The 84,463-nt window shown below is 72.5% G+C and carries 73 protein-coding genes and 1 tRNA gene; 27 read left to right on the forward strand and 47 right to left on the reverse strand.

Annotated elements, in window-relative coordinates; genetic code table 11:
* Nucleotides 1-587: 587 nt before the first annotated feature.
* From ABD879_RS08205 to ABD879_RS32915, 4 genes are all read right to left on the reverse strand, one after another.
* The gene (locus ABD879_RS08205; RefSeq protein WP_345019033.1) at nt 588-1,127 is read right to left on the reverse strand and encodes a dihydrofolate reductase family protein; all 540 of its coding nucleotides are present in this window, start codon (nt 1,125-1,127) and stop codon (nt 588-590) included.
* 12 nt (nt 1,128-1,139) lie between these two features.
* Nucleotides 1,140-1,877 carry an SRPBCC family protein gene (locus ABD879_RS08210; RefSeq protein ID WP_345019035.1) on the reverse strand — a complete coding sequence of 246 codons (738 nt, stop codon included), beginning with the start codon at nt 1,875-1,877 and terminating at the stop codon, nt 1,140-1,142.
* A 1-nt stretch (nt 1,878) separates the two neighbouring features.
* Nucleotides 1,879-2,472, reverse strand: a complete 594-nt coding sequence (locus tag ABD879_RS08215; protein WP_345019037.1) for an ArsR/SmtB family transcription factor — start codon at nt 2,470-2,472, stop codon at nt 1,879-1,881.
* Between the two features lie 307 nt (nt 2,473-2,779).
* A complete protein-coding gene (locus tag ABD879_RS32915; protein ID WP_425549624.1) occupies nt 2,780-2,905 on the reverse strand; it encodes a sensory rhodopsin transducer in 126 nt (41 codons plus the stop codon).
* 96 nt (nt 2,906-3,001) lie between these two features.
* Between ABD879_RS32915 and ABD879_RS08220 the strand changes: the two genes are divergently transcribed.
* Complete coding sequence (locus ABD879_RS08220; RefSeq protein ID WP_345019039.1) at nt 3,002-5,689, forward strand: helix-turn-helix transcriptional regulator; 2,688 nt, start codon at nt 3,002-3,004, stop codon at nt 5,687-5,689.
* 3 nt (nt 5,690-5,692) lie between these two features.
* A complete protein-coding gene (locus ABD879_RS08225) occupies nt 5,693-6,571 on the forward strand; it encodes an alpha/beta fold hydrolase (protein ID WP_345019041.1) in 879 nt (292 codons plus the stop codon).
* A gap of 44 nt (nt 6,572-6,615) precedes the next feature.
* Here ABD879_RS08225 and ABD879_RS08230 read toward each other — a convergent pair whose 3' ends face one another.
* The 3 genes from ABD879_RS08230 to ABD879_RS08240 form a co-directional block, all read right to left on the reverse strand.
* Nucleotides 6,616-6,864 (reverse strand): hypothetical protein, encoded by a 249-nt coding sequence (locus tag ABD879_RS08230; protein ID WP_345019042.1) that lies wholly within the window; start codon nt 6,862-6,864, stop codon nt 6,616-6,618.
* A gap of 73 nt (nt 6,865-6,937) precedes the next feature.
* Entirely contained in the window at nt 6,938-7,705 is a 768-nt protein-coding gene (locus tag ABD879_RS08235) for a sulfite exporter TauE/SafE family protein (protein ID WP_345019043.1), read from the reverse strand.
* Nucleotides 7,706-7,790: 85 nt separating this feature from the next.
* A complete protein-coding gene (locus ABD879_RS08240; protein WP_345019045.1) occupies nt 7,791-8,579 on the reverse strand; it encodes an ABC transporter ATP-binding protein in 789 nt (262 codons plus the stop codon).
* Nucleotides 8,580-8,901: 322 nt separating this feature from the next.
* Here ABD879_RS08240 and ABD879_RS08245 point away from each other — a divergent pair, with 322 nt between their 5' ends.
* Nucleotides 8,902-9,717: a hypothetical protein gene (locus ABD879_RS08245; RefSeq protein WP_345019047.1), complete on the forward strand. Its 816-nt coding sequence runs from the start codon at nt 8,902-8,904 to the stop codon at nt 9,715-9,717.
* A 55-nt stretch (nt 9,718-9,772) separates the two neighbouring features.
* Here ABD879_RS08245 and ABD879_RS08250 read toward each other — a convergent pair whose 3' ends face one another.
* From ABD879_RS08250 to ABD879_RS08270, 5 genes are all read right to left on the reverse strand, one after another.
* Complete coding sequence (locus ABD879_RS08250; protein ID WP_345019049.1) at nt 9,773-10,468, reverse strand: RDD family protein; 696 nt, start codon at nt 10,466-10,468, stop codon at nt 9,773-9,775.
* Between the two features lie 89 nt (nt 10,469-10,557).
* A complete protein-coding gene (locus ABD879_RS08255) occupies nt 10,558-11,007 on the reverse strand; it encodes a DUF2752 domain-containing protein (protein WP_345019051.1) in 450 nt (149 codons plus the stop codon).
* Between the two features lie 845 nt (nt 11,008-11,852).
* Nucleotides 11,853-12,641 (reverse strand): PP2C family protein-serine/threonine phosphatase, encoded by a 789-nt coding sequence (locus ABD879_RS08260; RefSeq protein ID WP_345019054.1) that lies wholly within the window; start codon nt 12,639-12,641, stop codon nt 11,853-11,855.
* Nucleotides 12,642-12,680: 39 nt separating this feature from the next.
* On the reverse strand, nt 12,681-13,376 hold the full coding sequence (locus ABD879_RS08265; RefSeq protein ID WP_345019056.1) for a response regulator: 696 nt from the start codon (nt 13,374-13,376) through the stop codon (nt 12,681-12,683).
* A gap of 157 nt (nt 13,377-13,533) precedes the next feature.
* Nucleotides 13,534-14,688, reverse strand: a complete 1,155-nt coding sequence (locus ABD879_RS08270; RefSeq protein WP_345019058.1) for a GAF domain-containing sensor histidine kinase — start codon at nt 14,686-14,688, stop codon at nt 13,534-13,536.
* Nucleotides 14,689-14,971: 283 nt separating this feature from the next.
* Here ABD879_RS08270 and ABD879_RS08275 point away from each other — a divergent pair, with 283 nt between their 5' ends.
* The 4 genes from ABD879_RS08275 to ABD879_RS08290 all read left to right on the forward strand — a co-directional run bounded on the left by ABD879_RS08275 (nt 14,972) and on the right by ABD879_RS08290 (nt 21,051).
* The gene (locus ABD879_RS08275) at nt 14,972-16,378 is read left to right on the forward strand and encodes an MFS transporter (RefSeq protein ID WP_345019060.1); all 1,407 of its coding nucleotides are present in this window, start codon (nt 14,972-14,974) and stop codon (nt 16,376-16,378) included.
* Nucleotides 16,375-17,397 carry an S-adenosylmethionine:tRNA ribosyltransferase-isomerase gene (locus ABD879_RS08280; RefSeq protein ID WP_345019062.1) on the forward strand — a complete coding sequence of 341 codons (1,023 nt, stop codon included), beginning with the start codon at nt 16,375-16,377 and terminating at the stop codon, nt 17,395-17,397. Before ABD879_RS08275 ends, ABD879_RS08280 begins: the two co-directional genes overlap by 4 nt.
* 82 nt (nt 17,398-17,479) lie before the next feature.
* The gene (gene serB / locus ABD879_RS08285) at nt 17,480-18,688 is read left to right on the forward strand and encodes a phosphoserine phosphatase SerB (RefSeq protein WP_345019064.1); all 1,209 of its coding nucleotides are present in this window, start codon (nt 17,480-17,482) and stop codon (nt 18,686-18,688) included.
* Between the two features lie 101 nt (nt 18,689-18,789).
* Complete coding sequence (locus ABD879_RS08290; RefSeq protein WP_345019066.1) at nt 18,790-21,051, forward strand: FUSC family protein; 2,262 nt, start codon at nt 18,790-18,792, stop codon at nt 21,049-21,051.
* 36 nt (nt 21,052-21,087) lie between these two features.
* Here ABD879_RS08290 and ABD879_RS08295 read toward each other — a convergent pair whose 3' ends face one another.
* The 5 genes from ABD879_RS08295 to ABD879_RS08315 form a co-directional block, all read right to left on the reverse strand.
* Nucleotides 21,088-21,546: a SixA phosphatase family protein gene (locus ABD879_RS08295; protein ID WP_345019068.1), complete on the reverse strand. Its 459-nt coding sequence runs from the start codon at nt 21,544-21,546 to the stop codon at nt 21,088-21,090.
* 368 nt (nt 21,547-21,914) lie between these two features.
* The gene (locus ABD879_RS08300) at nt 21,915-24,359 is read right to left on the reverse strand and encodes a sodium-translocating pyrophosphatase (protein ID WP_345019071.1); all 2,445 of its coding nucleotides are present in this window, start codon (nt 24,357-24,359) and stop codon (nt 21,915-21,917) included.
* Between the two features lie 530 nt (nt 24,360-24,889).
* Nucleotides 24,890-25,309, reverse strand: a complete 420-nt coding sequence (locus ABD879_RS08305) for a phosphoribosyl-AMP cyclohydrolase (protein ID WP_345019073.1) — start codon at nt 25,307-25,309, stop codon at nt 24,890-24,892.
* Between the two features lie 348 nt (nt 25,310-25,657).
* A complete protein-coding gene (locus ABD879_RS08310; protein WP_345019075.1) occupies nt 25,658-26,098 on the reverse strand; it encodes an ATP-binding protein in 441 nt (146 codons plus the stop codon).
* 14 nt (nt 26,099-26,112) lie between these two features.
* Complete coding sequence (locus ABD879_RS08315) at nt 26,113-26,466, reverse strand: STAS domain-containing protein (RefSeq protein WP_344952877.1); 354 nt, start codon at nt 26,464-26,466, stop codon at nt 26,113-26,115.
* A gap of 256 nt (nt 26,467-26,722) precedes the next feature.
* Between ABD879_RS08315 and ABD879_RS08320 the strand changes: the two genes are divergently transcribed.
* The 4 genes from ABD879_RS08320 to ABD879_RS08335 all read left to right on the forward strand — a co-directional run bounded on the left by ABD879_RS08320 (nt 26,723) and on the right by ABD879_RS08335 (nt 32,131).
* Entirely contained in the window at nt 26,723-29,029 is a 2,307-nt protein-coding gene (locus tag ABD879_RS08320) for a DEAD/DEAH box helicase (protein ID WP_345019078.1), read from the forward strand.
* A 96-nt stretch (nt 29,030-29,125) separates the two neighbouring features.
* Nucleotides 29,126-29,647 (forward strand): helix-turn-helix transcriptional regulator, encoded by a 522-nt coding sequence (locus ABD879_RS08325; protein WP_345019079.1) that lies wholly within the window; start codon nt 29,126-29,128, stop codon nt 29,645-29,647.
* 20 nt (nt 29,648-29,667) lie between these two features.
* A complete protein-coding gene (locus ABD879_RS08330; protein ID WP_345019081.1) occupies nt 29,668-30,399 on the forward strand; it encodes an ABC transporter ATP-binding protein in 732 nt (243 codons plus the stop codon).
* A 1-nt stretch (nt 30,400) separates the two neighbouring features.
* Entirely contained in the window at nt 30,401-32,131 is a 1,731-nt protein-coding gene (locus ABD879_RS08335; protein WP_345019083.1) for an ABC transporter permease, read from the forward strand.
* Between the two features lie 270 nt (nt 32,132-32,401).
* Here the strand turns inward: ABD879_RS08335 and ABD879_RS08340 are convergent, their stop codons facing one another.
* From ABD879_RS08340 to ABD879_RS08390, 10 genes are all read right to left on the reverse strand, one after another.
* Nucleotides 32,402-32,785 carry a hypothetical protein gene (locus ABD879_RS08340; RefSeq protein ID WP_345019085.1) on the reverse strand — a complete coding sequence of 128 codons (384 nt, stop codon included), beginning with the start codon at nt 32,783-32,785 and terminating at the stop codon, nt 32,402-32,404.
* Nucleotides 32,786-34,234: 1,449 nt separating this feature from the next.
* Nucleotides 34,235-35,572 carry a hypothetical protein gene (locus ABD879_RS08350; protein ID WP_345019087.1) on the reverse strand — a complete coding sequence of 446 codons (1,338 nt, stop codon included), beginning with the start codon at nt 35,570-35,572 and terminating at the stop codon, nt 34,235-34,237.
* A gap of 241 nt (nt 35,573-35,813) precedes the next feature.
* Nucleotides 35,814-36,200, reverse strand: coding sequence for an Rv3654c family TadE-like protein (locus ABD879_RS08355; RefSeq protein WP_345019089.1), 387 nt, complete (start codon nt 36,198-36,200; stop codon nt 35,814-35,816).
* 709 nt (nt 36,201-36,909) lie between these two features.
* The gene (locus tag ABD879_RS08360; RefSeq protein ID WP_345019091.1) at nt 36,910-37,344 is read right to left on the reverse strand and encodes a TadE family type IV pilus minor pilin; all 435 of its coding nucleotides are present in this window, start codon (nt 37,342-37,344) and stop codon (nt 36,910-36,912) included.
* Entirely contained in the window at nt 37,341-37,535 is a 195-nt protein-coding gene (locus ABD879_RS08365) for a DUF4244 domain-containing protein (RefSeq protein ID WP_345019093.1), read from the reverse strand. The genes ABD879_RS08360 and ABD879_RS08365 overlap by 4 nt, the downstream gene beginning before the upstream one ends.
* A 114-nt stretch (nt 37,536-37,649) precedes the next feature.
* On the reverse strand, nt 37,650-38,228 hold the full coding sequence (locus tag ABD879_RS08370; RefSeq protein WP_345019095.1) for a type II secretion system F family protein: 579 nt from the start codon (nt 38,226-38,228) through the stop codon (nt 37,650-37,652).
* A gap of 469 nt (nt 38,229-38,697) precedes the next feature.
* Nucleotides 38,698-39,357: a type II secretion system F family protein gene (locus ABD879_RS08375; RefSeq protein WP_345019098.1), complete on the reverse strand. Its 660-nt coding sequence runs from the start codon at nt 39,355-39,357 to the stop codon at nt 38,698-38,700.
* 154 nt (nt 39,358-39,511) lie between these two features.
* Nucleotides 39,512-40,669 (reverse strand): TadA family conjugal transfer-associated ATPase, encoded by a 1,158-nt coding sequence (locus tag ABD879_RS08380; RefSeq protein WP_345019100.1) that lies wholly within the window; start codon nt 40,667-40,669, stop codon nt 39,512-39,514.
* 1,195 nt (nt 40,670-41,864) lie between these two features.
* Nucleotides 41,865-42,947 carry a septum site-determining protein Ssd gene (ssd, locus tag ABD879_RS08385; protein ID WP_345019102.1) on the reverse strand — a complete coding sequence of 361 codons (1,083 nt, stop codon included), beginning with the start codon at nt 42,945-42,947 and terminating at the stop codon, nt 41,865-41,867.
* 1,939 nt (nt 42,948-44,886) lie between these two features.
* Nucleotides 44,887-45,684 carry a Fic family protein gene (locus ABD879_RS08390; RefSeq protein ID WP_345019104.1) on the reverse strand — a complete coding sequence of 266 codons (798 nt, stop codon included), beginning with the start codon at nt 45,682-45,684 and terminating at the stop codon, nt 44,887-44,889.
* Between the two features lie 352 nt (nt 45,685-46,036).
* Between ABD879_RS08390 and acs the strand changes: the two genes are divergently transcribed.
* The 5 genes from acs (at nt 46,037) to ABD879_RS08415 (ending at nt 51,615) form a co-directional block, all read left to right on the forward strand.
* Nucleotides 46,037-48,004: an acetate--CoA ligase gene (acs, locus tag ABD879_RS08395; RefSeq protein WP_345019106.1), complete on the forward strand. Its 1,968-nt coding sequence runs from the start codon at nt 46,037-46,039 to the stop codon at nt 48,002-48,004.
* Between the two features lie 333 nt (nt 48,005-48,337).
* A complete protein-coding gene (gene nhaA / locus ABD879_RS08400; protein WP_345019108.1) occupies nt 48,338-49,579 on the forward strand; it encodes a Na+/H+ antiporter NhaA in 1,242 nt (413 codons plus the stop codon).
* Between the two features lie 163 nt (nt 49,580-49,742).
* On the forward strand, nt 49,743-50,174 hold the full coding sequence (locus tag ABD879_RS08405; RefSeq protein ID WP_285495723.1) for a phage holin family protein: 432 nt from the start codon (nt 49,743-49,745) through the stop codon (nt 50,172-50,174).
* A gap of 7 nt (nt 50,175-50,181) precedes the next feature.
* On the forward strand, nt 50,182-51,105 hold the full coding sequence (locus tag ABD879_RS08410; protein ID WP_345019113.1) for an alpha/beta fold hydrolase: 924 nt from the start codon (nt 50,182-50,184) through the stop codon (nt 51,103-51,105).
* A gap of 48 nt (nt 51,106-51,153) precedes the next feature.
* Nucleotides 51,154-51,615: a DUF309 domain-containing protein gene (locus ABD879_RS08415; RefSeq protein WP_345019115.1), complete on the forward strand. Its 462-nt coding sequence runs from the start codon at nt 51,154-51,156 to the stop codon at nt 51,613-51,615.
* A gap of 9 nt (nt 51,616-51,624) precedes the next feature.
* Here ABD879_RS08415 and ABD879_RS08420 read toward each other — a convergent pair whose 3' ends face one another.
* From ABD879_RS08420 to nth, 3 genes are all read right to left on the reverse strand, one after another.
* A complete protein-coding gene (locus ABD879_RS08420) occupies nt 51,625-52,821 on the reverse strand; it encodes a MarP family serine protease (protein WP_345019117.1) in 1,197 nt (398 codons plus the stop codon).
* 186 nt (nt 52,822-53,007) lie between these two features.
* The gene (locus tag ABD879_RS08425; RefSeq protein WP_378272659.1) at nt 53,008-53,604 is read right to left on the reverse strand and encodes an NUDIX hydrolase; all 597 of its coding nucleotides are present in this window, start codon (nt 53,602-53,604) and stop codon (nt 53,008-53,010) included.
* A gap of 125 nt (nt 53,605-53,729) precedes the next feature.
* Nucleotides 53,730-54,458, reverse strand: coding sequence for an endonuclease III (nth, locus tag ABD879_RS08430; RefSeq protein ID WP_345019119.1), 729 nt, complete (start codon nt 54,456-54,458; stop codon nt 53,730-53,732).
* Between the two features lie 328 nt (nt 54,459-54,786).
* On the opposite strand from nth, the gene ABD879_RS08435 reads away from it, so the two are divergent.
* Nucleotides 54,787-55,473: a Crp/Fnr family transcriptional regulator gene (locus tag ABD879_RS08435; protein ID WP_285495729.1), complete on the forward strand. Its 687-nt coding sequence runs from the start codon at nt 54,787-54,789 to the stop codon at nt 55,471-55,473.
* 77 nt (nt 55,474-55,550) lie between these two features.
* On the opposite strand, the gene ABD879_RS08440 is transcribed toward ABD879_RS08435, so the two are convergent.
* From ABD879_RS08440 to ABD879_RS08460, 5 genes are all read right to left on the reverse strand, one after another.
* Nucleotides 55,551-56,366 (reverse strand): MBL fold metallo-hydrolase, encoded by an 816-nt coding sequence (locus ABD879_RS08440; RefSeq protein ID WP_345019120.1) that lies wholly within the window; start codon nt 56,364-56,366, stop codon nt 55,551-55,553.
* 147 nt (nt 56,367-56,513) lie between these two features.
* Nucleotides 56,514-57,362, reverse strand: a complete 849-nt coding sequence (locus tag ABD879_RS08445; RefSeq protein ID WP_345019122.1) for an NUDIX hydrolase — start codon at nt 57,360-57,362, stop codon at nt 56,514-56,516.
* A 170-nt stretch (nt 57,363-57,532) separates the two neighbouring features.
* The gene (locus ABD879_RS08450) at nt 57,533-57,991 is read right to left on the reverse strand and encodes a RidA family protein (protein WP_345019124.1); all 459 of its coding nucleotides are present in this window, start codon (nt 57,989-57,991) and stop codon (nt 57,533-57,535) included.
* Nucleotides 57,988-58,149, reverse strand: coding sequence for a Sp36 family protein (gene sp36 / locus ABD879_RS08455; protein WP_285495733.1), 162 nt, complete (start codon nt 58,147-58,149; stop codon nt 57,988-57,990). Before sp36 ends, ABD879_RS08450 begins: the two co-directional genes overlap by 4 nt.
* 55 nt (nt 58,150-58,204) lie before the next feature.
* Nucleotides 58,205-58,606, reverse strand: coding sequence for a winged helix-turn-helix transcriptional regulator (locus ABD879_RS08460; protein WP_345019127.1), 402 nt, complete (start codon nt 58,604-58,606; stop codon nt 58,205-58,207).
* Between the two features lie 126 nt (nt 58,607-58,732).
* Here ABD879_RS08460 and ABD879_RS08465 point away from each other — a divergent pair, with 126 nt between their 5' ends.
* Complete coding sequence (locus ABD879_RS08465; protein ID WP_345019129.1) at nt 58,733-59,698, forward strand: NADP-dependent oxidoreductase; 966 nt, start codon at nt 58,733-58,735, stop codon at nt 59,696-59,698.
* A 710-nt stretch (nt 59,699-60,408) separates the two neighbouring features.
* Here the strand turns inward: ABD879_RS08465 and ABD879_RS08470 are convergent.
* The gene (locus tag ABD879_RS08470; protein ID WP_345019132.1) at nt 60,409-61,461 is read right to left on the reverse strand and encodes a slipin family protein; all 1,053 of its coding nucleotides are present in this window, start codon (nt 61,459-61,461) and stop codon (nt 60,409-60,411) included.
* A gap of 360 nt (nt 61,462-61,821) precedes the next feature.
* Here ABD879_RS08470 and bagA point away from each other — a divergent pair, with 360 nt between their 5' ends.
* Complete coding sequence (gene bagA, locus ABD879_RS08475; protein WP_345019135.1) at nt 61,822-62,817, forward strand: ATPase BagA; 996 nt, start codon at nt 61,822-61,824, stop codon at nt 62,815-62,817.
* Between the two features lie 25 nt (nt 62,818-62,842).
* Nucleotides 62,843-63,997, forward strand: a complete 1,155-nt coding sequence (gene bagB / locus ABD879_RS08480; protein ID WP_345019138.1) for an ATPase BagB — start codon at nt 62,843-62,845, stop codon at nt 63,995-63,997.
* A gap of 163 nt (nt 63,998-64,160) precedes the next feature.
* Here the strand turns inward: bagB and ABD879_RS08485 are convergent, their stop codons facing one another.
* Nucleotides 64,161-64,475: a WhiB family transcriptional regulator gene (locus tag ABD879_RS08485; protein ID WP_285495739.1), complete on the reverse strand. Its 315-nt coding sequence runs from the start codon at nt 64,473-64,475 to the stop codon at nt 64,161-64,163.
* A 355-nt stretch (nt 64,476-64,830) separates the two neighbouring features.
* On the opposite strand from ABD879_RS08485, the gene ABD879_RS08490 reads away from it, so the two are divergent.
* Nucleotides 64,831-67,164 (forward strand): penicillin-binding protein, encoded by a 2,334-nt coding sequence (locus ABD879_RS08490; protein WP_345019141.1) that lies wholly within the window; start codon nt 64,831-64,833, stop codon nt 67,162-67,164.
* A 64-nt stretch (nt 67,165-67,228) separates the two neighbouring features.
* On the opposite strand, the gene ABD879_RS08495 is transcribed toward ABD879_RS08490, so the two are convergent.
* Entirely contained in the window at nt 67,229-67,684 is a 456-nt protein-coding gene (locus tag ABD879_RS08495; RefSeq protein WP_345019144.1) for a GatB/YqeY domain-containing protein, read from the reverse strand.
* A 120-nt stretch (nt 67,685-67,804) separates the two neighbouring features.
* On the opposite strand from ABD879_RS08495, the gene ABD879_RS08500 reads away from it, so the two are divergent.
* The 4 genes from ABD879_RS08500 to ABD879_RS08515 all read left to right on the forward strand — a co-directional run bounded on the left by ABD879_RS08500 (nt 67,805) and on the right by ABD879_RS08515 (nt 72,495).
* Nucleotides 67,805-68,713 carry a metallophosphoesterase gene (locus tag ABD879_RS08500; protein WP_345019146.1) on the forward strand — a complete coding sequence of 303 codons (909 nt, stop codon included), beginning with the start codon at nt 67,805-67,807 and terminating at the stop codon, nt 68,711-68,713.
* Nucleotides 68,714-68,791: 78 nt separating this feature from the next.
* A tRNA-Pro gene (locus ABD879_RS08505) sits at nt 68,792-68,865 on the forward strand.
* A gap of 1,082 nt (nt 68,866-69,947) precedes the next feature.
* Nucleotides 69,948-72,014, forward strand: a complete 2,067-nt coding sequence (locus ABD879_RS08510; protein WP_345019148.1) for a nuclease-related domain-containing DEAD/DEAH box helicase — start codon at nt 69,948-69,950, stop codon at nt 72,012-72,014.
* A 208-nt stretch (nt 72,015-72,222) separates the two neighbouring features.
* Nucleotides 72,223-72,495 carry a hypothetical protein gene (locus ABD879_RS08515; RefSeq protein ID WP_345019150.1) on the forward strand — a complete coding sequence of 91 codons (273 nt, stop codon included), beginning with the start codon at nt 72,223-72,225 and terminating at the stop codon, nt 72,493-72,495.
* 322 nt (nt 72,496-72,817) lie between these two features.
* Here ABD879_RS08515 and ABD879_RS08520 read toward each other — a convergent pair whose 3' ends face one another.
* Nucleotides 72,818-73,018 carry a hypothetical protein gene (locus ABD879_RS08520; RefSeq protein WP_345019152.1) on the reverse strand — a complete coding sequence of 67 codons (201 nt, stop codon included), beginning with the start codon at nt 73,016-73,018 and terminating at the stop codon, nt 72,818-72,820.
* 194 nt (nt 73,019-73,212) lie between these two features.
* On the opposite strand from ABD879_RS08520, the gene ABD879_RS08525 reads away from it, so the two are divergent.
* Complete coding sequence (locus ABD879_RS08525) at nt 73,213-74,130, forward strand: serine hydrolase (protein ID WP_345019154.1); 918 nt, start codon at nt 73,213-73,215, stop codon at nt 74,128-74,130.
* Nucleotides 74,131-74,181: 51 nt separating this feature from the next.
* Here the strand turns inward: ABD879_RS08525 and ABD879_RS08530 are convergent, their stop codons facing one another.
* The gene (locus ABD879_RS08530) at nt 74,182-74,688 is read right to left on the reverse strand and encodes a DUF4265 domain-containing protein (protein ID WP_345019156.1); all 507 of its coding nucleotides are present in this window, start codon (nt 74,686-74,688) and stop codon (nt 74,182-74,184) included.
* Between the two features lie 118 nt (nt 74,689-74,806).
* On the opposite strand from ABD879_RS08530, the gene ABD879_RS08535 reads away from it, so the two are divergent.
* Nucleotides 74,807-76,573 carry a S9 family peptidase gene (locus ABD879_RS08535; protein WP_345019158.1) on the forward strand — a complete coding sequence of 589 codons (1,767 nt, stop codon included), beginning with the start codon at nt 74,807-74,809 and terminating at the stop codon, nt 76,571-76,573.
* A 36-nt stretch (nt 76,574-76,609) separates the two neighbouring features.
* On the opposite strand, the gene ABD879_RS08540 is transcribed toward ABD879_RS08535, so the two are convergent.
* From ABD879_RS08540 to ABD879_RS08570, 7 genes are all read right to left on the reverse strand, one after another.
* Complete coding sequence (locus tag ABD879_RS08540; RefSeq protein WP_345019159.1) at nt 76,610-77,287, reverse strand: TetR/AcrR family transcriptional regulator; 678 nt, start codon at nt 77,285-77,287, stop codon at nt 76,610-76,612.
* 93 nt (nt 77,288-77,380) lie between these two features.
* The gene (locus ABD879_RS08545; protein ID WP_345019161.1) at nt 77,381-78,439 is read right to left on the reverse strand and encodes an aspartate-semialdehyde dehydrogenase; all 1,059 of its coding nucleotides are present in this window, start codon (nt 78,437-78,439) and stop codon (nt 77,381-77,383) included.
* 1,754 nt (nt 78,440-80,193) lie between these two features.
* Nucleotides 80,194-81,468 carry an aspartate kinase gene (locus tag ABD879_RS08550; RefSeq protein ID WP_345019163.1) on the reverse strand — a complete coding sequence of 425 codons (1,275 nt, stop codon included), beginning with the start codon at nt 81,466-81,468 and terminating at the stop codon, nt 80,194-80,196.
* Nucleotides 81,469-81,796: 328 nt separating this feature from the next.
* Nucleotides 81,797-82,345: a DUF5063 domain-containing protein gene (locus ABD879_RS08555; RefSeq protein ID WP_345019165.1), complete on the reverse strand. Its 549-nt coding sequence runs from the start codon at nt 82,343-82,345 to the stop codon at nt 81,797-81,799.
* Nucleotides 82,338-82,937, reverse strand: a complete 600-nt coding sequence (gene recR, locus ABD879_RS08560; protein WP_345019167.1) for a recombination mediator RecR — start codon at nt 82,935-82,937, stop codon at nt 82,338-82,340. Before recR ends, ABD879_RS08555 begins: the two co-directional genes overlap by 8 nt.
* Before the next feature lie 110 nt (nt 82,938-83,047).
* Nucleotides 83,048-83,437, reverse strand: coding sequence for a YbaB/EbfC family nucleoid-associated protein (locus ABD879_RS08565; protein WP_345019170.1), 390 nt, complete (start codon nt 83,435-83,437; stop codon nt 83,048-83,050).
* Between the two features lie 291 nt (nt 83,438-83,728).
* Entirely contained in the window at nt 83,729-84,379 is a 651-nt protein-coding gene (locus ABD879_RS08570) for a hypothetical protein (RefSeq protein WP_345019168.1), read from the reverse strand.
* Between the last annotated feature and the right edge of the window lie 84 nt (nt 84,380-84,463).

The raw sequence follows: 84,463 nt of genomic DNA on the forward strand, positions 1-84,463 counted from the left end.
TTCATTTCAAGATCATCCAGCCGTGTCGCCGTCACCAACGTCCATGGTCAGTACACCTAGAGCAGCTTTTCGGTCAGAAGACGGCTGCCGAGCCCGTCTCGTTCGCCGCAGTGGACGCCCGGCGGCCATCGCACCCCGCCAGCCGTCCAGCCGCGGGGTGAATCCTCTCCGTCGGGCTGTCCCGTGTGAACACGCACTTCGCGCCGGCCCATGGCAGGCGACGGCCGATGCGGCCATCCGACGCCCACGCGCGGCGAACGCCGTGAAGACCTGGCCGTCCGTCGACCTCTACGGCACCGTAGCCTGCCCGCCGGTACGGGCGGCAGGCTCGGTGCTGCGGTGGTGAGCGGGTTCGCCAATGGGCACCGGCTGCGAGCCGTCCTCGGCCCGGCCTCGGCGGCTGAGCCGGTCGACGCGCCCGAGAGGCAAGCGGGCCGCCTCCTCGGAAATGCTCAGTGGACCGCCCAGGCGGTCGCCGCTCGAACAGGGCCGTTACTTCCAGGCTTCAGCCGCGTTGGCTCGACGGGGCGCTGCCTCGCAGGAGACGCCCGGCAGCGGTGGTGTCGCCGGGCCGGACGATCGGACGGTCAGGAGTCTGCGCGTTCGTAGGCCAGGTGGACGACGCCGTTGCCGAAGGTCGTGGAGTCGGCCAGGCGGAGAGGGACCTGGGGGCCGTCATCGAAGAGGCGCTTGCCGGTGCCTGCCACGATCGGATGCACCAGCAGGTGGAGTTCGTCCAGGAGTCCTTCGCGCAGCAGGGAGCGGACGAGCGTGCCGCTGCCGGTGATGCCGAGGGCGCCGCCGGGCTGTTCCCTGAGCCGGGCCAGTTCCTTGATGACATCGCCGCTGACCAGCGTCGAGTTCTGCCAGTCGGCCGAGGTCAGGGTGTTGGACACGACGTACTTGGGGGCGCCGTTCAGGCGGTCGGCGAACTCGTCGGTGGACGTCGGCCAGTACGCCGCGAACTCCTCGTAGGTCCGGCGGCCGAACAGCATCGCCTCGCTGCGGTTGCTCAAGCCCCGGACGAAGTCGTCCACCTCGTCGTTCACGTAGGGGAAATGCCACTGCTCGGGGGACTCCACCACGCCGTCGAGCGAGATGAACAGCCCGCTGATGATCTTCCTCATGTCGGCTCTCTCTCAGGCGGACAGGCGGGCCAGCCAGGCACGCCACGCCTGCTCGGTCTTCTCGCGGTCCACGCCCTCGGCGAAGAGGTGGTGGTTGACGACCGTCGGGCAGTTGAAACCGCGTATGAAGCGGTACAGCGCGTCGGGCGTCCGGATGCCGAGGACGTCCGGGTTGACGAAGTCGACGACGCCGTCGATCGGCGGCAGGCCCTCGGGCGCGACCCGGGTCCGGTCGCCGACCGCCGGTTCGGCGGAGAGCCCGAGGGCGGCCGGGACGCGTTCGAACACGTCCGGGCCCATCGGCCCCTCCACCGTGATCGGTGTCGCGGTGCGTCCGGTGAAGTGGGTGAGGTAGGCGACGAGGGTGGCGAAGTACATCGCGCCGCCCTTGACCATCGCGTCGTACTCGTCCTCCCAGTCATCGCCGGGCAGGAAGCCGCTCGTCACCAGACGCAGCACCGTGCTGCCCTGCTCGCGCCCTTCGATGAGGTACTCGAACGCGATGAACCGGCCGTCGGGGGATTCGTCGCCCCGATAGGCGAAGCGGCGGAACGGCTCCCACTCGGTGATCGTGGACTCCATCGCGTAGCCGCCCACGTCGGTGCGGACGGTGCCGCCCTTGCCGGGGACGATCTCGGTGCGGCCCATGAACCACGAGTCGCACCCGGGCCCGGTGGCGATGGCCGCCCAGACCTCCTCGGGGGTCGCGTCGACCTCGACCTCGTCGTGCTGCTCGAATTCGCGGCCCACGTCAGCTCTCCTTCGTCCGGGGAACGGCGGGGTGGACGGCGACGACGATCCGGTGCGTGCGCCCCCCGGTGGCGCCCTCGTCGTGGTATCGGCCGATGAGCGAGGTCACGGCCTGGGTCAGCTCCTGGGCGAAGCGGGCGCGGTCGGCCGCGGACGCGAAGCGCACCTCACCCTCGATCGCGAACGTCGCCACCCGCTTGTCGGCCCGCGCCGCACCGGTGATCAGTGCCCCGACGTCCCGCACGAGCTGCGCGGCCAGGGCGAGCAGCCACCGCGCCGACAGCCGGTCGGGAGCGCGCGACGGATCCGGCGCCACCGCGGTCAGCGCGGCGGGTGAGATCACGTATGACGCGGCGGTGGCCCGCATCACACGCTCGGTCACGTTGCCCTTGCGGCGCTCCTCGACCAGCTCGACCAGCCCGTGCCGCTCCAGTTCGCGCAGGTGGTAGTTCACCTTCTGCCGGGCCAGCCCGACCCGGCCCGCCAGCACCGCCGCCGATGCCGGCTCGGTCAGCTCGGCGAGCAGCCGGGCCCGGACAGGGTCCAGCGAGACCGCGGCCACGGCCGGATCCTCGATCACCGCCACGTCCAACATGGCACCACCCTCGCACCGACAAATTATTTTGTCAAGACAGAATCACTTGTCGGCGCCCCGCTAGGCCGTGTTTCCAAGTAGGGGGAGCTAGAGAAGACCTGATGGCGGGTAGCGAGCTTGGTATGGCGGGTGTCCGCGGCCCGATGGCGCCCGGGGACGGCGTGGCCGTACCCGACGGCGTGGCGTCCCGGAGCAGCGGCCGGCGCCAACGAACCCGCTCACGGGCCCTAGACGGCCGCTGGTGTCGATAGCGCTGGCTGCCTGGGGACGCTTGGCTGGGAGGGTAGGGGTTGGCGGGTGGTGGGCGTTATGCGGGGTAGGCGATGGTGCTCATCAGGGCGTTGGCCTCCTGGCGAGAGTCGAGGCGGGTGTGCCGGACGACGATGGGCACGTCGCTGGTGACGACCAGGCAGTGGTCGGTGCCGACGGGGATCGGCTCCGGGTTCTTCAGGTCCTTCGCCGACGGGCGCCCGACCGCCGACGTGCTGGGGATGATCTCCGGATAGGAGCGGCCCCCTACTGTGGGTTCGTGCTTTTCGGCAGGTCTGCGGAGATCGGCGTACTCGACGAGGTGATCGGGCGGGCCCGTGCGGGCTCCGGCGGCGCGGTGGTGCTGCGGGGCGAGGCGGGTGCCGGCAAGACCGCGCTGCTCGACGCGGCGGCCGCGCGCGGCGGGGCGATGCGCGTGCTGCGCACGACCGGCGTCGAGTCCGAGTCCGATCTGGCGTTCGCGGCGCTGCACCAGGCGCTGCGGCCGGTGACCGGCTCGCTCGACGCGCTGCCCGAACCGCAGCGCGACGCGGTGAGCGCGGCGTTGGGGCTGGCCGCGGGCAGTGCCGGGGACCGGTTCCTGCTGGGCGCCGGCGTGCTGTCGCTGCTGGCCGAGGCGGCCGCGCCGGACGGGCTGATCTGCGTGGTCGACGACTTCCAGTGGATCGACCGGGCCTCGGCCGACGCGCTGCTGTTCGCCGCCCGGCGGCTGGCGCGGGAACGCATCGCGATGCTGTTCGCCGTGCGCGGGGACGTTCCGGTCAAGGGTGTGCCGCGGTCGGTGGACGTGCGCGGCCTTCCCGAGTCCGCGGCGGTCGAGCTGCTGGAGTCCCGCTGCGGTGCGCTGCCCGCTCGCGTGGCGCGCGAGCTCGTCGCACTGACCGGCGGGAATCCGCTGGCCCTGCGCGAGATCCCCGGCCGTCTGACGCCCGCGCAGCTCGCCGGGCGCGAACCGCTGCCCGAACCGCTGCCCGGTGGCGCCCGGCTCTTCGGCGACCGGGTGGCCGCGTTGTCCGCCGCCGCCCGGCTGGTCGCCCTGGTCGCCGCCGTGGAGGCCGACCTGGACCACGTCCTGCGCGCCGCCGACCGGCTGCTCGCCGGAGGCGGGGACGCTGCGGCCGGGGCCGGGCGGGCGGCGCTGGCCGAGCTGGAGGAGGCCGGGCTGGCCGAGGTGTCGGGCACCGGCGTGGGCTTCCGCCATCCGCTCATCCGGTCCGCGGTGCACGAGGCGGCCGCTCCCGCCGAGGTCCGCCGCGTGCACGCCGTCCTGGCGGAGCTGACCGCCGGCGATCGCCGCGCCTGGCACCTGGCCGGGGCCGCCCTGGGGCGGGACGAGCAGGTCGCCGCCGCGCTGGTGGCCGCGGCGGAGCGGGCACGCGACCGCGGCGGGTACGGCGACGCCGCCGCGGCGCTGGCCAGGGCCGCCGAACTGACCCCCGACACGCGCGTGCGCGCCGTCCGCCTGAAGGACGCCGCCGTCGCGGCCTGGCTCGGCGGCCGACCGGGACGGGCGGAGTCGCTGCTGGCCGAGGCGCGCGAGCAGGCCGACGAAGACGCCGACCTCGCCCTGGAGATCGCCCGGCTCCGGGGCCGGTTCGAGCTGAACTCGGGCAGCGCCGCCGAGGCGGTGCGGATCCTCGCGGCGGGCGAGAGCCTGGACATGCTGGCCGACGCCGCGGAGGCGGCCATGTACGTCGGCGACACGGCGGCCGTCGTCGAACTCGGCCGGAGGGCCGCCGCGCACCCCGAGGGGTTCCTGCGGGACGCGGTGGCCGGGATCGGCCTGACGCTGGACGGCGACGCCGCCGGGCCGGGCCTGCTGCGGCGGGCGCTGGGGCGGGCCGGCGAACTGGAGGACGCGGCGGGGTACCTGTGGGCGGCGGCCGCGGCCAGCTACCTGGGCGAGTCGGACCTGGCCAACGAGATGGCGGACCGGGCCGGGCGGGTGGCCAGGGTGTCGGGGATGGCCGGGCAGCTGCCCGTCGTGCTGGAGTTCGCGGCGACCGCCGAGCGCATCGCCGGGCGGCTGACGCGCAGCCAGGCCGTCTCCGAGGAGGGGCTGGAGCTGGCCCGCGAGGCCGGGTACGAGAACACGGTGGCCGCGCATCTGGCCAACCTGGCGGCGGTGGCGGCGCTGCGGGGCGAGGAGGAGCCCTGCAGGCGGCACGCCCGTGACGCGCTGGCCATCGCCGTCCCCCACCGGGTGGGTCTGCGGGTGGGGGTGGCCGAGTACGCGCTGGCGCTGCTCGACCTGTGCCTGGGCCGCCACGCGGCGGCGCACGACCGCTTCACCGCCATCGCCGCCGCGGGGCCGGGCGCCGGGCATCCGACGGTGGTGTGGCGGTCGGCGCCGGACCGCGTCGAGGCCGCCGTGGGCGCGGGCGACGAGGCGGGCGCGCGGGCGGGGCCGGCCGCGTACGAGCGGTGGTCGCGGCACGCCGCGACGGCCGAGTCGCGGGCGCTGCTGGCCCGCTGCCGGGGCCTGGCCGAGTCGTCCGAGGACGCCTTCGCCGAGGCGCTGCGGCTGCACACCAACCCGTTCGAGGCGGCCAGGACGGCCCTGCTGCTGGGCGAGCACCTGCGCCGTGCGCAGCGGCCGGGCGAGGCGCGGGCGCATCTGCGGACGGCGTGGGAGACGTTCGAGCGGGCGGGCGCGCGGCCGTGGGCGCGACGGGCGCGAAGCGAGCTGCGGGCGGCGGGCGAGAGCGGGCAGGCCCCGCCCGCGGCCGCGCTCGACGCGCTGACCCCGCAGGAGCTGCGCATCGCCGAGCTGGTCGCCGACGGGTTGTCGAGCAAGCAGATCGCCGCCCGGCTCTTCCTCAGCCCGCGCACGGTCGAGTACCACCTGTACAAGATCTATCCGAAGCTGGGCATCGGCTCCCGTACCGAACTGGCGCGGCTAGTAGTTCTACAGAAGGCGGCCGCGACCGGCGGCGACATGCTGTGAGTCATGCAGAACACGCCGATCTGGAGTGAGGAGTTCGGCTCGCGGACCGACGAGCCGATCCTGTTGATCATGGGGTCGATGTCGCAGGGGATCCTGTGGCCGGACGAGTTCGTCGGCCGCCTGGTCGCCGGGGGCCGCCGGGTGATCCGCTACGACCACCGCGACACCGGCCTGTCGGGCACCGTCGACTTCGCGGCGGAGCCGTACACGTGGGACGACATCAAAGACGACGTCTACCGCGTGCTGGACGCCCACGGCCTGGACAGCGCGCACCTGGTCGGCCACTCGGCGGGCGGGCTGCTCGGCCAGTACGTCGCCGTGGAGCGTCCGGAGCGGGTGCGCTCGCTGACCGTCATCGCGTCCTCGCCGCTCGGCTGCGGCGAAGGCGAGGTGATCATGCGGGCCCTGACGGGGCGGCCGCAGCCGGAAGGGAGCCTGCCGGAGCCGACGCCGGAGTTCGTGGCCTTCTACCGGGAGCTGATGGCCGCTCCGCCTCCGGCGGACCGGCGCGCCCGGATCGACAGCATGATCGCCGAGCAGCGGGTGCTGCACGGCACCGGTCTGCCGTTCGACGAGGACGCCGCGCGCCGCCTGCAGGAGCGGGTCTACGACCGGGCCAGGGACCTGTCGGCGGCGGCCAACCACCGGCTGGCGGCGATGGCCAAGCCCGACTTCGAGCCGGTGGGCGTGCTGCACCAGGTGAAGGCGCCCACGCTGGTCATCGAGGGCAGCCACGAGCCGGCCAAGCCGGGCCACGGCGCGATCATCGCCGAGCGGATCCCGGGGGCGCGGCTGAAGATCGTGGCGGGCATGGGGCACACGCTGCCGCCGGAGGTGCACGAGGAGCTGGCCGCCGCCGTCCTCGCGCACACGGCCGGGTGACCGCCGCGTGCCCCGGGCGGTTGAAGGATCCGCCGCCCGGAGCGTCACCGCGGGTCGCGGGGGCGGTGCCCCTCCTCGTCCAGCACCGGGTGCTCGACCAGCGCCAGCACCCGGCTCGCCATGAAACGCGCCGTCCGGACCGGCCCGCCGGTCCGGGTCACCTCGCTGACCTCCACCACACCGCGCCGGTTGCTGATCTCCACCCGGCGGCCGGCGCGGGTGGCGACCACCTCGTACGTCCGCGTCCCCTCCCCGCCGACGTCGATCACGATCTCGACCCTGTCGCCCTTCATGCGCGCCCCTCCGACTCGAACAGATATTCGATATATACCCGGACGAAACGCGCACAACACCTGGTGAAGGCGCTCAGGCCAGCAGGTTCACGATGGCCAGGACGCCCACCGCGACGATCACCCCGCGCAGCACCGTCGGCGGGATCCGCCGCCCCAGCGTGGCGCCCAGCAGCCCGCCCAGCGTCGAGCCGACCGCGATCAGCAGCGCCGCCGCCCAGCTCACGTCGGTGCGCCCGATCGCCCACATCAGCACGAACAGCAGCGCGGCGACGGTGTTGACCACCGTCGCCAGCACGTTCTTGGCGGCGTTCAGGGACTGCAGGTCGTCGTCCAGGGCGATGGCCAGCATCGCGATCAGGATGACGCCCTGCGCCGCGCCGAAGTAGCCGCCGTACATGCCCGCGCCCAGCACGCCCAGCCACAGCCAGGCTCCGCCGTGCGAGGAGTGCTGCTCGCGCCGCGCCAGCACCCACTTCTGCAGCCTGGGCTGCACGATCACCAGCACGACCGCGATCCCGATCAGACCCGGCACGATGATCTTGAACGCCTCGGCGGGCAGGGTGAGCAGCAGCAGCGCCCCCGCCAGCCCGCCGACCAGCGACGCCGCCCCCAGCCGCAGCAGCCGCTCGCGCTGCCCCTTCAGCTCGCGCCGGTATCCGTAGACGCCGGAGGCGTTCCCCGGCACCAGGCCGAGGTTGTTGGACACGTTCGCCACCACCGGCGGATACCCGAGCGCCACCAGGGTGGGGAACGTGATGAGAGAGCCCGAACCGACGATGGTGTTGATGCCCCCCGCGGCGACCCCGGCCGCGAACACGGCGGCCGCGTCCAAAATGTTCACGTTCGTCCCCACCCATTTCGGCGCGTCGCTGATCGACCCACGATGGTAGGGATCGCCGGTTCACTGTCCGTGCACGGGGGTGGCGCTAGCGCACCGTGCGCGCGTACCAGCGCCCGTCGCGCCGCTCCACGGTCAGCGGCAGGCCGAAGCAGTTCGACAGGTGCTCGGGGGTGAACACCTCGTCCACCTTGCCCTGCGCCACGACCGCGCCCTTGCGCAGCAGCAGCGCATGGGTGAAGCCCTCCGGGACCTCCTCCACGTGGTGGGTGACCAGCACCATCGTGGGGGCGCCGGGATCGTCGGCCAGCCGCCCGAGCCGGCCGACCAGGTCCTCGCGGGCGCCGAGGTCGAGCCCGGCGGCGGGCTCGTCCAGCAGCAGCAGCTCGGGGTCGGGCATCAGGGCGCGGGCGATCTGCACCCGCTTGCGCTCGCCCTCCGACAGCGTGCCGAACCTGCGGCGCAGCAGGTCGGCGCAGCCCAGCGCCTCCAGCAGCGCCACGGCCCGGGTCACGTCGGTGGAGTCGTACTCCTCCTTCCAGCGCCCCAGGATCGCGTACGAGCCGGTCAGCACCACGTCGATGACGCTCTCGTCCGGCGGCACCTTCTCCGCCACCGCCGCGCTGGCGATGCCGATCCGCGGCCGCAGCTCGAACACGTCGGTGCGGCCCAGCTCCTCGCCCAGCACCCGCACCGCACCCGTCGTCGGATACAACAGCGCCGCGGCGACCTGCAGCAGCGTCGTCTTCCCCGCGCCGTTGGGGCCGACGACCACCCAGCGTTCGTCCTCGTTCACCGTCCACGACAGCTCGCGCAGCAGGTCGGCGCCCTCCCGCCGGACCCCCACCGCGCGCAGGTGCAGCACCTCGTCGGTCATCGCCTGCCCGTATCCCACAACTAGCTCCGTCCGTCGGGAATGAACCTATGCGATTTCCCAGCACCCCGGGAGCAGCACGGCCACCGCTTTCACCTCGAGACAAATACCGCAACTCCGACGAATCGCCTACCGCGGGCGTCCAGCTGCCCCGAACGGACGCTCGGAGGGGGCTCCCCTTCGACCGACCGGACGCCCGCCGCGCGCCGCCGGCGCCGTCCGACTCGGCCGGGCTCAGCCGCGGCGGCCGCAGGCCGGTGTCCGCCCGGCGGCCGAGCGGTCGGATCGAGAGCCCGGGCGGGTGCGAGCACTTATGGTGGTCTGCATGTGTGCAGGGGCTCGGCGGGGCGCGATGAACGGGCTTGGCGGCGTGGCGACCGCGCTGGTCGCATGGGGCAATGCGTGGCTGACCGGGCACGTCGGCCTGGACGAGGCGGTCGACGCGGTGGAGAAGACGGCCGGGCCGCAGATCGTCGGCGGCGGCCTGCCGGGCACCGGCGGCGCCGAGCGGGATCTGCCGCTGCGGGCCGGGCTGGGCGAGCTGCGCGTCGCGGGCCTGGCGGCGCTGCGGGTCGCGCTGCCCGCGCCGGGCGACCCGCTGGGGCTGACCGGCCCGCCCGACTTCAACCGGGCGGCGCTGGACGCCCGGGCCGCCGTCATCGCGGTGCTGCCGGACCGCGCGGTCGGCCTGATCCCGGCCGAGGACCGGCGCGGCTCGTCGTACGTGGGGGTGCGGTGGCAGGCGCGGGACGCGGCGACCGGTGTGCCCGACGTGCCGTCGCTGCCCGACGCCGACCGGCAGCTGCTGCTGGCGATGCGGGACGCGACCGAGGTGCTGCTGACGGTGGACGACGCCGCGTCCGGCGCCGTCCCGCCCGAGATCGCCGACGCGCTGGCCGACCTGCGCGAGCCCGGTCCGGACGACCATCCGCTCGCCCCGGGCTACCCGCAGCGCGCGCACCGGGTGGCGGCGCTGGCCGGGCGGCTGTCGCTGGTGGTCGATCTGGCGCAGCGCCTGGACGACCGCGGGCTGACCGCCGAGCAGATGCGGCGGCGCGGCGAGGCGCTGCGCATGCTCGACCGGGCGGTGCGCCGCGCCATGGTGGCCGCCTGCAACAGCTCCTTCGACCCCGTCCCCTGAAACGGCGGACGGGGCACCCGCGGTGGCGGATGCCCCGTCGCGGAAAGGAAAGACGTCAGCTGCGCACGACGTAGGTGCTGCAGATCTTGTCGCCGAAGGTCTGGCGCTTGTCGTCCCACAGCGGCCACCAGAAGCCCAGGCCGCAGACCCAGCCGTCGATGGTGCTGTGGCACAGCTGCCGCAGGAACGCCCAGCCGAAGCCGACCGGCTGGCCCGTCTGCGCGCTGACCAGCTTGATGCCCATCTGGCGCTTGCCGATGGTCTGGCCGGTGGTGCCCTCCTGGTAGCACATCCACAGACCGGCCCCGAGCGCCGCCACGTACCCGAGCATGATGAGCAGGAAGCCGAGGACCGCGGCGGCGTCCCCGGCGGCGCTCAGGATCGCGCCCAGGATGTACAGAACGATCAGCGGCACGGCGATGATCAGAGCGTCGATCAGCCGGGCGGCGAACCGGGCGCCCCAGGTGGCGAGCTGGCCGCTGGAGCCGTAGTAGTGGTGGTGCACCTCCTGGTAGGCGGGCTGCGCCGGGGCGGCCGGCGGCTGCCCGTACCCGGGCTGGGCGGCCGGCTGAGCGTAACCCGGCTGGGCCGGGGGCTGACCGTACCCGGGCTGCGCGGGCGGCTGCCCGTACCCCGGCTGAGCGGGGGGCTGGCCGTACCCCGGCTGCGCAGGGGGCTGACCGTACCCGGGCTGGGCCGGGGGCTGACCGTAGCCCGGCTGCTGACCGTACGGGTCGTAGGGGTTACCCACACTTGCTCCTTTTTGATTGACCCTGTGGTTATGTGACGCCCGCCGGACTCGGAGGGCTCCGCAAGTCAGGCCGACGTTCTGACGGCGACTCAGACCCGCAGGAGCCCGAACCGGGCGAGTTGCCACAGTTCCGACCCCACGAGGGCGATCCCGAGCACCCAGGTGCGAGTGCTCGGCGCCAGCGCCCACCACCGGCGCCCCAGTCCCAACGGCGCGAGGGCGATTCCGGCCGCGCCCGCGAGCGCCACCGGGTTCGCCAGCAGCGCCTCGACCGGGCGACCCGAACCCAGCTCGATGAACACCGTCGTGCCACCGCACAGGGGACAGGGGATTCCGGTGAGCGCCCGCATGGGGCAGAGCACGCCGGGATCGTTGACACGGTGGATCCACGCCACGGCGACGGCCGCGACGGCCATCGCCGAGACGCGCAGCACCACCCCGCGCGGGCCGTGCCGCGCCGCGGCGAGAATCCGGCCGACCAGGTCGCCGAGCGCACCCCGCTGTGCACCGGCAGCCGTCGCCTCGGACTCTCCCCCCAACGAATCCTCCGCCTCGATGACTGGTCCGGTGACCCGTATACAGGGAACACCCCGAGGTCGGTCAAGTCGCGGCAACGATCCGCAGCCGGACCGTTACCTCAATCCTGACCGATGCCGCCCTAGGTAAGAGGGTAGGATAAACCAGTCACCACACGCCCCGACTTTCCCCGGAAGCTCATCCGGATCTGGTATGCGCGTGCCGCGCCGGAGCGCCCCGAGCCGCGCCGCAGGGGCCTGACGGCCGGGCCGCGAAGAGAGCAACGTCACAGGCGAAACACGACCGGACAGCCGCCCCAGAGGCCACCGCACCGACCGCACGAACGCGGCGCTTCCAACGACCTCTGCGGCGCACCTGCCGTCACCGAATGTTCGCCGGGAAACCACGCCCCCGACAGGCGCGCGCCATGCGGACAGCCACTGCAGGTGAGGGATGCCGACGAGCACGGCGGCGAACACAGCGCATCTCCGGACGCGGCATCCGCACACAAAGGAACGGTGAACCTACCGGCGCACAGCGGACGCCAAGCCGCCCGGGTGCTGGCCACGTGCACGTGTGGGCGAGCCCGGTCGGAGGCCTGACGGCCTACGGTGAACGCAGAGTGTCGCCGGACGTGGCGCCCGCGCACTAGGAGGATCGGTGGACCTGCCGGCGCGCGGTGTCGGGCGCATACGCGCGTGCGCGCGTGGGCGCGTGGGCGAGCCGGGGCGACGCAGGGTGCGGCGCTCCCGGGCAGGCGGTGGGCCTGCGGGCAGCCGCCGGGGCGGCAGGGCGGAACGCGGGGTGTTCGGGCGGCCGCGCGACGCGGTGTCGGCGGCGCGTGACCGACCGCGGGTGGGCCGTCGGGTCAGACGTGGGCGGCCGCGCCGACGGTGTAGGGGCCGCGCTGCTGCTCGGTGACGTGGTCGAACTCGATGACGTCGGCGATCACGGCGGTGATGTTGTCCGGGCCGCCGCCCTCGCGGGCCAGCTGCACCAGCGCCTCGATGGCCCGGCCGGGCTCGGGCTCGGCGGTCAGCACCTCGTAGATCGTCTGCGGGTCCACCACGTTGCTCAGCCCGTCCGAGCACAGCAGGTAGCGGTCGCCCAGCCGGGACTCGCGCAGCTGCAGGTCGGGCTCGCGGTCCTCCCGGCCGTCCAGCACCCGGTACAGCACGTGCGCCAGCCGGGACGACTCGGTCTGCTCGGGGGAGCCGCCCTGCTGCTCGGCCTCGGCCTTGAGCAGCTCCTCCATGGTGTGGTCCTTGGTGATCTGGAACAGCTCGCCGTCGCGCAGCAGGTAGCCGCGCGAGTCGCCGATGTGCGCCAGCGCCACCGTCTGCCCCTGCCAGAGCATGGCGGTGAGGGTGGTGCCCATGCGGCTGAGGTCGGGCCGCTCCTCGCGCACGATCCGCAGCTTCTCGTTGGCCTCGGCGACGGCCCGGCCCAGCGCCTCGACAAGATCGTCAATATGGGCGTCGGTGTCCAGCGAGCGCAGCGAGCCGATGACGGTGGAGCTGGCCACCTCGCCGCCGGCATAGCCGCCCATGCCGTCGGCGACCGCGATCAACCGCGCGCCGGCGTACCCGGAGTCCTCGTTGTTCTCCCGGCTGCACCCGATGTCGCTGCCTGCTGCGTACTTGATTATTACGTCCATACTGATATTTCGATGACGATCCTGTCAGAGGAGTTGTAATCAGCCGCCGGCCGCTTCCCCGGCCGCACCGGGGGAGTCGATGCCGTGCCGGACGGCGTAGAGCGCCGCCTGCGTCCGATCCTGAACTCCCAGTTTCATGAGCAGATTACTGACGTGCGTCTTGACCGTCTTCTCGGAGACCATGAGCGCGCGGGCGATCTCCCGGTTGGACCTGCCCCGTGCGATCTGCACCAGCACCTCCCGCTCCCGTTCGGTCAGCGCGGCGCGGCCGCGCTCTGCGTCCGCGGCGGAACCGGCGTGCGGCGCCGGGCCCGGCCGCGATGTCCCGCCCGCGAGCACCGCCTCGGCGGCGTCGGGCGCGAACAGGACGTGCCCGTCGTGCACCGCTCTGATCGCCTGGACGAGCGCCCGCGGGTCGACATCCTTGTAGAGATACCCAGCCGCCCCCGCCTGTACAGCCGGGAGGACGTGGTCGCGTTCGGTGACGCTCGTCAGCACCAGCACCCGGGCCGTCACCCCGCGGGCGCGCAGCTCGGTCAGCGCCGCCAATCCGTCGGCACCGGGCATCTTCAAATCCAGCAGCACGATATCGGGCCGCAGCGTCTCGGCCAGCCGCACCGCCGCCGCACCGTCCCCGGCCTCCCCGACGACCTCGATGTCGTCCTGGACGCCCAGGAAGGTGCGCAGCCCCTGCCGGACCACCGGGTGGTCGTCGGCGATCAGCACCCTGATCACGGTGTCCCCCGCTCACCGCGCCCAGGCTCGTCGGGCCCCGCGCATGGCACGCTCCCAGTGTCGCTCGTCACGTCCGTCACAGTGGTTGTATCCCGCCCGGAGGGCCGCACGCTCGGCTTCCGGCGAACGGCCGCGCGGGAGGTGTCCGCCGACGTTCTCACAGCGGCACCTCCAGGCGCACGACCGTGCCCCTGCCGGGCGCGGCGTCGATGGTGAGCGTGCCGCCGATCGAGCACGCCCGGTCGCGCATGGACGCCAGGCCGAGCCCGCCGTGCGGCTCGCCGTTCTTGGCGGACGCGGCGCCGGGGTCGAAGCCGGTGCCGTCGTCGGCGACCTCCAGCACGGCGCCGCCGTCCAGCACGCCCAGCCGGACGTGGACGGTGCGGGCGGAGGCGTGGCGCAGCGCGTTGTGCAGGGCCTCCTGCGCGATCCGGAACACCACGGCCTCGTGCTCCTCGGGCAGCACGACGCTGCAGTCCACGGTGCAGCGCACGTCGGTCTCGTAGGCGCGGTCGAGGACCTCCACGTGTTTGCGCAGCGAGGCGGCCAGGCCGTCGGCCAGGTCGGCGGGCCGCAACTCGAAGATCACGGCGCGCAGCTCGGCGAGCGCGTCGGCGGCCAGCCGCTCCACCTCGGCCAGCTCGCGGACGGTGCGGGCCGGGTCGCGTTCGGCCAGCGCGGCGGCGGCCTGCGCGGTCAGCCGCAGCGAGAACAGCTTCTGGGCGACCGCGTCGTGCAGTTCGCGGGCCAGCCGGTTGCGTTCGGCGACGACGGTCAGCTCGCGGTTGCGCTCGTACAGCCGCGCGTTGGTCATGGCGATGGCGGCGTGCGCGGCGAACAGGGTGAGCAGGTCCTCGTCGGCCCGGGTGAACCCGCCGGGGCGGCGCCGGTTGGCCAGGAACAGGATGCCGAGCACGTCGTCGCCGTCGCGGATGGGCACGCCGAGGAAGTCCTTGAGCACCGGGTGGGCGGTGGGCCAGCCCTCGAACTCCGGCTCGCGGCGGATGTCGGCCAGCCGCTTGGGCTCGTTGTCGCGCAGCATCGCGGCGAGCATGCCGTGCTGGCGGGGCAGCGGGCCGATCTGCTCCCACTCCTCGTCGGACACGCCCTCGACGACGAACTCGGCGAACGAGCCGCGGTCGTCGGGCACGCCGAGGGCGGCGTAGCGGGCGTCCAGCAGCTGCGCCGCGGCCCGCACGATCACCTGCAGCACCTCGTGCACGGACAGGTGCCGGGTGACGGCCAGCACGGCGGAGCTGACCGCGTGCAGGGTCGCGCCCTGGTCCCCGCAGTCCCGCTGCCCGCCGTCCATCCGCCGTCCGCCCCCGTCTCCGTCCGATGCCCGTCGGTGTCCGGCCGTGCCGCCGTCCACGTGAAGACCGTACTCGCTGAGCTGATGGTCCCGAATCAGCCTGTGCGTCCAATGGCCTAGGACCAAGTGCGCAGGCCGTACCGGGCCCGGCGGCCGATGCGCGGCCGCCCCTACGTTCATACCGTCGGGGCATGACACGCGACATGACCTTCATCCTGGTCACCAACGCGCACGGCCACGGTGGCGCCGAGGTCGCGCGTGAGCGGTCGAACGGGCGGACGAGATGAACGCGACCGTCGATCCCAGCGGCCCGGCCTCGCCCGACGCCGGGACGGCCCCCGCGGCCGGGCGGCCCGAGGGGCTGCTGCGCGGCCGGTACCGGACGCCGACGCTCGGCATCGTCCTCGTCGTCACGCTGCTGGCGTTCGAGCAGATGGCGGTCGGGACGGTCATGCCGGTGACGGCGCGGGAGCTGGACGGCCTGGCACTGTACGCCTGGGGGTTCAGCGCCACGCTGATCGCGAGCGTGCTCGCGCTCGTGCTCGCGGGCGGGTGGTCCGACCGTTCCGGTCCGGTGCGTCCGCTCATGACGGGGCTGGCGACGTTCGTGGCCGGGCTCGCCGTCGCGGGGGCCGCCCCGGCGATGTGGGTGTTCGTCCTCGGACGCGCCGTCCAAGGGTTCGGCAGCGGCCTGGCGATGGTCCCGCTGTACGTGCTGATCGCCCGCGTGTACCCCGAGTCGCTGCGGCCCCGGGTGTTCGCGGCGCTGTCGGCGGCGTGGGTGCTGCCGTCGCTGCTGGGCCCGGCGCTGGGCGGGGCGGTCGCCGAGCACGCGGGGTGGCGCTGGGTGTTCCTGGGCATGATCCCGCTGGTCGTCCCGCCCGCGGTCATGCTGGTGCCCGCGCTGCGCCGGGTGCGCTCGTCCGCCGGTACGGCGCCGGCCGAGCGCGACACCGCGCGGCTGATGGCCGCGGTCATGGCCGCGGCGGGCGCCGCCGTACTGCTGTACGTGCTGGACCACCCGCGCTGGGTCCTGCTGCCCGTGGGCGCGGCGGCCGTGGCCGCGCTCGGGTACGCGCTGGTCCGGCTGCTGCCCGCCGGGACGCTGCGGATGCGACGCGGACTGCCCAGCGTCGTGCTGACGCGGGGGCTGCTGGCGGGCGCGTTCTTCGGCACCGACGCGTTCATCCCGCTGGCCCTGACGTCGCTGCACGGGTTCACGCCCACGCAGGCGGGCGTGGTGCTGATGGTCGCCTCGCTGGGCTGGTCGGCGGCGTCGCAGTACCAGGGCCGCTCGAACCGGCCGCGGCCCTTCCTCGTGCTGGCCGGCGCCGGGTTCGTCACCGCCGGGGTCGTCGCGGTGGCGGTCACCGCGCAGCTGCCGGGCTGGTGGACGGCGCCCGCCTGGATCCTGGGCGGCATCGGCATGGGCCTGGCCGTCGGCAGCCTCAGCGTGCTGCTGCTGGAGCTGTCGCCCGAGGGGAGGCAGGGCGTCAACTCCTCGTCGCTGCAGATCGCCGACATGCTCGGCTCGTCGCTGGTGATCGGTCTGGCGGGGGCGGTGGTCACCGGGTTCGGCGCCGACCGGCTCCGGCCGGGGCTGGCGGTCGCCGGGGCGCTGGCCGCCGCGATCGCCGCGCTGGGCATGCTCGCCGCGCTGCGCCTCACGGCGTCGAAGGAGGCCGGGTGACGCCGGGCCCGGACTTCACGGTCCCGGCGGCGCTGGAGGCGCGCGAACCGCCCGAGGCCCGCGGCCGGGGCCGCGACGGCGTGCGGCTGCTGGTGTGCCGCCGCTCCACCGGGGCGATCGGCCACCACCGGTTCCGTGAACTGCCCGGCCTGCTCGCACCCGGCGATCTGCTCGTAGTCAACACCTCGGCCACGCTGCCCGCCGCCGTACGGCTGCACAAGCTCGCCGTGCACTTCTCCACACCGCTGCCGGGCGAGGACGACGTGTGGCTGGTCGAGCTGCGGCTGCGTTCGGGGGAGGCGAGCGTCCCGTACGGCGGGGGCTGCACGGGTGAGTGGCTCCCGATGCCGGGGGGCGCCACGTTGACGCTCATACGGCGGCACACCGGCCGGCTGTGGGCGGCGCGGTTGAGCACCGGCGTCGTCCCATACCTGCGCCGGTACGGGGTGCCCATCCGGTACGGCCACGTGCGCCGCGACTGGCCCGTCGCCGCGTACCAGACCGTGTTCGCCCACGACGGCGACGACGGCGGCGCGGAGATGCCCAGCGCGGCGCGTCCGTTCACCGCGGAACTGGTGGCCGCGCTCGTCTCCCGCGGGGTGCTCCTGGCGCCGCTGACCCTCCACACGGGGGTGGCGTCACCGCGGGCGCACGAACCGCCGTACGCCGAACGCTACGAGGTGCCGGAGGCGACCGCCGCCGTGGTCGAGCACGTACGCGCCCGGGGCGGACGGGTCATCGCCGTGGGGACGACCGTCGTGCGCGCCCTGGAGACGGCCGTGGACGCCCATGGCCGGGTCCGCCCTTCCCGGGGGTGGACCGAGCACGTTGTGACCCCGGAGAGCGGCGTACGGGCCGTTGACGGGCTCCTCACCGGCCTCCACGCCCCCGGGTCGTCCCACTTAGAGATGGTCTCCGCCATCGCCGGCCCCGCCCTGACTGCCGCCGCCTACCGGGCCGCCCTGGACAACGGCTACCTGTGGCACGAGTTCGGCGACTCCAACCTCATCCTCCCCTGACACACCGGCCGTCCCAAAGGGTGTCCGCATGGCGGACCTCCCGCGCGGCGGCCGGGCCGCGGCCGGTACCGTTGTGAAAAGCATGGACGGGACAGCAGAGCGCACGCTGCTCATCACACTCACCGGCCGCGACCGCCCCGGCGTCACATCCCGGTTGTTCGGCACACTCGCCGAGTTCCCGCTGACGGTCTCCGACGTCGAGCAGGTCGTCATCCGCGGCCGCCTGGTACTGGGCGTGCTGGTCTCCTACTCCGACGGGGTCGACATCGGCCGCGTGTGGACGGCCGCCGAACGCCTCGCCACCGACCTCGACATGGAGATCGAGCTGTCCACCGGACGGTTCCGCACCATGCCGCGGCGCCGCGGCCGGCTGCACGTGACCGTCCTCGGCGCTCCGCTGCGCCCGGCGGCCATGGCGGGCATCGCGGGCCGCATCGCCGCGTCCGGCGCCAACATCGACCGCATCGAACGCCTGGCCGACACCCCGGTGACCTGCATCGAGATGGACGTCTCCGGCGCCGATCCGGAGGCGCTGCGGGCGGCGCTGGCGGTGGAGGCGGCCGAGCGGCAGGTCGACGTCGCCGTCCAGCCCGGCGGGCTGCACCGGCGGGCCAAGCGGCTGATCGTGATGGACGTCGACTCCACCCTGATCCAGGGCGAGGTCATCGAGCTGCTGGCCGCGCACGCGGGCTGCCAGGCGGAGGTGGCCAAGGTCACCGAGGCGGCCATGCGCGGCGAACTGGACTTCGAGGGGTCGCTGCGCGAACGCGTCGCCCTGCTGGCCGGGCTGGACGCCGCCGCCATCGACGAGGTGCGGCGCGAGGTGAAGCTGGCCGCCGGCGCCCGCACGATGGTGCGCACCCTCAAGCGGCTGGACTACAAGTTCGCCATCGTCAGCGGCGGGTTCACCCAGGTCACCGACGCGCTCGCCGCCGACCTCGGCATCGACTACGCGGCCGCCAACACCCTGGAGATCGAGAACGGCAAGCTCACCGGCCGGGTGATCGGGCCGGTGATCGACCGGGCCGGCAAGGCGGCGGCGCTGGAGCGGTTCGCCCGCGAGGCGGGCATCCCGATCAGCCAGACCGTCGCGATCGGCGACGGCGCCAACGACCTGGACATGCTGCAGGCCGCCGGGCTCGGCATCGCCTACAACGCCAAGCCGGTCGTGCGGCAGGCCGCCGACACCGCCGTCAACGTCCCCTACCTGGACACGATCCTGTTCCTGCTCGGCATCTCCCGCGAGGAGGTCGAAGCCGCCGACGCGGCGGACGCGGCGACCGCGCGCTGAACCCGCTCCCCGAACGTCCGCTACGACACCGTACGATCATCAGTGTCCGAGTCGGGGTACATGCTGGTGGGATGATCGCGCGAGTCCGGGGACGGTGAACGGTGCTGCAGCGTGCGCGTGAGGCGTACGCCGCCATCGGCGGCCGGGCGACGCCCTTCTACGGGATCGCCGCCGCGCTCGCGCTGGCCCTCCCGCTGGTCGTCGGGGCGCTGACCGGGCACGCGGCGCAGGGCGCGATGATCGCACTCGGCGCGTACCTGGTGGCGCTGCGGGCGCCCGAAGGGCCGTACGGGGCGCGCGCCCGCAACCTGGCCAGTGCCGTGCTGGTGGTCGCGGTCGGCGCGACGATCGGCGGCAACCTGTCCGGGCACACGTGGCTGGCGGTGGCCGTCGTGCCGCCGGTGGTGGCGCTCGGCAGCGTGTTCCCGTGGATCGGCCCGACCGCCGGGCTCGCCGTGCTGCTCACCGCCGTCCGCCCGTCCACCGGGGACGTCCTCTACGGCGGGTTCCTCGAACTGCTCGGCGGGCTGCTGGCCAGCGCGCTGCTGCTCGCCCCCTGGCCCGCGCGGCGGCTGCGCCCCCTGCGCGGCGCGCTGAGCGAGGCCGCCGACGCCGTCGCCGGACTGCTCGACGCCGTCGCCCAGGACGTCGGCGAGCAGCGCACCGAGGCGCTCGACGAGGTCGCGGTCGCCGATCCGGGTCTGGCCGCCGTCACCCGCAGGCCGGACTGGGAGGAGGCGCGCCGGGCCGCGTCGCGCGCCCTGACCAACGCCCGCGCCACCTACGGCTTCTACCGGTCGGGCCGCGGACGCGAGGAGCCCACCCGCCCCGAGCGGCTCATCGACGCGCTGTCGCGCATCATGCACGAGACCGTGGCGCTGCACTCGCTGATGGACGCGGCGCGGCGCCGTCCGCCCGGCCGCGAATGGGAGATGGAGGCGCGGGTCGCCGTCGCCGCCCTGGCCGCCCGGCTGCGCCTGCTGGCGGGCGCCGTCGCCGCGCCGGACGGCGGGCCGCTGGGCGACGCCGACTCGGCCGCGGTGCGCCGCCTGGGCCGCCAGATCGAGGCGATCCGGCGGGCCGGCCTGGCGGGCGAGGAGGACCTGGTCTCCGCCGCGCTGCTGGTGCAGATCCGCCGGTCGGTGGAGCGGATCTCCGGCGGCATCGAGTCGGCGCGCCGCGTGGTGTCCGGCGGCCTGCGCATCGGGTTCGGGCCGCCCCGGCTGCCGACCGCGCCGCAGCGGATCTCGGTGCTGGAGCGCTTCGGCACCGCGGTGCGCACCCGCTCGCCGGGGTTCCGGCAGGCCATGCGGGTGCTGGTCACCGCGGCCGTGGCGATGGCGCTGGCCGCGGCGCTGCACCTGCCGCACGGACAGTGGCTGACGATCACCGCGGCGCTCGGGCTGCGCGCCACCTACGACGAGACCGTCACGCACCTGATCCAGCGCGTCGGCGGCACCGTGCTCGGCTCGGTGATCGCCGCGCTGCTGCTGGCGCTGGCGCCCGGCCAGCTGGCCGCGGCGCTCATCCTGTTCGTCTTCGCGGTCATCGCCTTCACGCTGCGGTCGGTGAACTTCGGCTACTGGATGCTGTTCGGCACGCCGGTGTTCCTGATGCTGCTGGACTTCTCCATGCCGTCGAACTGGACCGCGGCGGGCGAACGCATCATCCTCGTCGTCGGCGGCGGGGTGCTGGCGTTCCTGGCCACGCGGCTGCTGTGGCCCACCGGCCACGCCGAGCGGCTGCCCGCCCAGCTCGGCCAGCTGCTCACCGTGCACGCCGACCTGGTGCGCGCCACCGCCGCCGTCGTGGAGGGCGACGCCGAGCGGCTCCCCCACGACAAGGTCGTGGCGGCGGAGCAGGCCGTGGAGGCGGTGACCGACTCGCGCAACCGCCTGGAGAACGAACGCGTCCCCGACACCGAGCGCATCGCCCGGCTGGACGATGTGATCAGCGCCGCGCGCGGAGTCCGCGACCATCTCATCGCGGTCGCCCGGATGGCCCGCCAGGACGTCGAGGACGTGGGCCCCGCCCCGGAGATCCTCGACCGCGTCGCCGACCACCTGGAGGAGACCCACGACCTGCTGTCGGCCCCGGAGCCGGCCGACGCCGACCTGCCGCCCCTGCGCGAACGCCTCGACGACGACTTCGCCGACCTCGACGCGCACCTGGCGAAGCTGGCGCGCCGCCGCCGCGCCGAGATCAAGGAGGGCGTGAGCACCGACGAGTACACGCCGCTGCGGCATGCGGTGCTGCAGGTCTCCGGCACCCGCTACGCACTGCGGTCGCTGCGCAAGGACGTCGACGACCTGGTCACCCAGTGCCTGGCCGCCGCGCCCCCGTCACCCGGGCGCCGCACCTGAAACTCGGGGGCGCCGCGACGCGGGCTCAGGGCGCGCCTAGGGAGTGTGGAACGCGGCCAGCGTGCCCGCCCCGGGCCAGGCGTCCGTCCAGCCGCCCGCCCATTCGATCACGGCGAGCGCGCACGTGGGGTAGGCGTTCGGGGCCGCCCCGGTCAGGTCGTGGACGAGCTGGTGCACCGACGGGTTGTGCCCGACGAGCAGCAGCGTGCGCACGTCGTCGGTCTCCCGGACGAGGGTGAGCAGGGCGTCGGCGTCGTTGGCGTAGATCTGGGACTCGTACCGCACCGGCGCCGGGACCGCCAGCCGTTCGAGGGTCTCCCGGGTGCGCGCGGCGGTCGAGCACAGCACCAGGTCGGGGGTGAGGCCCCGGCCGCGCAGCCACTCGCCCGCCGCCTCGGCGTCCCGCCGTCCCCGCTCGGTGAGGCTCCGCTCGATGTCGGGCGTCCCTCCGCCCGGGGCCGCCTTGGCATGACGCAGAACGAGCAACGTCGGCATGCCCGACACCCTAGCCGTCCCGCCTCCGGGGCCCGGTCAGGGGGCGACCAGCGCCGCCAGGAGCCACAGCAGGGCGATGATCGCCAGCATCCCGACGAGGATGACGGCCAGCCCCTTGGGTCCGGACATCGTGGACTTCCCCGTGCTCACCGCACGCCTCCTCATGATCACCAAAGGGGGCGTTGCGCCCTCGCCCCACCCTACGACCGCCCAAGGCCACCCCCGCACCGCCCCCCGCACCGCCCCCGCGGCGCACGCGGACGGCAACACAGGCGCACGGGCCGGGTCGACGCGGCGCGCTGATCGGGGCGCGCATACGCGGGGCCGACGACCGGGCGAGACGGCCGCCGGCCCCGCGTACGGTGCGATCAGGCCTTGTTCGCGGACGGCTCCTTGCCCGTGTCGGCCTTCCCGTCACCGACGAGCTCGGCCTTCTCGGCGGGCTCGGACGCGGCGGGCGCCGCACCGGACGCCACGGCACCGGCCTCGGCGCCGCCCGCCACGGCGGGCTGCGGCCCGCCCGCGCCGATCAGGTCCGTGCGCCGCTTGGACACCACGATCGCGGCGACCACGACGCCGACCGCCACCACGGTCACGCCCACCCGCAGCGGCACGTTGCCCGCGTACGTGACGACCGCGTCCGCGATCAGCAGCGCCACCAGGTTCATCACCTTGATCAGCGGGTTGATGGCCGGGCCGGCGGTGTCCTTGAACGGGTCGCCGACCGTGTCGCCGATCACCGTGGCCTCGTGCGCCTCGCTGCCCTTGCCGCCGAGTTCGCCCTCCTCGACCAGCTTCTTGGCGTTGTCCCAGGCGCCGCCGGAGTTGGCCAGGAACACCGCCATCAGCACACCGGCCGCGATCGCGCCGCCGAGGAAGGCGCCCAGCGGCGCGTACCCCAGCGCGAACCCGACCGCGATCGGCGTCATGATCGCCAGCAGCCCCGGGGTGGCCAGCTCGCGCTGGGCGTCCCGGGTGCAGATGTCGACCACCCGGTCGTAGTCGGGCTTCTCGGAGAAGTCCATGATCCCGGGCTTGGTGCGGAACTGCTCGCGCACCTCCACCACGACCCGTCCGGCCGCCCGGCCCACCGCCATGATCGCCAGGCCGGAGAACAGGAACACCACGGCCGCGCCGACGATCAGCCCGATCAGCACGTTGGGGTTGTCGATGGACAGGCTGAAGTCGGCGAACGAGCCGAGCGCGTCGCGGGCGCCGGCGGACGCGTCGCCCAGCGCGCCGACCACCGTGGTGCGGAACGAGCCGAACAGCGCGGTCGCCGCCAGCACGGCGGTGGCGATCGCGATGCCCTTGGTGATCGCCTTGGTGGTGTTGCCCACCGCGTCCAGCCGCTCCAGCACGGCCGCGCCCTCGCCCTCGACGTCGCCGGACATCTCGGCGATGCCCTGCGCGTTGTCCGACACCGGGCCGAAGGTGTCCATCGACACGATCACGCCGACCGTGGTGAGCAGGCCGGTTCCGGCCATGGCCACCGCGAACAGCGCCACGGTGGTGTTGCCGAAGCCCAGCAGGAACGCCCCGTACACCGCGGCGCCCACGACCAGCGCCGTGTAGACGGCCGACTCCAGGCCCAGCGAGATGCCCGCCAGGATCACCGTGGCGGGGCCGGTGCGGGCGCTGCCGGTGACCTCCTTGACCGGCTTGCGGCTGGTCTCGGTGAAGTAGCCGGTGAGCAGCTGGATGGCGCTGGCCAGCACGATGCCGATCAGCACCGCGCCGACGGCCACCCAGCGCGGGTCGGCGTCCAGGGCGCGGATGGACTGGTCGGTGACGCCCGACAGCTCGGCGAACGACGACGGCAGGTAGGCGAACGCCGCCACCGCCACCAGCACCGCCGAGATCACCGCCGACAGGAAGAAGCCCCGGTTGATGGCCGACATCCCGGAGCGGTCGCGGGCGCGCGGCGCCACCGCGAAGATCCCGATCACCGCGGTGACGACGCCGATCATCGGCACCACCAGCGGGAACACCAGGCCCTCGGTGCCGAACGCGGCGGAGCCGAGGATCAGCGCGGCGACCAGGGTCACCGCGTACGACTCGAACAGGTCGGCCGCCATGCCCGCGCAGTCGCCGACGTTGTCGCCCACGTTGTCGGCGATGGTCGCGGCGTTGCGCGGGTCGTCCTCGGGGATCCCCTGCTCGACCTTGCCCACCAGGTCGGCGCCCACGTCCGCGGCCTTGGTGAAGATGCCGCCGCCGACCCGCATGAACATCGCCAGCAGGGCCGCCCCGAAGCCGAAGCCCTCCAGCACCTTGGGCGCGTCGCCCTTGTACGCCAGCACGACCACGGCCGCGCCGAACAGGCCGAGCCCGACGGTGAACATCCCCGCGACGCCCCCGGTGCGGAACGCGATGCGCATCGCCCGGCGTTCGCCGTCCTCCTCGCGGGCCGCGGCGGCCACGCGGACGTTGCCGCGCACCGCCAGCCACATCCCGGCGAACCCGGTGACCGCGGAGAACAGCGCCCCGATGACGAAGAAGACCGACCGCCCCACCCGTTCGGCGGTGGAGTCGGCCGGCAGGAGCAGCAGCAGAAGCGGGATGAGCACCACGAAGACCGCGACCGTGCGGAACTGGCGTTTCAGGTAGGCGCCCGCGCCTTCCTGCACCGCCCGCGCGATGTTCTGCATCTTCTCGGTGCCCTGGCCGGCGCCCAGCACCTCGCGTACCAGTCCCGCGGCGACGGCCAGTGCCAGCAGAGCGATCACGGCGACGACGACGACCAGCGTCTGGTCGCCGCCGCCGAGATCCACGTCCGCGGCGGCCGGGCTTGACAGGGAAAGCCCAGACATGCGTCCTCCTCGACAGGGGCGTGCGAGCTCTGATCGTCCAATAAGGACGATCTTTACCGCGTACCCCGCGAGTGACCGTTTTAGACACCTCGCACGGCAACGCGGGTGCCGGGAGTCTACGCAGGCAACGGAAAGATGAGAACCCCGCGAGCTCGGCATTGAAGAAGATGTTTGGAAACGCCCAGCTTTACGGCAGATTTTCCCGCGAACGCCGACGATTGCCGCATCGCCGCAGGTCAGACGCGGTTCGCCGAGGCAGCAAGCCTGGTCGGCCGCCGCACCGCATCGATTCTGACGCCTCTTTTACTCCAAACCGAAATACGCATTACGTACAGGCTCAAACCGGCGCCGCGTGCCCGCCCCGAAAGATGATCTCATAAGCACCGCACCGCTCCGTCCCACCTGCCCCACGACGAATCACAATTCGCCGCGATCACACATGATCGATAATCGATTGTGCACCTTGTCGCAAAGTCATCGGCGCACGGGTGCGGCACGGGCTGCATGCCCGGCTATCAGAGCGGGGAGCGTCAGTCGTAGAGGCCCGGCACGGGGCGGAGCGTGCCGTCGTCCCCGATCGCCCGGTAGTAGCAGGAGCGGCGCGCCTGCCCGGAGGGCAGCTTCGTGTGGCAGGCCCCTCCCGTCGTGGGACGGACCCGGTAGAGCAGCGAGTTCTGCTCGCAGTTGACGCGGACCTCGACCAAGGCCAGCGTGTCCCCCGACGTGGCCCCCTTGCGCCACAGCTCGTTCCGGGACGTGGACCACAGGACGGCGATGCCCTCGTCGAGCGACGCCCGCAGCGCCGTCTCGTTCGCGTACCCCACGAACAGGACCTCGCCGCTGTCGGCGTCCTGCAGCACGACGGGCACCACCTGCGCCCCCGTGGCGGCGACCGCGGCCAGCTTCCCGAAGTCGAGTTCGAGCCGGAGACCTTCTTCGAGCTCCTTCATCTGCTTCCTCCTCCGTGACGGTGCCCCGGGCGGGGCCGGCGGAACGGGTGCGGCAGACGCCAAGGAGCCGGTACGGCGTTCGCCACGCTCGTACCGGCTCCTGGCTCGTCTGCGAAATCGGCCTTGGCCCCGCCGACCCGTCCTCAGCCCGCCGGGCGGTCCACCGTTGCCCGCGATGGGGGCGGGCCGTCCGCCTCGGCAGGCGCCGCGGCCGCGTTGTCGGCTGCTAGGGCGGGCCCGCCTGCTCGCGGCCGGCCCTCTGGCGGTGCCTGTGCGGCGCGCCTCCGGGGCTGCGGCTCCCCGCGTCCACGGCGGGGCGCGGCCTGCGTGGGGCGGGGCGGACTGGGGTCAGCTCTGGGGCGGTACGCCCTCTCCGGCGGGCCAGCTCATCCGGATCTGAACGCCCTTGGGGGTCGAGGAGATCTCCACGTCGTCCGCCAGGCCGGAGATGACCGCCAGGCCGAGGTCGGCGGTCCCGTTCCCCAGCGCGTACTCCAGGCCGTTCGGCTCGGCGGGCAGGCCGCGGCCGGCGTCCTCGCTGGGGACGGTGTCGCTGACGGTCACTTCGAACCGGCGGCCGGTGCCGTTCAGCTCCAGCCGCACCGGTTCGTCCGGACAGTGCCGCTGGTGCGCCTCGACGGCACGTGAACACGCCTCGCCCACCGCCAGCCGGACCTCGTCCAGCAGGGCCTCGGCGACGCCGCTGCGGCGGGCCACCGCCGTGACGATCAGCCGTGCCGTGCGGACATGGGCCGGCAGGGCGCTGAATGTGAGCTCAACGGGTCCCATCGCGGCCGGGCCGTCTACTTGGCGCCCTTGCGCTTTTCCTCGGCCTCGGCGATCGAGTCGTGGATGCCGAAGACCTTGGTCAAGCCGGTGATGCGGAAGATCTTCAGGATGCGCTCCTGGGTGCACACCAGCTCCAGCGACCCGTCGTGTGCCCGCACGCGCTTGAGGCCGCCGACCAGCACGCCGAGACCGGTCGAGTCGAGGAACTCGACCTTCTCCATGTCAACGAGGAGGTGGAACTTGCCCTTGTTGACCAGGTCGATGAGCTTCTCGCGAAGCCTCGGCGCCGTGTAGACGTCGATCTCGCCCTCCACCGTGATGACGGTCAGGCCGTCTTCGGTGGTGTAGTCGTTCACCTTCAGGTCCACAGATCCTCCAGCGCCATGCAGCACACTTCGATCCCGTCGTCTGCGATACCGGCCGCTGGGGGGCGGTTCGCGGGCGCCGGGACTCCGCCGTGATTCAATCACGCTCCGGCGTCGAGTACGCGCGTTATCGCCCAGTCGGACGAAACTTCGTACGGCCGTCTGACCTGCTGATCTGCCGGTCGTGACGAGGGGAAGCGGCCCTGCGGCGCCGGGGCGTTCACGTACTTGTGCCCGGGCTGGCAGACTGAAAAACCTGATGGGCCCGCAAAGATCTTCGACCCCTCTGGACCGGCTGCTGGCCGTGCCGTCCCGGCGCGACCGCATCACCCACGTCCAGCGGGTGCCCGCACGCCGGGGCCGTCGCGCCGACTGGCCGCGCTGGGCCCCGGAGACGCTGGTGCGGCGGCTGAACGCCGCGGGGATCGACGCGCCCTGGCGGCACCAGGCCGAGGCGGCCGAGCACGCCCGGTCGGGACGCTCTGTGATCATCGCCACGGGCACCGCGTCCGGGAAGTCGCTGGCCTATCTGCTGCCCGCCGTCGCCTCCATCTACGAGGAGGACGCCCGGAGCCAGGGCACCGTGCTCTACCTCTCCCCCACCAAGGCGTTGGCCGCCGACCAGCTGCGCACACTGCGGTCACTGCGGTTGACGCGGGTGCGGGCCGCCACCTACGACGGTGACACGCCCCGTGAGGAGCGCGCCTGGATACGGCAGCACGCCAACTACGTGCTGACCAACCCCGACATGCTGCACCGCTCCATCCTTCCCGCGCATGGGCGGTGGAGCGCCTTCCTGCGCCGACTGCGCTACGTCATCGTGGACGAGGCCCACGGGTACCGGGGCGTGTTCGGTTCCCACGTGGCGCAGGTGCTGCGGCGCCTTCGCCGCGTGTGCGCGCGGTACGGGGCGTCGCCCGTCTTCATCCTGGCCTCGGCCACCACATCCGAACCCGCGACGACCGCGTCCCGCCTTACGGGCCTGGACGTGGTCGCGGTGGACGACGACGCGTCTCCCCGGGGGCCGGCCACATTCGCCCTGTGGGAGCCGCCGCTGACCGAGCTGCGCGGCGAGCAGGGCGCCCCCGTGCGCCGCACCGCCACCGCCGAAACCGGCGATCTGCTGGCCGACCTGGTGGTCGAGGGGGTGCAGACGCTGGCGTTCGTCCGTTCCCGGCGCGGCGCGGAGTCGGTGGCGCTCGGAGCCAAGCGCGCGCTGGAGGAGGCCGCCCCCGAGCTCGTCGACCAGGTGGCGGCCTACCGCGCGGGCTACCTGCCCGAGGAGCGGCGCGCGCTTGAGGCCGCCCTGCGCTCACGCGAACTCATCGGCCTCGCCAGCACCAACGCCCTGGAACTGGGCGTCGACGTGTCCGGTCTGGACGCGGTGGTCGTGTGCGGTTGGCCCGGCACCCGCGCGTCCCTCTGGCAGCAGGCGGGCCGCGCTGGACGCTCCGGGCAGGCCGCGCTCGCCATCCTGGTGGCCCGGGACGACCCCCTCGACACCTACCTCGTCCACCACCCGGAGGCGATCTTCGGAACGCCGGTCGAGGCCACCGTGCTCGACCCCGACAACCCGTACGTCCTCGAACCGCACCTGTGCGCCGCCGCGTCCGAGCTGCCGCTGACCGAGGACGATCTCGACCTGTTCGGGCCGTCCACCGCCGGCCTGCTGCCGGACCTGGTGCGCCGCGGCCTGCTGCGCCGCCGTCCCGCCGGGTGGTACTGGACGCGCCGCGACAAGGCCGCCGACCTGGCCGACATCCGCGGCGCGGGCGGCCCGCCGATCCAGGTCGTCGAGGCCGCCACCGGGCGCCTGCTGGGCACCGTGGACGAGGCGTCGGCGCACACCACCGTCCACGAGGGCGCCGTCTACATCCACCAGGGCGAGACCTTCCTCGTCCAGACCCTCGACCTGGACGACTCGGTCGCGCTGGTGCAGGAGGCCGAGCCCGACTACTCCACCACCGCCCGCGACGTCACCGACATCCGCGTGGTCGAGCGCCTGCGCTCGGTCTCCTGGGGCGAGGCGACCCTCAACTACGGCACCGTCGATGTGACACGGCAGGTCGTCGCGTACCAGATGCGGCGCCTGCAGACGGGCGAGATGCTGGGCGAGAAGCCCCTGGACCTGCCGCCCCGCACCCTGCGCACCCGCGCCGTCTGGTGGACGCTGTCGCAGACCCAGGTGGAAGGTCTGGGCGACCTCGACCTGGCGGGCTCGGCCCACGCCGCCGAACACGCCTCGATCGGCCTGCTCCCCCTGTACGCGACGTGCGACCGCTGGGACATCGGCGGCGTCTCCACCGCCCTCCACCCCGACACGGGCCTGCTGACGGTCTTCGTGTACGACGGCCATGAGGGCGGCGCCGGGTTCGCCGAACGCGGCTACGCCAACGCCGCCACCTGGCTGCACGCGACCCGCGAGGCCATCATCTCCTGCGAGTGCGAATCCGGGTGCCCCTCCTGCATCCAGTCGCCCAAGTGCGGTAACGGCAACGACCCGCTGGACAAGCACGGCGCCCTGGTCATGCTGGCCGAACTCCTCCGCCGCGCCCCCGCCCCGTAGGGGCGCCGGGGCGCTCCCCGCCACCCGCGAGCGGGCCGCTCGCTTGACCCGCTCATAGCTAACCGTTATCTATATGGCTGACCGTTAGGGGGTCGGATGCAGGACGTGGTGCTGGCGCTGCTGGCCAAGGAGCCCGCGCACGGGTACGAGCTGCGCGCCAGGCTGCAGCACGCGCTGGGCCCGCTCGGCGACGACCTCAACGCCGGGCAGGTGTACGTGACGTTGCGGCGCCTGGAGAAGGCGGGGCTGGTGACAGTCCGGCTCGTCGGGCAGGCCGACCGGCCCGACCGCAAGGTCTACGAACTGACGCCGGCGGGCCAGGAACGCGTTGCCCGCTGGCTGGCCGACGTGGACCGGGCGACCCGTCCGGCGCCGACCGACCTCTACCTGAAGCTCGTGGCCGCCGCCTCGTCCGGGCTGGCCGACCCCGTGGACGTCGTCGACGCCCAGCGGCGCGAACTGCTGCGCCGGCTGGCGGACGTCCAGCGGGCCGCGCTCGCCCAGCCCGCCGGATCCGGCCCGGCACTGCTCCTGGAAGGCGCCGTCCTGCGGCTGCAGGCCGATCTGCGCTGGTTGGACGCGTGCGCCGCGCACTGGGCCGACCGCCCGCGGGGCTGACCGGAAAGAAGTGAGGAACCGTGGAACCCATCCTGCGGGCCCACCGCCTGCGCAAGCACTACGGCAAGGGCACGGGCCTGGTCCGCGCCGTCGACGACGTCGATCTCGACGTCGCCCCCGGCGAGGCGCTGGCCGTCGTCGGCCCGAGCGGCTGCGGCAAATCGACGCTGCTGCACCTGCTCGGCATGCTGGACCGCCCGGACGGCGGCCAGATCTGGCTCGGCGGCGAGCGCATCGACCGGCTGTCGGAGACCGCGGCCGCCCGGCTGCGCCGCCGCGCCGTCGGCTTCGTGTTCCAGGCGTTCCACCTGGTGGACGAGCTGACCGCGCGGGAGAACGTGGAACTGCCCGCCCTGCTCGCCGGGGTCTCCCCGCGTGCCGCCCGCCACCGCGCCGCCGCCCTGCTCGACCGCGTCGGCCTCGCCGACCGCGCCGGACACCTGCCCGCGCAGTTGTCCGGTGGGCAGCGCCAGCGGGTCGCGGTCGCGCGCGCCCTCGTCAACGACCCGGGCCTGCTGCTGGCCGACGAGCCCACCGGCAACCTCGACACCGCGGCCACCGGCGAGGTGCTGCGGCTGTTCGACGAGCTGCGCGCCGAGGGCCGCACACTGGTGATCGTCACGCACGACTCCCGGATCGCCGCGGCCGCCGACCGGCTGATCACCATGCGGGACGGCGGGTTCGTCGACCAGACCGTGCTCGGCCGCACCGGCCACGGCACCGGCCTCGGCGCGATGAGCGGGCTGGTGTGACATGGGACGCTTCCTGCTCGCCTTCCGCCTGGCCCGGCGCGACCTGCGGCGACGCCGCGCCCAGGCGTTCCTGCTGCTGGTGGCGATCGCGGCCACCACGACGACGCTGACACTCGGCCTGCTCGTACGCAACGCCGCCGACGACCCGTGGGACCGCACCCGCGCCGCGACCGCGGGCCCCGACGCCGTCGCCACCGCTTCCGCCTCCGACGCACGCGCTTTGGCGGCTCTGGCGAAGGCCGACGGCGTGGCCGACGCCGTCCGGCCGTTCCCGACCTTCTCCGTACGCCTCGGCGTCCGGGACACCCAGGTCAACGCGGTCGTCCAGGGCCGCGACATCGTGCCGAGCCGGATCGACCGCCCCTACGTCACCTCGGGCTCGTGGCTGCGCCGCGGCTCGGTCGTCGTGGAACGGGCGTTCGCCGACGCCCTGAGCGTCCGCCCCGGCGACGAGGTCACCCTGGCCGGGCGCCGCTTCACCGTCGCCGGAATCGCCGTCACCACCGGCCGGGCGCCCTATCCGTCGTCCGCGCCGGGCCTGGTCTGGACGACCCGCGCCGACGCCGCCCGCCTGCCCGCGCTCGCGCAGCGGCGGCTGACCATGCCGCTGCGCCTGGACGACCCGTCCGCCGCCCCGGCCTTCGCCGCCCGCCACCCGGGCGTCACGCCCTGGCAGACCCTGTCCGAGTACGCCACCGCCGAGCTCACCCTGGCGAACAACGCGCTGATCACCGGATCCTGGGCGCTGGCGATCCTCGCGGGCCTGTGCATCGCCCTGCTGGTCGGCGGCCGCCTCGCCGAGCAGAGCCGCCGCGTCGGGCTCCTCAAGGCCGCCGGGGCGACACCGGCCGTCGTCGCCCTCACCCTCCTGGCCGAGCACATGTTCATCGCGGTCGCCGCCGCCGTCATCGGGCTGCTCGCGGGCTGGGCCGCGTCCCCGCTGCTGACGGGTCCGAACGCGGGCCTGCTGGAGTCCGGCGGCACCGCCCCCACCATGGGCATCGTCGCCGCCGTCCTGCTGCTCGCACTCGGCGTCACCGCGACGGCCACCGCGTTCCCGGCGCTGCGCGGCGCCCGCGTCACCACGGCGCACGCCCTGCGCGCCCCCGTGCGCCCGCCGCGCCGCCTCGGCCTGCCGTCCGGGCTGCCGGTCACCCTGCTGCTCGGCCTGCGCATCGCCGCGCGCCGCGTCCGCCGCACGATCCTGGCCGCGCTCAGCACCGCCGTCACCGTCGCCATGATCGTCGCCGCGCTCGCCATGAACCGGGACGTGGCCCGCATGGACGGCCGGGCGACCGGGCCCGACTTCGTCCCGGGGGCGGGCAACCCCGTCACCGAACGCGTCAGCCAGATCGTCCTGGTGCTGGCCGTCGCGATGCTGCTGCTCGCCGCGGTCAACTCCGTCCTCACCGCGTGGGCCACGTCCCTGGACACCCTGCGCACCTCGGCGCTCGCCCGCGCCCTCGGCGCGACCCCCCGCCAGATCACCAGCGGCCTCGTCGCCGCCCACCTGCTGCCCGCCACCGTGGCCGCCGCCGGCGGGCTACCCCTGGGCCTGGCGGTATACGCGGCGGCCCGCGCAGTCGGGCAATCCTCGGCGTCCGGCCAGGTCCCGATCCTGTGGCTGGCCGCCGTCCTCCCCACGGCACTGGCGGCCGTCACCGCCCTGACCGCCATCCCCGTCAGGCACGCCGCCACCCGCCCGGTCGCCCCGACGCTCACAACCACCTGAAGATGCAGACGCCCCCATCCACCACGACCGCCCCTCAAACGCCCACACGCCGACGCAAACAGCCGCGCCGTGGCGGGCAGACGGCGCACACGACGCGGTGCCCTGACATCAGGGCCGCCGCAGACCCATCAAAACCTGCAGTTGGGACAACAGGCCGCGCCACGCCGCGCCGTCAGGCGCGGCACCACCCACCTGTCGCACCTACCTTCACAACCACCAAGAGGTGAGCGCCCCGGTCACCACAGCCACCCGTCAACAAGCAGGCACCGGTCAGGGCCGCCGCACACCCGCCTGCACAGGCACCACCGGAACCTGCTGCTGGGACGGCACGTTGCGCCGGGCCATGGCCAGCTCGCGTTCGAGCCGCCGCTTCTCCTGCTCCAACGCCTGGATGGACTCCGCGTGCTCGTCCCGCAGCTCACGCAGCTCACGCCGCAGACCGACGGCCCGCCGGACCCCGACCGCCGCGATCGCCGCACCGGCCATGAACACGACGGCGGCCACGGCACCCGCCATGAACACCTGCCACTCGGCCGCGACCCCCGGCACGGCCTCCCCGTACACCATGAGCTCAGCGTCGCCGGTGTTGTCCGCGATGACGCCCGCGCCCACCACCAGCGCGGCGCCCACGAGCAGCAACCCCAAGAAGACCATGCGGAGGGTTCTCCTCTCCGTCGCGGGGAGATCTCAGCTGGAAAGGGAGCCTAGACCGTTCCCATTTACGACGCCATCCCCAAGCGCAGTCTTTCACCCGCCGCACCCCACGGACCTGCCGCAAGCTCCCCGCCGCCTCCTTCAACCTCCGGACACGGAATCAGCCCGCCTTGCACCCCCACACGACCCCCCGTAAACCACACCTAACGCGCCCCCGAAAGCAATGACACCCCAAACCACCGACCAAGCGAATTCACTCCGGCCCAAAACACAAAAAGACCGAGCACGGCGGACACCAACGTCACGCAGCACCACACCAAAAGCACACGCCGAGCAACGCCCCCCTCCGATACACCCCACACAGGGCACCTCAGCCACCTTCCCCCCAGACAAAACATCGGGAGAAACAGCGGCCTGGCCCAGCATGGTCAGCGACACCAAAAACGCTTACCGCCTCCGCATCACCGTAGACATGTCCGTCCTCCACGCCACAAGAACAGATGACACCGACCCCACCCAACCACGTCCACAATCCCACACCCGCACGCCATTAACCCCCACGACCAGCGACTACACCCTTACTCGTGCTCCCTCCGCACCCCCCGGACAAATGACCGAAGGAGAGCCGCCCCTCTCCCCCAAGATGCGTTTAGGGTCGCTACCAGGAGCGAATCCGGCAAGCCTGCTCGGCTCCCGATCGGTCCCCATGTCCTCTTCCCACCCGACGGCATGGGTCACCACGTAATCCCGATCCCCGCCGGTCTCCAGAATGAGACACCGAGCGGACGCGGCGAGGCCGGAGTTCTCAGCGCGAATGCGCTCATCCTCGTCCGGTGTCGCACAACGGATCACAAGGCCGTCGTACTCAATCCTGATTTTCATTGCCGCAACGGGATTGAAGACCACGTCGATGCGAGACCGCCTACTCCCATCCCGCCAGGTCGTGCGCGTACGCAGCAACAACTGACTGTGGCTGATGGTGCAAGCCCAGGTGGTGAAGGCCCGATCGGAGCGAAAGAAAGAGCTCCGCACCGGGCACGAAGCGATCCTCGGTGTTCAGCCAATCCCGTGCACGCATGACGCCAACCCTCCCTGACCACCACCCCCACCCGCCTGGCCACCAACCAAATGTCGCCGCACACCTACACGATGAACAGACGCGACCACACAGCTGCCCCCGACAGCCCGCGAGCCGTCCGGTCAGTAGGTGTCGTTCGGTTCCTGATGTAGGGCCGGCGGTCGGCTGGTAGAGCGGCCTGGGCCTGCGCTCGGTTGCGCTGCCGGCGTGGGACCGGTGGTGGTTCTCCAGCCGAGCCGGCCACCGAAGACGGCCTGCCGCTCGGCTCTTGAGACGTAGGGCCGCTGGTAGGCCCATTCCTCCAGCAGAGCGCGGTGGAAGCGTTCGCCCTCGCCGTTGGTCTAGGTGTGGGCGGCCGGGCGGGATACGGTCTACTTCACCTTGTGACGGGCGCCGCCCTGACGGTCTCCGCTGGCCCGACGCTTACCGGGTTGGCGGGACGGCTTGGCGGCACGGCTCCCGGCTCCCCTGGTGCGTGAACCACCGAGAGCCGCGGGGCGCCGCCCCACGCGGGACGGGGGCCTGCCGCCGCGTGAGGACGTCGACTTGCCCTTCGAGGCCGGTGCGCCCTTCGCCGCTTTGGCGAGGGACGAAAGGTCCGCGGTTCTGGCGACGGCCTCGGCCCGGGCGATCTGCTTCCTCGCCTTGACGACGCGCTTGCGCCCAGACCCGCTCCGCGCGATGCGGGCCGCCATGCCCTGGCTGCTGAGCCCCGAGTTGGCGACGCGCATGCGCCGTGTCCACGTGCCCAGGTGCGCCGCGATCAGCAGCAGGATGAGGGCGATGGCCACGCTCGTACCCCACTGCATGCTCTCGGGCGCAGCGACGTTCTGGGCCTTTGGCCGGCTCTGGTCGGCCACCTGCGGCGCGGGATACGTCAGGCCGGGCGTCGCTCCGTCCGGCTGGACCGAGGGCAAGGTCACCGGAGAGGCGTTGTTGAAAGGCGTCAGCGGCGTCGTGCCACGGGACGTGTTCCCCGGCAAGGACGGCACGGAACTGGACGGTGAGGGGGTATTGGAACCGCCGCTTCCCCCACCGCTGCTGCCCTTGACGGTCACGCTCGCCGACGCATAAGCCGAGTAGACCGACCCTCCGGAACCGTCGGAACGCTTGGCCCGCACCTGCACCGGGATCGTCCCGCTGGTTCCGGACGGCACGCTGAACGTGGTCGAGCAGCTCGTCCCCGAGCACAGCCCGTCCACCGTCCCGCTCTTGGATCCGACGGACCCCGCACTGATCGAGTATCCGGTGAGGTCGTTCTCCAGCCCCTTGTTCCAGCGAACGGTGAGCTTGCCACCCGTGACCGAAGCCGACAGGCCCCCCGGTGCCGCGGGCGGGACCCGCGCGTAGAAATCGCGGGTCGCCTTGGTGTGCCACGACAGCAGGATCTTCTCCTGCAGCTGCACCTCGTAACGGCCGTTGTCACCGAGTGCCGCGGTCCCGCTCAGGCTCTCGGTGCGCAGGCTCTCCTTGGAGTCGACGACCTGCTCGTTACCGTTCGGGCTGACGACCACCAGGCGCCAGGCGGTCAGCACCTCCGTGGTGGCCGAGACGGTGACCGAGCTACCGCTGCGGATCACGGCGCCGTCGCTGGGACTGGTGATTCCGGCGCTGGCCGCGTAGGCCGGAACGGCGGTGCCGAGAATCGGGGCGCTCATCGCAAGGGGTGCCGTGAGCACGACTGCACCGATCCTGCGAATCCAGGTCACGGCCTCAATCCCTCCATCGGACGATCCGCCGACTTCGCTCCGTCCGTCGAACCCGGCCCGGCCATCCGGCGGGCGGCCGAGGAGACCGCGCCGTGTCTGATGATTCCGGGGGGTTGAGGGCAGCGTAACGTACCAGCGGGTAACCCACGTCACAGTACGGTGACAAACCCGCGTCGTCGATGGCCGTCGCCGGTCGTCGGCACCTCGCGCGCACGATCACCGCCTGCTATTGACGCCCCGTTCAACGAGTCGTGTGTGGTAAGGGTACGCTTTCCGACTCCGCGGGACCACCCCGGGCCCGGGAAACGATCCGGATATCGCCGATCGCCATCGCCCCTGTGACCGCCATCGTCACCGATACATCGACGATGTTTCCCCGTACCCGGCACCTCTTCAGCCGCCCACCGAAATCACGCACTACGACCGCGGCGCTCCTACAGGCCTCACCGGCCCCTTCGGCGACTCGCGCCGCCGCGGCCAGCGCTGCAAGATCTGCCGCGGCGTCCGCCCGGTGCCGCGCTACCCGTACACCGCCCACGGTCATGGCCGCCACGGCCGAAAACCACAGGACCGCCATGAAGGCGACCGACCACAGCGTCCCTCCCCCGTCATCACCCGCACTCTTCATGCACAAGCTTCCTTTCCAACACGACCACCACCTGGTGGACAGCGGCCCTCAAACCTGGCCCTCACCTGCTCATATGCCGCGAACTGACAGATGGGCGGCGTAAGTACCCGCGGTGGCCTCGTCCCAGCAGCTGTCTCCGGCTCAGCAGCGACTTCGCCCAACGACAGCTGCACGTCGGTCATGCCCCCTGCGGCACTACGGCCCGATCTTGCTTTCTGGCCCAGCGGCTGCTGAGGCCCAGGTCGTGTCCGGTGGATCTCGGCGGCCGCACGCCCGCCTCCGATGCAGCCGCCCTGCCGACACCGCAACGTGGTCGAACACCGCACCAACCGCCCCGAAACGAGGCGCGGCATCGCCACCCGCCACGCCAGGCCCGCCTGTCACCACCGAGCCGGAGCACCCCGACCACCGCGCCGCTGGCGGAGACCAGGCCCGACAGCGGCAGCGGTCGTCCACCCGCCTTCGACACGACCGGCTGCAAGGCCCGCCATACCGCCGAGTGCGGCGTCAACCGCGAGCGCCACCGGGCCGCGGCCACCCGCCACGACACGTTCTTCGTCCGCGCCCAGGTCGTTCTGCCGAGATCACCGAAGTCAACAGGTGGCTCAACCGACTTTGAAACACGACATAGCCCGGTAGCAGCAGCGGCCGGTGACGGCTCCTGTTCGGCAGCGACCACGGCCAAGTGACGGCTGCGGTCTGGCGACGGCTATGGCTGAGTCATGTCACGTGCCCCGTAGCGGTTGTGGCTTGGCCAGGACTCTCCGCCCAGCTGCGGGTCGGTGGTGGAAGCTGGTTCGGTGGCGGCTGTGGCGTGTGCTCTGATCAGGAGAGGCGGCAGGCCGCTGGCGGTTGGCGGGTGGGCGGGGACGGCCACGTCGACGCGGGTCGCTTCTCTGGTGCGGCTGATGCTGATCCGGGCGCCGGGCGGCAGGGCCCGGGCGACGGCGGCGCGGACCGCCGGCAGGGGTTCGCCGCGGGCCGCCGCTCGGGCGCCGCTTCGTGCCGCGTCCGTGCAGGCCACCTGGGTTGACGCGATCCGGATCGCCCAGAGCGACACCGCCAGGACCAGCACCAGGGCGGGGAGGGCCACGGCGATCTCCGCTGTGACCATGCCGCCGTCCTGCGGGCGGCGGGCGCTCATCCCGCCAGTTGGAGCGCCCGCTTGACGACTCCTGAAAGGAGGCCCTTCACCTCCGGGCTGGTCACGATCTTGAAGAGGAGCGCGGCGAACGCGGTCGCGGCGATCATGCCGACCGCGTACTCGGCCGTGGACATGCCGAGGTCTCGAGCCTCCTGCCGCCACCGCCGTGCGACAGCCGTCGTCTTACGCATGGGGATCTCCTTTTCTTCGATGCCGTGGCTGGTCGTCGGGGCGGTGCCCGGCTCCAGCCTGGAAGGGCGGGTATTCGGACAACAGGTGAGCGGCGACCTGTGGACAACCAGTGGTCACCACGGGAGAAGGAGCGTCGACGCGATCCCGGCGATGGTCGGGACGATGCCGAGCAGGACGAACGCGGGCAGGAAGCACAGACCGAGTGGAGCGAGCACCCGAATGCCCGCGGTTCTGGCCCTGGCCATGGCCTCCGCTCGGGCGGCGCGCCGCTGGTCGCGGGCAAGGCGGGTGAGCGTCGGTGCGATGGCGGCACCGCTGTTGACGGCGCGTACGGCCGTCCGGGCGAGTGGAGCCAGCGTCGGCTCGTCGGCCAGGCCGAGCCAGGCCGTGGACGGATCGACGCCCAACCGGATCTGGACGGCGACGCGCTCGAGTTCGGCGCCGAGCGGCCCGCCGATCGCGCGTGCCACCGCCTCCACGGCGTCACTCCAGGGGGTTCCGCCTTGCAGGCAGGCGGCGAGCAGGTCGATCGCCACCGGCAGGTCCGCGACGAGACGGGCCTTCCTGCGCCGCTGGTCGGTGCTTTCAAGCCGGCCCAGCACGCGGGCGACGGCCACCGCGGCGGCGATGCCCGCCAGCACGCCGAACGGGCCGCCGAGCAGGACCGCGCACATGGTTCCGGACAGCAGCACCGCCCCGTGCCTGGTCAGTACTTCGCGCCGGCCTCTGTGGGGTACAGGCCCTGGAGTCTCTTGCGGCTGCTTGACAGGAGGTGGCGGTCGGCTGCGAAGCGGGGCCGTGCCCATGGAGCCGTGCGTGGCCGTCGGGGTTCGGTGCGCGTGGTTGGGGACGAGGGCGGTGTATCTGCGAACGGCGGATCTGTGATCACTCGGCCACAGGAAGCCGGACACCGCGGCGAACAGGACGGCCAGGAAGATCATTTGCGTCTCCCGTCGGTCTCACGGAGTTGATGGTGGTGCGGACTCTCGGCACGGCAGCCGCCGGCAGGGGTGTGCAGTAGCTGGGATGCAGCGGCGGTGAGGGTTCGGGGATGGCCGTCGGCCTTGCCGGGGTCAGTGGTGATGGTTCTGGACGTGCTCGTCTCTCCGGGCGCCTGTTCCTCTTTTCGGCCGGGCAGCGTGGCCGATGCGCGGCTGAGGTTCATCGGGGGACCTCCGCGGCTCGGGCGAGACGGCTCGTCCACCACATGCCGAGCACGTCGAGAGTGATCGCGGTGGCCAGGCAGCCCAGGCCGGGGATCGTTCCGAACAGGAACGCCAGCGGCTTGGCGCCGAGCGCGGCCGCCATCGCCAGGCCGAGCAGCGGAAGCCCGGCCAGCAGCCGCGCCGTCGCCCGCGGTCCCGCCAGTTGGGCCGCGATCTCCTGACGTTGTTCCTCCTCGTCACGGAGGGCGGCGGCCAGGCCGTCCAGGGCCGCGGCGAGCGTGCCGCCGCGCTCGGCCCCGATGCGCCAGCATGCGGCGAGCAGGCGCAGCCCTTCGGCGCCCGGGCGTTCGGCGAGGCGCTCCAAACGGTCGGCTGCGGGGGCCTCCGCTTGGGTGTCGCTGACGGGGTCTGGGGGCCGTCGGCGCGGTTCGGGGCCGTCGAGGCTGGGCGGCGTGTTCAGTAGGTGGACCGCGATCCGTCGGTCGAGGACGCCGGCCGCCGTGCGGAACGCCTCGTCGGGTGTACGGCCCGCGGCCAGTTCGGCGGCCATCCCGTCGCACAGCCCGATGACCGCGGTGCGCCATCGCTGCTGCTGTTTTCGACGTTCCCGCAGTTCGTGTAGGTGTGTGAACGGCTTCTGGAGGAGACCGCCCACCGACGGCCAAGCGTCGGCAGCCCGTGTGGTGAGCATCCGGCCGAGTCGTTCGGAGGCTGTGGGAGGGCGGAGCGAAAGCCATGCGCAGGCGGCGGCGCTGATCATGGCCAGGGCGATCGTGACGGTCATGACACCGTCCCTTCGTCGACGTGGTTCATGGGCGCCACCGGTGGTCGAGGCGGGCGGCGAGGTCGGAGGCGCCGGGCAGGGTGCGGGTTCGGCCGGCAGGGGTGAAGGACACCGCGGGGACGGCTTGCACGAGGCCGTCGGGTCCTCGGCGCAGCAGGCAGATCTCGGCGACCCTCCGGCGTCCGCCGCCGGGTTCACGGACGAGGTGGACCACGACGTCGAGGGCCGCGGCGAGTTGGCTGTGCACGGCCTCCCTGCTCAGACCTGCCGCACACGCCAGCGCCTCCAGCCTGGCGGGGACATCGGCCGCCGTGTTCGCGTGCAGCGTTCCGCAGCCGCCCTCGTGGCCCGTGTTCAATGCGGCCAGCAAATCCACAACCTCGGCCCCGCGGACTTCACCGACCACGAGCCGGTCGGGTCGCATGCGCAACGCCTGCCGGACGAGCTCGTGCAGCCTGACGCCGCCGGCGCCTTCCACGTTGGGTGGGCGCGCCTCCAGACGTACGACATGGCCGTGGTCCGGGCTCAGCTCCGCGGAGTCCTCGACCAGGAGGAGCCGCTCGCCGGGGTCCACCAGACCGAGCATGCAGCTCAGCAGGGTCGTCTTGCCGGTGCCGGTGCCTCCGGTGATGAGGAACGCGACTCGTGCGGCCACCAGGGCGGCAAGCAACTCGGCACCGTCGGCGGGAAGGGTGCCGACCGTGGCCAGTTCGTCCAGTGTGAACGCGCGGCGCCGAGGCAGCCGCAATGACAGGCAGGTGCCGTTGGCCGCCACCGGGGGCAGTACGGCATGAAGTCGTATGCCGCCTGGCAGGCGGGCGTCGGCGCAGGGGGACGCGTCGTCCAGTCGGCGCCCGGCCGCTGCCGTCAGCCGTTGGGCGAGACGCCGCAGGGACGCCTCGTCCGGGAAACGCGTCGGGGTCCTCACCAGTCCGCTGCCGGTGTCCACCCAGACCTCACTCGGACCGTTGACGAGGACGTCGGTCACTTCGGGGTTGCGCAGCAGCGGTTCCAGCGGACCGGCACCGACCAATTCGGCACGCAACTCATCTGCGAGTGCCAACACCTCACGGTCGCCCAGCAGGCGTTCCTCCGCACGCAGCGCGGCCGCGACATGTCCGGCGGTGGGCTCGTCTCCGGTGTAGAGGAGACGATCACGTACGGCATCGGAGAGCTTCCTCATCGTCCGTCCTTCACGCTCGATCGGGAGATGGCGCTTGGGGTCGGTTGGGCGTTGCGCACTCTTGCGCCTCGTCGCGGTCTGGTCTGTCAGCAGCGCTTGCCTGCCCTGGCCCCACCGAACTGGGTGCTGGATGGGAGCTGGTCTCGGGAGTCGGGCAGCTTCAGCCACGGGTCTCTGCGACCGGATGCGCCTTATCGGTCGCCGGCCGGCCGCAGAAGTCAGCGTCCGTGATGTGGGCCTGCGGCTACTTCGCTGGGGGCCGCCGGACCAGGGGTGTTCGCCTGCCGTGCCCGCTTCGGTTGTCTTGGGGCCTGCCGGGCCGGGTAGGGGTGTCTCGAAGAGTCAGATGGCTTCAGCCCACGAGGTCCCTACGACTGGATGCCCAGATCGGACACCAGTCGACCGCATCAGCCGGCCAGCGGGCCGTAGCAGCAGAGAGCCTGGGCAAAATCTCCATTCCTAGTTCCTCGTTGCGGTCTGGCCTGTCAGCGGCGCTTGCCTGCTCTGGCCGCTGCCGAGCTGGGGTGAACTGCGCTCGGGGGGGTTAGCCGGCTTCAGCCCACGACGTCCCTGCGGCCGGATGCCTGCCTCGGACCGCAGCTGACTACCGAGGTCGGCCAGCGGGCCGCGGCGCCGGAAGGCTCGGTGAGACTCCGGCTTCGGCCACCACGCTGAGGCTGGCTGCCGAGCCGGCAGTGTTCGCAGGCCGCAACTGTGTCGGTCGCCTTGGGTGCTGCCGAGCTGGACGGGGGTGGTCTGGGCGGGGTCAGGCCGCCCCGGCCACGGGTTTTTCGGGCTGGAGCCCAGATCAGACGCCGGTTGACCGCAGAGGTCCGCCAGCGGGCTGCGGCGGCAGAGGGTCGGAGCAGGATCTCCATCATTCGGCTACCTCGCTGCGGTCTGGTCTGTCGGTGGTGTTCGCATGTCCTGGCCGCTGCCGAGTTGGAGGCGAGCTGCACTCCAGAAGTCAGGCGGCTGCGGCCCATGGGGCCATGTGGCCGAGTGTGCACATCGGTCCGCCTGCTGGCCGCAGAAGTCGGCGTCCGTGACGGCGGAGGCTGGGTGGAATCTCGGGTCTGCGGACATCTCGCTGGGGCTGCTGGAGCAGGGGTGTTCGTCCGCCGTGAGCGCTTCGGTTGCCTCGGGTGCTGTCGAGCTGATGGGGGGCTGGTTTCGGTTACCACGCTGAGGCAAGTCAGGCGGCTTCGGCCATGGGTTCTTGGGGGTGGAACCCCAGGTCGGACACCAGTTGGCCGCAGAGGTCGGCCAGGGGGCCGCGGCGGCGGAGGGCTTGGGCGAGGTCGCCCTCTTCGAGGATGGCGGGGAGTCGGCGGTCGCAGTCGAGCACACCGGCCAGGGGCAGGCCGATGGCTTCGGCGATCACCTCCGGGGTGAGGCCCCCGGGGGCCGGGGTCCGGACGATGAGGCGCAGTTCGGCGGTCTCGCGGCGGAGTGCCGCCGCGGTGACGTCGCCCGCCACGGCGGCGCGCACCTCGGCCGGTACGAGCAGGTAGGTCACGTCGGCGGCGCGCAGGGCGCAACGGCCGATCTCCCCGGGGTGGCGGGGGACGTCCACGACGACCAGGTCGAAGCCCCGGGTCGCGGCGTCCAGCAGGGAGCGCATGGCGTCCTCGGTGACCGGCACCGGCGCGCCGCGTCGCCAGGACAGCACGGACAGGTCGCCGAGACCGGGCAGGGCCTCGCGCAGGGTGGCGGCGCTGAGTCGGCCGCGGCGGTCGGCGAAGTCCGGCCAGCGCGCGCCCTCGTGGTCTTCCAGGCCCAGCACGATCTCCAGGCCGCCGCCCAGCGGATCGCCGTCGACGAGCAGGGTCCGCGCGCCGATCCGGGCGGCGCTGAGGGCCAGGCCCGCGGCGAAGACGCTGGCCCCCGTCCCGCCGCGGGACGAGCACACGCACACGGTGGTGCCCCATGCCTCCACGGGCTCGGACGCCGCCGCCATCGCGTCGATCAGCCAGCTCTCGTCGTCGGGCAGGACCGCGAGATCCTGTGCGCCGATCTGCAGCGCCTTGCGGTAGACGTCGTCGGTTTCCGCTTGCCTGGCCACGAGGACGACGCCCTGCCGGCGCGGCAGGCCGGCGGCGGCGATCTCTTCGGCCGACTCGGCTCCGACCAGCACGAGCGGCGGCCCCTGCCAGCCCGCCCGCGCCTCGCCGGCGTCCCGTATTATCTCGGCGCCCGTGTCGGCGGCCGCGGCGAGCCGCAGCAGATCGTCACCGATCACCGGGTCGCTCGTCACGATCATTGCCGCGTTGGTCATCGTGCCCTCCCGTCCGTTCCTGGGGACACCAGGTTGCGCTGCGGCACGGATGCGGCGAAAGGGTTTCCCCAACTTGTGGATAACTTCGTGGAACTGCAGGTCACGATGGTTTGGAGGTGTGCCGGGTGCGCTGATCTCCGGGGGCCTGTGGTGTGCTCCGCGTCCGGACCGGCCGGTGCGTTGGCGGTCTGGGTGGTCGCCTCGGGTGAGCCGGTGCGGTCGGATCTCGATGGTCCGCCGACAGCGCCCCGGTTATCGGTGGATGCCGGGGCCGGCGCCCGTTTCTGTGGATCTCGGGGGGCTTGTGAGGGTCATCTGGGAATGGCGCGCCGGCGGGCCGGGCCGGCGCTGAGGGGAGACGGCGCACGAATTCATCCCAGATTAGTCCACTGGCCACCCTGTCGTCCGCTTCGGGCCGCCCGTGCGGCGCACATGCCGCCGAGCCGCGTAATGCCGATGGGGCGCCTGGGAGGCGCGGCCGGGCGGTGACCTCGGCACATTGGCCAGGTCACCGCCCGACTGCGTTACGACAGGGCGACCCCCGCCGGGGGGGAGAGCGGGGGTCGCCGAACGGTCCGGCTCCGGGGGGGTAGAGCCGGGCCGTTTTCCCAAGAAAGTCTCGGGGGGAGATCACCCGCGGCCCCCGGGCCGCGGTTTGATCTATGGGACTGGCAAAGTCACTGTCTCTAGTCTAGGTACAACATATGCTGCCCGATCGTCGTGACTTCCGTCGAGCCGTAATGTCACCGGACGCGTAACGTTTTTTCTCACCTGGTTACGATGATCCCCGCTCCAGCGGGCGAAGCGGTGCCGCTCGGCACCATCCCGCCCAGCGCCTGCCGTACGGCCGGAAAGCTCCCGACCGAGAGTGGGAGCGTACAGGAGATCTCATAGATCATTCCGTTGCACCGCCGGATCGAGATCCCCAATGGAATCGATCACACTCCGTGATCGCTAGCAGATTGTTGATATAGATCCGTTTCGCCCGAAATGTCACCTGCGACGCCGGCCCGCAGTCCGAGTAGCGCCCTCTCTCGGCACCGACGATGCGAGCGCGTTAGGCGGCCGTGAGCCGCTCATTTTACGAATCAGGGCTTGTCAAACGGACGAATGAGGCGTAGACAGGTCATAAGGACCAAGTGTCCAGGCACGGCACCCGGGTACCCACGCGCGACCAGCCGCGGGAGGCGCGTCGTGACGGGCTTGACCCGCTCCGACGGATATGAGGTGCACGCTTGGTAACCCGGAGTGACGTGACTGGCGAACGGCGTTCCACACCGGATGGGACGCCGTTCGCCGTGTTCGGGCGGCCGTCCCCACGCCGGTTCTGAGCGGTGGAGCGGCTCAGCCCTCCTTGCCTCACGTCCGGCGAGCCTCAGCGAGTGCTGCGCGGGATGCGACATCCGCAGGACGTGCGACCATGTGAGTGTCGCCCGTATAGCTGCAGGGCTTGCCGCTCGCCGCGCGGCCGGCGTCAACGCGACCGACCTTCGGGCTCGCGGCCGGCAGCTCGAATGTGCTGGTCACATCGGTCGGTTCTGGCCGAGCAGGGTCTTGGGCTTGCGCATCGGGCAGCGCGTGGAGCGGGCGGGGCGGCCATGCGTGTTCGGCCCGAACGGGTGACGGCCGCTACCGCGGTCACCGCTGTGCGGCCCGAGGCGGCACTGCATGGCACGACGGCCGTGAGATTCTCAGTTCCATTTTTCTCAAAAGGCCATAAAACTGCCCCGGGAAGTGGCTTGACAGAGGCTTCACGAGTCAGTTCTCAGGCGGGTTCGGGCACCGGCACAATGCATCCGGCATCTGTGCGTCTCTCACTCAATGCAACAGACCGTCCCTCGCGGTTTCGCATCAGACGGGGGACGGCCCGCCCCGCGCCGCGCCAGGCCCCTCGTTCGGGGTGCCGGTGGCCACCGGCGTGGGGCGGTGGAGCGTGACGTCAGCCCCGCAGGATGGCCTCGCAGATGGCCTGGGAGTCCCGAGCGGCGGCGGCCGTTGCGTCGGCGCAGTGGCGGATCCATCCGGCCACCCCCTCAGGGGTGCCGGAGGCATAGCCGCGCAGTGCCGCCACGTACTCGTCTGCGAGCTCGGCGTGGCCCACCTCGGGCGCGGTGAGCGACTTGGGGTCGAGCCCGCGCTCGACCATGGTCAGGCGTTGGGCGGCACGGGCGACGATGCCGTCCCCCCAGCCGAAGGGCCGAAGAGTGAGCAGCTCGCCGTGCACCACGGCCGCCACCACGAGCGCCGGGGCCTTGGTCGGTTGCACGAGCAGGCTGCTGAGCATGTCCAGCCGCGCGGCGACTTCAGGCGCGGCAGGGGGTTGCCCGAGGCCGAGTACGTCCTTGACCTCCCGGCCCTCGCCTCTGGGGCGTCCGAGCTCGGCCTCGTCCACGGCGTCCGCCGCGACGAGGACGTGCAGTCGCGCCAATACCTGCCGTGGCGCCTGCCGCCACGTCTCCGTCAGGGATCCGAGTTCGGCGGAGACGCGAAGGGCGCCCTGAACGACGGGGTCCTTGGGAGCCTCGGCCGCGCGCATCTCGTCCAGCGGAACCGAGACCCCCTCCAGGGCCGCCGAGGCGCGCGCGCCCCGCACCGCTGACTCGGTGGAGACCTCGGCGCTGCGCCGCCGCAGGACGCGATGTCCGAGCAGCCGGTCCACCGCCGCGCGAGCATCAGCCACCGCGTCGGCCACTCCGGGCAGTGCCGCTACTTGGGCGAAGGCATCGGATCCGGTCACGGGCCCGACCTTATGCGGTCGTCCCCACCGACTCGCGTGCGGGGGCCTATACCGGGCTCCGCCCCTCACTAGGTCGGCGAACGCTGATCGCCCCTTTCGCCGATGAGCGCTCCGGTGGCGTCGATGGCTCTTCTCGCCCAGAAGCCCCCTGACGCCCGTCGAGCCAGTCCAACGGAGCTGTGGGGCTGATGTGGCTGCAGAGGCTCCATAAGGGGCGCCACCGGCGCAAACCGGGGTGAAAGCCCGTCATGGGGCGGAGGTCGTGACGGTGTGAGGGTTGTAAAGAGGGTCCCTTGCCTGGTGAAGTGGGGCACACGAGGCGCCTTCCTCTGTCGCAAGCAAGGAGTACGCGTTGAGCCAGAGCCAAGAGACACTCTCGAACCTGCTGCAGGAGACGCGGCGCTTCTCTCCGCCCGCAGAGCTGGCCGAATCCGCGAACGTCACCGCCGAAGCGTACGAGGAGGCTGCCGCGGACCGGCTGGGCTTCTGGGCCCGGCAGGCCGAACGGCTCACCTGGGCCAAGCGCTGGGACACGGTGCTGGACTGGAGCAACCCCCCGTTCGCCAAGTGGTTCGTGGGCGGCGAGCTGAACGTCGCCTACAACTGCGTCGACCGCCACGTCGAGGCCGGGCTGGGCGACCGGGTCGCCTACCACTGGGAGGGCGAGCCCGGGGACACCCGCACGATCACCTACGCCGAGCTCCAGCGGGAGGTGAGCAAGGCGGCCAACGCGCTGCTGGAGCTGGGCGTGCGCAAGGGCGACCGGGTGGCCATCTACCTGCCGATGATCCCCGAGCTGCCGATCTCGATGCTGGCGTGCGCGCGGATCGGCGCCACCCACTCGGTGGTGTTCGGCGGGTTCTCCGCCGACGCGCTGCGCTCCCGCATCGACGACGCCCAGGCCAAGGTGGTCATCACCGCCGACGGCGGCTACCGGCGCGGCAAGCCGTCCGCGCTGAAGCCGACGGTGGACGAGGCCGTCAAGGACACCCCGTCGGTCGAGAAGGTCGTGGTGGTGCGGCGCACCGGCGAGCAGATCGCCGAGAACCCCCGGGACGTGTGGTGGCACGACCTGGTGGAGCGGCAGTCGGACGAGCACACGCCGGAGCCGGTCGACGCCGAGCACCCCCTCTACATCCTGTACACGTCCGGGACGACCGGGAAGCCCAAGGGCATCCTGCACACCTCGGGCGGCTACCTCACCCAGACCGCCTACACCCACTACGCGGTGTTCGACCTCAAGCCGGAGACCGACGTCTACTGGTGCACGGCCGACATCGGCTGGGTGACCGGCCACTCCTACATCGTGTACGGGCCGCTCGCCAACGGCGCCACCAGCGTGCTCTACGAGGGGACGCCGGACACCCCGCACAAGGGCCGCTGGTGGGAGGTCGTCCAGAAGTACAAGGTCACGATCTTCTACACCGCGCCGACCGCGATCCGCACCTTCATGAAGTGGGGCGACGACATCCCGGCCGGGTTCGACCTGTCGTCGCTGCGCGTGCTGGGCAGCGTGGGCGAGCCGATCAACCCCGAGGCCTACGTCTGGTACCGGGAGAACATCGGCGGCGGGCGCTGCCCGGTGGTCGACACCTGGTGGCAGACCGAGACTGGCGCCATCATGATCAGCCCGCTGCCGGGGGTGACCGCGGGCAAGCCGGGTGCGGCGATGCGGCCGCTGCCGGGCGTCGAGGCGGACGTGGTGGACGACCAGGCGCAGTCGGTGCCCAACGGCGGCGGCGGCTTCCTGGTGATCCGGGAGCCGTGGCCGTCGATGCTGCGCACCATCTGGGGCGACGACGAGCGGTACGTCAAGACGTACTGGTCGCGGTTCGACGGCCTGTACTTCGCCGGTGACGGCGCCAAGCGGGACGACGACGGCGACATCTGGCTGCTCGGCCGGGTCGACGACGTCATGCTGGTGTCGGGGCACAACATCTCCACCACGGAGGTGGAGTCGGCCCTGGTGTCGCACCCGAAGGTGGCCGAGGCCGCGGTGGTCGGGTCCACGGACCCGGTGACCGGTCAGGCCATCGTGGCGTTCGTGATCCCGCGCGGCAGCGCCGGCGAGGAGGTCGAGGGCGAGGGCTTCGTGGCCGAGCTGCGCGGCCATGTCGCCAAGACGCTCGGCCCGATCGCCAAGCCGCGGCAGATCATGATCGTGCCGGAGCTGCCCAAGACCCGCTCCGGCAAGATCATGCGGCGGCTGCTGCGGGACGTCGCGGAGAACCGCTCGCTGGGCGACGTGACGACGCTCACCGACAGCTCCGTGATGGACCTGATCGCCCAGAAGCTCCCCAGCGCCAAGCCGGAGGACTGACCCCGGAGCACACCGGCCGGCCCGCCCGCGACTCACCGCGACGCCTCGGCAGCTCAGCGGCTCTGTGAAGCCGTGGCGTGACCGGACTGGGGACAGGCGCCTCGAGGGCCTCTGGCGCGTGCTCACGCGCGCCAGAGGCCCTTTTCCGTGCCGCCGGGTCCCGCACCGGCGGTGCGCCATGGCACCAGACGGACATATCGGGTGATCCTCTGGGTAGGCTCTGAGACAGGTGTGCCGGGAAGTCTGGTCGGCGATGGGCTGTTTCGTCCCGGCAGGCCCGGCGGCGGAGCAGTCCGTGTCGGTTTCCGCCCGCTGCCACTTTCCGGGGGTTTCATGCCGCGTCGCGTCGCCGCGCTCTGGCCGCCTCGTCCCACCGCCCGCTACGCGCGCCACGTCGCCGAGGCGCTGCGGCTGGAGACCGTCGGCGGCTTCATCATGCTGGCCGCCACGCTGGCGGCGCTGCTGTGGGCCAACTCGCCGTGGTCCGCCGCGTACACCAGCCTGCAGAAGCTGGAGATCAGCCCGTCCTGGCTGCACCTGGGGCACATGGACCTGCAGCACTGGGCGTCCGGCGGGCTGCTGGCGGTGTTCTTCTTCATCGCCGGGCTGGAGCTGCGCGAGGAGCTGACCCACGGGGAGCTGCGCAATCCGCGGGACGCGGCGCTGCCGGTGATCGCCGCCTGCGCGGGCGTGGCGCTGCCCGCGCTGATCTTCCTGGCGGTGAGCGCGGGAGAGCCGGGCGCGGCCCGCGGCTGGGCGGTGCCGACCGCCACCGACATCGCGTTCGCGCTGGCCGTGCTGGCGGTGGCGTTCTCGGCGTGCCCGGCGCCGCTGCGCGTGTTCCTGCTGACGCTGGCGGTCGTCGACGACCTCATCGCCATCACGATCATCGCGGTCTTCTACACCGAGCACCTGAGCGTGCCGCCGCTGCTGGCCGGGGTGGCGCTGGTCGCGGTGTACGGGGTGTTGCAACAGCGGGGCGTGCGCTCCCCATGGGTCTACGTGCCGCTTGCGGTACTGGCCTGGTACTTCGTGCACAAGAGCGGCATCCACGCGACCGTGGCGGGGGTGGCGCTGGGCATGCTCACCTCGTCCAAGGAGACGGCGGGGTCGGAGCGGACGAACGCCGAGCAGGCCGACCACATGCTGCGGCCGTTCTCGGCGGGCGTGTGCGTGCCGCTGTTCGCGTTCCTGTCGGCCGGGGTGACGTTGAACGCCTCGTCCCTGGAGGCCGTCGCCACCGACCGCATAGCCCTAGGAGTGATCGCCGGGCTGGTGATCGGTAAATTCGTGGGCGTCCTGGGCGGCGCCTGGGCGGCCGTGCGGCTCGGCCTGGCGACGCTCGGGGAGGAGCTGCACTGGCGGGAGATCGCGGGCGTCGCGATGCTCGCCGGGGTCGGTTTCACGGTTTCACTGCTGATCGGCGGTTTGGCCTATACCGACCCGGCACAATTCGAGAGAGTGACGACAGCGGTCCTGATCGCGAGCGTCGTCGCGTCGGCGGGCGCCGCCGTCGTCTTCCGGCGGCGGATGCGGACGCGGGCGGAGGCCGCCGCCGAGGCAGCGGACCGGTAGGACGGCATCGGGCGGTCCGGACGTCGGCGCAGGCGGCCCCCGGCCGCGTGTGCGGGCGGCCACATCCGGACCGCGGTGGTCATGCCGGGTGGCCGGACGAGCCGCCCGGCTGCCAGGCTGGCGCGCAGCCCCTGGGAGCCGGGGGCCTGGAAGGAGTAGCGATATGACCGAGGCACTGCCGGGCGAGCGGATCGAGGACAAGTCCCTCGGCGAACTCGTCGCGTTGGCGTCGAGCAACATCTCCAACCTGGTCCGCGCCGAGATGGACCTGGCCAAGATGGAGCTGAAGGCCGACGCCAAGAAGGCCGCGCTGGGCGGGACGATGTTCGCGATCGCCGGGCTCATCGCCGGGCTGATCGTGATCCTGCTGTCCATGGCCGCCGCGTACGGCCTGGTGGCGCTGGGCATCTGGCACTGGGCCGCGTTCCTCATCGTGGCCGGCGTGTACCTGCTGCTGGCGCTGGCCCTGCTCGGCCTCGGCTACCTGCGCATCCGCAAGATCGACGGGGCGAAGCGCACCCGCCGCACGCTGCGCGACGACCTGTCGATGCTGCGGCACCGAGGCGACTCCGACACCCCCGCGCTGACGGACTGAGCACGCCATGCCCGGACACGACGGGTCGATCGTCGAGGTCGACGGGCCCTGGACGCACCGCGCGGTCAGCGCCGGCGGCACGCGCTTCCATGTCGCCGAGGCGGGGGAAGGGCCCCTGGTCCTGCTGCTGCACGGCTTTCCCGAGTTCTGGTGGTGCTGGCACCACCAACTGGTGTCGCTGCCCCGCGCGGGCTACCGGGCGGCCGCGGTGGACCTGCGCGGCTACGGCGGCAGCGACAAACCCCCGCGCGGCTACGACCTGGTGACCCTCGCCGGGGACGCGGCGGGGCTCGTCCGTGCGCTCGGGGAGGCCAACGCAATCGTCGTGGGCCACGACTGGGGCGGCCTGCTGGCGTGGACGATGGCCGTGTACCACCCCAAGGTCGTCCAACGCCTGGCCGTGGTGAGCGCCCCCCATCCGCTGCGCCTGAGGCAGGCCGTACGCAGCGACCTGCGCGGTCAGGCGTGGGCCGCCCGGCACACCTTCGGGTTCCAGCTGCCCGTGTGGCCGGAGCGGCGTCTTCTGCGCGACGACGCCGCGCTGGTGGGGCGGCTGCTGCACGAGTGGTCCGGCCCGGGGTGGCCCGACGAGCGCACCGAGCGTCTCCTGCGGAAGGCCGTGCAGATTCCGGGGGTGGCGCACTGCGCGCTGGAGTACCACCGGTGGCTCATCCGCTCCCAGCCGCGTCCGGACGGCATACGGTACGCCGCCCGCATGCGCAGCCCCATCCAGGCGCCCACGCTCCAGTTGCACGGCTCCCTGGACACCTGCATGCTGCCCGCCTCCGCCCAGGGTTCGGGGCGCTACGTGGAGGGCCCGTACCGTTGGAGGCTCATCGAGGGCGCGGGCCACTTCCCCCACCAGGAGCGCCCCGAGACGTTCGACTCCCAGCTCATCGGCTGGCTCACCGACCCCGAACCCGAGCACTGACCCCCGCACCTCCCCTGGGCGCGATGACCGCTCGCGTACGGTGGAGGCATGCGTGATCGGGACGAGGCGGGCAGGCCGCGCAACGCTCGTCCACGCGACGCGTACGGGCGTCCCCTGCCGCGCGGCGCCGTGGGCGTGCCCACCATGCCGGACGACCTGTCATTCACCCCTGCGGAGGCGCTGGCGGAGGCGCAGCGGCTGCTGGACGCCGACCGCCCCTTCCATGCGCACGAGGTGCTGGAGGCGGCGTGGAAGTCCGCCGAGGCCCCCGAACGCGAACTGTGGCGTGGGCTGGCACAGGTCGCCGTGGGCATCACCCACCTGCGGCGCGGCAACGCGCGGGGGGCCAAGGCCCTGCTGACCCGTGCCGCCGACCGCTTGGAGCCGTACGCCCCCGAACCTCCGCACGGTGTCGACGTCGCCGGTGTCGTACGGCAGGCCCGCTCACTTGCCGCCCGGGCGGCGGACGGCGACGCCCCCGTCCAACTGCGGCTGACCTCGTCCCCGTAGGGCGCGCGGTCAGTCGGAGCAGTTCTGGGTGGACACGGGGACGGTGGCCTGGGCGCCGAGGCGGGCGTCGGGGGCGACCTCCTCGGCGGTGAGGGCGTAACCGGTGGACGGGGTGTCCAGCGCCGCGGCGAAGATGACCCCGAAGACGCGGCCGTCCGACGACAGCAGCGGCCCCCCGGAGTTGCCGGGCTCCACCGTCCCGCGGATGGCGTAGATCTCGCGGCTGACCTGGCCCGAGTGGTAGATGTCGGGGCCCTTGGCGGTCTGCCGGGCGCGGATGCGGGCCGACCCCGTGGTGAACGGCCGGTTCTTGGGGAACCCGGCGATGATGGCGTCGTCGCGCACCCGGGCGGGACCGGCGAACTTCAGCGCGGGCGCCCGCAGGCCCGGCACGTACAGCACGGCGATGTCGCGCTTGGGGTCGTACAGCACGACCCGGCCGCGCTCGGTGGTGCCGTTCAGCGACGCGATGGTGGACGAGCCGCGCGCCCCCGCCACGACGTGCGCGTTGGTCATCACCCGTTCGGGCGCGAACACGAAGCCGGTGCCCTCGATCTTGCGCTGGCACTGCGGGGCGGTGCTGGTCACCTTGACGATGCTCTGCCGGGCCGCGCGCAGCGCCGGGGTCCGCAGGACCGCGTCGTTGGGCGGCGGCACCTCGGTCACCGACTCGCCGCCCAGGCCGTTGAACACCTGCGGGAACTCGCTGGCGGCCACGAACCGGCGGAAGGAGGCGAACCACGTCTGCGCCTGCTCGGGCATGACGTCGTTGACGCCCTTGAGGATCGAGGACCCGTTCACCTGCGTGCGCAGCGGCTTGAACTCCGAGCGCGCCACCAGGCTGCCGAAGAACCAGGCGACCAGCAGCAGGGAGACGGCGCTGACGACGGCGCCGCCGGCCGCGTCGACGGCGCGCGCGTTGATCCCGGTGACCCGGTTGCGCAGCACGGCGCCGATGGACGAGGCGATCAGCTGGCCGAGCGTGGCCGCCAGGAAGGCGATCACGATCGCCAGCAGCGCCTGCTGGGCCGCGCCGTCCACCGCCGCCTCGGCGATCGGCGGCGCCACCAGCACCCCGACGACCCCGCCGCCCACGAATCCGGCGAAGCTCAGCAGGCTGACGATGAACCCCTGCCGATAGCCCGAGACCGCGAACAGCACGATCAACACGAGCAAGATCGCATCCAGAATGTGGTCGCCCAGCATCGCTTCACCGTATAGCGCGACGGCCCGTGTGCACGTCCCCTCAGTGGACCAGTTTGGACGGTGCCGCATAACCGCGCAGTGCGATTCGGGGCGATCACCGACCGTGCTCCGCGGGGCGCAGGCGCCCCGCGGAGCACGGACCCGCAGGTCATGCCCGCCGGACGAGCCCGCGGCGGCCCCGGGCGGTCAGCCCCGGCCGGCCAGGTCCACGATCTCGCGGGGAAGGTCCTCCACGCGGCCGTCGTCCCAGGGCCGCTCCCAGCCGCCCGCACGCAGCACCTGGGTGAGCACCCCGGCGGTGAACCCCCACACGAGCATGCCGCGGACCCGGAACGCCGGCCCCACGCGCAGGCCGCCCGGATAGCGGACGGTCAGCCGGTTGTCCGGATCGACCAGCTCGTCGATCGGCACGCGGGCGACCGTGGCGACCTCCCCGGGGTGGCCGGGCGCGATCTGCGACGGCGTGCGCCACCAGGCCGCCACGGGGGTGACCCGGTGGTTGCTGCGCTGCAGGTACAGCTCGGGCAGCGTGGCCAGCACCTGCACGCCCGACGGCTCGACGCCGGCCTCCTCCTGCGCCTCGCGCAGCGCCGCGCCGACCGGCCCGTCGTCGCCGGGGTCGATCCGGCCGCCGGGGAAGGCGGGCTGCCCGGCGTGCTTGGTGAGCGTGGCGGCCCGCTCGGTGAGCAGGATGTCCGGGCCGTGCGGCCCCTCCCCGAACAAGATCAGCACCGCCGCCGGACGCGCCGTCGCCACCGGGCGCATCGCCGGCGGGACGGTCATCCGCGGCGCCTCTGCGAGGAACCGGTCGAGCCATGCCGGACAGGGGGCTGCAGTGTCGCTCACGCCTCTCCCAACCTGATCAGTACCTGTTTGCTTCCCACCCTGGCAGCGCGGCCGGGCGGAGGTCAGGAGAACGGGCCGGGCTTGACCAGCTTGCGGGCGGTCTCCTCGTCGGTCGGCCCCTCGCCGAAGGACGGGCACAGCCGGGCCACCGCGCAGGCGCCGCAGGCCGGGCGGCGGGCGTGGCAGACGCGGCGGCCGTGCCAGATCAGCCGGTGCGACAGGATCGTCCACTCCTTGCGCGGGATCAGTTCGCCGACCTCGTGCTCGACCTTGACCGGGTCGGTCTCGGCGGTCCAGCGGAAGCGGCGGGCCAGCCGTCCGAAGTGGGTGTCGACGGTGATCCCCGGCACGTCGAAGGCGTTGCCGAGCACGACGTTGGCGGTCTTGCGGCCCACGCCCGGCAGGGTGACCAGCTCGTCCAGCGTACGGGGTACCGCGCCGCCGAACCGCTCGCACAGCTCCGCCGACAGGCCGATGACGGACCTGGTCTTGGCGCGGAAGAACCCGAGCGGCTTGAGGATGCGCTCGACGTCCTCGGGGTCGGCGGCGGCCAGCTGCTCGGGAGCGGGGTACTTGGCGAACAGCGCCGGGGTGGTCTGGTTGACCCGCACGTCGGTGGTCTGCGCCGACAGGACGGTGGCGATCAGCAGCTGGAACGGGTCGGCGAAGTTCAGCTCGCACTTGGCGTCGGGGTAGACCTCGGCCAGGATGCGGTTGATCTTCCGGGCGCGGCGTACGAGCGCCAGCCGGGTCTCCTGCCCGCGCCCCGCGCCGTCCGTGCTGCTCGCCATGCCGGCAAGGGTACGTCCTCCCCGAGGCCGCGGCGCCGGAATCGACCGCACGCCGTCCCGCCCCGCCGACGCGCCCGGCCGACCCGCCGTTCCGTCCGCAATCGAGGTCGTCGCCGCGCACACCCCGCGATGACCTGCTTCGCGGGATTGTGACTCCCTCTCCGGGCGGTCCGTACACTGGTGCCGGAGGACTGGCGTCTGAGCGGACTGGAGCGGTCCAGCTCTTTGCGGATGCCGGAGCGGAACCGGTACGCCGTGGGCCTGCCTTCACGTACGCGGTGGGACGTACGTCACACTATGCGTGTAGGTGTTTGTAGAAGGAGAAAGCGTGACCGACCGCGACGTGGACGTTCTGAGCAGAGCCCCGCTGTTCGAGGCACTCGACGAGCAGGGCGCCAAGGCGCTTCGCGCCAACGTGACCGAAGTGCGGCTGGCACGCGGCCAGACGCTGTTCAACGAGAACGAGACGGGCGACCGGCTGTACGTCGTCCTGGAAGGCAAGATCAAGCTCACCCGCACCGCCCCCGACGGTCGGGAGAACCTGCTGAGCGTGCTCGGCCCCAGCGAGATGTTCGGCGAGCTGTCGCTGTTCGACCCGCGGCCGCGCACCGCCAGCGCCGTCGCGGTCACCGAGTGCCGCCTGGCCGGGCTCGGCCACGACGACCTGCGCCCCTGGCTGACCGGGCACCCCGAGGTCGCGGTGCAGCTGCTGCGCGCGCTGGCCCAGCGCCTGCGCAAGACCAACGACGTGATGGCCGACCTGGTGTTCACCGACGTGCCCGGCCGCGTCGCCAAGGCGCTGCTCGACCTGGCCGAGCGGTTCGGCCAGCCCTCCGAGGCCGGGCTGCACGTCCACCACGACCTCACCCAGGAGGAGCTGGCCCAGCTCGTCGGCGCGTCCCGGGAGACGGTCAACAAGGCCCTGGCCGACTTCGCCCAGCGCAACTGGCTGCGGATCGAGGCGCGCGCCGTGGTCATCCTCGACATCGAGCGGCTGCGCAAGCGGTCCAAGTGAGGCGGTCTTCCGCAGGGTCGCGACCGCCCCGGTGATCTTGCGGAAGCGTCGGCCGTCCCCCCTTGCTCCCCCGCGGTTCACGCATCGGAGGAACGCTCGTCGAGGTAGTCGAGCTGGGCCTGCACGGACCACTCGGCGGCCGGCCACAGGGACCGGTCGACGTCGGCGTAGACGCGTTCGACCACCTCCCGCGCCGTCCGGGCGCCGGCGGCCACGGCGGCCTCCACCTGGGCCAGCCGCTCGCGCCGGTGGGAGATGTAGCGGTCCAGGGCGACGATGGGGTCGTCCAGGCGCGGGCCGTGTCCGGGCAGGATGGTCGCCGCCTCCTGCTCCTCGGCGAACGCCCGCAGCCGGTCCAGGGACGCCAGGTAGTCCCCCAGCCTGCCCTCGACGACCGTGGTGCCGTATCCGAGCACGGTGTCCCCGGTGAGGACGGCGCGGTCGGCGGGCAGCCAGAACGTCAGCGAGTCGTTCGAATGGCCGGGTGTCTCCAGCACGCGCAGTTCCAGGCCCCCGGTGGTGACGACGTCGCCTTCGGCCAGCCCCTCGTCGCCGAGCCGGTGGCGGGGGTCCAGCGCCCGCACGGGGACGGCGCCGCCGCGTCGCCCGTTCGCCTCCGCGGCGAGTTCGGCGAACCGCTTCGCGCCCGCCGCGTGGTCGGGATGCCCGTGCGTGAGCAGGACGAGCCCCACGCGGCGCCCCTGCGCGGCGACGGTGCGCACGACGCGCTCCAGGTGCTTGCCGTCCTTGGGACCGGGGTCGATGACGACCGCCTCGTCCGCGCCGGGCTCGGCGACGATCCAGGTGTTGGTGCCGTCCAGGGTCATCGGTGACGGGTTCGGCGCCAGCACACAAAACGCCCGTTCCGTACCCATCCCATCGATCTCGCTCATCTCACCCATCCTGCCGGTCGCTGAGCGCAGCCCCAGCCGCCGCCCCAGGCGGTCCAGCCGTGCCAGGTGACGCGGCGCCGACGTGCCCGCCAGCCACCTCGCCGGCCCCCGGGCCGGCCACCGGACAGGTCGACGGCGCACGGCCGCTCATCCCCGCGGGTAGTGGCGGGCCGTCTCGGGCGGGAGCACCAGGTACGCCTCCCCGTCGATGACCTCCGCCGTCGGCTCGTAGGTGACGATCTCGCGGCGGGCCGCCAGCACGTCCGCGACCGTCTGATAACCGGCCAGCTCCGACAGGGTGGCCAGGGTCGGCGGCAGCAGGAACCACTCGCCCGCCTGCGCCCGCCGCACCGCGTCCTCGGGCCGCACCCACGTCACCCGGTCGGCCTCGGTGCTGACGTCGCCGGCGCGCTGCCCCGGCGGGATCGCGGCGACGAAGAACCGCGTGTCGTAGCGCTTCGGCTCGATCGCGGGCGTGATCCAGTGCGCCCACGGCCGCAGCAGGTCCGAGCGCAGCACCAGCCCGCGCCGGTTCAGCATCTCCGCCAGCGACACGGTGCGGGCGAGCAGCGCCTGCCGGTCGGCCTCCCACGTCTCGCCGCGGGTGTCGTCCACGACGGCCGTCCCGGTGGGCCCGGCGAGCAGGATCAGGCTCTCCTCGAACGTCTCGCGCACGGCCGCGCACACCAGCTCGCGCGCCAGCTTCTCCCCGGCCCCGAACGCCGCGCCCCACTCCGCCGGGGACGGCCCGGCCCAGGCGATGTCCGCGTCGCCGTCACGCGGGTCGACCGACCCGCCGGGGAACACGTACGCCCCCGGAGCGAACGCCATCGAGGACACCCGCCGCAGCATGAACACCTGCAGCCCGTGCTCGGGGTGGTCCCGCAGGACGACCACGGTCGCGGCGTCCCGCGGCGCCACCGGCTCGATCCGTCCGGCGCGCATGTCCTCGATCCGCTCCACGAACTGGTCCGGGAGCTTCAGCCCGTTCACCATCGGCCGGTCCGGGGCATAGGGCGGGACGTCCCGTCATGGACTACTCGACTGATCCCCATGGCGGCTAATTCGGACATACCGAATGCTGTTCCGTCAAGCCCCGGCCGCCGGCAAGGCTTGCCGCCGCCGCGACGGCCGCGGCTTTGCGCGGCCGCGGCCGTCGGCGAACGTCAGTCGATCTCGGCGATGAGCTCCACTTCGACGGGCGCGTTCAACGGCAGCACCGCCACGCCGACCGCGCTGCGCGCGTGCCGGCCAGCGTCCCCGAACACCGCGCCCAGCAGGTCGCTGGCCCCGTTGACGACCTTCGGCTGGTCGTAGAAGTCCGGCGCGCTGGCCACGAAGCCGACGACCTTGACGATGCGCCGGACCCGCGCCAGCTCCCCCGCCTCGGCGCGCAGCGCGGCGATCGCGTTGAGCGCGCAGACCTTGGCCTGCTCGACCGCCTGCTCAAGGCTCACCTCGGCGCCGACCTTCCCGGTCACCGGCAGCTTGCCGCCGACCATCGGCACCTGACCGGCCGTGTAGACCAGGGAGCCGGTGCGCACCGCCGGCACGTACGAGCCCGCCGGCGCGACGACCTCAGGCAGCTCCAGCCCCAGGTCACGCAGCCGCTCCTCGGGCGTCACTTCGGCTGCACCTCGCGCTTGAAGTAGGCCACCAGGTTCTCGGGGTTGGGCCCCGGCAGGACGGTGACGAGCTCCCACCCGTCCTGGCCCCAGTTGTCGAGGATCTGCTTGGTCGCGTGCACCAGCAGCGGAACGGTCGCGTACTCCCACTTCTTCATGGCCACCCAGCCTAGCGACCGCCCCTCCCGCGGCCCGCCCGGTCCTCGGGCGGCGTCAGACGCGGGCGGCGTCGTAGCGGTCGCGTGCCGCGTGGATCTGCCCGATGTGCTCGTCGGCCCACGCCTTGATCGCGGCCAGCAGCGGGACGATGCGCTCCCCGAGCGGGGTCAGGGAGTAGCTGACCTGCACCGGCACCGCGGGGGTGACGTCGCGTGCCACGAAACCGTCGCGTTCCAGGGTGCGGAGCGTCTGGGTGAGCATCTTGGCGCTGGCGCCGGGCAGGGCGCGGGCGAGCTCGGCATAGCGGCGCGGCCCGTCGGCCAGCCGGGACAGCACCAGCGACACCCACTTGGACCCGATGATCTCCAGCACTTGGTGGGACGGGCACATCGCCATGTACTCGTCGAACGCGGCCTTGGCGGCCGCGCGGCGCTGCGCGGCGGTCATCGTCGCCATCTGCGGATTCACCTCCGGGTGCCGAACGCACTTGCAGGTAACTCCTTCCGGGGCGCCGGCTGTTCCGGCGAAGGTGGCCGGTGCGGGGTCTTCCCGCGGTACCGCCTTCTCTACCTGGAGTTCTCTATGCGTGCGATCATCGTCAAGGCGCCCGGCGGACCGGAGGCGCTGCAGGAGGCAGACCTTCCCGAGCCCGTGCCGGGACGCGGCCAGGTGCGGGTCAGGGTGGCCGCGGCCGCGGTCAACCCGGTGGACGTGGGCGTCCGGGCCGGGGTCATCGCGGCGAACGGGCTGATGCCCCGGCCGGGCGAGCCGGGCGAGCCGGGCGCGCGGGAGGCGTTCGGCCTGGGCTGGGACGTCGCCGGCACCGTCGACGCCGTGGGGCCGGACGTCGGGCATCTGGCCGTGGGCGACGAGGTCTTCGGCCTCAAGGACCGCCTGGACGTCGCCTCGGGCACCCACGCGGAGGCCGTCGTGCTGGACGCGGACGCCGTTGCGCGCGCGCCGCGCTCCGTCGACGCCGTGCACGCCGCCACGGTGCCGCTGAACGGGTTGACCGCGCTGCAGGCGCTGGACCTGCTCGCCCTCCCGCCGGGGGCCACGGTCCTCGTCACCGGGGCGGCCGGCGGGGTCGGCGGATACGCGGTGGAACTGGCGGTGCAGCGCGGCCTGCGCGTGGTGGCGACCGCGGCTGCCGGTGACGAGGCCCTGGTGCGCTCCCTCGGCGCGGAGCACTTCGTACCGCGCGGGGCGCATGTCGGCGACGCCGTCCGCCAGATCGTTCCGGGCGGGGTGGACGGCGCGCTGGACGCCGCCGTGACCGGCCTGGCGGCCCTGGAGGCGGTGCGCGGCGGCGGCGCGTTCGTCGCGGTGCTCGGCGGTGACGCGGTGCCGCCCCCACTGCGCGGCATCCGCGTGGAGAACGTGTGGATCCGCGCGGACGCCACGCAACTGGCCCACCTGGCGGCACTCGTCGACGCCGGGCGACTGACACCCCGGGTGGCGCGAACCCTGCCGCTGTCGCAGGCCGCCGAAGCACACCGCCTTCTCGAGCAAGGCGGCCTCCGGGGGCGCCTCGTCCTCACGCCATAGCCGCCACCCCACCCGCACCCCGCGGAAACCGCGCCCCACTGCGCAGCATCCACGTGGACAACGTGCAGATCCACGCGGCCACCACGCAGCTGACCCACCAGCAGCCCCGGCCGACACCAGACGGCTGACACCACGGGGAGCGCGAACCCTGCCGCCCCGCAGGCCGCCACAACACACCGCCTTCACGAGCAAGGCGGCCTGCGGGGCGACTCATCCTGACGCCACAGCCGCCACCAGCCGCCGTGCCCCACAGCCCCCCGCTGCACGAAATCCACGTGGACAACGTGCAAGTTCACGCAGACACCTCAACAACTGACCCATCCGGCAGCCCCGGCCGACACCAGACGACTGACACCACAGGGAGCGCGAACCCCACCGCCTTGCAGGCCCCAAAACACACCGCCTCACAAGCAAGGCGGCCCCCCGGGAGCGGCTCGTCCTCACCCCGTAGCCGCCACCAGCCGCCATGACCCACGGAAACCCGCCCCCACTGCGCGGCATCCGCGTTAAGGACGTGCGGATCCACGCGGACTCCACGCAACTGGCCCACCTAGCGGCGCTGGTCGACGCCGCATGACTGACACCACAGGGAGCGCAAACCCTGCCGCCCCGCAGGCCACCCCGGCCCACGGCCTTCGCGAACAAGGCGGCCCCCGGGGACGGCTCGTGCGCCGCCACCGGCCGCTGCGGCCCGCGGTGGTCTCCGCGGGTCACTCCGGCGGGGAGTCCCCTGCGGACTTCCCAGGGGTCTCCCCGGCGGACGGGCGGGCGTCGGCGATGCCACGCGGGGTGTCGGTGGAGGAACCCGACAGCTCCGAGGGTGCCTTGCGCTCGGGCTCGTCCAGGCCGAGGACGGGAGGGACGTCCTTGGTCGACTGCAGCGCCGGGCCGCTCTCGGCGGCCTTGGCGAGTTCCTCCTCGGCCTTGGCGAGACGCTCGCCGAGGTCGGGCTTGTCCTCGCCGCCGGGCTGGGGCTTGGGGGCCGGGGCCATCCGGTCGAAGAAGCGCAGCAGCTCCACCGGGAACGGCATGATCAGCGTGCTGTTCTTCTCCGCCGACACGTCCACCACCGTCTGCAGCAGCCGCAGCTGGAGGGCCGCCGGGTCCTGCGACATGATCTCGGCGGCCGCGGCCAGCCGCTTGGACGCCTGGAACTCGCCGTCCGCCGCGATGATCCGGGCGCGGCGTTCGCGTTCGGCCTCGGCCTGGCGGGCCATGGAGCGCTTCATGCCCTCCGGCAGCGACACGTCCTTGATCTCGACGCGTTCGATCCGGATGCCCCACGGCCCCTCGGTGATCTCGTCCATGATCGCGCGCAGCCGCAAGTTGATCTTCTCGCGCTCGCCCAGCAGCTCCTGCATGTCGGTCTGGCCGATCACCGAACGCAGCGAGGTCTGCCCGATCTGGGACACCGCGTACCCGTAGTTCTGCACGTTGACGATGGCCTTCACCGGGTCGATCACCCGGAAGTAGACCACCGCGTCCACCCGCACGGACACGTTGTCCTGGGTGATGCCCTCCTGTGCGGGCACGTTCATCGTGACCGTCTGCCGGTTCACCTTCTGCATCCGCTCCACGATCGGGATGATCACGGTGAGGCCGGGGGGCCGGACCGCGCCGGGACGCAGCCGGTCGCCGCGCCGCACCTGCCCGAACCGGAACACGATGCCGTGCTCGTACTGCTGCACCACCTTGACGGCCGACCCGGCGGTCAGCAGCGCGACGAAGGCGACGACGAAGACGATGGTGAGGATTACCGCCATCACGGGCACCTTTCGATAGACAAGGCCCGAAAGACAAGGCCCGAACCCGCGGGCCCCGCCGGACTCCTGCGCGACGACGGACGAGGCGCACCGGGCGCCCGGCGCTCCGTCCCGGGACGGCGGGCCGATTCGGGGGCGCCCAGGCCGCTGCGGTCTGGCCTTCCCCCGGGCGGCTCGGCCGGTCAGGCAGGCGGAATCCGAGGGATCGGTCTCACGTTTCCTACCCACCCTCCGGGGCACGGCCCACACAACTGGCGGAAAGGGGGACCTCGGCGGGGCACGACATCGTGTCAGGAATCACTTGCATGGGGGCCGGGCACCCCCTCAAGTACTTGCCGGGCGAACGATATGGTCAATCGGGTGAGCGCGAGAGACACCGACTGGGACGGCGTGCGCCTGCACGTGGTCACGGGCAAGGGCGGCACCGGCAAGACCACGGTCGCCGGCGCCCTGGCGCTGGCACTGGCCGCGGGCGGCCGGAAGGTGCTGCTGGTCGAGGTCGAGGGACGGCAGGGCATCGCCCAGCTCTTCGACTGCGCGCCCCTGCCGTACGAGGAGCGCCGGGTCGCCGTCGCCCCGGACGGCGGCGACGTCTACGCGCTCGCCATCGACACCGAAGAGGCGCTCATCGAGTACCTCGAGATGTTCTACAACCTCAAGCGGGCCGGCAAGGCCATGACCCGGCTCGGCGTGGTCGACTTCGTCACCGCGATCGCGCCCGGCCTGCGCGACGTGATCCTCACCGGGAAGACCTCCGAGGCCGTCCGCCGCCGCGACTCCTCCGGCGCGTTCGTCTACGACGCGGTGGTCATGGACGCCCCGCCCACCGGCCGCATCACCAAGTTCCTCAACGTCAACGAGGAGGTGTCCGGCCTGGCCAAGGTCGGCCCGATCCGCAACCACGCCGACACGGTCATGCGGGTGGTGCGCAGCCCCGAGACGGTCGTGCACTTCGTCACGCTGCTGGAGGAGATGCCCGTCCAGGAGGCCATGGACGGCGTCGCCGAGCTGCGCCAGGTCGGGCTGCCGGTCGGCGGCGTGATCGTCAACATGGAGCACCCGCCGATGCTGGACGAGGAGGCGCTGGCCGCCGCCGGCAAGGGCGAACTGGACACCGACGCGATCGTCCGCGGCCTCAAGGCCGCCGGGCTGGAGCACGACGCCGAGACGATCGCCGCCGGCCTGGCCGCCGAGGCCGCCGACCACGCCCGGCGCACCGCGCTCCAGCGCCGCGAGATGGAGCGCCTGCGGACCCTCGACCGCCCGCGCTACGTCCTGCCGCTGCTGCCCGACGGCATGGACCTGGCGGGCCTGTACGACCTGGCGCAGGCCCTGCGCGACCAGGGTGCGGCATGACCAGCAGCGGAAGGGACGGCCTGAGATGAGCCCCACCGGCAAGACGCCGCCGGTCCTGGACGTGGACGCGCTGCTCGACGACCCCCGCACGAAGATCATCGTGTGCTGCGGGTCGGGCGGCGTCGGCAAGACCACCACCGCCGCGGCGCTCGGCCTGCGCGCCGCCGAACGCGGCCGCGACGTCGTCGTGCTCACCGTCGACCCGGCGCGGCGGCTGGCCCAGTCCATGGGCCTGTCGGAGCTGGACAACAACCCGCGCCGCATCGACATCGACGGCGACGGCGAGCTGCACGCCATGATGCTCGACATGAAGCGCACCTTCGACGAGATCGTCGAGGCGCACGCCGACCCCGACCGGGCCCGGCAGATCCTCGCCAACCCCTTCTACCAGTCGCTGTCGTCCAGCCTGTCGGGCACGCAGGAGTACATGGCGATGGAGAAGCTCGGGCAGCTGCACCGCTCGGGCGCCTGGGACCTCATCGTCGTCGACACCCCGCCGTCCCGCAACGCCCTCGACTTCCTCGACGCCCCCGCCCGCATGGGCCGGCTGCTGGACGGCCGGTTCATGAAGATCCTGGCCGCGCCCGCCAAGACCGGCGGCCGGTTCGGCGTCAAGGTGCTCAGCGCCGGGTTCGGCATGTTCACCGGCGTGCTCAACAAGGTGCTCGGCATGCAGCTGCTGCGCGACGTGCAGACGTTCGTCGCCGCGTTCGACACGATGTTCGGCGGGTTCCGCGAACGCGCCGAGAAGACGTTCGAGCTGCTGCAGACGCCCGGCACCGCGTTCCTGGTGGTGGCCGCGCCCGAGCCGGACGCGCTGCGCGAGGCGTCCTACTTCGTCGAACGCCTGGCCGAGGAGCGCATGCCGCTCGCCGGACTGGTCGTCAACCGCGTGCACCGGTCCGCGGCCGACGGGCTGTCGGCCGCGCGCAGCCTGGCCGCCGCCGAGACGCTGCAGGAACGCGGCGACCATCCGCTCACCGCCGCGCTGCTGCGCCTGCACGCCGACCGCATGCAGGTCGCCGCGCGCGAGGAGCGGCTGCGCGAGCACTTCGCGTCCACGCACCCGACCGTCCCGGTGACGACCGTGCCCGCGCACGCCGAGGACGTCTGCGACCTGGACGGCCTGCGCCTCATCGGCGAGGACCTGGCCCGCACCGGGCCCGCCGAGGCCGCCTGACCGGCCGCCCGCGTCCACCTGCCGAAAAGCGCACACGGTCGTGGGCACGCACCAGCACCGGTGCGCACCCACGACCGCTGTCGATTGGTTGGACCCTGCCGATCGGGTACCCGGAGCACCGGGCCCCCGCCCGCCTATGGCCGCCGGAGCGGCGAGACGACGGTCAGCCGGCGACGAGTGCCTTCTCCTTGGAAGCCTCGACCCGCCGCTCGTACGCCTCCTTGGCGTTCTCCAGCAGTTCGCGCCACGATTTCACGTCCGGACGCCGACGCAGCAGGGCTCGCCGCTCACGCTCGGTCATCCCACCCCAGACTCCGAACTCGATCCGGTTGTCGAGAGCGTCGGCGAGACACTCCGTCCGCACCGGGCAGCCGCGGCAGATGAGCTTGGCTCGGTTCTGCGCTGCTCCCTGCACGAACAGGGCGTCCGGATCCGCGTTACGGCAGGCGGCGCGGGCGGTCCAATCCGTGATCCACATCTTGGCCCCACTCCCCTAGGGTCTGTGTCGATTTGCGCTCCTTGGCCAGACGGGCGCGGACGTCAGGCCGCCAAACGAAAGCCGTGGGGAAGAACTTACGGAAGCGAGGGGGGAATCAACAGCCCCCGATGGGCCCATTCTCGATATAGCCCGGCAGGGCCATACCGCCGGAACGGACTAGTTACCTCTCCTTGACGCGCGAGGTAGTACGTCGGTTGACAGCACGCGAGTGATCAGGCCGGGCGATCGGACCCGCTGATCACCTCGAGTCTGGTCCGTTGCGATACGCAGTGGTCATCTCCGGGACGAGCGACCTGCCCCGTATGCACTGCTCGTCCCGCGTAACCTAGGGTTCGTGCAGAAAGAAGGTCGAGCGCGCGCCGTCTCCACGCTCCTGCGACTGGTCGGAACCGGCGTCGTCGCCGGTGTGCTGGTTGCGTTCATCGCGCTGCCGGGTGTCGGCAGCGTCGGACTCACCGCCCGGGACGCCGCCAACAACTTCCAGGACATGGACAGCACCCTGAAGGCGACGCCGCCGTCGGAGAAGACGGTGGTGTACGACGCCAGCGGGCAGCCGATCGCCACGTTCTTCGACAAGTACCGCGAGTCGGTGCGGCTCGACCAGGTCGCCCCCATCATGAAGCAGGCGATCATCGACATCGAGGACTCGCGCTTCTACCAGCACGGCGCGCTCGACCTGAAGGGCACCATCCGCGCGTTCGCCTCCAACGTCGAGTCCGACCAGACGCAGGGCGGCTCCACGCTGACCCAGCAGTACGTCAAGAACCTGCTGGTCGACAGCGCCAAGACGCAGGAGGAATACCTCGAGGCCACCGCGCCGACGATCGGCCGCAAGCTGCGCGAGCTTCGTTACGCGCTCGACATCGAAAAGCGCATGACGAAGAACCAGATCCTGGAGGGCTACCTCAACATCGCCTACTTCGGCGCCGGCGCGTACGGCGTGCAGGCCGCGTCCAAGCGGTACTTCAGCAAGCCCGCCTCCGAGCTGAAGCTCGAAGAGGCGGCGCTGCTGGCGGGCATCACCCAGAACCCGACCGCCTACGACCCGATCCGCAACCCCAAGGACGCGCGCAAGCGCCGCGACACCGTCATCTACCGCATGCACCAGCTCGGGCACATCACCAAGGCGCAGGCCGACGCCGCCGCGGCCAAGCCCATCGAGCTGAACCGCACCGAGCCGGTCGGCGGCTGCGAGACCAGCAAGGCGCCGTTCTTCTGCGAGTACGTCAAGTACGACATGCTCAACATCCTGTCCGACGGCAAGTACTGGGAGATGAAGCCGAAGGAGCAGCAGGACGTCGTCAACAAGCTCAACCGCGGCGGCTACACGATCCGCACCACCCTGGACATGAAGGCCCAGCGCGCCCTCGACAGCGCGGTGCGCTCGCGGGTGTCCCCCACCGGCAACCGGGTCGCGGTCGAGGCGATGGTCGAACCGGGCACCGGGCACGTCAAGGCGCTCGGGCAGAGCAAGCGGTTCGGCGCGGGCAAGGGCCGCACCGCCATCAACCTGGCCGCCGACCGCTTCCACGGCGGCGGCAGCGGCGTGTCCGCCGGATCGACGTTCAAGGTGTTCACCCTGGCCGCCGCGCTCGAAGAGGGCATCCCGGTCAGCACCACCATCAACTCCCCGCAGACCACCACGATCAGCGGCTACCAGCCGTGCCGGATGCCGAACGGCAAGATGCTCGGCGGCGGCACCTGGACGATGAGCAACGCCGGCGACAGCGAGGCGGGCAACTTCAACCTCAAGACCGGCACCTGGCACTCGGTCAACACCTTCTACGCCGCGCTGGAGAAGCGCGTCGGCGTCTGCGACGCGGTGAAGATGGCCGAGAAGTTCGGGATGAAGAAGGCCACCGGCGCCCCGCTCGACCCGTACCCCTCCCAGGTGCTGGGCACCAACGACATCGACATGGTGCACCTGGCCGCCGCGTACGCCGGGTTCGCCGCCCGCGGCAAGTACTGCGAGCCGGTCTCGATCACCGAGGTCATCGACAACGAGGGCAAGAAGCTCGAGCTGCCCAAGGCCAAGTGCCGCCAGGCCGTCGACACGGCCGTGGCCGACAAGGTCAACGAGATCCTGCAGGGCGTGCTGACCAAGGGCACCGCGGCGGGAATCGGCATCGGCCGCCCCGCCGCCGGCAAGACCGGCACCTGTGAGGAGTTCACCTGCGCGGTCTTCGCCGGCCACACCCCCAACCTGGCCGCCGCCGTCGCCTACTACGACTTCCGCGGCCCGTGGCAGTACAAGGTGTACGGCGTCTACGGCGCCGACATCCCCGCCCCCATCTGGGCGCAGAGCATGCGCAACGCCCTGGCGGGCAAGCCCGCCCCGGGCTTCTCCCGCCCCGTCCGCGACTTCGGCGACTCCGTCAAGGTCCCCGACCTCAAGGGCATGTCGGTCGAGCAGGCCCGGCGCGCCCTGGAAGAGGCCGACCTGAAGATGCGGCTGGCCCCGCGCGGCATCGCGTCCGACCAGCCCCGCGGCTCGATCGCCACGTCGTCGCCCGACGCCGGCACCGAGGTGGAGCCCGGCACCACCGTCACGGTCTACCAGAGCGAGGGCAAGAAGCGGCCCAACCCCCACCGCCCCGGTCGAGGCAACCAGGGCCCCGGGCAGGACGGATGGCCTTTCCCCTGGCCCCAGGGGCAAGACCAGGACTGACGCCTGACTAACGGAAACGCCCCCCTGCCGGATGCGCGGCCGGGGGGCGTTTGCGTGCTCGCGCCTAACCGCCGGCGAGCTGCCGCTTGACCTCCGCCGCGACGCGCCCGCCCTCGGCACGTCCCGCGACCTTGGGGTTCACCGCCTTCATGACCTGCCCCATCGCCTTGGGCCCCGCCGCGCCCGTCTCGGCGATCACGTCGGCGACCAGGGCGGACAGCTCCTCGTCGGTCAGCTGGGCGGGCAGGTACTCCTCCAGCACCGCGCCCTCGTCCCGCTCGGCCTGCGCCTGCTCCGCGCGTCCGGCGTCGGCGAACGCGGCGGCGGCCTCCCGGCGCTTCTTGGCCTCCCGGCTCAGCACCTTGACCACGTCCTCGTCGGACAGCTCGCGGGCCTTCTTGCCGGCGACCTCCTCGTTCCGCACGGCGGTCAGCGCCATGCGCAGCGTGCGGGTGCGCACCTCGTCCCGCGCCTTGATCGCGGTGGCGAGGTCGCTCTCCAGCTTCTCCTTGAGCTTCATGGTCACATCATGCCCGCCGGGCCCCCGCCGTCTCATCAGGAATAAATCCGCGACGGTTCAGCCCGGCCGCACTTGTCTGGAACGATGGGAGGCGTATCGAAGGGGCCCGGAGGGAGAACCGTGCGAAAGCTGTATGCCGTCCCCATGGGGCTGGTGGGTGCCGGCGCCGCCACGTTCGGCTATGCCTCGCTGATCGAGCGCAACTGGTTCCGCCTGCGCCGCTTCGAGGTGCCCGTGCTGCCGCCCGGCCGTCCCTCCGTCAAGATCCTGCACATCTCCGACGCGCACCTGACGCCCGGCCGCCAGCGCCTCATCCACTGGGTGCGCTCCCTGGACGCCCTCGACCCCGACCTGGTGGTCAACACCGGCGACTCCATCTCCCACCGCGACGCCATCGGCCCCTTCCTGGACGCGCTGGGCCCCCTGCTCGACCGTCCCGGCGTCTTCGTCTACGGCTCCAACGACCTGTACTCCCCCGTTTTCAAGAACCCCCTGCGCTACATCTGGCGCACCAGCCGCCGCGACTACGCCCGCCGCCGCCGCGAGCCCGACCTCCCCTACCGCGAGCTGGGCTCGTCCCTCCAGGCCGCGGGCTGGCTCGACCTCAACAACCGGATCGGCCGCCTCAAGGTCGGCGAACTGGACATCGAGTTCGGCGGCATCGACGACTCCCACATCAACCGCGACCGCTACGACAAGATCGCCGGCCCCGTCGATCCGCAGGCCGACGTCCACCTGGCCGTCATGCACTCCCCCGAACCCCGCAACATGGACCGCTTCGTCGCCGACGGCTACGACCTGCTCCTGGCGGGCCACACCCACGGCGGCCAGGTCTGCGTCCCCTTCTACGGCGCCCTGGCCACCAACTGCGGCATCGACCGCCCCCGCGTCAAGGGCCTGCACCGCCACAAGGGCGCCTGGCTGCACGTCTCCGCCGGGCTCGGCACCTCCCCGATGGCCCCGATGCGCTTCTGCTGCCCGCCCGAGGCGTCCCTGCTCACCCTCGTCCCGCGCCGGCCGGGCGGATAATCGGGACGCACCACTGCGCGGAATCCGCTAAAGTGGTCAGGGCGCCGGGAGCACGTACGACTCCCGGGCAGCCACCACCGGGGTGTAGCGCAGCTTGGCAGCGCGCTTCGTTCGGGACGAAGAGGTCGTGGGTTCAAATCCCGCCACCCCGACACCAGGTAAAGGCCCCCTTCCAATCGTGGAAGGGGGCCTTCGCGTTCCCTCGTACAGCAGCGGAGTACAGCAACGCCGCCTGACGGCTACTCGCCGAGCTGCTCCCCGAGGCGCTTGAGCGCCTGCCGGGCATCCCGGCGGCGTCATCGGCCATGTCACCGGCGGCCGGATCATCTTCGAGCTGGAAGGCCGACCTGCGGAAGAACTGAGCGCCGGAAGCGCCTTCTTCGAGCCGCCGGGTACGACCGTCCTGCGTTTCGACAATGCCTCGACCAGCGAGCCGGCGACCTTCATCGCGTGCTCCCCCCTCGCCGGCGACGAGCCGCTGATCCAACCGCTCTGACACCGGCGTGCCTGCCGTGGTCTGGGGCCGCCCGCTCGTATCGGATGCGGCTGTTCTCCCGGCGTTGCAACGAGGTCGAACGGCGCATCAACCGGCCCGAAAGTGAGCGCGGTATCGCTACCTGCTCTACCAGGCCCGCCTGTCATCACCCGGCCGCGCTGCTGCGGGCCCGCCGTGATCATCTAGGGCGTTTTTCAAAGTGCGGCGAGCGTCGCCGCCATGGTCCCGGTTGCGGAGACCAGGCCCGACAGCAGCAACGGTCGTCCACCCGCCTTCGACCCGGCCGACCACCAGGGACGCCATGCCATCGGGCCGTGGACACCCGCCCTGTCAAGCCCGCCGCCCGCTATCAGGCTCCTCTCTGGCTCCATGAAACACGACCTAGCGCGCGTTGCGAGGTCAGACCTGCCGGCGCAAAGCGTGGGGCGGTGTCAGGCGGCGGAGGGCGCCGTTGGTTTCGCGTTCGGCTCGGTTGTGGCGGGAAGGTGATGCTTTCTTCGTGCGGGGGTTGGGATCCGTTGCGGTGGTTCAGGGGGTTGCTGGGCCGGTTTTCGGGATGTGCTCGTCGGTTTCACCTGCCAATGGGGTGTGGACGGCGGTGGGTCCTGCAGCATGAAAGGTCGTGCGGACCCCTCTGGTGGCGGCCGGGGTGAGGCAATCGGTGGCTGTTGTGAGGGGCGGATTGTTGCTATGTGTTAAGGGATCGTGGCTTTCTGGCGGAACGGCTAGGGGTGCTCGGTGGCGGCTGGGGATTCTGCGGGGGCACGGGGGCGGCGGGCACGCGAGCAGGCTCTGGAGCTCGCACGGCGGTCGCGGAAGGCCTGGGAGGAGGCCGGGCGCTGGGAGGCGGCGGCCGAGGCGGAGCGGCAGGTCGCGGCGACGCTGTTGACGTTGACCGGGACGGGGTGGCGGCTGCTCGTCGATCGGCGGTGGCCGGGGACGCGGACGGCGAACGTCGACATGATCCTCGTCGGGCCCGGCGGAGTGTTCGTCATCGACGTCAAGCGGTGGCGGGACCGGCCGCGGGTCGAGGACGGCCACCTGGCCGCCGGGGGTGAGCGGCGGGACGCGGACGTCGCCCGGGTGCTGGCGATGGCCCGCACGGCCGAGGAGAAGGTCGCCGAGTACGGGATGTCGCCGGTCGCGGTGCGGCCGTTGATCGTGTTCGCCGGGCACCGGCTGGACGAGCGGATCGGACGGGTGCGGCTCCTCGGGCATCCCGACGTCGTGCACGCCCTGGTCGCCGAGCCCAGGCGGCTCACCGCCTCCATGGTCAAGATGATGAGCCGACTGCTGGAGGAGGAGTTCCCGGCCTACGAGGTCACCGTGCTGGAGGACGGCCCGGCGGACGAGCGGCCCGAGGCGGCGGCGCTGTTCGACGTGGCGGAGGTGGAGAAGGCCGCGCTGGAATCGGTGCTGCATGCGCCGATCGAGCGGTGGATGACGTTCCTGCATGCCGACCAGGTGGCGCTGGTGCGGCGCGACTGGAGCGGTCCCGCGCGGATCAGCGGGCCGGCGGGGACGGGCAAGACGGTGGTGGCGCTGCACCGGGCGGCGCATCTGGCCGCGCGGGGCACCGGGCGGGTCCTGTACGTGACGTTCGCCAACAACCTGCCCCGGGTGCAGGGGCAGTTGTTCCAGCGGCTGGCGGGGCACTTCGCCGACCGGGTGGAGTTCCGCAGTCTGCACGGCTGGGCGCAGGCGTTCCTCGCCGAGCGCGGGGTCGCGGTCAACCTGAACAGCCGGTGGGTGGACGACGCGTTCTCGCATGCCTGGATGCGGGTCGGGCGCGAAAGCGTCCTGGTCGATGTGGAGCCGACGCCCGGCTACTGGAGGGAGGAGATCGACTACGTCATCAAGGGGCGCGGGATCACCTCGCTGGAGGAGTACCGGGAGGTGGCCCGGCACGGCCGCCGTACCGCGTTGAAGACCGAGCACCGGGAGGCCGCCTGGCTGCTGTACGAGGAGTACGAGATGCTGCGCGGGCGGCGGGGCGTCGACGACTTCAACGACGTGCTGCTGGCGGCGCTGGACGAGGTGCGCCGGCGTCCCGCCGATCCGCCGTATGCGGCGGTGATCGTGGACGAGGTCCAGGACCTCACCCTGGTCGGGGTGCGGTTGCTGCACGCGCTGGCCGGTGACGGCCCCAACGGCCTGCTGCTGATCGGGGACGGGCAGCAGGCGGTGTACCCCGGCGGGTTCCGGCTGGCCGAGGCCGGTATCGCGATCAAGGGGCGGGGCGCGGTGCTGCGCACGAACTACCGCAACGCCGCGGCGATCCTGGACGAGGCGATGCAGGTCGTCTCGGACGATCCGTTCGACGACCTGGAAGGGCCGAGCCCCAACGGGCGCCGCGCCGTCGAGACCGCCTACGACGGCGGCCGGGTGGTCCGGGCCGTCGCGGCCGACGCCGCCGAGCACGACCGGCTTCTGGTGGCGGCGCTGCGGCGGCTTCGGGAGGACGGGGACGGCGGCGGGGGCGGCGCGCTGGCGGGGGCCGCGGTGCTGTGCCGGTCGATCCGCGAGATCGAGCACTACCACCGGGTGCTCACCCGGGCGGGGCTGCCGGTGCTGCGGCTGGAGAACTACGACGGGCGCCCCGCCGAGGCCATCAAGATCGGCACCTACCATCGCGCCAAGGGTCTGGAGTTCAAGCAGGTCTTCCTGCCGCGCCACGACGCGGAGATCCGCGCGTCGGCGGACGGCGATCCGGCCCGGGAGCGCGCCGAGCTGGCCCGCCGCCGGCTGTTCGTCGCCATGACCCGCGCCCGCGATCTGCTGTGGCTGGGCTCGGTCGGACGCTGAGGAGCAGGCGCGGGCGGCCTGCGGCGGCGGACGGGCGGCCGGGGCGGCGACGGGCGGCCGGGGGCGGTTGGCCACTTCGGGCGGGGTAGGTGTAGGGGGTGGATCCAGCCGAATGAGGGTTTTCCCGGATGGCGGTGAGCAGGAGTCCCCGTCAGAGTCGTAACCAGCGGCAGAGGGTCGAAATCCCCTTGAAGGGAAGGAGGCACCGATGAGCCTCACCTCGCTGAGCGCCGCCGACCTGGCGCACGTCCTGTTCGCCTCGCGGCTGCAGGAGTCCGACCGTCCGTCCGCCGAGCAGGTACGGGCCGCGATCGACGAGCGGCTGTGCGCCTGCGGCGGTGACCGTGCGGTCTGCACCGCCTACGTCGCCCAGGAGGCGGGCGATCACCCCGACACGTATGCGGCCCGGATGCGCTGGGCCCTGACCTCGGTGGCACGCGCCTACGCGACCGCGCCCACGCGACCCCGCGCCGCCGTCTGACGCCTTCGGACGGCGACCGACGATCTTCCCCGGCCCAATGCGCCGGCCCGCCTCAGCGCCGGCTCCGACCAGCAAGGAGAAGCCCGATGCGCCGTTCACGGTTCGCCGAACAGTCCGATGTGATCGTTCCCCGTTCCCTCAAGCAGCTTCTCGCCGAGGACGTCCCCGAAGACACCCGGCGACGGCGCAGACGTCGGCGCCGACCGGGCAGAGCGACCTTGCTGCGCCGCACCTCCTGACGTCCGCCGGGACGGCGGTGCGGCCGCGCCGACGTGGGCGTGCGGCCGCACGGCGTGGCGGAGCGCGGCCGGTCCGGGAACGGTCATTGTTCGGCCTTCTTCTTTTTGGACTTCTTGGCGGAGTCGCCGTACTCCCACTCGTAGCCGGGGGTGTTCTTCTCGCAGTAGCTGTCGCTGACCCTGGTGTCGGTCGCGTCGTGCTCGCACCAGCGGTCGCTGCCGGAGCAGGCGCCGGCGCCGAGCGCGACGACGAGCACGCTCAGGGCGACGGGGATGGCCTTCATCGGTCTCTCTCGGGAGGGTTCGCCGAAGCTCGCGGAGAGCGTAGCGCGGGCGATCGAACACATACCGCTCACTCCACAGGCTGTGGATAACTTGGGCGGCGCGCCGTGGGACGGGCGGTGCTTGCCACCCCCGGGGCGGCGATCACTACCGTGGCGCCATGTCACCAGGTGCGCGAAAGACCAGGTCAGCGCTTGTGTTGGCCGGTGCCGTGCTGGTCTTCCACGGCACTACGGCGGGGGGTGCGGCAGCGGGCGTCGCAACCGCCGCCGGGCACGGTGCGGCGGCGGGGCGGCTCGCGCAGATCTGCCGGTCGGCCAAGAGCCCGGGGACCGCTCGGACGCTCAGCCGCGCCGTCCAGAACGCGCTCAGCGGACGCACCGGCACCGAGTCCGTGGCCGTCTACGACCGCAAGCGCAAGCTGTCCTGCGCGGTGGACACCGGACGCCGCTACGACTCCGCCAGCGTCGTCAAGGTGACCATTCTGGCCGCCCTGCTGCGCAAGGCCCAGGAGCAGGGCAGAAGACTGACCGCCCGCGAACGCGGCCTGGCCGAGAAGATGATCACCAGGTCGGACAACGCCGCGGCGTCCACGCTGTGGAACGCGGTCGGCCGCACGCGCCTGAACCGCTTCCTCAAACTGGCTGGGATGCGCCGCACCAGGCTCGGCGCGAACGGCCACTGGGGGCTGACGCAGATCACCGCGTTCGACGAACTGCGCCTGCTCAGGCTGCTGACCAGCCGCAACAGCGTGCTGACCACGGCCTCTCGGCGGTACGTGCTCGATCTGATGGGGCGGGTCATCCCCGAGCAGCGCTGGGGCGCCCCGGCCGGGCGGCCCTCCTGGATGCGCTGGCGCGTCAAGAACGGCTGGCTGCCCCGCCTCGGCCGGTACTGGCGCGTGCACAGCATCGGCGCCTTCGACGGACGCGGCCAGGACTACCTGATCGTCGTGCTGACCCAGGACTCTCCGACCATGGAGTACGGCATCCAGACGATCGAACGGGTCGCCCGCGCCGTCCACCGCACCCTCAACCCGGGCAGCGGCTCCGCCGCCGGCTCCCTCCCAATGCCGTCGGAGGCGTCCGACGGGTCCGTTCCGGCGGATGTCTGAACCTTCACCCTGGCCCGGCCGCCCGTGCCAGGGGCGCCTCCGGCGCGTACCTCAAGCCTGTCCCGCCAGGGCCCGCCAGGCGGGAGTGGTGCAGCCCTCCTCGTAGTCCCACCAGCCCTGGCTCTCGCCGCGTCGCAGCAGGTCGCGCACCGCCGGGAGGTCCACGGTGGGCGGGACGTTCAGCGCGACGAGCGCGGACTGCGCGATGCCCTCGCCCTCCACGCCGAGGGGGGCGAACATGTCGAGAACGGCCCGGCGGTCACCGGCCAGGGCGCCGTCCCGGAGCACGGCCACCCGGATCGTGCAGTTGTTGGAGCCCTGCACCGCCTCCCTGGCCCAGAGCACGCCCTCGTCGTCCACCTCGGTGCGCACCACGTCGCCGAGGGCGATGCCGCGGACGAAGAACGGGATGTTGGCCACCTCGACGCGGTTCTCCGCGATCGGGAAGGCCCAGACCCGTTCGGAGGCGGCCGGCGGCCAGTCCTCGTCCTCCTTGGGCAGTGCGAACACCACCCGCACCGCGTCCGGTCGGGCACGGCGGTCCTGGGACCTGCTCATGCCCACAGCATTCCCATTTCAGACGATCGCCACCATTCGCGAACCTTCTCCCTCCGGCCGACAGCACCGCCGATCACGGCGGGCGCGGCATGGCGGAGCGTCCGCGATACTGAGGGGCATGGTCGACGAAGAGCGCTGGAAGGCCCGGTTCCGAGCCGCGCGAGTGAGCCTGCCGGGCTGGGCGCGCACCGCCCCGCACCGTTGCGTCTACCGGTCCAACGTCACCGGGACCTGGGAGATCTACGCCTGGGACCGGACGACCGGCGACCGGCGCCAGGTCACCGACCGGCCCAACGGCACCTGGATGGGCGGCGTCGACCCCACGGGCGAGTGGATCTGGTGGTTCGCCGACACCGACGGCGACGAGTTCGGCGTGTGGATGCGCACCCCGTTCGAAGGCGGCGACAGCGTGCCGGCCGTGCCCGGGTTGGAGCCGTCCTACCCGGCCGGGCTGGCGCTGGGCACCAGCGGCCTGGCGCTCGTCGGCCGCACCACCGACGCGGGCAACTTCGTCCACCTGTGCCGGCCCGGAGCCGACCCCGAGGTGCTGTACGAGCACGCCGAGGACGCCCACGTGGCCGCCCTGTCCCGGGACGAGACGCTGATCGCCATCGGGCACAGCGAGCACGGCGACAGCAGGCACATGGCGCTGCGCGTGGTCCGGCCGGACGGCACGACCGTCGCCGACCTGTGGGACGGGCCGGGCAAGGGCGTGTGGGGCGCCGGGTTCGCCCCGGTGCCCGGTGACACGCGGCTGCTGGTCAGCCACGAGCGGCGCGGCCGGGACGAGATGCTGATCTGGGACCCGGTCGCCGGCACCGAACAGGAGATCGTCCTCGACCTGCCCGGCGAGATCGACGCCGACTGGTACCCGGACGGCTCGGCGCTGCTGGTCTCGCACTCCCACCACGCCCGCGACGAGCTGTACCGCTACGACCTGGCCGCGGGCGAACTGGAGCCCATCGCCACCCCGCGCGGCGTGATCGGCGGCGCCACCGCGCGGCCGGACGGCACCGTGGAGTTCTCCTGGTCGTCGGCCGCCGAGCCGCCGGTGATCCGGTCCACCTCCGGCGCGGTGGTGCTGACGCCGCCCGGCCCGCCCGCGCCGCCGTCGGTGCCCGTCGAGGACGTGTGGGTGGACGGCCCGGCCGGACCGATCCACGCGCTGGTCAGCAAGCCGGAGGGCGGCTCGGCCCCCTACCCCGTGGTCTTCGAGGTCCACGGCGGCCCCACCGCGCAGGACGACGACTCGTTCGACCCGTCGGTGGCCGCGTGGGTCGACCACGGCTTCGCGGTGGTGCGCGTCAACTACCGGGGGTCGACCGGGTACGGGTCGCAGTGGAGGGACGCGATCGAGGGCCGCGTCGGCCTGACCGAACTGGAGGACATCACCGCCGTCCGCGACTGGGCCGTCGAGTCCGGCCTGGCGGACCCGGCCCGGCTCGTGCTGACCGGCGGGTCATGGGGCGGCTTCCTCACCCTGCTCGGCATCGGCACCCGGCCCGACGACTGGTCGGTGGCGGTGGCTGCGGTGCCGGTCGCCGACTACGTCGCGGCGTACGAGGACGAGATGGAGGGCCTGCAGGCGTTCGACCGCAGCCTCTTCGGCGGCTCCCCCGAGGAGGTGCCGGAGCGGTACCGCGCCTCGTCCCCGATCACCTACGTGGACCGGGTCAAGGCGCCCGTGCTGATCCTGGCCGGGGAGAACGACCCGCGCTGCCCCATCCGGCAGATCGAGAACTACTTGGCGCGGCTGGCCGAACTGGGCCGTCCGCACGAGGTGTACCGGTACGACGCCGGCCACGGGTCCCTGGTGGTGGAGGAACGCATCAAGCAGATGGCCGCCGAGATCGCCTTCGCCCGCAAGCACCTCGGCATGGCGTGACGCCCGGCGCCCGCCCGGCCGCGCGCCGGGCGGGCGTCAGGCGCGCACGTCGCGGATGATGTCGACCAGTTCGCGGGTGACCGACTTGAAACCCGGCAGCCGGGACATCGCCACCATGCGGTTCACCAGCGGCACGGTGCGTTCGACCAGCAGGTACGTCTTGCGGCAGCCCGGCGAGCTGTCGTGCACCCAGTACAGCACGATGCCCATCGAGTACAGCCACAGCAGTTCGGGCAGCTCCTGGCGGAACTCCGGGTCGATCTTCAGGGTGGAGCCGTCCACCACCTCGCGGTAGATCGCCACCGCGGCGGCGCGCGCCGGGCCGGACTCCGCGCTGAACGGGTTGAGCGGGCTGGTCGGCTCGGCGGCGAACTTGAAGAACTTCCCGGCGAACTGGTGGTACGGCACCATCGTGTCGACCCGGGCCTTCAGCACGCCCAGCAGCCGGGGCGCGAAGTCGCGCTCGCGGTCCAGCACCGCCCGGCACGCCTTGACGTGCTCCTCCTGCAGCTCGTCGTAGTACGCCTGGATCAGCTCCTCCTTGGAGCCGAAGTAGTAGTAGGCGTTGCCGACCGAGACCCCGGCCTCCTTGGCGATGGCCCGCATCGTCGTCGCCTCGTACCCGCGCTCGCGGAACAGCCGCAGCGCCGTCTCCACGATCAGCGCCCGGGTCTGCTCCGACTTCACCGCCTTGGTCTCGGTCACGTTCGCCACCCTAAATCTCCTCGCCGCGCCGCCACTGCGACCGCCCGGCCCGCCGTCCCCCGCCCGGCCGGGCGGGGGACGGCGCGTCCGCCCGGTCGGCACTCACCGTCCGGTGATCTCGGCGGCGACCAGTTCGGCGATCTGCGCGGTGTTGAGGGCCGCTCCCTTACGGAGATTGTCCCCGCACAGGAACAGATCCAAGGCCCTCGGGTCGTCCAGGGAACGGCGCACCCGCCCCACCCACGTCGGGTCGGTGCCGACGACGTCGGCGGGCGTCGGGTACTCGTGCGCCTCGGGATCGTCCAGCAGCACCACGCCCGGCGAGGCCGCCAGCACCGCCTGCGCCTCCCGCTGGTCGACGCGGGCGTCGAACACCGCGTGCACCGCCAGCGAGTGCCCGGTCACCACCGGGACGCGCACGCACGTCGCCGACACCTTCAGATGCGGCAGGCCGAGGATCTTACGGGACTCGTCGCGGATCCTCAGCTCCTGCGACGACCAGCCGCCGTCCTCGGGCGCCCCCGCCCAGGGCACCACGTTGAGCGCCAGCGGCGCCGGGAACGGGCCGAACTCGCCCACCGCGGCCCGCACGTCCCCGGCCCGGTTGCCCAGCTCCCGCCGTCCGGCGACCCGCTCCAGCTGGTCGTACAGCGTCTCGATGCCCGCCCGGCCGACGCCGGACGCGGCCTGGTACGAGGCGACCACCAGCTCGCGCAGCCCGTACATGCGGTGCAGCGCCCCCAGCGCGACGATCATCGACAGGACGGTGCAGCTCGGGTTGGCGATGATGCCCCGCGGCCGGTCGAGCACCTGCTCGGGGTTCACCTCCGGCACCACCAGGGGCACGTCGGGGGCCAGGCGGAACACCGCGGAGTTGTCGACCACCACCGCACCGCGGGCCGCCGCGACCGGCGCCCACTCGGCCGCCACCTCGTCGGGCACGTCGAACACCGCGATGTCGACGCCGTCGAACACCTCCGGCTCCGGCGCGAGGACCTCGACCACCTCGCCCCGCACGGTCAGCTTGCGGCCCGCCGACCGCGGCGAGGCCACCAGCCGGATCTCCCCGTACACGTCCTGGCGGATGGACAGGATGCCGAGCAGCACGCCGCCGACGGCGCCGGTGGCGCCCACGACGGCCAGGGTCGGCTTGGAGCTCATCCCCGGGCCCTCCCTCCCGCTCGGCCCCGACGCCCGCGGTGCCGAGCTCATGGTGTCGCGCTCACGTTGTCGTCGTCCGTACCTGCCATCCGGTGCGTCCAACGATCCACCGCGCCGCAGGGTTCACCGAACACCTGCCGTCCTGCCGCATCCCGACGAACACCGGCTGTCGTACGGCGTCCGCGAGCTCCCCATTGTCACCGCCAAGCACCCCAAGACCGCACCCGGCGAACACCCCGCTTCCCCGTGGCCAGGCGGGCGTTGCCACGCTCTAGGCGTCCGACATCTGCAGCATCGGTTGCCTGCGCCATGCTCGCCTCGCCGTCCGTCCGCCCCAACGGCTGGCCCCCCGACAGGCGTTCCGGCACGACTGCCCCGGCCGGCCACCGACCGCCAGGCAAGGCCGAGTGCACTGCCACCCTGTGCACAAGCACGTCGCAGGCAGACGGCGCGACAGCAGCCCCACGGGCCCCGATAGCCCCTCAAGGCCGGTCCACCGGAGACTCACCGAATTCCATACGCACATCCACGCCGCCCTCGGCACGTAACCGCCGACCACGCGTCGGACACCCCGCCCCCACACGCCCCATCAACTGCCGCGCACACACCCCGACGGCCGCCAGCACGCCGCACACGGACCAAACCTGCCCGACGCGACCCCAGTGCGCAGCGGGTGTGCCGCTAGCCGGACACCACCGGTCCACCATGCGCCCACCGCCCCCCTGCTCCTGACAACCCCCGTGCCGCCACGCTGCCAAACACCCTGACCCCGCACACCATGCACATGGCCGACAGGCCACGCACGCCACGGCGGCATACCGACGGCTCTCAAGGACGCAGCTCCCTTAACGAGGGGCACGGCACTACCTGCGGACCACCCGCTCTGGCCCGCACCATGCTGCAGCCGCCCTACCTGGTGGCCCCCATCCCCGGCGACAGCCCGACTCCGTGCTCACCGCCGCCACCGCCGGTGCCGCACAACCAACGCGGTACCAGCACTGCACGTGTTTCTCAGCCGCAGACACACCAAACCGCCCTGCGCGACGCTGGTGCTCGGTAGGTGTGCCGCCGATCGCCAGCTGAACGGAACCGGGTCGGCCGTCTGGGTCGCTTCCCCGGGCCCTACCCAACCTCATGCCATACAGGCCGCGCGTACGCCCCGACGGCTGCCAGTACGCCGCACTTGGCTGCGGACGGACCGAAGCGCTCCGCCTGACGCCAGTGCTGGGCGGATGCGCCGCTGGACCGCCATCTGCCGGTGCTGCCTCGACCTGCCCGCCGCCGCACTGCCGAAGCCTCGACCCCACACGCCCTGCGCAGCGCCGAAGAGCCGCGTGTGTGTCCCAGCGGCCGCCGAGGGCGCGGCGGTGCCTGCCGGGCCGCCGCTGTGGCCTGCGCCATGGTGAAGCCGCCCGATTTCGGCTGCGCTCATATTCCTCACGTCGGGCGTTGGCGCCGCTGGTGGTGCTCGACCGACGTGGTGCTGGCTCTGCGTGAGACCGCGGCTGCCCTGCCGTCCCGTGTGATCGGCTGAGCGCTTGGACGGGGGCGCCGCGGGCGGCGATGCGCGGTCCAGGCGCCGTGCGCTGGGGCAGGTTCACCGCGGCGCCGGAAATCGGCCGCCCGCGCGTCGTGATCGACGGCGGACGGCCGGATGTCGGTCACACCCGGCCGCCGCGCCAAGGGGTCTGGCGCTCGGTGGCCGGGTCACGACCCGTGCGCCCCTGGTCGGAGAGACGCACGGGTGCGGGCGGTCAGCGTCCGGTGCCTCCGTAGACGACGGCCTCCACCTGGTCGGCGTCGAGGTCGAAGGCGTGGTGCGCGGCGGCGACGGCGGTGTCGACGTCGTCCTGCGCCACCACCACCGAGATCCGGATCTCCGAAGTGGAGATCATCTCGATGTTGACCCCGGCGTCGGCGATGGCCGAGAAGAACTTGGCCGTCACGCCCGGGTGGGAGCGCATGCCCGCGCCGATCAGCGAGATCTTGCCGATCCGGTCGTCGTAGCGCAGCGACTCGAAGCCGATCTGCTCCTTGACCTTGTTCAGCGCGGTCAGGGCGGTCTGCCCGTCGCTGGCCGGGAGGGTGAAGGAGATGTCGGTGCGGCCGGTGGACGCCGCCGACACGTTCTGGACGATCATGTCGATGTTGATCTCGGCGTCGGACAGCACCCGGAAGATCGTGGCCGCCTCGCCCACCTTGTCCGGCACCCCGACCACCGTGATCTTGGCCTCGCTGCGGTCGTGCGCGACCCCGGAGATGATCGCCTGCTCCATGTCCTGTCCTTCGATGTCGTCGCTGTCGACCACCCAGGTGCCCTCCCGCTGGCTGAACGAGGAGCGCACATGGATCGGGATGTTGTAGCGGCGGGCGTACTCCACGCAGCGCAGGTGCAGGATCTTGGCGCCGCTGGCGGCCATCTCCATCATCTCCTCGTAGGAGATGCGCGGGATGCGCCGGGCGGCCGGGACGATCCGCGGGTCGGCGGTGAAGACGCCGTCCACGTCGGTGTAGATCTCGCACACGTCGGCGTTCAGCGCCGCGGCCAGCGCCACGGCGGTGGTGTCGCTGCCCCCGCGGCCCAGCGTGGTGATGTCCTTGGAGTCCTGGGAGACGCCCTGGAAGCCGGCCACGATGGCGATGGAGCCCGAGTCCAGCGCGTCGCGGATGCGGCCGGGCGTGACGTCGATGATCCTGGCTTTGCCGTGGGAGCCGTCGGTGATCACACCGGCCTGGGAGCCGGTGAACGACCGCGCCTCATGGCCCAGGTTGGCGATGGCCATGGCCAGCAGCGCCATCGAGATCCGCTCCCCGGCCGTCAGCAGCATGTCCAGCTCGCGCCCCGGGGGCAGCGGGCTGACCTGCTCGGCCAGATCGATCAGCTCATCCGTTGTGTCACCCATGGCGGAGACGACGACGACCACGTCGTTGCCCGCCTTCTTCGTCGCGACGATGCGCTGGGCGACCCGCTTGACGCACTCGGCGTCCGCTACGGAGGAGCCACCGTACTTCTGCACGACAAGAGCCACGGGTGGTGCTCCTCGGATCGGGGTCTGACGTACCGGCGACGAGTCTACCGAGGCTCGACCACTGGATTACGAGCCGATAACTACCAGCATGTGGCCATATATCTCAACATATGGGACGGGATGGTCCTCAGTGAGCGTCGTGATCGAGGGGAAGAAGCCGCTCGGTCGCCGCCGCCCGTAGGGCGCAGGCGGGGCAGAAGACCCCGCACGCGACAAGGCTGCCGCCCGGCGGCCCCCGGGATACGAAGCACCGACGGTGAAGGACGGGATCCGCAACGAGGCCGGGGACGGGACGGAAGCACACCAGCCCTCGGGCGCGCGGCAGGGGCTAACGAACCGCGGGCGCTTCCTCCGCCACGTTCAGCCGGGCGTTGGCGACGACGGCGTGCAGGGCGCGCAGGGCCGCGCCGGCGTGGTTGCCCCAGTGGTTGAAGTAGGAGTACTGCCACCACCACAGCGCCTCCAGGGGGCGGCCCTGCTGGTAGTGGCGCAGGCCGTGGACGAGGTCGCTCGCCACGTCGACCAGGTCGTCCGAGAGCCGGTAGGACGTCGGCTCGGTGTCCTTGTACGGGTCGAAGACCTCGACGTACTCGTCGATCGCCAGCAGCCGCTCGGCCAGGCCCTGCCGCACCTCGTCCAGGTCGGGGTCCTCGCCGACCTCCGGCTCCCAGTTGTCCGGCAGGATCACGTCCTGGCTCGCCCCCAGCTGCGCACCGGCCAGGATGACCTGCGAGACCTCCAGCAGCAGCATCGGCACCGTGTGCGGGCCCGCCTCGCCGCGCGCGACCGCCTCCAGGCCGCCGAGGTAGTTGTCCACGTGCCGCGCCACCCGTTCGGCGAGGGCGTTCCAGTCCTGCGGGCTGTTGGTGTCAGACATCCAGGAGCCTCCGTCCTTCGAATGCGCGGCCGAGCGTCACCTCGTCGGCGTACTCCAGGTCGCCTCCCACCGGCAGGCCGCTGGCCAGGCGGGTGACGGTGATGCCCATGGGCTTGACCAGGCGCGCCAGGTAGGTCGCCGTGGCCTCGCCCTCCAGGTTCGGGTCGGTGGCCAGGATCAGCTCGGTGACGGTGCCGTCCGCCAGGCGCTGCATCAGCTCGCGGATGCGCAGGTCGTCGGGGCCGACGCCCTCGATGGGGCTGATCGCCCCGCCGAGCACGTGGTAGCGGCCCCGGAACTCGCGGGTCTTCTCGATCGCCACGACGTCCTTGGACTCCTCGACCACGCAGATGACGTGCGGGTCGCGGCGGGCGTCCCGGCAGATCCGGCACTCCTCCTCCTCTGCCACATTCCCGCAGGTGCGGCAGAAGCGGACCTTCTCCTTGACCTCCTTGAGGGCCTTGCCCAGCCGCTCCACGTCGGCGGGGTCGGCGGCCAGCAGGTGGAAGGCGATCCGCTGCGCGCTCTTGGGGCCGACGCCGGGCAGCCGACCCAGTTCGTCGATGAGGTTCTGGACGACCCCTTCGTACAACGGTCCGTTCCTTCCACGCTCGTTCTGCTGGGACAGGTGGGTCGGCCCTCAGGCGGAGCCGGGGACCGGGATCCGCCGGGACGGCGGCGGGCCGGGATCCGGGCCGCGGGTCAGACTCCGGGCGCCCCACCCGCGCCCGGCAGACCCGGCATTCCGGGGATGCCCGACATGCCACCCCCGCCGAGTCCCTCGGCGAGCGGGCCCATCTTCTGCTCCTGCAGCTGCGTCACCGCCCGGCCGGCGTCGCGGATCGCGGCCAGCACCAGGTCGGCGATGGTCTCGGCGGTGTCGGCCGGGTCGTCGGCGTCGATGGCCTTGGGGTCGATGGAGATCGCGGTCACCTCGCCCTGGCCGTTGACCGTCGCCGTCACCAGGCCGCCGCCCGCGCTGCCCTGCACCTCGGCCTCGGCCAGTTCGCGCTGCGCGGCGAACAACTGCTCCTGCATCCGCTGGGCCTGCTGCAACAGCTCCTGGATGTTCAACTGACCACCGGGTTCCACGGTCACTCCGTTCCTCTCGGCCCCCTTCCAGGGGCCTTCCTGGCCCCTCGCGGGGCCTCGTGCTCGGCCACCCGACGACCACCGCACGTCTGTCTTCCCGAGACTACGGGGTTCGAACGTGATGCGGTACGTGCCTGCGCCCGGACGCCGACTGCGGCGACGCCCTTGCCACGCCCGACCGTATCGCCCCAAGTGCCCCTATCGTCCCGATCGACACGTCCGATCGGGGGCATGCCGGGATCACCGGCCCACGGCCGGAGAAGGCGTGGCCGCCGACGCGACGGGCCGGGGTCAGGTGTTGTCGATCTCGCGGATGATCTGTCCGCCGAGCTCGCGCATGATGAGCGCCATCCCGTTCAGCTCGGCCTCGCTGCCGTCGGCGTCGGCGTCCCCCTCGGGGTCCACCTCGTCGCTCTCGTCGAGGGGAGGCGGCTCCGGCGGAGGCGGCTCGTCCGCGGGCGGCGGCACGGGGGCGGGGGTGACGGACGGCTTGGGCGCTGCAACGGTCCATGGCCCCTGGTCCGATGCGGCGGGCGCGGACGGGGGCGGCGGCACGGGAGCCGGGGCCGGCTCGGCGGGGCCTCGGGACGGCGCGGGCGCCGCCGAGCCGCCGAACGCGGCCGCAGGGCCCGGCGAACCGCCTTGCATGCCGCCGGGCCGTCCCTTCGCGGGACCGCCGCCGCGTCCGCGGGCCGGGGCGGCGCCGGCGAGCACCGTGTCGATGCGCCAGTCGACGCCGAGGCGCTGCTTGAGGACCTCGCGGAGCACCGCGTCGCGGCCGCCGTTGGTGAAGTTGGTCCGCGCGCCCTCGGCCTCGAAGGACAGGGTCAGCAGGTTGCCTTCGAGCGAGATCGGCTGGACCCCCGACATGATCGCCATCCAGGCGACCCTGCTCCGCTGCTTGACGGCCTCGACGATGTCCGGCCACATCCGCTGCACCACGGAGACGTCCTCGCCCCCGCCGGCCCCTGCCGGCGCGGCCGGTGACGCGTGGGCCAAGTCGGATCGTAGCCATGTCGTTCTGTG

It is taken from the genome of Actinomadura keratinilytica, from assembly GCF_039539665.1.
Taxonomy (GTDB): domain Bacteria; phylum Actinomycetota; class Actinomycetes; order Streptosporangiales; family Streptosporangiaceae; genus Spirillospora; species Spirillospora keratinilytica.

What these genes read in the sequence shown, in the direction of transcription:
- ABD879_RS08340 (WP_345019085.1), bottom strand. Translation starts at nt 32,785, where the DNA reads ATGGTCTTCTTGGGGTTGCTGCTCGTGGGCGCCGCGCTGGTGGTGGGC.
- ABD879_RS08225 (WP_345019041.1), top strand. Translation starts at nt 5,693, where the DNA reads ATGCAGAACACGCCGATCTGGAGTGAGGAGTTCGGCTCGCGGACCGAC.
- ABD879_RS08360 (WP_345019091.1), bottom strand. Translation starts at nt 37,344, where the DNA reads ATGAGCGCCCGCCGCCCGCAGGACGGCGGCATGGTCACAGCGGAGATC.
- ABD879_RS08470 (WP_345019132.1), bottom strand. Translation starts at nt 61,461, where the DNA reads ATGGCGGTAATCCTCACCATCGTCTTCGTCGTCGCCTTCGTCGCGCTG.
- ssd (WP_345019102.1), bottom strand. Translation starts at nt 42,947, where the DNA reads ATGACCAACGCGGCAATGATCGTGACGAGCGACCCGGTGATCGGTGAC.
- ABD879_RS08305 (WP_345019073.1), bottom strand. Translation starts at nt 25,309, where the DNA reads ATGAAGGAGCTCGAAGAAGGTCTCCGGCTCGAACTCGACTTCGGGAAG.
- ABD879_RS08260 (WP_345019054.1), bottom strand. Translation starts at nt 12,641, where the DNA reads ATGGACGTAATAATCAAGTACGCAGCAGGCAGCGACATCGGGTGCAGC.
- ABD879_RS08545 (WP_345019161.1), bottom strand. Translation starts at nt 78,439, where the DNA reads ATGAGCTCCAAGCCGACCCTGGCCGTCGTGGGCGCCACCGGCGCCGTC.
- ABD879_RS08520 (WP_345019152.1), bottom strand. Translation starts at nt 73,018, where the DNA reads ATGAAGGCCATCCCCGTCGCCCTGAGCGTGCTCGTCGTCGCGCTCGGC.
- ABD879_RS08245 (WP_345019047.1), top strand. Translation starts at nt 8,902, where the DNA reads ATGTGTGCAGGGGCTCGGCGGGGCGCGATGAACGGGCTTGGCGGCGTG.
- ABD879_RS08295 (WP_345019068.1), bottom strand. Translation starts at nt 21,546, where the DNA reads ATGCCGACGTTGCTCGTTCTGCGTCATGCCAAGGCGGCCCCGGGCGGA.
- ABD879_RS08300 (WP_345019071.1), bottom strand. Translation starts at nt 24,359, where the DNA reads ATGTCTGGGCTTTCCCTGTCAAGCCCGGCCGCCGCGGACGTGGATCTC.
- ABD879_RS08355 (WP_345019089.1), bottom strand. Translation starts at nt 36,200, where the DNA reads ATGAAGAGTGCGGGTGATGACGGGGGAGGGACGCTGTGGTCGGTCGCC.
- ABD879_RS08555 (WP_345019165.1), bottom strand. Translation starts at nt 82,345, where the DNA reads ATGTCTGACACCAACAGCCCGCAGGACTGGAACGCCCTCGCCGAACGG.
- ABD879_RS08495 (WP_345019144.1), bottom strand. Translation starts at nt 67,684, where the DNA reads ATGAAGCTCAAGGAGAAGCTGGAGAGCGACCTCGCCACCGCGATCAAG.
- ABD879_RS08445 (WP_345019122.1), bottom strand. Translation starts at nt 57,362, where the DNA reads ATGGTGAACGGGCTGAAGCTCCCGGACCAGTTCGTGGAGCGGATCGAG.
- ABD879_RS08515 (WP_345019150.1), top strand. Translation starts at nt 72,223, where the DNA reads ATGAGCCTCACCTCGCTGAGCGCCGCCGACCTGGCGCACGTCCTGTTC.
- bagB (WP_345019138.1), top strand. Translation starts at nt 62,843, where the DNA reads ATGAGCCCCACCGGCAAGACGCCGCCGGTCCTGGACGTGGACGCGCTG.
- ABD879_RS08530 (WP_345019156.1), bottom strand. Translation starts at nt 74,688, where the DNA reads ATGAGCAGGTCCCAGGACCGCCGTGCCCGACCGGACGCGGTGCGGGTG.
- ABD879_RS08420 (WP_345019117.1), bottom strand. Translation starts at nt 52,821, where the DNA reads ATGCTGGGCGACCACATTCTGGATGCGATCTTGCTCGTGTTGATCGTG.
- ABD879_RS08275 (WP_345019060.1), top strand. Translation starts at nt 14,972, where the DNA reads ATGAACGCGACCGTCGATCCCAGCGGCCCGGCCTCGCCCGACGCCGGG.
- ABD879_RS08335 (WP_345019083.1), top strand. Translation starts at nt 30,401, where the DNA reads ATGGGACGCTTCCTGCTCGCCTTCCGCCTGGCCCGGCGCGACCTGCGG.
- ABD879_RS08205 (WP_345019033.1), bottom strand. Translation starts at nt 1,127, where the DNA reads ATGAGGAAGATCATCAGCGGGCTGTTCATCTCGCTCGACGGCGTGGTG.
- sp36 (WP_285495733.1), bottom strand. Translation starts at nt 58,149, where the DNA reads ATGAAGAAGTGGGAGTACGCGACCGTTCCGCTGCTGGTGCACGCGACC.
- ABD879_RS08215 (WP_345019037.1), bottom strand. Translation starts at nt 2,472, where the DNA reads ATGTTGGACGTGGCGGTGATCGAGGATCCGGCCGTGGCCGCGGTCTCG.
- ABD879_RS08320 (WP_345019078.1), top strand. Translation starts at nt 26,723, where the DNA reads ATGGGCCCGCAAAGATCTTCGACCCCTCTGGACCGGCTGCTGGCCGTG.
- ABD879_RS08410 (WP_345019113.1), top strand. Translation starts at nt 50,182, where the DNA reads ATGCCCGGACACGACGGGTCGATCGTCGAGGTCGACGGGCCCTGGACG.
- nhaA (WP_345019108.1), top strand. Translation starts at nt 48,338, where the DNA reads ATGCCGCGTCGCGTCGCCGCGCTCTGGCCGCCTCGTCCCACCGCCCGC.
- ABD879_RS08325 (WP_345019079.1), top strand. Translation starts at nt 29,126, where the DNA reads ATGCAGGACGTGGTGCTGGCGCTGCTGGCCAAGGAGCCCGCGCACGGG.
- ABD879_RS08240 (WP_345019045.1), bottom strand. Translation starts at nt 8,579, where the DNA reads ATGACCGACGAGGTGCTGCACCTGCGCGCGGTGGGGGTCCGGCGGGAG.
- ABD879_RS08415 (WP_345019115.1), top strand. Translation starts at nt 51,154, where the DNA reads ATGCGTGATCGGGACGAGGCGGGCAGGCCGCGCAACGCTCGTCCACGC.
- ABD879_RS08485 (WP_285495739.1), bottom strand. Translation starts at nt 64,475, where the DNA reads ATGTGGATCACGGATTGGACCGCCCGCGCCGCCTGCCGTAACGCGGAT.
- ABD879_RS08405 (WP_285495723.1), top strand. Translation starts at nt 49,743, where the DNA reads ATGACCGAGGCACTGCCGGGCGAGCGGATCGAGGACAAGTCCCTCGGC.
- ABD879_RS08380 (WP_345019100.1), bottom strand. Translation starts at nt 40,669, where the DNA reads ATGAGGAAGCTCTCCGATGCCGTACGTGATCGTCTCCTCTACACCGGA.
- nth (WP_345019119.1), bottom strand. Translation starts at nt 54,458, where the DNA reads ATGGCGAGCAGCACGGACGGCGCGGGGCGCGGGCAGGAGACCCGGCTG.
- ABD879_RS08440 (WP_345019120.1), bottom strand. Translation starts at nt 56,366, where the DNA reads ATGAGCGAGATCGATGGGATGGGTACGGAACGGGCGTTTTGTGTGCTG.
- ABD879_RS08270 (WP_345019058.1), bottom strand. Translation starts at nt 14,688, where the DNA reads ATGGACGGCGGGCAGCGGGACTGCGGGGACCAGGGCGCGACCCTGCAC.
- ABD879_RS08230 (WP_345019042.1), bottom strand. Translation starts at nt 6,864, where the DNA reads ATGAAGGGCGACAGGGTCGAGATCGTGATCGACGTCGGCGGGGAGGGG.
- ABD879_RS08310 (WP_345019075.1), bottom strand. Translation starts at nt 26,098, where the DNA reads ATGGGACCCGTTGAGCTCACATTCAGCGCCCTGCCGGCCCATGTCCGC.
- ABD879_RS08535 (WP_345019158.1), top strand. Translation starts at nt 74,807, where the DNA reads ATGGTCGACGAAGAGCGCTGGAAGGCCCGGTTCCGAGCCGCGCGAGTG.
- serB (WP_345019064.1), top strand. Translation starts at nt 17,480, where the DNA reads ATGGACGGGACAGCAGAGCGCACGCTGCTCATCACACTCACCGGCCGC.
- ABD879_RS08465 (WP_345019129.1), top strand. Translation starts at nt 58,733, where the DNA reads ATGCGTGCGATCATCGTCAAGGCGCCCGGCGGACCGGAGGCGCTGCAG.
- ABD879_RS08460 (WP_345019127.1), bottom strand. Translation starts at nt 58,606, where the DNA reads ATGGCGACGATGACCGCCGCGCAGCGCCGCGCGGCCGCCAAGGCCGCG.
- ABD879_RS08365 (WP_345019093.1), bottom strand. Translation starts at nt 37,535, where the DNA reads ATGCGTAAGACGACGGCTGTCGCACGGCGGTGGCGGCAGGAGGCTCGA.
- ABD879_RS08425 (WP_378272659.1), bottom strand. Translation starts at nt 53,604, where the DNA reads ATGACCGTCCCGCCGGCGATGCGCCCGGTGGCGACGGCGCGTCCGGCG.